Here is a 112,569-nt window from a genome sequence, read left to right on the forward strand (position 1 = left end):
CGCGAAGGCGCTCGGGCGAGGGCCGCCAGAGGCCGCCCGCCGCGCAACCGCGCCGCGCGCGACCCGAAACGCGCGCCTCCCGATGGCAAAAGCCAAACGCAATGAAGGTCATCGTCCCGTGCGAGTCTAGGGTTGGATCGACGCCGGCTTCAGGCCGGCGTCCCGCAAGATCGGGCGTTCCGGCGCTAACAGCGAGCCCCACACTGCGAAAATGAGCGCGGCGCTCCCTCCTGAGCCGACCGTAGCTCTCTCCTAGTCGCTGCCGCTGCCGGGGCCGAGTCTTGGAGGACACCATCACGCGTTTTGCCGGCGAAGCACCGTCACGAACGTCCGATGGATCAGCGCTGCGCTACCCCGCGCGTGCCGCACGCTCGACCCTTCCACCTCATCCCGCCAGCCGGCCATCCCGGCATCGCGTCCGGGACGGGGGGCGGGCGAGACAACAGGGCGGCCGAATGGTGGGCCACCATGGCTGCGACGGTGTGTCCGGCGGCGCGGCGGTGATGCAGCGCGGAATGGCACTCGGCAAAAAGAAAGCCGCCCGGCCTTGCGGCGGGCGGCGTGAGAGAGTTTCGGGAAGGATTCCGTCGCCCCTTCGCGGCGGGCAACGGAAGGTCGTAAGCGCGGCTCAGACCGCCTTTTTGAACTTGGCGGCCTCTTCCGAGCCGCCGGTGGCATTGCCCTTGGAATAGGAATGCGCCCCGGTGCCGGCGAGCGCTCCGCCCTGGACGATGAGATATTCGTCGCGGATCGCGCGGCCCTCGAAGAAGCATTCGAGGATCTCGCGGGTGCCGGCGGCGTAGCGGGCCTGGGCGGAGAGCGAGGTGCCTGAGATGTGCGGCGTCATGCCGTTCCACTTCATCGTCCGCCAGGGGTGATCGGCCGGCGCCGGCTGCGGGAACCAGACATCACCCGCGTAACCGGCGAGCTGGCCATTCTCCAGGGCGCGTGCCACCGCGTCGCGATCGCAGAGCTTGCCGCGGGCGGTATTGACGATATAGGCGCCGCGCTTGAACAGCTTCAGCGTCTCGTCATTGATCATGTGTTCGGTTTCGGGATGCAGCGGGCAGTTGAGCGTCACCACGTCGCAATGCGGGTACATCTCTTCGCGCGAGGCGTGCCAGGTGAGATTCAGCTCCTTCTCCACTGCGTCGGGCAGGCGGTGACGGTCGGTGTAGTGCAGCTTAACATCGAAAGGAGCGAGGCGGCGCAGCACGGCGAGGCCGATGCGGCCGGCGGCGACGGTACCGACGCTCATCGCTTCCAGATCGTAGGAATGGGCGACGCAGTCGGCTATGTTCCAGCCGCCCTGGCGGGCCCAGTCATGCGAGGGAAGGTAGTTTCGCACCAGGCCCAGGATCATCATCACCACATGCTCGGCGACGCTGATCGAGTTGCAATAGGTGACTTCTGCCACGGTGATGTTGCGGTCAATAGCCGACTGAAGATCGACGTGGTCCGAGCCGATACCGGCGGTCAGCGCCAGCTTGAGGTTCTTCGCCTTAGCGATGCGCTCGGGCGTGAGATAGGCCGGCCAGAAGGGCTGCGAGATAACGATGTCGGCGTCGACCAGCTCCTTCTCGAATACGGAATTGGGGCCGTCCTTGTCGGAGGTCACGACCAGCGTGTGGCCGTTGGACTCCAGATATTTGCGCAGGCCGAGCGCGCCGGACACCGAGCCGAGCAGATGGCCGGGGGTGAAGTCGACCGCCTTCGGCGTCGGCAGCGTCTGGCCACCGGGATAATGGTCGATCTTCGGCAGGTCGTCGCGGGCATAGGTCGTGGGGTAGCCGTCGATCGGGTCGTCGTAGAGCACGCAGAGAATCTTGGCCATCGGGCATTCCTCTCGTCAGGGTGAGCAGGGACGCTTCCGCCGCGCGACACGGCAGACCGCAAGCCGCCAGCCTCGCGCCGGCGTTGATTTGCTGTGGGGCCGCATTGACCCGCGAGGGGGCGGGGCGACGGGCGTCCTTCGTGCCGGTCCGGTGCGCAAGCCATGCTGTCCGCGCCGCCGACCGTCAGACAATGGGAGGCGCGGACAAAGAACTCAAATTGAAAGGGACGACCAATTGATAGATGGCGACAATGAAGTCGCGGCTATTTGAAGATATTCTCAATCGAACTTTCGCGCCCGAAGGATTGCGCCAGCTTGAGCAGCGCGCCGGCGACCGGGCTGAGCGGGTCGCGCTCGGACAGGACGAGGCCGATTGGCTGGACATGCACGGGATCGACGAGCGGCACGCCGACGAGGTCGGCGGACTCACCCAGCCCGCGAAAGCTGGCTTCCGGAACAATGCTGTTCCACGGCCCGCGCCGGACGAAGGACCACACGCCCATGAAGGAGTTGGTCTCGATCGCCGGTGTCGAAGCGATGCCGGCCTCAGCCATCACCTGGTCGATGATTCGGCGGTTCTGCATGTCCGGGGTGAGCAAGCACAGGGGCTGCGCCGCCGCCTCGGCCCAGCGCAGGCTGCGCCGACGTGCCAGCGGCTCGTCCGGGCGGGTGATGAAGACATAGTGCTCGCGGTAGAGCGGCAGGCGGCGCACCCGGTTCAGCGGCTCATTGTCGAGATAGGTGATGCCGGCGTCGAGCTCCATCTCGTCAAGGCCGCGCTGGATGGCGGCGGAGGAGAGGGTGAGCATCTGCACCTTCACCTCGGAGTGCCGGTGGCGGAACGGGGCCAGCAGGGCCGGCGCGGCCGCCGTGGCGGCGGGAATGGCGCCGATGCGCAGCGTGCCGGTGATCTGCCCTGAAGTCTCGACCTTTTCCTGCCGCAGGCTTTCATAATCGGCGGCGATCTGGCGGGCCCAGCCGAGCACCCGCTCGCCCTCCGCCGTGAAGCCGAGGAAGCGATGCCCGCGCACCACGATCGGCACGCCGAGCTCCTGTTCCAGCTTGCGGAGGCCGGCCGACAGCGTCGGCTGGGTGACGTGGCAGGCGTGCGCCGCCCGACCAAAGTGCTTCTCCCGCGCCAGCGCGACGAGATAGTGCATCTGCCGCACGAACATGGGCGTTTTCCGTGGTTGTCACAGGTTCTGCCGCGCCGTGGTGGGCGCAGGCGGCGTTATTTCCTTTCGGATACAGCAGACATATAGGCGGAAAGCCGCCGGCGGAAGGCCCTTGGTTTCTCCGCGAAAAGCCGGGCGTGCAGCAGCAGGGCGGAGTGGGCGAGCTTCTCCTGCCGGGCCTCGATCGCGGCAAGCAGCTGGGCGCGCCAGAGCGGCCCGCCATCGGCACGCATGGGGTGCGCCTCGGCCAAAGCGCGCAGCACGGAGAGGTCGTGATGCTTGCCGAGCTTGTCGCGCAGCCGCTGCAGCTGGTCCACCCACATCTGGCCGAGTGCCGGCCAGGCATGGATGACCAGCTCCATCTGGTAGCGCTGGGCGACGATTTCCTTGCGCAGCTCGTGCAGGCTTTCGTCGTCCTGCGGGTCGACCGCGCGGCCGGCGCGGCGCGCCCTAGCATAGCCGGCCGTCAGCGCGGCGGGGAGCGCCTTGTCGTCCAGCGCGGCACCCAGCCGGGGCAGAGCCTGCGCCAGCCGCGCCATCTCGGCCTCGAGCGCAGCCCGGTGCGCGCCCACGCCGGCATCGGCCGCGGGCGTCGCCGCCGGGGCGAAGGCGCGGCTGGCGGCGCGCCGCGCGGCGGCGGAAAGGTCCGCCTTGGCGACGAGATCGTCCAGCGCGTCCTCGCGGGCCGCCGTGTCGCGGGCCTGTGCCAGGTGCCGGGCGATCGCGGCGAGGGCCCGGCGCGACGCGCGGGCACGCTGGGCCACCGCGCGCTCGCGGGCCGCACCGGCCAGCCGCAGCAGCGCCCGCAGCCGCTTGAAACCCTTGCGCACGCCATGCACCGCCTTTACCGGATCGGCCAAGGCAAGCGCGGCGCGGGCCTCTTCCTGCGCCTCGTTCAGTGCGAGGGCGAGCCTCGACGGCGGTGCGGGAAGGGCGGCGGCAGGACTATCCACCGCTTCGGTGGCGATGTCAGAGAGCTTGTCCGGCATGAATTACCCTTCCGACGCAATTGGTTAGATGAGTTCTTCACTCTCGGCGCGACGATCCGATGACAAAAAGATAGCCCAGCCCCCTTTCAATTGGCCATGCGGATTGCTAGATACCCGCCGTCGGCAACGCGAACCGCGACGTGCCGGCTCTGACGCGGGGTGGAGCAGCCCGGTAGCTCGTCAGGCTCATAACCTGAAGGCCGCAGGTTCAAATCCTGCCCCCGCAACCAAACGATCGACAAAGCCCGCAACCTCGGTTGCGGGCTTTGTTGTTTTGGCGGTCTTTCTGATGGCATCCAAGGGCTTGGCGCTTGGTGCCTGCGAGGATGGTGCGCAGTTCGCCGTGCAATGCCGCGAACATCTCGCCTCGTTCATTACCGGGCGTCCGGCCGGTTCAACGCGTGGCACCGCCTCCATCCTGGTCTCAGGGCCACCACCGTTACGATTGGCAGGCCGCCGCGCGTCGCAAGGAGAGGACGCGCCGAATGTCCGGCGCATCCCGGCGCCGCGGTCAGGGCATCATGCGGACATGCTGGTCGTAGAGAATCCAGATGGTACCGGACACCATGATGAGCAGGATCAGCACGGTGAACAGGATCAGCAGCAGGTCGTCGCGGTGCGAGCGCTGAAGGTCGATGTGCAGGAAATAGCGCAGATGCACCACCGCCTGGATCAGGGCCAGCAGCCCCAGCCCGGCGAGCGCGGCGACGCCGCTGAGAAGGTCCAGCCACACCACGGCGAAGGCGCCCGTGGTCAGAGCCAGCGCCAGCACGAGGCCGATCACATAGGAGCGGCGCTCGTGTCCCTCGTCCTCACCCTCGATCACTGGCCGCTCGGCGGGAATGCGGTTGCTCATGACGCGACCCCGTAGAGGTAGACGAAGGTGAAGATGCCGATCCAGACCACGTCGAGCATGTGCCAGAACAGTGCCAGGCGCATCAGCCGCAGCTTCACCGGCGCGGTGAAGCCGAGGACGGCGATCTGGATCGACATGATCGCCATCCACACCAGGCCGGACGACACATGCAGCGCATGGGTGCCGGTCAGCAGGTAATAGGCCGATAGGAAGCCGCTTGCCTGCGGCGGCGCCGCATGCTGGGTGATCATCACGTAATAGTCGTGCAGTTCCATGGCGACGAAGGCGGCGCCGAGCACGCCGGTGAGGAGCAGCCACACCAGCACGCCGCGCCGGTCTTCGCGGTACTTCATCGCCAGAATGGCGAAGCCGAAGGCGAAGCTGGAGAGCAGCAGCAGCAGCGTCTCGACGAAGGCGGCGGTCAGGTCGAACACCTCGGCGGGCAGGGGCCCGTCGGCGATGCCCTGCACGCTCATCGCCGCATAGGTCGCGAACAGCACTGCGAACAGCACCAGATCGCTCATCAGGAAGATCCAGAAGCCGAACAGGACTTCCTCGGCCGCCTCGTGGCCTTCGGGGTCGGTGCCGGCGAGGTTCAGCCCGGGATGAAGGCGTTCGGAAAGGCTCATCGCGACACCTCCACGGCAGCGCCGGAGGCGAGGGCGCCCGCGCCGGCCTCCAGACTTTCCGGGATGGCCCGGCCCCTGTTGTCGGAGGTCATCTCCCGGTCGCGGGTCACGCCCGGCGTGGCGCGCACGGCGGCGAGGAAGGCCTCGTTCGCCGCCTTCACCGTCGCGGCGGGAACGGTCTCTTCCGTGTCCGTCTCGAAAGAGCGCACGATGACGACGACCCAGATCAGCACGAAGGAGGCGATCGCCAGCCACCAGATGTGCCAGACGAGGGCGAAGGCCCAGGCGCAGGCGAACAGGCCGATCAGCGGCGCCGTCGCCGTGTTGCGCGGCACCTCGATGTCCTCATAGGCCGCGGGCGAGCGATAGGCGGTGCCAGCCTTCTTGGCCTCGTAGAACGGGTCCTGCGAGGACACCTCGGGCAGCACGGCGAAGTTCCAGGCCGGGGGCGGCGAGGGGATCGACCATTCGAGCGCCCGCCCGTCCCAGGGATCGCCCAGCGGGGCGGCGAGCTGTGCGCGCTGGCGCACCGATACGACGATCTGCATCACCATCAGCGCGAAGCCGGCCAGGATGAGCGCGGCGCCGAGCATGGCGAGGGCGAGCCAGGGCACATAGTCGGGATTCGACCACATATAGGTCCGGCGCGTCGCGCCCATCATGCCCAGCCAGTAGAGCGGGAAAAACGCCAGCAGGAAGCCCGGCGCGAAGCACCAGAAGGAGGCGCGGCCCAGCCCTTCATGCAGCCGGAAGCCGAACACCTTCGGGAACCAGAACTGAACCGCCGCGAACATGCCGAACAGCACGCCGGGGATGATCATGTTGTGGAAATGCGCCACCAGGAACAGGGTGTTGTGGACTTGGAAGTCGACGCCGGGATTGGCCAGCAGCACGCCGGTCATGCCGCCGAGGATGAAGGTGAGCAGGAAGTTGATGTGGAACAGCATCGGCGTGGAGAAGCGGATGCGCCCGCCCACCATGGTCAGCAGCCAGTCATAGACCTTCACGCCGGTCGGCACGCCGATAATCATCGTGGCGATGCCGAAGATGGCGTTCACATTCGCGCTTTGGCCCATGGTGAAGAAGTGGTGCAGCCACACCGCGAAGGAGAGCACGGCGATGCACATGGTGGCGTAGACCAGCGAGGTGTAGCCATAGATGCGCTTGCTGGAGAAGGTGGCGACCACCTCCGACCAGACGCCGAAGGCCGGCAGGATCAGGATGTAGACTTCCGGATGGCCGAACAGCCAGAACAGGTTGGCGTAGTTCATCATGTTGCCGCCGTCGCCATTCGTGAAGAAATGGAAGCCGGCATAGCGGTCGAGGGCGAGCATGACGGTGGCGGCGGTCAGTGGCGCCATGGCGAAGATCATCAGGATCGACGTGCACAAGGTCGTCCAGGTGAACAGCGGCATGCGGAACAGCGTCATGCCGGGGCAGCGCTTCTTGTAGATCGTCACCGCGAAGTTGAGGCCCGTCAGCGTCGAGCCGATCGAGCCCAGCGACACCGCCCAGATCCAGTAGTCGACGCCCTCTCCCGGGCTGAACTCAATGCCGGTGAAGGGCGGATAGGCCGACCAGCCGCCGGTGGAGAACTGGCCCACCACCAGCGACACCATGATGAGCACGGCGCCCGCCATGGTCAGCATCAGCGAGATGGCGTTGAGCAGCGGGAAGGAGACGTCGCGGGCGCCGATCTGCAGCGGCATGACGTAGTTCATCAGCCCGGTGATGAACGGCATCGCCACGAAGAAGATCATGATCGTGCCGTGGGTGCTGAACAGCTGCCCGAAATGATCCGCCGACAGGAAGCCGGCGCCCTCCGTGGCGGCGAGCTGCTGGGCGCGCATCAGCGCCGCCTCGATCACCGCGCGGGCGAACATAACAAGCGCGATGGCGATGTACATGATGCCGACCTTCTTATGGTCGACGCTGGTCAGCCAGTCGCGCCACAGCGGCACCCACCAGCCCTTGACCGTCAGCAGGATGACGGTGGCGAGCGCGCCCAGCACGGCGATCGACCCCGCGCCCGAGGCGATGGCCTCGCTGAGCGAGGGGTTCTCGATCATCCCGGCGAAGACGAAGGAGTCCCAGGTGATCTGGCCGAATATCAGCTCCCAGTTCATTGCGCGGCCTCCGGCTTATGGTCATGGCCCTGGGCGGGCGCGGGCGAAGCGGGTATCGCCGCATGGCCGTCGTGCTGGAACATGCCGCGCGCGAAGCGCGCCATCACCTGGTTGAACAGGCCCGGGGTGAACTGGCTGTAGAGCACCGGCTCGTTCACCACGGCAGGGGGAAGCAGGTTGGTGTAGCCGGCGGCATCGAGCGCGGTTCCCCGGGCCTTCGTCGCCGCGACCCAGCCCTCGAAGGCGTCAGGGCTCATCACCCGTGTGGTGAAGGACTGGGTGGCGAAGCCGAGGCCGTTATACTGGGTGTTGCGCCCGGTGAAGTCGCCGGTCCTGTCGGCAATCAGGTTCAGCTGCGTCTGCATGCCCGCCATCGCGTAGATCTGCCCGGCGAGCTGCGGGATGATGAAGGACTGCATCACCGTGCCGCTGGTCAGTTTCAAGGTGATCGGCCGTCCCTCGGGCAAGGCGAGCAGATCCAGCGTCGCCACGCCCTGCTCGGGGTAGAGGAAGAGGAATTTCCAGTCGAGGGCCACCACCTCGACCACCAGAGGGTCAGGGCCGAGAGCGCGGTAGGGGTCGCCCTCGATCGTCTGCCGCCACAGCGCCGTGCCAAGGGCGACGACAAGCGCCACCGGGACGCCCCAGATGAGGATTTCGAGGCCCCAGTTGAACTCCCAGTCCGGCCGATAAGTGCCCTTGCCGCCGCGGCGGTAGCGCCACAGCACGATGGGCAGCACGACGAACATCGGCACGATGACGATGAGCATCAGCGCACTGATTACGCCGAAATGCGAGATCTGCGCCGAGGCGATAGGCCCGGCCGGTTCAAGGAAGCTGCCGGCGTAAGCGGTTCCCGGCAAAGCGATTCCCGAGATGGCTGCGGCGAGCAACCCGACTATTCCCCTCAGCGTCACGCTGCCCCCTTGCGACTGTTGCGCGCCATTGCGCGTGCGGCCTCTCATCCGGAGGTATCGGACAAACCCCGGCTGCAGGAAAGCACGAATGGAGACGGATATCATCGTGCCGCGCGGGAGATTGCGGAAAATTCATGGCCCGCTGACGACAGCCGCAAGGCGGCGCGCGTCACCGAGGAGCCGGGTCGCCAATGGCGAAACGCGGCGGCCGTCCGGGCGGGCGGCGGGGGAAGGATAGAGAACCCGCCTCTTCGCTTCCGGGAGGAGCCAGCGAAGAGGCGGGTGTTTCGGCCGAGGCCCGTTCAGTAGAGCGGGCTCAGCCGAAGCGAGTTCAGTTCTTGCGGATATAGAAGCCGTGCTGGCTTCCGGGCACCAGCTCCGAGGACAGGCCGAGCACGCTTTCGGCGCCCCCGAGCACGAGATAGCCGTCGCGCGCCATGACATTGGCGATGCGCCCGAGCACGTCTGTCTTCGTGGCCGCGTCGAAATAGATCAGCACGTTGCGGCAGAACACGATGTCGAACTGGCCGAGATGGCTGAAGGACTGCAGCAGGTTGAGCTTGGAGAAGCGTACCATGGAGCGGATGTCGGCGTTGATCCGCCACATCTGCTCCTCCTGGCTGAAGCACTTCAGGAGATAATGCACCGGCAGGCCCCGTTGCACCTCGAACTGGGTGTAGACGCCCTCCTTGGCCCGCTCGATCACCTCGGCGGACAGGTCGGTGGCGACGATCTCGACCCGCCGGCCGCCGAGAAGCCGCTCATTGTCACGCAGCAGCATGGCAATGGAATAGGGCTCCTGCCCGGTGGAAGCGGCCGCGCACCAGATGCGCAGCGGCTGGCCGGCCGGGCGGCGGGAGATCAGGTCCGGCAGGATCAGCGAGGTCAGCTGATCGAAGGGCCGCTTGTCGCGAAAGAACAGCGATTCGTTGGTCGTCATCGCTTCGATCACCGCCTCGGCCAGCGGAGAGGCTCCCCGCTCGCGCAGCGCGGCAACGAGCTGCGTGACGCCGGGCACCGCCGCCTTCCTCATCACGGGTTCGAGCCGAGTCTCCAGCAGGTAGCGCTTGTCGTCGGTGAGGGCGAGCCCCGACTTGTCCTTGAGAAAGCGCCGCAGGAACTCGAATTCGGAGGGGGCAATCATTCGCGGCCCCCTATCAGCATTCGGCTGACCCGCGGCCCGATCTCCCCCATGGGAAGTATGCCGGCGCAGGCGCCAATCGCCACGGTGGCGCCCGGCATCCCCCAGACGACGCTTGTTTCCTCGTCCTGGGCGATCACGCTGCCGCCGTGTTCGGCGATCTTCAGCGCCCCGCGGGCACCATCGCTGCCCATGCCGGTGAGCACCACGGCAAGGGCGGAGGCGCCGTAAATGCCCGCGACCGCCTCGAACATCGGGTCGACGGCCGGCTTGCAGAAGTTCACCGGCGGGCCGTCAAGCAGCCGGATCTTGCTGGTGCCGGCGGCGCGGACGATGTCCATGTGCAGCCCGCCGGGGGCGACATAGATCTGGCCAGGCACAAGTTCCTCGCCGTCGCGCGCCTCGGCGCAACGCCGGCCGGAGGCGCGGGCGATGTGCTCGGCGAGAATGGCGGTGAAGGTCGGCGGCATGTGCTGAACGACCAGCACGGGCACATTGCTGATGGCCGTGCCGATGTCGGTGAACAGCCGGGTCAATGCCTGCGGGCCGCCAGTGGAGCTGCCGATAGCGAGAAGGCCGGGCGGCATCATCGAATAGGCGCGCAGCTTGCCGCCGGGGCGGGGCGCGGCCGGTGTCGGCGCCGACACGGGTTGGGTCGACGGCGCTGCGCCTCCACCCGCTGCCGGCACCCCGACGGGCGGCCGGGGCAGCGTGCGACGCCGCACGCGCTGGCCAAGGCTGCGCGTCTTCGCCAGCAGGTCGGCGCGGAATTCTTCCGCCGCGACCGGGCCGCGAGCGGCATCCGGTTTCGGCAGATAATCGGCCGCCCCGAGCGTCAGCGCCCGGAGGCTGATCTCTGCACCACGGCGGGTCAGGGCCGAGGCCACCAATACCGCTGTACCGGCCTTGCGCTCAAGGATGAGCGGCAGGGCGGTGAGGCCGTCCATATCGGGCATTTCGAGGTCGAGGATGACCACGTCGGGCTGCGCGCGCTGGACGTCGTCGGCGGCGCGCCGACCGTTCGGATGGACGGCGACGACGCTGAACTCGCCGGTTTCGCCAAGCCAGTTGCTGAGGATGCCGCGCATGAACACGGAATCATCGACGATCATCACCTTGATGGGAGGGCCCGCCGACTGCGGCGTACCGCCCGAGGAGCCCGTGGGGCGTGCGAGGCTCATGTGGGCTCTTCCTCCAGCAGGCCGACCTCGACGAGCTTTTCCCGCAGGATGTCGGCGTCGAACGGCTTCATGATGTATTCGTCGGCGCCGGCCGACAGGGCACTGGCGATATGGGCGGCGTCGTTGTGCGTGCTGCAGAACACCACGCGCGGCGCGGCGCCGCCGGCTTCGCCGCGCAGCAGTTCCAGGAACTCGAAGCCCGTCACTTCAGGCATGTTCCAGTCGAGCAGGATACCGTCCGGCATGTGCTGCCGGCACCGATGAAGCGCCACGGCGCCGTTCTCGGCCTCCTCCACCCTGAAGGACCAGGTTTCCAACATGCGGCGCGCCGCCTTGCGCACAACGGTGGAGTCGTCAACGACAAGAAAGGTCTTCATCAGCTTCGTTCCCGGCTGAGTTGGTCACGCCGCGCTCCGTGCGCCACCGACGGTGGCGAGAACGCGTTCGACGTCGAGCACCACGAGAAGCTCTCCCTCCAGGCGGTGGACGCCCTCCGAGAACTGCATCCACTCTTCGTCGAGGTTCGGCGGGTTGCTGTCATAGGTGCTGGGATCGAGGAGCAGCACGTCTCCGATCCCATCGATGAGCAGGGCGAAGGCTTCGCCCGTGCGCTCGATGCCGACCGCCATGCGGGCAAGGCTGACATCAGCCAGGCCGAGCAGGCGGCGCATATCGATCATGGTAACGATCCGACCGCGCAGGTTCAGTACCCCGTCGATCTCGCGCGAGGCGAGCGGTACGGGCGTGATCTGGTCGGGGACGAAGACCTCGTTGACCGCCGAGATCGGCAATCCGAAAAGCTGTCCACCGATGCGCACGGTGACGTATTGGTGGGCGTCGCTTCGCCTCTCCACATTGACAGCGGGCGTGCTCATGCCGCCTTCTCCTTGTCCTCTTGGGCCGCAAATTCGCGCAGCGCGGCGAGAAGGCCGTTGCGGTCGAACTTGGCCACATAGTCGGTGAATCCGGCCAGATGGCCGCGTTCGATGGATTCCGGGTTGCGCCCGGCCGCGATGGCGATGATCGGCAGGTCATGCATGTGCAGTTCGCTGCGCACGCGTTCGGCGAAGCCGATGCCGTCGATGCCGCGCAGGTCGACCTCGCTGACGACCGCGTCGAAGTGCGTGTCGCCAGAGAGTTTCTCCAGCGCCTCGCTGGCGGAGTTGCAGGTGGTCACCATGTAGCCATTGCCCTTCAGCACCGGCTCGAGCATGGCGCGATGGAAGGCGTTGTCGTCCACGAGCAGCAACCGGCCGCTGCGGTCATGAGCGTGCCCGACGGGAATGTCGAAGTTGTCGCCGAAGGCACGCTGCATGAAGTACGCGACGTCGATCACCTCGGTGGCCGTGCCGTTGATGATCGCCCCGCCCATGATGTCCGCGGAGCCCGAGGACAGCTTGAGCTCGAACTCGGTCTCGACGATATCGACGATCTCGTCGACGAAGAGGCCCATGGTCCGCTCTCCTTCCGAGAAGATGAGCAGGGGCTGCTTGCCGGAGGTCTTCCGCTCCACCTCATCGTTGGCGTAGAGGATCGGGATGAGCGTGCCGCGATACTGCGCCACGCAACGGTCCGACAGGCTCTCCACTTCCCCGGCGTCGAGTTCCTCGAGACGGGTGACGAGGGCGAGCGGTACCGCCTTGATGCCCTGCGCGCCGGCCCGGCAGAGCACGAGCGACATCTTGTTGGAATCGGCCTCGGCGCCCGCGTGCGCCTCGTTCTTGCTGGTGCCCCCCGTTTTGTCGGACCGGGTGGCCGCGATCTGGGACAGGCCGTTGGGATCGATGATCATGATGACACGCCCGTCGCCGAGGATGGTGCTGCCCGACACCAGGGAGATGCCGCGCAGCACTGAGGCGAGCGGCTTCACCACGATTTCCTCGGTATGCGAGACGCTGTCGACCACGACGCCGAAGCGCTGGCTGCCGACCTGCATGACCACGATCAGCTCGCCCTCGGGCCGTTCACCCCAGTGGCAGGACAGGCCCATCACCGCGCCGAGATCGATGATCGGCAGCAACCGATCGCGCAGGCGCAGCACATGGGATTGCTTGATGAAGCTCAGCGAATGCTCGCTGTCGCTGCGCACCCGCACCAGTTCCACCACGGAGGTCTGCGGCAGGGCGAAGCGCTCGCCGGTGGTCTCGACAATCAGCGCCGGGACGATGGCGAGGGTGAGCGGAATCTTGATGGTGAAGGTCGAGCCCTCGCCACGCTTCGAGCGCACGTCGACCGTGCCGCCGATCGCCTCGATATTGCAGCGCACCACATCCATGCCGACACCACGGCCGGACACGCTCGTGACCTGCTGCGCGGTGGAGAAGCCGGCATGGAAGATGAAGCGATAGAGCTGCGCGTCGGCCATGCGCGCGGCATCGGCTTCCGAGCACAGGCCGTTTTCGATCGCCTTGGCGCGGATGCGGGCGATATCGAGCCCGCGCCCGTCATCGGAGATCTCGATGATGACATGGCCGCCTTCATGGTAGGCGGACAGGCGGATGGTGCCCTTTTCCGGCTTGCCGGCCAATCGGCGCATCCCGGGCGTCTCCAGCCCGTGGTCGGCCGAATTGCGCACCATGTGGGTGAGCGGGTCCTTGATCTGGTCGAGCAACTGGCGGTCGAGTTCGGTCTCGGCGCCGTGCTGTTCCAGCTCGATATGCTTGCCGAGCTCCTGGGCGAGATCGCGCACGATGCGGGGCAGCTTCTGCCACGCATTGCCGATCGGCTGCATGCGGGTGCGCATCACCGCTTCCTGCAGCTCGCCGGTGACGGTGGAAAGCCGCTGCAGCGGGCTCTTGTAGTCGCTGTCCTCGTTGCGGCGGCTGATCTCCATCAGCTGGTTGCGGGTCAGCACCAGTTCGGAAACCATCGTCATCAGATGCTCGAGCACCGAGACGCTGACGCGGATGGTCTGCGCCGCAGCGGCCGCTGCCGGGTCGGCCGCTGCGGCCGGGGCGTGCTCGGCCTCGGGCGCGGTGGCCACCAGCTGCGGCACGGGCGCCAGGGCAGGCGCGGGCGTCGGCGCCGACGCCTTCGGCCGGGCCTCCACCGCCGTCTCGCGGAACATGCGCTCCAGCTCGTCGAGCGGCACCTCGCCCGGCAGCAGTTCGCGCTCAAGCGAGACCACGACGGCCGGCTCGGCTTTCGCCGGCGGGGCCGGTGGCGGGGTCGGCGCAGCCGGCTCCTGGGCGGCTTCCGCTTCCAGGGCCGAGATCAGGTCTTCATCCGCGCCGGGAGGCTCCACGCCGTCGCTGCGCTCGATTTCGGCCAGGATGAGCTTGATCCGGTCGATGGTCCGCAGGATCAGATCCACCGCACCCGACTTTACCGGGCGACCGTTGCGGAACTCGTCCATCAGCGTCTCGGCGGCGTGCGCGAGGCGCGCCAGCCGGGTCAGGCCGATAAAGCCGCAGGTGCCCTTGATGGTGTGCACGAGGCGGAAAATGCTGTTGAGGATGTCCCGGTTGTTCGGGTCGGTTTCGAGCTTCAGAAGTTCGCCGTCGGCGACATCGAGGCTTTCGCCGGTTTCGGTCAGGAATTCGCGGAGCAGGTCGTCCATGACACTCACTGGATTCGGGTGATCTGGAGAGGCCGGCGCCCTGAGGCGCCGGCCAGGGCTCAAGCGGCGCGGATGCGTTCGATGAAGGTGTCGAACTGCGTACGCAACCGGGTCGCCTGCGACGACAGATCTGCGGCGGAGCGCACGATCTCGGCCGAGACCCGCCCAGTGTCGGCGGCTGCGACGCTGACCGTGGAAATGCTGGAGGAAACCTCCTGCGTGCCCTGGGCCGCCTGGTGGACGTTCTGCGCGATCTCGCCGGTCGCCGCGCCCTGCTCGTCGATGGAGGTGGCGATGGCGCTGGAGATTTCGTCGATGCGGCGAATGGTGCCAGAGATGTTTTCGATCGCCCGCACCACGTCGTTGGTGGCGCCCTGGACGGCGGCGATCTGCGAGGAAATCTCGTCGGTCGCCTTCGAAGTCTGCTCGGCGAGGGTCTTCACTTCCATCGCGACGACGGCGAAGCCACGCCCCGCATCGCCCGCCCGCGCCGCCTCGATGGTGGCGTTGAGGGCCAGCAGGTTGGTCTGCGAGGCAATGTCGGTGATGAGGTTCACCACCTGCCCGATGCGCTGGGCGCTGGTGGCGAGACCGCGCACCACATCGGCGGTGCCGGTGGCCTGTTCGGTGGCCTCGCCGGCGATCTTCGCGGCGGTGGACACCTGGTGGCCGATCTCGCGCACCGAGGCGGCGAGTTCTTCTGCGGCGGAAGCGGCGATCTGCACATTGCCGGTCGCCTGCTCGGCCGCCGCGGCGACGACGGTCGACTGGCGGCTGGTCTCATCGGCCGACGAGCTCATGCTGGAGGCCGAATGCTCCAGCTGGGTGACGGCGGCGGCAACCGAGCGGACGACGCCGGAAATCTCGCTGTCGAAGCGATCGGCGAGATCGCGCATGGCGACCCGCTTTTCAACTTCGACCCGCTCGGCATTGCTGGCCTGCTCGGCGCGCAGGCGCTCGGCGTCGCGCAGCGTGCCGAGAAGTTCGCCGGTGGAGCGCCAGAGCTCGCCGATCTCGTCATTGCCGGCGTTAGTTTCGATCTCGACGTCGAGATTGCCGTCGGCGACCGCCTTCACGGTCTCGATCACCCGGCGGATGGGGCGGCTCAGCGTCACGACGCCGATATAGAGGCCGGTGCCGATGCCGATCAGAAGGCCGATCGCGGTGGTCATGGCGATGATGATCTCGGACCAGACCTTAACCGTGTTGAACTCCTCGCGGACCGGTTCGGTCAGGCCGCGCAGCCGCTCGACATGCTCGTTGAGCGACGCCTGCAGCGCCTTGCGATTGGCGCGGTTGGCCTCGTTGTTGCCCTGCACATTGGCCGCCTGCGGGCCTTCCTGGGTGGCGAGGCGAGCTGTCTCGGTACGGAAGGTGACGAACTCGGCAACATCCTTGGCGACCGGACCGAAGCTGGAACGGACCGTCTCGTCCTGGCTCGCTTCGACGTCCTGGGCGGTTTCCTGCAGCTTATCGAGGGTGCGCTTGATGCCAGCGACGAAGGGCTTGGCGGCGTCGGTGTCCGCCGACATGTAGACGCCGCGCGCGTCCATCACCACGGCGCTGACGAGACCGTTGATGCGTTCGGCCAGGAAGGCCTGGTGGTTCAACTGGTCGAGCTGATTGGAAAGGCGGGCCTCGTAATTGAGCGTGTAGATCGAGATGCCGCCGACGAGCGCGGTCGTCAGACCGAGCGTGGCGATGATGGTGTAGATTTTGCCGGTGATCTTCATGAGGACATTTCCGGATTGAGGCTCAATGGGTTGCTTTTTCGCCTGAGGCGGCGGGTGTCTTCTTCGGCGCGGCGCCGGAACGATCGACAAGTGCGCGTATTTCGGACTTGTCGATGTAATTGATGCCGTCGACGAGTATTTCGTTGATAACCTCGCCGTTCAGCTTTTCATTTACCTTTGTCCGGATGTTGCTCAGCATTTCGGCCAGGTTGTACTTGGACAATTTACCGAATTCGACACGGCCGTCCGTGTATATTTCGTGGAACGCAGCGTTGGTGACGAAGATCTGCGGCTCTATCGGCAGCTTGCGCAGCGTTTCAGCGTCGGCGGTGAAGACCAGCTTGGCGATCACGTAGCCTCGCACCGAGCCGTCGATGATCATCGGCACGTTGATCGGTTCAAGCCGGCGGTATTCGAGCCCTGCGAGATAGGGTTGCTCGTCCTTGCCGCCGGAGGAGCCGGCCATCCAGTAGGCGCCGCCATAGCTTGCCAGCAGCGTGACCAGGCAGACCCAAAGGCCGATGAACAGCAGGCGCATCATCGCGAGGCGTGCCTCGTGACCTGCGCGAACGAGTAGGTCCCGTCCGAGTCGGCCTCGCCCATCTCGCGGCCGAGAATGGCGGCGATTTCCTGCGCGGCGGAAAGGTGGATGCTCAGCATGTCCTGATTTTCCAGGAGCTTGCCGCGCAGGCTGGCCAGCCGCGCGGGCAGCGCGCCGTCCAGCGCCTCGGGCAGGGAGCGGATGGCGCGCGTCAGTTCCAGCAGGCTGCGGCTCTTGCGCCGGTTGATCTCCTCGAAATCGAGCGGCCGGCGCTGGCTGAGCGCGGCCGTTTCTTCCTCGACAGCCTCTTCGAGCCGGTCGAGCAGGCCATGCAGCGTCACCAGGGCGGGATTGGCGCTCATGCTGCGTCCTGCCCGCTCCGTACCGAGGCAAGGTGCTGCGCAAGGCCGACGCCGCCCGATTTGGCGACCTCGTCGGCGATGCGCTCGGCGAGCATCGAGCGCCAGACCTGCCCGGCGGTGCCGGCGCCGAACAGGGTTGCGCTGGATTTGGGCAGAAGCTGCTCGACAAAGCCGCTCAGCACCATCGCCTCGAAGCGCTGATAGGGGGAGGGCGTGCCGGCCGGCTCGCGCGAGGACAGCGCGGTGGCGTTGGACAGCGTTCGCGCCGAGAACGTGCCGAGCGGGCTTCCCCCTTCGCCCAGGGCGACGGGGGCGGCGTTCTCGTCGGCGAGGGCGTCGTCGAAGCGCGGCCCTTCGACCGCTGCGCTGCCCGACGCGGCGCTGGCCGTGGCAGACGCGACCTGCCGCAGCCGCGCGGCCATGGCCTGGGCCTTCTGCGGATCGGCGGCCTTCACCACGTCGAGAAGGATGTCGGACGGAGGTTGGATGCTCATCGGCTGCACCATTTCATTTGACCGGTGCAGCCTCGCAGATCAGGCTGGCGGGAAGCTTGCGCCCCCCCGGGCGATGAACGCCTCCAGCGCTTCGTCGAGGCTGGCCCGCTCCTCGGCGGCTTGAGCGTTCTCCTTGGCCTTGCCGGTCATGCGTTCGGCCCGCTTCAGCCGCATGGCGGCTTCCAGCGCCACGGCCCGTTGCACCGCCGCCTCATGCTGCAGGCGGCCGATCTGCACATCGAGCGCGCGCAGGCGCGGCGCCGCGAGGGCGATGACGAAGGGCGCGATGGCTTCGTTGTTCAGGACCGCCATGATGTCCCGCCGCTCCCGCTCGACCTCGGCCTGCGCCCGTTCGAGCCGGGCGAGCGCGCTCTCGGCACGCTGGTGCATCTGTCCCTGCACGGCCTCGATCCGGCGTGCCTTGCGCAGAGGGGCAATCATCGCTCAGCCTTTCGCCAGCCAGGAGGTGAACGCCTCCATGAACATTCTCAGCACGTCGTCGACGGTCACATAGAGCAGCAGCAGCCCACCGGCCGTGACCATGGGCATGGCGATGAAATAGACCGGGATCTGCGGGGTGAGCTTGTTGATCAGGCCGACCGCAAGGTTCACCACCACCGAATAGACCAGGAACGGGCTCGCCAGCCGCAGGCCGAGCAGGAAGGTGTCGCTCAGCCGGTCGACGAACAGGCCGAGCGAGCCGCCCGCCGGGAAGGCGCCGGCGGGCGGCAGGCGGGAATAGGATTCGACGATCGCCCGCAGGATTTCCCAGTGCTGCTCGGTGGCGAACAGCAGCGCGGTGGCGGACAGGGTCATCAGCGTGGCGATTTCCGGCATCTGGCCGTCGTCCTCGCCCATCATGCTTGAGGGAGTGGACAGGCCAACGGCCTGCGCCGCCGCCGTCATCAGGGTCTGGAGGGCGAGGAAGAAGATGCGGGCCAGCAGGCCGATCATGCCGCCCGTCGCCAGCTCGCCGCCGATCGCCAGCAGCAGCTGGGCCTGCGACAGGCCCGCCACCGTGCGGGCGATGTCGTCGCCGAGCAACGGGGTGAGGGCGTAGGAAATGGCGAGCGCCAGGAACAGCCGGATCTTGGCCGGCAGCCGGCTGCTGGAAAAGGCCGGCATCAGCATGAAGCAGGCGCCGATGCGGCAGAAAATGAGGAAAGCCGCGACCAGCGGCGCCTCGGTGAGCGTGTTCACGCGATGGACCCGAGCGAGGCGATCTCGACCCCGCGCGCGATCTCCACATGCGAGAGCACCGGCAGGGCGGGGAACATGCGCTCGATGATCATCCGGACATAGGGGCGGGCATCGGGTGCGGTGACGAGGGCGAAGCTGCCGGCGCTGCGCATCCGCTCGCGGATAGCCGCAGAGGCCTCGGTGCCGAACTGCTCGACCAGGCGCGGGTCGATGTCGAATTCCGCCACCTCGCCCTTGGCGTCGCGCTTCAGCGCCTCATGGAAGGTGAGGTCCCACTTGCCGCCCAGGCGCAGCACCTTGAGCACGCCGCCCTCGGAAAGGTCGCCGCAGATCTGCTGCGCCATCCGCATCCGCACATGCTCCACCACCTGCTCGGAGCGCCGCGCATGCGGCACGATTTCGGCGATGGCCTCGAGGATGAGGTGCAGGTTGCGGATCGACACACGCTCGGCCAGCAGCAGCTTCAGCACCGCCTGCAGACCGGAATAGGAGATCTGCGAGGGGCACATGTCCTCGATCAGCCGCTTGTATTCGGGATCGAGCCGCTCCAGCAGCGCCCGCATGTCCTTGTAGGAAAGGAGCTGCGCCAGATTGTTCGAGACCACCTCGCTGACATGGGTGAGCATGATCGAGAGCGCGTCGATCGGGGCGAAGCCCTCGCGCTTGACCTCCGCCGCATAGGATTCGGAGACCCACAGCGCCTTCATGCCGAAGGCCGGCTCGCGGGTCTCGTCGCCGGGCACGTCCGGGCGCGGGCCTTCGCCGATCACCACCAGCGCTTCGCCGATCCGCATTTCATGCCCGGTGATGGCGGTGCCGTGCAGCTTGATCTGGTAGTTCTTGGCCGGCAGGGTAAGCCCTTCCGAGACCTTGATGTCGGGCACCACGAAGCCGTAGCGCTCGGCGAATTTGCGTCGCATCTTGCCGATGCGGTGGGCCAGCTCCGCCGGGTTGCGCAGCACGATGGTGGCGAGCTGCTTGCCGACGGCAACCTCGACCTCGGCGGTGCGCAGCGATTCCCGCACCGAATCCTTGCTCTCGGCGGCAACCTGCTGTTGCAGCTGCGCCTCGCGGCTCCGCTCCGCCTCCTGCTCGCGGGCGAGGTGCAGGGGCACCTTGTAGGCGATGAAGGCGAGGATGGCACCGAGCGCCGCGAACGGAACGAGCGGAAGGCCGGGCACCAGTGCCAGGCAGAACATCAGGGCGGCGGCGACAAAGAGCGCGCGCGGATAGGCGCCCAGCTGGCCCAGCACCGCCTTTTCGGTGGCTCCCCGCGTGCCGCCCTTGGAGACGAGGAGGCCGGCGGCCAGCGAGACGATCAGCGCCGGGATCTGCGAGACCAGCCCGTCGCCGACGGAAAGGCGGGTGAAGACGTCCGCCGCCTCGCGCAGCTCCATCTCGTGGCGGGTCACGCCGATGATGATGCCGCCGAAAATGTTCACGGCGATGATGATGAGGCTGGCCACCGCCTCGCCGCGCACGAATTTCGAGGCGCCGTCCATCGAGCCGAAGAAGGAGCTTTCCTCCTCCAGCTCGCTGCGCCGGCGCTGCGCTTCCTTGTCGTCGATAAGGCCGGCATTGAGATCGGCGTCGATCGCCATCTGCTTGCCGGGGATGGCGTCGAGGGTGAAGCGCGCGCCGACCTCGGCGATGCGGGTCGCGCCCTTGGTGATGACGAGGAAGTTGACCGTGATCAGGATGACGAAGACGACGATGCCGATGACGAAATCGCCGCTCATCACCAGCTGCGAGAAGCCGCTGATGATATGCCCGGCGGCGTGAACGCCATCGCCGCCCTCCGCCAGGATCAGGCGGGTGGTGCCGATGCCCAGCGCCAGGCGCAGCAGGGTGGCGATCAGCAGGACGGTGGGGAAGGCGCTGAATTCGAGCGGCTTCTGAATCCACAGCGATACCATCAGGATAAGCACTGACAGCGCAATGGAAAGTGCCAGCCCGAGGTCGATGAGGGGGGCGGGGATCGGGAGAAAGAGGACGGTGAGGATGGCAACGATGCCGACCGCAAAGCCGATATCGCGCCGGGAGGCGCGTGCGGCGGCAGGGGCAGCGGTCAATGCGCTCATGATGCTCTAGAATCCGGTGCCGATCCGGCCGTAGATTTCCTGGGTGAAGGCAAGAATCTGCTGGCCGATGAACGTGGCGGTCAGTGCGGTGACGACGAGCACCGCGATGATCTTGGGGATGAAGGTGAGGGTGACTTCCTGCACCTGGGTCAGCGCCTGGAACAGCGCCACCGCGATGCCGACCAGCATCGCCACCGCGACGGCCGGGCCGGAGGCGATGATGATGGTCCAGATCGCGGACTGGACGATGTCGAGGGCGTCGGCCTCGTTCATCGCTCAGGCGATCCGGATGCCGGCGCCGAGCGTGACCTCGCGGCCATCGGTGAGGGTGGCCACCGGCGCCTCGGAGGAAATGCGCACCGACGCCACCTGCCCGGTCACGCTGCCATCGGCGCTGGTGACGGTGCGCCCGACCGCGGCATCGGCGATCTGCAGCGCCGAGGAGGTGAGGAGCTGATCGAGCTTGGCATTGGCCGCCACGCTCTGCTCGACCTGCGAGAACGAGGCGAGCTGGCCCATATACTGGGCGGTGTCCATCGGCTCGGTCGGGTCCTGGTTCTTCATCTGGGCAATGAGCAGCTTGAGGAAGGCGCTGTAGTCGAGCGTACCGCCGGCCGGCTTGGCGGCAGGGGCCGACGCGGCCGAGGCGCCGCCAAGGGCATTGATGCTGGTCATGGCTTGAATTTCCCTGATGCCTTTCCCCGCACGACGGGATCCGTCGGCGGCTGGAAAGCGCGTCGAAACAACAAATGCCTCAGGCGGCCCTGGGCGCGTCGCAGCCGAGGATGGTGTCCTCGACGAGGAACAGGCGGCGCAGGGCGCGCAGCGCGTCGAAGAAGCGGCCGGTGTCGACGAGATCGCCGATCTGGTTCAGCGCGGCGACCATCGATTCATTGCGGAACGAGGTGATGAGCGCCGCCAGCTGTTCGCGGAACAGGCGCTGCGCCTGCGCCATCCGGCGCGGCTCGATCAGCATCATCTGCACGACGAAATAGAGCTGGCGCAGCGGCGTGGTGGTGTCCTCGACCTGCAGCACGTGGCTCTCCAGCAGAAACGCCACATCGTTCATCAGCTCGACCGTCACCTTGCGGTCGACGCGAATGACCGCGCCGTTGAGGAAGAGGCGTTCACCGGGCTTGAGGGAGATCTGCATCGCGCACCTCACATAAGTCCGTCTCGGATGGAACGGTTGACCTCGATGAGGCCGGCGAAGTTGGAGGAGCGCTCCTGCACGATCTGGTCCGCCTCCTTGATCACCCACAGGCCGATGGAGATCAGGTTTCCGCGCAGCGTCTCGGCCAGCTCGTTATGCGGATCGCTGAGGTCGCGGATGAGGAAACCCCAGAGCTTCTGGAGATAGAGCACGGCCTGCGCGGCTTCCGGCGAGGCCGGGCCATTGGCCTGGGCGCGCGTCAGCAGATCGATGGCGTGGTCGAGCGCCAGGCGCTCTTCGTCCCGCCCTTCGGCGCTGGAGTCGCCGAGTATCTCGGCATACGAGAAGCGATACATCTGTCGACCCTTCGTCCTAGATGTAGTCCATGATGGACAGTTTAAGTATTCGCGCGGTCAGCGAGTAGGACATCTCGATCTGGGTAGTCACGGTGTCCAGTCTCGTCTTGGCCTCGGCGGGATCAATGGCTTCAAGAACGTTCAGACGGCGATCCGTGGCGTCGATGGCGCTACGCATCAGCGTGTCGGCGGCGGCGATGCGGCTCTGGCCGGAGCCGACGCGGGTGGCGATGTCGGTGACGCCGGAAATGGCGCTTCCCATCAGCGATCGCGTCTTGTCGAGCACCGTGGCCAGAGCGTCGCCCTTCAACGGGGCGGCGCCGAGCGTCGCTATCATCGTGTATGCCATCGCGAGCTTGCGCATGGCTGGCTCGTTGGCGCTCGCCCCGACCTCGATCCGGCTGGTGGAGGAAATGGCGGCGCTGCGGTTCTCGCTGCTCGCGTCCGACCAGGTGGCGCTCCAGCCGGGTTCCTCGAAAGAGGCGGCGAAGGTGGTGTCGATGAAATCGGCCAGATCGGCGGCGGGAATCTGCGCCACGGCCGGGTCTTCCAGCGGGTTGGCCGGATCGAGCCCGAAGCGGGCGGCGAAGGCGCTGGTGATCGCCGCCTGCGGGCCTTCGTCGAAACTGGCCATCGGCTTGGCGGCGCTGTTCAACCCGCCGAAGAGGTAGCGCCGACCATCGGTCAGGTTGAGCGTGGCGGTGAGGGCGTCCAGCGCCGAGCGCCCCTGCGCCGCCAGCACCCCGGCGCCGCTATTGGCATCGGAGATGCCGACCATGGCGCTGAGGAAACGGTCGGCCTGCCCGCGAATGTCGTCGAGCCCGGTCTGGGTGCGGTCGAGCGCTGCCAGTGTGGAGGCGTTGCCGTCGATAAGGCTCTGCAGTGAGGCCTGGTCGCGCCGCAGGGTGAGGTTCTCGCCGATGCCGACGCCGAGATCGAGGCCGACATCGGCGCGCCGGCCGGTCGTCAGTTCCTGGCTGGCCTTGGCGAGCTCGGTCTGCAGCCGGGGCAGGGCGGCGCGAGGGGCATGATTGAGCGAGAGCGTGGAGATGAAGCTGGAAAACATGGCTTACCTCACGGCCTGGAAGAGCGCGTCGTAGAGGCCGTTGATCACGGCGATGAGCTTGGACGAGGCCTGGTAGCTGCGCTCCAGATCGAGCTGGCGGGCATATTCCTCGTCCATGTTGATGCCGGTCGCGTTGGAAAGCGCCTTCGAGGCATGCGAGAGCAGGGCGTATTCGCTCTCTGCCGCACCGGCCGCGACCTGGCGCTGGCCTTCCAGCCAGCCGGTGGAGGCGGCGGCGAAATCGCCGAGGGTCGAACGCGCGGGGATACCCGAGGCCGGGTCGAAGTCGCGGACATCGGCCAGGGCCGTGGCGGTCGCCTGGAGCTGGTCGCCGAAGCTCGCCTGCCCGCCGGCATTGGCGACATAGGCGGCGCCATTGATGCCGCCGTCGCGCAGCAGGCTCGGGTTGCCGCCGCGCGCGGGATCGACGGCGGCATTGACGGCGAGGCGCGCGGCCAGGCCCGTGGCCTGCGCCGGCAGCGTCGCGGTGCCGTCGGTGAACAGGCCGGGCGCATCAGGCGCGCCGCTGCCGCTCTGGTCGGATTCGGCGAAGGACTGCACCAGCCCCAGCGCCATGGAATCGAGCTGGGTCTCCAGCGTCACCGCGGTGCGGTCGCGCAGCTCGGCAAGGCCGGCGATACGGCCGGAACGCAGCGGCATGGCCGCATCCGCGCCGGTGACGCTGACGCCGTCGACCATCACCGCCTGGCCGCTCATCCCCGCCGCCAGCACCGGCGTGGTCTTGAAGGTCACGGCCCGCGGCACGGTCTCGAACAGGGTGGCGCCGCCATCGGTGTAGAGCACGAGGTCGTTATTGGCGCGCGAGACGGCGGTGACGCCCATCTCCTCGGCGATGCCGGCGAGCAGCGTGTCGCGCCGGTCCAGCGCGTCGCTGACGTCGCGCCCGGCGCCGGTGCCCTTCACCACCGCGTCGTTCTCGGCGGCGAACTGCGTGAGCAGATCGTTGACCCGAACCACCGAGCGCGCCAGGCCGGAATCCGCATCGGTGCGGACGGTGCGGACGGTGGCGGCGGCGGCATTGAGCGCGGTGGCGAGGTCCTGCGCCACGGTGACGGTGCGGGCGCCGAAGGCGGGATCGTCAGGCGCATTGGCGAATTGGGCAAGAGCATCGCCCAGCGCCCCGATGCGCGCCGCCGGCGTGCTGTCGCCAGCGGCATCGCCCATCCCGGTGCGCAGCCGGTTCAGCCCGTCGAGCACCGCCTGGCGGTCGGCGGCGTTCGAGGTCGCCCCGAGCATGCGCGTATAGAGCGCGCTGTCGCTGGCCCGCGAGACGGCGACGACATAGGCGCCGCCGGAGGCTTCCGTGGTGGTGACGGCGATCTTGCGCGAGGCGCCCGGCTGCCCCGCATTGCCGATGTTGCGCGCCGTCGTCTCGATCTGGGTCGAGGTCGCGGAGAGCGACGTGCGGGCGGTGTTGAGGGCGAGCGACAAGCTCATGAGCGCATCACCGCTTCAGGCTCATCAGCACGTCGAGCAGTTCCGAGCCGGTCTGGAACACCTTGGAATTAGCGGTGTAGTCGCGCTGGGCGCTGATCATCTCGGTGAGCTCGGACGCCATGTCGACATTCGAACGCTCGGTGGCGCCTGATACCATGGTGCCGAGCCCGCCCTCATTGGCGAAGCCGATCTGCAGGCCGCCGGATTCGCGCGTGGTCTCGAACACGTTGCCGGCCTTGGGATCGAGATTGTCCGGGCTGGTGACGAAGGCGAGCGGGATCTTGTAGAGCGCCGACTTGCGCCCGTTCAGGTCGACGGCGGAGACGACGCCGTCCTTGTCGATGGTCACGCTCGACACCGAGCTGGGGGCGTTGCCGTCCACCGTGGCGGTGAGCGGGGTGTAGCGGTCGGCCAGCTGGGTCATGCCGGCGAGATCGAGCGTCAGCGTCTGCCCGCCCGGCACATCAAGCACCATGGAGGCGGTGGAGGTGAGGTTGCCGAGCGCGTCGAAATCGAGGGTCTGGGTGGTGAGCGCGGCATTGGCATAGGGGAAGCCGCCGCCCACCGCCGCATCGGCACGGTCGAAGGCGGTCATCTCCCACGCGATCGGGCTGTCGCTGGTCTTGGTGAGGTAGATGTCGAGCGTCACCTCGCCGCCGAGATTGTCGAAGGTGACCAGCGAGGATTTCTGCGAGAAGCTGGCATCGGCGGCGTTGGTGGCCGGGGTGTTGCCGGTCACGACGGCGTCGGCGGACGGCAGGTTGGCGGCGAAGGCGCCGTCGCGGGAGGGATTGGCGGCCAGCCGCACATCGGCGATGCGCACCGGCTGCAGGCCGCCGGCACCGTTCAGCACCACATTCGGGTCGCCGCCGGTGATGTCGTAGCCCATCAGCGTGAAGCCGGCGGTGTTGACGAGGTTGCCGCTCGCGGCGTCGACGGTGAAGGAGCCGGCGCGGCTGAGATAGGAAGTGCCGTTGGGATCGGACACCAGGAAGAAGCCATTGCCCTGGATCGCCAGATCGGTCGCCGAGGTGGAATAGTTCAGCGCGCCCTGCTGGCTGATCGAATGGCGCACCGCCGTGTTCACGGCGCCGGAATTATACTCGCCCGGTCCGCTCTGCAGCAGCAGGGTGGAGAATTCGGCGGAGGCGCGCTTGTAGCCGGCGGTGCCCGAATTGGCGATGTTGTCGCCGATGGTGCTCAGCTTGTTGGACTGCGCCGCCATGCCGGACACACCCGTCCGCATCATGCCATAGAGGCTCATTTCATCACTCCTCGGTGTCGTTGTCGCACTTGACCGTGTCTGGCTTGTGCGAGACTGGCGTCAGCCGCGTCGGGCCTAGCCGCGTATGGCTAGCCGCGTATGGCTTGGGCGAGTTCGGCGAAGGGTTCGCGGCTGGGCGGGGCGTCGGCATATTGCGACAGCGCCTCATAGATGCGGGGCACCACCTTCACCGCCTGGTCGAGCTCGGGGTCGGCGCCGGGGTGGTAGCCGCCCATCAGCCGCAGATCGCGCGTGTCCTCGAAGCGGGCGATGAGGCTGCGCAGGCGGCGGATCAGGTCGCGCTCCTCCGGGCTCCAGACGAGATCGGCGAGGCGCGAGACCGAGCGCAGCACGTTGACCGCCGGAAAGCGCCCCTGGTCGCCGATCGCCCGGTCGAGCACGATATGGCCGTCCAGCGTGCCGCGCACGGCGTCGGCCACCGGGTCGTTATGGTCGTCGCCATCGACCAGCACCGAGAAGATGGCGGAGATCGCGCCGGCGCCGTCCGGCCCGGGGCCGGCGCGCTCCAGAAGGCGGGGCAGGGTGCTGAACACGCTCGGTGCATAGCCGCGCGCCACCGCCGGCTCGCCCGCCGCCAGGGCCACGTCGCGCGCGGCATGGGCATAGCGGGTGACGCTGTCGACGATGAGCAGGACCTGCTCGCCGCGATCGCGGAAATACTCCGCCACGGCGAAGCCCGCGCGCGGTGCCAGGCGCCGCATCATCGCGCTCTCGTCGCTGGTGGCCACCACCACCACCGAGCGGTGGCGATTGGGCGCCAGCGGTCCTTCGAGGAACTCGCGCACCTCGCGGCCGCGCTCGCCGACCAGGGCAATGACGATGGTATCGAAGCCCTCGCAGCGGGCCAGCATGGCGAGCAGGGTCGACTTGCCGACGCCCGAGCCGGCGAAGATGCCGATGCGCTGACCCTCGCAGAGCGGGGTGAACAGGTCGATCACCCGGACGCCGGTGCGCAAGGGCTTGTGGATGCGCGCCCGCGTCATCGCCTCCGGCGGATCGGCTTCGAGCGCGCGCGCCTCGTCGCCCAGGGTGAGCGGGCCGAGCCCGTCCAGCGGCTGGCCCAGCGCGCCGATCACCCGGCCTTTCCAGTCGGCATGCGGGCGGAAGGCGAGGGTGCGCGCCAGATGCGCCGGGGCGCCGAGGCCGATCGGCACCCGCTCGTCAAAGGGCTTCACCGTGGCGCCGCCCTCGTCGAGCCGCACCACCTCGCCGATCAGCTGGCGCCCGCCGGCCTCCACCCCGACGCAGGCGCCGAGGGTGAGGTGGGAGGACAGGCCCGCCACGCGAAAATGCGTCGGCGTCACCTCGCGCACCACGCCCGAGACGCGCACGAAGGGCAGGTCGTCGAGGCCCGACTGAACGGCGCTCTCCAGGCGCGTCAGCGCGTTCATCTCAGGACGGCCCGAGCGTGCGGATGGTTTCCGAGGTGGAATCCTCGCTCTGCTGCACCGCCTGGGCGGCCATCTCGAAGGTGCGCTGGACGGCGATGAGCCGTGTCATCTCCATGATCGGATCGACGTTGGAGCCTTCGATATAGCCCTGGCGGACGCCGAGGCTGGAGAAGTCCTGCACCGGCTCGGCGGCGCGGTCGGGGATCACCGCCGAATGGCCGTGGCGTTCCAGCTTCGCCCCCGCCGGCAGGGTGAACAGGCCGAGCGTGCCGGCCTGGTTGGCGCCCTGCGTTATTGTGCCGTCGGTGCCGATGCGGATCTCGCCGGCGGAGGGATCGAGCAGCAGCTGGGTGCCGCCGGCGTCGAGCACGGGGAGGTTATCGACGGTGAGCAGTTCGCCGGCCGGACCCAAATGCAGCCGCCCGTCGCGTGTATAGGCCCGCCCATTCGGGGTTTGCACCGCGAACCAGCTGTCGCCCTGCGGGGCCACATCAAGCGCATTGCCGGTGAAGATGGCCGGCCCGGCATTGCGCGAGGTATAGCTCTCGCCTTCGGAGACGAAGGCGACCTCCTGGTCGCCCGCGGTCGACAGCAGCCGCTCGAACTTGATTTCCTCGGCGCGATAGCCCGGCGTGTTCATGTTGGCGATGTTGTTGGCGATGGTCACCATGCGCCGTTCCGTCGCCATCTGCGCCGACAGCGAGACGTAAAGGTTCGGCATGGGTCAGCCTCCATATTTGAGGTTCAGCAGGGCCATGCCCATGCCGGAGCCGACGCCGTTATTGTTGAACAGGGCCAGCACCGGCGAGTTGAAGCCCTGATCGGCGTCCCAGCGCGCGGTAAAACGGCGGATCAGCCGGTCGAGCTTGGTGGGGTCCTGCAGATCGGCAAGGTCGAGCCGCTGGGTGACGGCGGCCGCTTGTTTCTCGATGGCGGCCGAGGCCATGGCGGTGGGAAAGCCGTAGACCGTCTTCAGCACCTTCCACAGAGCCGGGTCGGCGAGCAGCCCATAGGCGGACTTCACCTTTGGCGCCTCGCGTTCGAAATACAAAGCGAGGCGAACGCCCTCATTCTGTGCCCCGGCATCGACCTCCAGCGTCTGGCGCACATAGGCGTCGGCGACATCCTGCCGGGCCGCTGTGCGCGAGGTGGTGAGGGGGCCGTAGCTGTCGAAGTCGAATGCCTTGGCGAAGGCGACGAAGCGCTCGTCATTCAGGCGGTTGGCGAAGGATTTCGGGTCGGTGATGCCCTCGGTCAGCACCTTGCGCATATAGCCCTTGGCATAGGCCATGTCGCCGAGTCCGAAGGCGTTCATCGCATAGGTGAAGGCACGGGTGTTCTTGAGGAAATCGTCCACCGACTTGATCTTCGGGATGGTGGCGAGGAAGTGCTTGGTCTCCAGGGCCACCGAAGGCTCGGCGGCCTTGAGCGCCAGCGTGCGGGTGATGTTGCGCGTAAGCGACTTGTAGGTCGCGAAGGTCGTGTCCATGGCGATCCCTGGCTGCGGTCCTGCCCCAAGGTGGACGGGCAAGCTTGCGCCGGGCTTCCCGCGCGTACCGAGCAAGGACGTCCAGCGGCGGCCAGCCTCGCGCAATCTTCCCCGCCTAGACCGGAGCTCCACAACGGAGGAGCATCGCTTTGGGCATTCTGATCGGCATTGTCCTGGGGTTCGCCTCGATTGGGGGTGGATTCGTGGCCATGGGCGGCCATCTCGAAGTGATCTGGCAGCCTTTCGAATATGTCATCATTTTCGGGATCGCGTTTGCCACCTTCCTCATCGCCAACCCGATGTCGACCATCAAGGACACCGGCAAGGCGCTGGGGCAGGCCTTCACGGGCAAGGCACCCAAGCGCAAGGATTTCCTCGGCCTGCTGGGCCTGCTCTATGCGCTGATGCGCGAGCTGCGCACCCGCCCGCGCAACGAGGTCGAAGGTCACATCGACGACCCCGCCAATTCCGCGCTGTTCCAGCACTTCCCGAACATTCTGAAGGACAAGGAGCTGACGCAGTTCATCTGCGACTATGCCCGCCTGATCGTCATCGGCAATGCCCGCTCACACGAGATCGAGGGGCTGATGGAACAGGAAATCTCCACCATCAAGAAATACAAGACCAAGCCGGCCGGGGCACTCAGCACCGTGGCCGAGGGAATGCCCGCCATCGGCATCTGCGCGGCGGTGCTCGGCATCGTCAAGGCGATGGGCGCCATCGACCAGTCGCCGGAAATCCTCGGCCATTATATCGCCTCGGCACTGGTTGGCACCCTCATCGGCATCTACACCTCCTACGCGATCCTCGGGCCGATGGCGCACAGCATCAAGATCATGCGCGAGAAGCAGGTCCAGCCCTTCATCATCGTGAAGCAGTCGCTCATCGCCTACATGAACGGGGCGCTGCCGCAGATCGCCCTGGAACACGGGCGCAAGACCATTTCCTCCTCCGAGCGGCCGACCATCGACGAGGTCGAGGCGGAAGCGATTTCCAACGTGCCGACGCTCACGGCCGTGCCACAGGCAGCCTGATCCCATGAACATGCGCGCCGCTCCCCCAACTGGCCAGTCGACCGATATTCGCGACCTGCTGCTCGACGCCGCCGGGCTTTCGCTCGACAAGCTGCCGATGCTGCACGTCATCTTCGACCGGATGGCGACGCTGTGCGCGGAGAGCCTGCGCCAGCTGGCCTCCTCGCAGGCCTATTACTCGCTGAGCCAGGTCGAGAGCGGGCGAATCGGCGACGTGCTCGACAGCTATGAGGGCATGGCCATTGTCGGCGTGTTCCATTCCCCGGAATGGGACAGCCACGTCATCGTCGGCTTCGACCGCGACTTCGTGTTCAGCATGGTCGAGGTGTTGTTCGGTGCCGATGGCTCCGAACCGCCGGTGGATGACGAGCGCTCTTTCTCCAATATCGAGCTGCGCATCGCCATCGCGCTGTTCGAGCAGATGGCCAAGGCGCTGCAGGGCAGCTTCGCGCTGGTGAGCCAGGTCAGTTTCAAGTTCCAGCGCCAGGAAACCCGCATGGATTTCGCGGTGGTCGGGCGCCGCAACAACCTCGCCATCTGCGCCAAGTTCCTGCTGCAGGCGCTCAATCGCGGCGGCGAGATGTTCGTGCTGATTCCGCAGGGCGCGCTGACCCCGCTGCGCCAGCAGCTCGCCAGCACCACCGCCGGCGAATCCTCCCCGCGCGACCCGATCTGGACCAAGCACATTCGCGGCGAGGTGCAGCGCACCGAGGTGCGGCTGCGCGCCGTGCTGGAGGAGCGGGAGATCACGCTCGGCGAGGCCGGCATGCTGGAGGTCGGGCAGATTCTGCCGCTCCAGGCGACGCCGCGCAGCCGCGTCAAGCTGGAGAGCGTCGAGCAGCCGCTGTTCTGGTGCAGCCTGGGGCAAGCTGAAGGGTCTTATGTGCTGCGTATCGAAGAGGCGGTCGACCTCGATCAGGAGTTCATCGATGACATTCTCCCCCGCTGAGGCGGTGCTGTTCGTGGCGCTGGTGGTGACGAGCGGCTGCGTCGTTCTGATGTATCGCAAGCTCAACGAGCTCTCGACCGTCGGGCGCCACTACCGGCTGGCGCTGCATGACAGCGCCGCCGCGCTTGACCAGGCACGCGAGGCCGTCGCGCTGCTCAACAATGACAGCCGCGAGCTGATCGCCGAGCTCTGCGTCAGGATCGGCGAGGCCGAGGCGCTGGTCGCCCGCCTGGACCGCGCCCGCGCCGATGCCGCGCCCGCCACCCCCACCCACCCGACCGAGGAGCTGCACGGATGAGCCACGAAACCTTCGCCCCGGAAGCGCTGGCCCCCAGCGGCGCGGTTGAGGAAAGCTTCGGCGGGCGCGGCCTCGAATCGCTGCTGCGCGTGCCGGTGACGCTCCAGGTCGTGCTCGGCTCGGCGAACCTGCCGGTGGCCCAGCTGATGAAGCTCGGCCGCGGCGCCATCGTGCCGCTCGACCGCCGGGTCGGCGAGCCGGTCGACATCGTCGTCAATGGCCGCATCATCGCCCGCGGCGAAGTGGTGGTGGTCGACGAGGACAATTCCCGCTTCGGCGTGTCGCTGACCGAGATCGTCGGCACGTCCGGCGCCGACCTGTCGCGCTGACGCGGTTGAGGGCGCATGTCCGCCGTTACCGCCAGGGTCGCCCGCCCGCTGCAGGGTTCCGATCGCGTCGCCGCGCTGCTCATGGCCATGGGCCGGCCGGTGGCGGCGCGGCTGATGAAGCATTTCAAGCCGGATGAAATCAAGGCGATCACCCGCGCCATAGCGGAAATGCGCCCGGCCTCGACCGCGCAGGTCGAGCTCGCCATCGAGGAGTTCGCCACGCAGTTCGTGGCCGGGGCTAATATCGTCGGCTCGCCCGGCGATGTGGAGCGGCTGCTCGACGGGGTTCTGCCCCCCGAGCAGATCTCCGCGCTGATGACCGATATTCTCGGCTCGACCAATCACAGCATCTGGGACCGCATTTCCGGGGTCTCCGAGGGCACGATCGCCGCCTATGTGATCAAGGAGCATCCGCAGATCGCGGCGCTCATCCTGTCCAAGGTCAAGCCGTCCTGCGCCGCCAAGGTGCTGGGCCATCTGCCCGAGGCGATGCGCAACGCCGTGATGCGCCGCATGCTCGGCTTCAAGCCGATCGTCGACGAGACGATGCGGATCATCGAGAACACCATCCATGAGGATTTCATGGTGAACCTCGCCCGCAATGCGGGCGCCGATACCCATGCCCGCATCGCCGACATCATCAACAAGATGGAGCGCGACGACATGGAGAATGTCCTCTCCAGCCTCGCCGCCACACGGCCGAAATCGGCGGAGATCCTCAAGGGCCTGCTGTTCACCTTCGACGACATCATCTCCCTGCCGCCCCGCGCCCGCACCGCGCTGTTCGACCAGGTGCCGAACGACCGCACGGTGATGGCGCTGAAGGGCACCGATGCGTCGTTCCGCGAAATCATCCTGCAATCGCTCGGCTCACGCGTCCGGCGCATGGTCGAGCAGGAACTGATGAGCAGCGAGCCCGCCTCGCACCGCGACGTGCACGACGCCCGCCGCGCCATTACCGACATGGCGCTGGAAATGGCCGGACGCGGCGAGATCGAGCTCAATGCCGGCGGCGAGGACGAAGCCTATGTGCGCTAGTTCCGGCCAGCGTGGGGCTCGCCATGTCCGAGGATAACGACAAGGAGAGCAAAACCGAGGAAGCCAGCGAGAAGAAGATCTCCGACGCGGTCGAGAAGGGCAAGGTGCCGTTCTCGCGCGAGGCGCCGCTCTTTGCCTCCCTGCTCGGCATTCTCATCAGCCTTTCCTTCTTTGCCGGCCCGCAGGTCAAGCCGCTTACCGAGGGGCTGGCGCGGCTGATCGACGATCCCGGCGGCTTCCGCATCGCTGGCAGCGAGGATGCGCTGAACCTGTTCTGGCTGGCCTTCGGCCTCGCCGCGCGGTTCCTGCTGCCGATCGCCCTCGTTCTCGCCATGTTCGGGCTGGTCGCCTCGCTGGCGCAGAACATGCCGCGGCTGGTGGGCGAGCGCATCCGCCCGCAATGGTCGCGAGTGTCGCCGGCGGCAGGCTTTACCCGCATCTTCGGCCGGCACGGCCAGGTCGAGTTCCTGAAATCGCTGTTCAAGTTCGGCGCGGTTTCGGTGATCTGCGTCATGCTGCTGCTCTCGGCCAAGGACAGCATCATGGGCGCCATGGCGAGCGACCCGGCGCTGGTGCCTTCCATGATCCTCGGCCTCGCGGTGAAGCTGGTGTCCGCCGTCTGCGTGGCGACCATCGCGCTGGTGTGCATCGACCTCGTCTGGTCGCGCGTCAGCTGGCGCGCCGAGCTGCGGATGACCAAGCAGGAGGTGAAGGAGGAGTTCAAGCAGGCCGAAGGCGATCCGATCGTCAAAGCGCGGATGCGCTCGCTGGCCAAGGAGCGCGCCCGCCACCGGATGATGAACGCGGTGCCGCGCGCCTCGCTGGTCATCGCCAACCCGACCCACTACGCCATCGCCCTACACTATGACCGGGTGAAGGGCGGCGCGCCCTTGGTACTCGCCAAGGGCGTCGATCTAATCGCCCTGAAGATACGCTCCATCGCCGAGAGTTCCGGCGTGCCTGTCGTGGAAGACCGTGCGCTGGCGCGGGCGCTCTACGAGGCGGTGGAGGTCGACCAGTGGATTCCGGCGGAGTTCTACCGCCCGGTAGCCAAGATTCTCTTCTTCATCTATTCGCGAGGCCAGAATGCCCGGAAATGAAGGGCTTTGCAGCCTCGACATCTCCAGCCTGCCGGAACTGGCGCTGCTCACCTATGAGAAGCGGCTGGCCGAGGCGCTGCGCGGTTTCCTCACCGAGCTGTGCCTGACAAATGCCGGAGTGGTGATGGCCTATATCAGCAGCGGGCAGGACGGCAATATCGACGACCTCATCGCCTCCTCGGCCGAGCTGTTCCTCAAGCCCGGCCAGCTTTGCTATGCCCGCCAGGCGGTCATCGAGAGCGACTGGGGCGCGCCCCCGCACGTGTCGATCGCCCTGCGCTTCCGCCAGCAAGCCATGACGGCCGCCTTCCATGTGGTGTTCGACGACAGTTCGATCGGCGTGCATATCGACGCCATCGAATTCGCCAAGCCGCTGGGTTCGGAAAGTGAGAATCTGCGCCGCTTCGAGGCGGCGCTCGCCGCCGCCCGCCTCGCGGGGCACTGAACGCTCCAGCCTCGTGCAAGGTTCTGGTCCTAAGGTCCGCCCATCGGAATGCGGAGACCCCCGTGGACAAGATTTTCCTGTTCGATCTCGCCTCCCGCCATGCCGACTGGGCGTCGGTACGGCAGGCGACGATCGCCGCGAACATCGCCAATGCCAATACGCCGGCCTATCGGGCGGCGGATGTCGAACCCTTTGCCAAGGTGCTCGACAGCACGCATCTGACCCCGATGCGAACGTCCTCGGGCCATCTCGCCCTCGGTGCGTCGGAGGCGGCCAGCGCCAAGGTCAGCGATGCCGACAGCTGGGAAGTTTCCGAGTCCGGCAACACGGTGAGCCTTGACCAGCAGATGGTGAAGGCCGCCGAAACGAGCGGGGCCTTTACCTTGAACACGAGCGTCGTGCGCGCCTTTCACCGCATGGTGCTTGCCAGTGTGAGGAACGCCTGATGATCGATCAACTGAGATCAATCTCCACCATCGCCAGCTCCGGCATGCAGGCCCAGTCCACCCGCATGCGGGTGGTGTCGGAAAACATCGCCAATGCCCGCTCGACCGGCGACACCCCCGGCGCCGAGCCCTATCGGCGCAAGACCGTGCATCTGGCCGGCCCGGACGGGGTGGGGGCAGGGCCGGGCGTCACCGTCCGCGCCATCGGGCTCGACCAGAACACCCCCTTCGCGGTCGAGCACGATCCGGGCAACCCGGCGGCCGATGCCGAGGGCAACGTCATGCTGCCGAATGTGAATGTGCTGGTCGAGATGGCCGACCTGCGCGAGGCCGGCCGCTCCTATTCCGCCAATCTCCAGATGATGAAGCAGGCACGCTCGATGATCTCCATGACCATCGACCTGTTGAGGGCCGGCTGATGATGGACGCGCTCAACTCCCTCTCCGCCCTGCGCGGACCCGGCTCCACCGCCTCGACCGGCGCTTCCGCTGCCGCATCGGCGGTTCGTCCGACCGCCGGCGTCGGCTTCGCCGACATGCTGGCCGACATTTCCGGCCAGGCGGTCACGTCGTTGAAGGGGGCGGAATCCGCCTCTATCACCGGCCTGCAAGGCAAGGCCTCCGTGCAGCATGTGGTGCAGTCCATCATGGCAGCGGAGCAGACGCTGCAGACGGCGCTGGCGGTGCGCGACAAGGTCGTCGCCGCCTATCAGGAAATCTCGCGCATGGCGATCTAGAGCCTCTTCGCCGGGTCCCGGCTCGGCGAAAGGGCTCCAGCCTCTTGTTTTGACGCATTTTCTTCACGCGAACGGGTCTTCCCGCCGCTCGAAAATGCCCCAGGGAATTCGACATGAAAGCACTGGCCATCGCCGCCACCGGCATGAGCGCGCAACAGACCAATGTCGAGGTGATCGCGAACAATATCGCGAACATCAACACGACCGGCTTCAAGCGCGCCCGGGCTGAGTTCTCCGACCTGCTCTACCAGGCCGAGCGCGCCCAGGGCGTGCCCAATGTCGATGGCGGCCTGCCGATTCCCGATGGCGCGCTCGTCGGCCTCGGCGTGCGGACGGTGGGCGTGCGCAACCTGCATATGCAGGGGCCGCTCGCCCAGACCGGCAATCCGCTCGACATGGCGATCAACGGGCGCGGCTGGTTCCAGATCACCGGCCCGACCGGCGAGACGCTCTATACGCGGGCCGGCTCGTTCAGTAAGGGGCCCAATGGCGAGCTCGTCACCAATGACGGCTATGTCGTGCAGCCGGCGATCACCTTTCCCAATGACGTCACCGAGATCGTCATCAACGAGACCGGCAACGTCTACGCCAAGACGCCGGGCCAGCCTGATCCGCAGCTGCTCGGCCAACTCGGCCTCGCCAATTTCGCCAATGATGGCGGCCTGGAGCCGATCGGCAATAATCTCTATCGCGAGACCGCCGCCTCGGGCCAGCCTGTGACCGGCGTGGCGGGCGATGCCGGCTTCGGCAAGATCCACCAGGGCTATCTCGAAGGGTCCAATGTGGACCCGGTCAAGGAGATCACCGAGCTGATCTCGGCGCAGCGCGCCTATGAGATGAACTCCAAGGTGATCCAGGCGGCCGACGAGATGGCGGCGACGGTTGCCAAGGGCATCCGCTAGAAAGGACATCTTCCATGCTTCGGCTGCTGCCGGGGGCGGCTCTCGCCCTTGCCCTTTCGTGCGCGCCGCTGCTGGCGCAGGCGCCGTCCGCTGCCCGCCAGCGGCCGATCGCCGACACGGTGTCGAGCGCCGCCCCCGCGCCGGTGCCGGCGCCGGTCCCGGCCGCGCCGCCCGCGGTGGTCGCCGCGCCGGCGCAGATCAGCCTGCCGGTTGCCGCGACCAATATCGCGCCGGGGGAGACGATCACCGCCAGCATGCTGGACGAACGCGTCTTCCCGGCCGCAACGGCCAGTCAGCATCCGGTGGCGGTCAATCAGGGACAGCTCGTCGGCAAGGTGGCGCGCCGCCTGCTGGTGGCGGGCAACACCATCCCGGTCTCCGCCGTCGCCGAGGCGCAGCTCGTCACCCGCGGCGTCGCCACCGAGCTGCGCTTCGAGCACGAAGGGCTCAGCATTCGCGCGCTCGGCGTGCCGCTGGAATCGGGCGTGCTCGGCGCCCTAGTGAAGCTCAAGAACGCCGATAGCGGCAAGATCGTCGCCGGCGTGGTGCAGGCCGACGGCTCGGTCAAGGTGAGCGTGCAATGAAGGGCGGGATGGCACGGCGCGGTCTTCTCGGGCGCGGGATCGTCGGGCGTGGTTTCGGCGCCTTCGTGATGCTGCTGGCGCTGGCGCCGAGCGGCGAGGCGGCGAACCGCATCAAGGATATTTCCAGCGTGCAGGGCGTGCGCGACAACCAGCTCATCGGCTATGGCCTCGTCATCGGCCTGCAGGGCACGGGCGACACGCTGCGCAACTCGCCGTTCACCGAGCAGGCCATGCAGTCCATGCTCGACCGGCTGGGGATCAGCACGCGCGGCGTGCCGCTGCGCTCGCGCAATGTCGCGGCGGTGGCGGTCACCGCCAATCTGCCGTCCTTTGCCGGGGTCGGCGGGCGCATCGACGTCAACGTCGCTTCGATGGGCGACGCGACCTCGCTCAAGGGCGGCACGCTGCTCATCACCCCGCTCAACAGCGCCGATGGCCAGACCTACGCGGTCGCCCAGGGTCAGCTCGCCGTTACCGGCTACACCGCCGCCGGCGAGGCCGAGAGCGTGACCCAGGGCGTGCCGACCGCCGCGCGCATTCCCAATGGCGCGCTGGTGGAAAAGCCGGCGCCCGGGGAGCTGGCGGAACTGCCGCATTACGTGCTGGAACTCAGCAATCCCGATTTCGCCACCGCCGCCCGCGTGGCCGACGTGATCAATGCGCGGTTCGGCAATATCACGACCGACAATGGCAAGATCGGCGGCCCGGTGCGGCCGATCGCGATGGCGCGCGACCAGCGCTCGGTTGTGGTGCAGCGCCCCCCGCGCATCAGTGCCGCCCGCTTTCTCGCCATGGTCGGCGATCTGGCGGTGGAGACCGACGCCCCGGCCCGCGTGGTCGTCGACCAGCGCTCCGGCACGGTGGTGATCGGGCGCAACGTCAAGATTTCCACCGTCGCCGTCACCCAGGGCAACCTGACCGTGCGCGTCACCGAGACGCCGCAGGTCTCCCAGCCCGCCCCCTTCTCCTATGGCGAGACGGTGGTGGTGCCCAACACCGAGGTGCAGGTCGAGCAGGATGGCGGCTACCTCTCGGTGGTGCGCGGTCCCGATCTCGACACCCTCGTGCAAGGTCTGAACCGTATGGGAATGAGGCCCACGGACATCATCTCCGTCCTTCAGGCGATCAAGACAGCCGGTGCCCTGCAGGCCGAGCTCGTCATCCAGTAATCGGCGCTCCGCAGGCGCCACCGGCCCGGGGGATTTCCCGCATGAGCATGATACTGGTCTTCTCGCATCTGGCGGCCCTTACGGTGGGCGGCCTGCTCGGCCTGCTCTCCGCCGCTCTCTGCTTTGCCGCGCGCGACAGCGAGCCCAAGGGAGAGGACGAGGAGGACGAGGAAACCGCGCGCCAGCCACCTCCGGTCCTGCGTTCGCCGGCGCCGCGCCGCGACTGGAGCGAACGCGCGGTGAAGGCGTCGGTCATCGTGGCGCTCACCCTGGGCACCACCTTTCTCGGCGTGCTGAGCCTGCGCGCCGAGACGGCGCCGTCGGCGCCTGCCGCCGACGCGGCCGAAGCCCGCCCGGTTGCCAGGCGCCCGGCGCCCGCCGCGCCCCGTGGCGACAATGCCGACCAATATTGCCAGGGCATGATCGATGCGGTGCGGGACGCCCGTTTCGCCCGCCAGAAGGAGGCGCTTGCCGCCCTGGAGAAGGAGATCGAGGAGCGGATCGCGGCGCTGGAGGCCAAGCGCGCCGAATATGAGAAGTGGCTCACGCGGCGCGAGGATTTCCTCAACAAGGCCGATAGCGCGGTGATCGCCGTGATCTCGCAGATGCGGCCCGACGCGGCCGCCGCGCAGCTCACCATCATGAACGATGATCCCGCCGCGGCCATCCTCGCCAAGCTCAATTCCCGCGTTGCCAGCGCGATCCTCAACGAGATGGAGCCGGCCCGCGCCGCCCGGCTCACCGGCGTGATGGTGGGCATCGCCAGGCGCACGGCACCGGATGGAAAATCATCGTGACACGCACCCGCCCGACGCTCACCCGACGGCTGCCTTTGCCGCTCGCCCTGCCGCTGCTCGCGCTTGCCCTTGGCGGTTGCCAGAAGACCTATGACAGCCTGGCCTTCGGGCCGAGCCTGACGCCGGTCGGCTCGGGCATCACCCAGCGGACCGACCCGATTCCGATGGCGTTTCCGCCGCCGCCGACCCGCAGCTTCGCCTCGACCTGGGACCAGGGCACGCAGAGCCTCTACCGCAGCATCCGCGCCAGCAAGGTCGGCGACGTGGTGACGGTCACCATCGCCATGAACGACAAGGCGCAGTTCGACAACCAGACCGACCGCTCGCGCAAATCGGCGCAGCAGGCCGGACTCGATGTCGCCGTCGCCGCCGAAGGCTTCGGCTGGAGCGGCGCGGCCGGCTCGGCCACGGGCGATCTCACCATGAATTCCGACACCGCCGCCAAGGGCAAGGGCTCGATCGACCGTTCCGAGAAGCTCCAGCTCCAGGTCGCCGCCGTCGTCACCGAGGTGATGCCCAATGGCAATCTCATGATCAGCGGCTCACAGGAAATCCTCGTCAATTACGAGGTGCGCGTGCTCAACGTCGCCGGCATGGTCAACCCGCTCGATATTTCGGGCCGCAACCTGATCTCCTACGACAAGATCGCCGAGGCCCGGATTTCCTACGGTGGACGCGGCCGGCTCATGGATGTGCAGCAGCCCGCCTGGGGCCAGCGCATCTATGACGTCGTGGCTCCGTTCTGAGGCGCGCGACCATGGCCTCGAAAGAACTGCCGGCCGACAAGAGCGGCAAAAGCGACGACAAGAAGGGCGGCGGGCTGATCCTGCCGCTCGCCATCCTCACTCTGCTTGCCGCCGGCACGGGCGCCGGGCTCGGCATCCAGCTCGCCTCCAGCGTCGAGAAGGTGGTGAGCGAGAAGGCCAAGGAAAAGCCGCCCGAGCCCGATTCCCCGCCACTGCGCTATGCCAGCACCGACACGGTGATGGAGCCGCTGAAGCCGATCGTCGCCAATCTGGCCGCGCCCTCGAAGACCTTCATCCGCATCGAGGCGTCGATCATCTTCAAGAACGGGGCGCTGGCTGACCCGAAGATCGCCGCCGCGCAGATCCGCGACGACATTATGGGCTATCTGCGCACCCTGTCGCTCAGCCAGCTGGAAGGGGCGAGCGGCCTGCTGCACCTGCGCGAGGACCTGGACGAGCGGGCCCGGCTGCGCACCGAGGGCCACATCGACGAGCTCGTCATCGAGACGCTGGTGGTGCAATGAGCGCGCGCTCCCGCCTTCCCCTGGCGGCTGGCCTTGCCGCCGCCGCCTTCCTCGCCGGCGGCCTGTTCGCCGCCCCAGCCTTCGCCCAGTCGGTGCCGGCGCTGACTGATCTGCTCCAGCAGTCCGGCGGCGCGGCCGCGAGCGGGCGCATCGTGCAGATGATCGCGCTGCTGACCGTGCTGTCGGTGGCGCCGGGCCTGCTGATCACCGTCACCTGCTTCACGCGCATCGTCATCGCGCTGTCCTTCCTGCGCTCGGGTCTCGGCCTGCAATCGACGCCGGCCAATCTGGTGCTGATCTCGCTGGCGCTGTTCATGACCTTCTATGTCATGGGCCCGACCTTCGATCGGGCCTGGCAGCAGGGCATCCAGCCGCTGACCGAGAACAAGATCTCCGAGGAGGAGGCGCTGGCGCGCGTCGCCGCGCCGTTCCACGACTTCATGATGTCGCAGGTGCGCCCGAAGGACCTGCAGACCTTCGCCGACCTCGCCGCCGCCAACGGCCAGGCCCCGGCGGAGAACGAGGAGAAGGTGTCGCTGCGCATCCTCATCCCGGCCTTCATGATCTCCGAGCTGCGGCGCGGCTTCGAGATCGGCTTCCTGATCATGCTGCCCTTCCTGATCATCGACATGATCGTGGCGACGTTGGTCATGTCGATGGGCATGATGATGATGCCACCTGTTGTCATCGCCCTGCCGTTCAAGATCCTGTTCTTTATTCTGATCGACGGCTGGAATCTTCTGGTGGGCGGGCTTGTGCGCTCCTTCTACTGATAACTTTCCTTTAGCGATCATGCGGGGCGGTGCGCGCGAGCGGGCCGCCCCGCAGGCGTTTTGCCGGCTACTTGTATCAAGTCCGGCGGGTCTCGCGCCGGATGCAAGCCTCGCGCAAGCAAGCGATGCGAGGGTGTGTGCATGGCAGATTGATTGCCGGCCCCGGTCGGGCCGGCACGCGGATCGAACGCCCTAGGGCGCGATCATCAAAGGCATGATGCCGCCTCTGCCATGCCGGTGTAAGCCCGGTATGTCCCGTGAAAAAACTCACACCAACTCAAGGGACATTTCCTATGACCAGCCTGATGACCAACACGTCCTCCATGGTCGCCCTGCAGACCCTGCGGACCATTAACTCGAACCTCGACCAGACCAATAACCGCGTCTCTACCGGCCTGCGCGTCAACTCGGCGTCGGACAACGCGGCTTACTGGTCGATCGCCACGACGACCCGCTCCGACAACGGCGCGCTCGGCGCGGTGAAGGACTCGCTCGGCCTCGCGAAGTCTTCCGTCGATACCGTCAATACCGGTCTCGACACGGTTCGCAACGCGCTGCAGAAGGTCAAGGAAAAGCTGATCACGGCCGCCTCTCCGGATGCCGACCGTGCCAAGCTTCAGACCGAAATCGGCAGCCTGCTCAGCGCTCTGAAGAACAACGCCGAGAGCACGGTCATTTCCGGCAGCAACTGGCTGTCGGTGGATTCGAGCGAAGCCAACTACAATGCCACCAAGGCGGTTGTCGCCTCGTTCTCCCGCACTGGCGATTCGGTGCAGGTCGACACGATCGACATCGACACCAGCACCTTCAAGCTGCTGGACAAGAACGCCACGGTGCATACGGCCGTTGACGCGGCGGTGACCACCTCGTCGGCGACCTACGCCACCGCGAAGACCACGGCGGAAACGGCCTACACCACCGCCAGCACTGCGGCGACCACTGCCTACGACACGGCGATCGGCACTGCCGATACCACGTTCGCCGGCAGCGCCATGGATGCCGCGGCCGTTGCAGCCCGTGACGCCGCCTATGCGACGGCCACCAACACCCGCGATGCCGCCATCGCGACCGCCGATACGGCGAAGACCACCGCCCTCGACGGCGCCGTGCTGGCCCTGTCCAACTCGCTGGATGCGTCCGGTACCGACAGCCTCGGTATCCTCGACAAGTCCCGCGTCGCGGCCACTGCCAACGGCACGGCCACGGTCAGCTCCATCATGGATATCGACATCTCCGGGCTGACCTCCAGCCAGGACGACCTCGACCAGATCGCGAACTACACCTCGATCGTCGATGCCGCCCTGACCGACCTGACCGATGCGTCGACGAGCCTCGGCTCGACTGCCAGCCGCATCGAATCGCAGACCAACTTCGTCCAGGCGTTGCAGGACGCCAACAACCGCGCGATCGGCGCGCTCGTCGATGCGAACATGGAAGAGGAGTCGACCAAGCTGAAGGCGCTGCAGACCCAGCAGCAGCTCGCCGTTCAGTCGCTTGGTATCGCCAATTCCAGCTCGCAGAGCGTGCTCAGCCTGTTCCGCGGCTGATCCTACCGGGCTCGCGCCCGGTTCCGCCTACCCCGCCGCCGTATTCTACGGCGCCCTTGGCCACGCTTCTCCCCCGGAAGCGTGGCCTTCTTTTTTCCCGCGGCCGCCCGCGCAACGCTCAGGCAAGCTCGCCACCGCACTCTCCCTCCGGCGGAACGGTCCTGTCCTCTCAGGCCGACCCCGCGCGGCCCGCGCAAAGGGCATGTCGGATTCTAGGGAGCGGGATGCCAGATGTTCGCAAGCCAGCAGCTCGATATGCTTCTTGGCAATCTGCGGCAGCTCGGCGCCCGCCGCCTGGTCGCGCTGGCGATGATCGGGCTGGCGGTCCTGGCGGCCATCGGCCTCGGCGCCTTCTTCCTCAGCCGCCCGACCAGCGAAACGCTCTACGCCAATCTCAGCCGCGAGGACGTGACCCGTATTGGCGGGGCACTGAAGGATGCCGGCATTTCCTTTGACGTGAACTCCGACGGCACGGCGGTGCTGGTCGCTCCCGCCGACACCGCGCGGGCGCGCATGCAGCTGGCCGAGAAGGGCCTGCCGCAAAGTTCGAGCTCTGGCTATGAGCTGTTCAACGAGGTGAATTCGCTCGGCCTCACCTCCTTCATGCAGGAGGTGACGAAGGTGCGCGCGCTCGAAGGCGAGCTGGCCCGCACCATTCAGACCATGAAGGGGATCAAAGCGGCGCGGGTGCACATCGTGCTGCCCGACCGCAGCTCCTTCCGCAAGGACCAGCAGAGCGCCTCCGCCTCGGTGGTGATCCGTACCGAGAGTGCGGTGGATGGCTCCTCGGCCGAAGCGATCCGCCATCTCGTCGCCGCTGCCCTGCCGGGCATGAAGATCGACGCCGTTACCGTTCTGAACACCGAAGGCGCCATCCTCGCCTCCGGCGACGACCCGGCCAATGCCTCCTCCGGCAAGAAGGCGATGCTGCAGGACCAGATGAACCGGGAGACCGAGGCGAAGATCCGCCGGGCGCTGACGCCCTATCTCGGCATCGACAATTTCCAGATCAGCGTGACCTCGCGCCTCGATATCGACCGCGTCACCACCAATGAGACGACCTATGATCCCGGCTCCAAGACCGAGCGCTCGGTGCGCGTGGTCAAGGAGACCGGCACCTCGCAGAACCGCGCCAAGCAGGCCGCCGCCGGCGTGCAGCAGAACATCCCCGCCCAGGATGCCGGCGGCGATGCCGGCGTCGCCTCCAATGAGGAGAACAGCCGCCGCGAGGAACTGACCAATTTCGAGATTTCCTCGCGCAGCACCGAGACGGTGCGCGAGGGCTTCACGGTGCAGAACCTGTCGATCGCCATCCTGGTCAACCGGGCACGCCTGGCGCCGCCGGCCGATGCCGATGCCGGTGCCGATGCGGCCGTTCCGCTGGAGACGCAGATCTACGAGATCGAGCAGCTCGCCGCCGCCGCCGCCGGCTTCGACAAGGAGCGTGGCGACAAGTTGAAAGTCTCGGCGGTCGGCTTCGCCGATGGCAATGGCGAACTCGATGCCATTCCGGCGCTGCCCTGGTCGGAGGTGCTGATGCGCCAGGCCGGCACGCTGGTGAACGCCGCCACCATCCTGATCGTCGCCGTGCTGCTGATCTGGTTCGGACTGCGCCCCGCCGTCCGGGCGATCGTCGCCCGGCCCGACGACGCGGAACTGATCGAGACCAGCATGCTTTCCGGCCCCGGCGGCGCGGTGGGCGAACTGACCGGCCCCGACGGCAGCGTGATGCCGCCCGGGGTGACGGAGCCGGTCAGCCTGATCGAGGATCTCACCAGCAAGATGAACCGCTCGCCGCAGAAGCGACTGGAGCAGATCATCGACTTCGATGAGGAGCAGGCCGCCGCCATCCTGCGGCAGTGGCTGCAGCAGGAAGCGCGCATATGATGCGGGCGCTGATCAGCCATCTCCCGGACTTTTCAACCGCCGCCGCTCGCACGCCGACATGGCCCGTGCTCGGCCCGGCAGAGGCCGGCCACGCCCTGCTGGCGTCGTCGCCGCCCGGAGCCGCGACGACGGCGCGCGCGACGGTCGCGCCCCCTGTCTCCGCCGCCCCGGCTCTCGACGTCAACGCGATGCTGCTTGAGGCCGAGGAGGCCGGCCGGCTGGCCGGCGAAGCGGCGGCGCAGGCACGCTTCGACCAGCAGCGGGCCGAGGACGCGGCGCTGGCGCAGGAGCGACTGGCGCAGGCCCGCGCGGATTGGGCCGAGGCCGAGGGCGAGCCGCTGGCGCGCGCGGTCGCCGAAGGGTTCGAGCGGCTGGGCGAAGATCTCTCCGCGCGCCTCGGCCGGGTGATCGGGCCGTTTCTGTCCGCCGCCCTGCGCGAGCGCGTGCTCACCGACATGGCGTCGGCGATCACCCGCGCGCTCGCCGACGGCACGACGCCATTGCTGCGTGTCACCGGCCCCGCCGACCTCGTCGAGGGCCTGCAGGCGCGGATCGATCCGCGCACCCCGGTGTGTTTCGAGGCCGGCGCGGGCAGCGAGATCGTCGTCACCGCCGGGACGACCACCTTTGAAACACAGCTCCGCGCCTGGGCCGAGCGTCTCGACCTAGCGCGGGAGTAAGCGACGATGGCCGGACCCGAACACCAAGAAATGATCATCATCAAGCGCTACGAGGAAGATGAGCACGAGCATCATTCCAGCGCCTGGAAGGTCGCGCATGCCGACTTCATGACCGCGATGATGGCCTTCTTCCTGATCATGTGGCTGATCAACGTCACCGATAAGGACGTGCGCAAGGCGATTGCCAATTACTTCAATCCGGTCAACCTCGCCGACAGCGTGACCGAGCGCAAGGGACTGAACGACCCCGAGGATATCAAGGATGCCGGCACCTCGGCCGATGGCGACCAGATGTCCACGCTGAAGGACACGGTCGGCGAGAACACCGGCCCGGGCGAGGATGTGCAGCAGGGCCCGCGCGAGGCGGCGCTGTTCCAGGACCCCTATGCGGTGCTGGCGGAGATCATCGCCGATGCCCCGCCCGGCACGCCGACCTCGCCCGATGCGCCGCTCGGCATCAGCAGCGAGCCCGGCACCGGCAGCGGCGACGCCAATCGCGACCCGTTCGACCCGGTCTACTGGCAGATGACGTCCACCCGCAAGGCGCAGGCCACGGCCCCCGGCACTGCCGGCATCGGCGCCCCGCAGGGCAGGCGTCCCGATGCCGGCGCCGTGCGCGACACGCCGAACCCCGCCGTGGAGGACGCCACCGGCGATCCCTCCGGCGTGCCGGCGTCGGAAGCCGCCGCCCTCACCGCCGAGAGCGGCGCAGGCGCCGCTGTTCCGCCGACCCCGCCGCCGCCCCCGGGCGAGAGCTCCAGCGCGGCGGCCAAGGGGGAGGCGACGCCGCAGGCCAGCGCCGCAACGGCGACGGAACAGCTCGAACAGCAGATCAAGGCCGATCTTTCCGCCGCCATGGGAGCCGCCACCGGCCCGCAGCTCGACGTGCGCAAGACCCGGGAGGGCACGATCATCAGCCTGACCGACGACATCGACTTCTCGATGTTCCCCATCGGCTCGGCCGTGCCGGATGCGCGTATCGTCGCGGCCATGGCGCGGATCGCCCAGACGCTGAAGGACCGGCCGGGCGATGTGGTGATCCGTGGCTACACGGACGGCCGGCCGTTCCGCTCGCCGAACTATGACAATTGGCAGCTCTCCGCCGCCCGCGCCAACATCACCCACTACATGCTGGTGCGCGGCGGGCTGGAGGAGAGCCGCATCCGGCAGATCGTCGGCTTTGCCGACCGCAACCTGAAGAACCCGGTCGATCCGAACGCGGCGGAAAACCGGCGGATCGAGATCGTCCTGCAGGAGCCCGCGCAATGAAGCAGAACCTTCTCGCGGTTGCTGTCATGGGCGCGCTGCTGCTCGCCCCGCCTCCCGCCACTGCGCAGGACCCGTGGGACGATGTGCGGGCGCTCGACGCCGCCCTCGCGCCGCCGGACGCCGCCGCCCCGGCGGTCCGCATGGTGGCCCCCGCGAGCGCCGCGCCGAGGTCGGCGGCTGTGCCCAAGCCGGTGCCGCGCCCCATGCCGCGACCCGCGATTCCCGCGGCGGTTCCGGCTGTCGTTCCTGCGGCCGCTCGCGCACCGGCACCGGACGCGATGCCCGCGCCCACGCCCGTGGCGGCCCCGGCCTCGGCGCTCCCGGCCTCCGTTCCGGTCGCCGTTCCCTTGCCGCCTGCGCGGCCGGCCCTGGCGCCGGCGGCCGCACCCCTTGCCTTGGCCGCGAGCCCCAAGGTGCCGCCGCCACCGTTGGAGACGGCCGTGCCGGCCGACGAAATCGTGCCGGAGCTGGCCGATCTGCCGTGGCTGGTCGACGTTCCAGAGACCGCGCCGGTTAGCGCCCAGACCTCCGTTGCCCAGGCCTCCGTTGCGCCGACCTCCGCTGCCCAGACCTCCATTGCCCAGGCCTCCATTGCCCAGGCCTCCGTCGTCCGAACCTCCGTCGCGCAGGACACCTTCGCTCCGGAAGCCTTCGCTCCGGAGACCTTCGCTCCGAAGGCGTTCGTGCCGCAGGCCGTCGCCGCGCAGGCGCCCGGTATGCAGGCCCATGCGATACAAGCCCTCGCCTCGCAAACCGTTGCTTCGCCCCCCCTTGCCGCGCCACCCACTGCCCCGCAGGCCGTTGCCGCGGCGGCGCCCTCCGCCCCGGCCGAGCCGCCAACCGACGTGACGCCCTCGCAGCCGGTGGCCGGCGCCCTCAGCCTGCTCAGCGTGCCTGTCGTATCGATCTTCGCGCCGGCACAGGCCGCCGAAGAGGCGGCGCCGGGTGAGGCGCGCGAAGAGCCGGTGGAGCCGGCCGCCACGGACGCGCCGGCAGCGGGCGAAGCGGCACCGCAGGAGGCTTCGCAAGAGGCAGCGAAAGAGGCGCCGCAGGAAGGTCCTGTCCTGCCGCCAGCCCCGCCGCTCTATCGCGAGGTGCGCGAATTGCAGCGCCTGCAGGACAGCATGGCGGTCGGGGTGCCCGGAGCCTTGCCGGCGCAGAATGCGCTGATCGCGCATATCGATCAATTGTACCGGGCGGCCGATGCCAGCGTCTGGAACGACCCGCAGAATGCCCGCGCCCTTGTCATCTTCGCCCTCAGCGGCGGCGGACCGGGCGTGCTGCGCGCGGTGCTGGGCAAATCAGCCGTGCCCAATATTGACGAGCGGCTGCTGCGCGGCAGCCTCGCCTATCTTGAAGGCCGCGAGCCCGAGGCGCTGAAGCAGTTGGGCGAGATCGACATGCGCAGCCTGCCCGACAGCCTGGCCGGCCAGGTCGCCTTGGCGCAGGCGGCGCTCTGGGTGCGCCGGGACCCGGCCCGCGCGGCGGTGCTGCTCGGGCGGGCCCGCCTGATCGCGCCGGGCACGCTGGTGGAGGAGGCGGCGCTGCGGCGCGCGATCTTCATCGCCGCGCAGGCCGACGATCTCGGCACGTTCGAGCGGATGACCGCGACCTATCTCGCCCGCTTCCGCCACTCGGTCTATGCCGGCAATTTCCGCCAGCGCTTTGCCGCCGCGCTGACGCGGATGAGCTTCATCGACAAGCCGGACGAGTTCGACCGGATCAACGACCTGCTCGCACCGCTCGAACCGGCCGGCCGGCGCGAGGTCGCCCTCCTGGTGGCGCAGGCGGCCGTCAGCCAGGGCAAGACGACGGCGGCGGAACGGGCGGCGGAACTTGTGCTGAAGGGAGCCGTGTTCGGCAGCCTGGAAGCCGACCGGGCCATGCTTTACCGTGCCGCCGCGACAATCACCTCGCCCCAGCGTTTCGCCGAGGCGCAGACCGAGCTGGCGAGCGTCGCCAGCGAGCGGTTCGCCCCCGACGATGCCAGGCTGCTGGGCGCCGCGCAGACGGTGGCCGCGTCGATCCTGCATGCCGTCGATATCCCGCCGCCGGAGGAGGGGGGCGGGGCGACACCCGCCGCCGATCCCGCCGCCGCCGATCCCGCCGCCACCGACAGTCCGGCCGTCGCGGATACCGGCCCGCCGCCGGCGACCCTCGCCAAGGCCCAGGCCGCCCTCGCCTCGGTGGACCAGCTGCTGGGAGACGCGCCGCTATGACCTCGGTAATCTTTTCCTCCGCCCGCACCCCGGCCGGCGCGGCCGACGAGCCGTCGGGCCGGCCCGAGCGCGGCGGCAGCCAGGATGCGTTCGCCAGCCTCCTCGCCGAGATGGATGTGCGGACCGCGCCTCAGGACACGCCGCCGATGGGGCGCGCCAGCGGCGAAGGCGCTGCGGCGCTGCCGCAGGGGCTGACCGGCCGGAGGGCCCCGGCGGTCCCGATGAGCCCGATGGGACAGGCGGCGATGCCCGCCGAGACGGCGCCCTTGCCTCGCGCTCTGCCGGCCGTGGCGCCGGAAACCCCGGCCGCCGATGGGGAACTGGCCGCTCTGCTTGCCCGGCCTGTGCTCGATGACGGGGACATGGCGAGCCGCCCCCCGGCTTCCGGCACCGTGCGGCCGGCGCCGGATGGGGACGTGCCGGCCATGGCTTTGACTCGGCGGGAGGGGGCGGCGGTGCTGCCGGATGCGCGCACGCCTGCGGCCTTGCCTGCGAACGCCCGCCCGCTTGCCACGACGCCGACCTTCAACCCAGCGCCGACCTCCAACCCGGCGCCGCCGCCGTCGGCGCAGGTCGCCGCCCTTGTGTCGCCGCCGTCGGCGCAGGTCGCTACCCCCGTGTCGCTGCCGTCGGCGCAAGCCTCAACCCTTGCGCCGCCGCAGTCGGCGCCGGTCTCCACCCTTTCCCCATTGCTGGACGCGCCGGCCTCGCTCTCGCTTGCCGAGGACGAGGTGCCCCTGCGCGGTCTGGCGCCGCAACCGCACGAGACAGCATCCCCACCCGCCGCCCCGGAGGCCGAGATGGCGCTGTCCCCCACCATCTGCGTGTTGTCGGCGGCAATGATCGGTGCCCTTGGTCCTGTCGCCGCGCCGGGGCTGGAGGAGGCCACCTCTTCGCCGTCGCCTCTTCCCCTGGCGACGGCGGCGACGCGCGGCGAGACGGCACCCGAGGAGGCGCCTCTGGCGGGGGCCAAGGTGGTGTTGTGCGAAACCCATTTCGCTCCGGTGACGCCGCGCGACCTCCGGCCGAGAGCGGCCATGCTCCCGACGGAACAGCCCGCGCTGCGCGGTCCGGCGCCGGCCGCCGGCCGCGCTCCCTCGCCCAGCGACGAGGCCGCAGTCCCCGCCCCGGCAATCGCCGTCGAGGCCGACATGCCGCCGATCGCGCCGCGCCCGCCGCTGGCAGTGCCTGTCCGCCTTGGCGCGAGCGAGAAGGTTGCGGCCGTGGAGCTGCCGACACGCGAGAGCCGGGCGGAGGCCGCGCCGCCGTCCCGCCAGACGGCGGGTGCGGAGCGCATGGACGCGGTGCGGGGTGAGCGGGAGGCGCCGGCCGTCGCAACGGGCGGCACGGCACCGGCCGTCACCCTCTCGACTGTTCCGCCCCTGCCGGGCGCGGCGCCCTCGCCGGCGGCCGTGCAGCTTGGCGCCGCCATCGCCGAGGCGGTGCGTGCCGACGTGCCCGCGACCTTCCTAGCCGGGGAGACCATGCCGGCGCGTGGTCCGGTGCGGATTCTGGAGATCCAGCTCAACCCGTTGGAACTCGGCCTGGTGACAGTGCGGCTGCGCACCGGGCGCAACGGACTGGAAATTCACGTTCATGCGGCACGGGCGGAAACCGCGCGCCTGCTGGAGCAGGATCGTTCGAGCCTGCTCGCCACACTGGTCGAGGCCGATGCCGGGCCGCTCGACCTGACCATCAGCCAGACCGGAATGCCGGCCCCGCTCACCGGCGACGATGCCTTCGCGCCAACCGAGCGGGATCGCTCGGGCGGGGATGAGCCCCGCGACGGGCAACCCGGCGATTCCGACTCGCGCAGGAAGAGACAACAGAATGGACAAGCGCCATTTCGCGCTGCTGACAGCGGCGCTGCTGATTAGCACTTATAATGCTGCGGCCGCACCGCAGGGCGAGGCGCCGAAGCGGCCGGCAGGCACCACCAAGGAGGCCAAGCTCGGCGTCTGCGAGGCGGCGATGGCGCGCGCCTCAGCCAAATACGGCGTGCCGCTGGCAATTCTCTACGCGGTCGGCCTAACCGAGACCGGCGGCAACGGCACGCTGCAACCTCTGGCGATGAATGCGGCGGGCAAAAGCCTTGTCGCCGCCAGCGCGGCCGATGGCGCGCGCAAGCTCAAGGAATTCAACGCAAACGGCGTGCGGCTGGTGGATCTCGGCTGCATGCAGATCAACCATCGCTGGCACGGCGAGCAGTTTGCTTCCGTTGCCGAGATGTTCGATCCCGAGCGCAATGTCGATTACGCCGCCCGCTTCCTCGCGGAGCTGCGGCAGCGTCATGGCAACTGGACGATGGCGGCGGCCCGCTACAATGCCGGGCCGAATAATGATCCGGCACAGAAGCGCTATGTCTGCGCCGTCATTCGCAACCTGGTGCGGTCGGGCTTTGGCAGCTGGACGGCGCAGTCGCGGGCCTTTTGCGGATGATCCAGGCGCGGTCCGGGATTCTGTGCACCCCTGCCGTATCCAGGATCGGCGCCGCCGTCTCCCAGATCGGTCGTGGAGTTGAACCGGAGGGGCCTCTGGCCCTTCCGGATCGCGACGGCAGCGTGCAGATGCATCCGGCTCTCCGTTCCCGGCTGTGGCCGGGATGACGGTTTCCCACGGATTTTTTCGGGCAGGCTCTCAGCCGAACAGGGAGTCGATATCGTCCTGCGACACGACATTCTCGTCGTCGGCCAGCGCCGGCCCGTTGAGCAGCGCCTCGTCGCCGGTGCGCTCGGGGACAATGGACTCGGCGATGCGCGAGACTTCCTCCTGGCCGCCCCAGATGTTGCACATTTTCTCCACCCGCTCCTCGATGAAGATCATGAGAGCAACCACCTTGCGGATGCGCTGGCCGCTAATGTCCTGGAAATTGCAGGCCTCGAAGATCCGGGTGGCGTAGCTGTGGATCGCCTGTGCCGCCACCTTCTGGCTGCCTTCCAGCTCGGAGATCAGCGAAATCGCCGCGCCGTCGATGTTCTCGGCCATCTGCAGGATGTCCTCGGTCGCCGTCTCGGTATCGGCGACGACGGCATCGAGCTCGTCGGTCGCGCGGTTGAAGCGGGCGCCCTTGGTGCCGCCCGACTGCAGCGTCGCGAGCTCGTTCTTGGTGCTCTCGATCGCCTGGCGGATCGTTTCCACGTCCATCAGCATCGAATGCCGGGAGCATTCGGGGTCGGCTTCGGGGCAGCGGCGGTCGAAACGCGCGATGACGCCACGCAGTTCGTTCAGTTCCTCGAGCACGCGGTTGATCTGGGCCGAGACCGAGCCCTGTGCCGACATCGACGCGGCGCCCAGTCCCCCCCCAACCGTATGAGGTCCTTCATTGGCTTCAATTCGGAACGGCCGCCGCGCTGACGACATGTATATTCTCCAATGCTCGTCAATAATTTTCGATCATTGCTTATAGTTTAAACCTTTAAATCTGAGAATAACCCCGAAGTTGGGCCTGCAAGCTTCGCGCAAGCAATGCAATTCAAACATGAACCTACGAAAGGACGGCAAGCGGCTGTCCGTGGATCTTATTACCCGAAGGACGGAGCGCTTTATGGCCGTGGATTTGTCGATGCCGGTTCTTGTAGTCGACGATTACAAGACCATGGTCCGAATCATTCGCAACCTGCTGAAGCAGATCGGCTTTGAGGACGTGGACGAAGCCTCCGACGGCGTCGAGGCCCTCTCCAAGCTGAAGGAGCGGCAGTACGGGCTCGTCATCTCCGACTGGAACATGGAGCCGATGACGGGCTACGAACTGCTCAAGCAGGTGCGCGACGACAGCAATCTCAGTGCTCTGCCATTCATCATGGTCACGGCCGAGGCCAAGTCGGAAAACGTCATTGCCGCCAAGAAGGCGGGGGTGAACAACTACATCGTCAAGCCCTTCAACGCGCAGACGCTGAAGAGCAAGATCGACACTGTCTTCGAGGCCTGACCGCTCCCAACCACCTCGACATCACGCCCCCCAGGCTCTCCCGGGGGGCGTTTCATTTGTGCTGCGCGGGCGCGCGCAAAGCGCGGGTTGGGCCGATACCCTCCAGAATGGAGGGAAACATCATCCAACGCCGAAGCAACTCAGCTTGAGTGGATATAATCGTCAAAATAGTCCTTTGCCCAAGGACACACGCAGCCAGCAATAAACGTCATTGCATGACTGCAGCTCCAAGGCAGGGGAATTCAATCATGTATGTCATCGTCGATGACCGGGCGACTGTTGCGGACAGCTATGTTTCCAGCTTCTCGCGCGAAGGTTTTTCAAGTTTCGGTGTCAATGAAGACGAGTTCAAGGGCTGGATCGAAAGCGCCTCGGGCAATGATATTGCCGCCGTGGAGGGTTTTCTGCTCGGCGATTTCGAGCGCCGCCCGACCTACCCCGAGATGATCCGCTCGCACAGCAGCGCGCCGATCCTGGCGCTCAGCGACCAGAAGAGCCTGACCCAGACGTTGGAACTGTTCACCGCCGGCATTGACGACGTGGTGCGCAAGCCGGTCCATGTCCGCGAGATCGTGGCGCGCACCGATGCCATCTGGCGCCGGGTGAATTCCAATGTGACCCCCACCAGCGAAGACCGGCTCAAGGTGTTCTTCGACGGGCGCGATCCCGAGATCGACGGCGAAGCGCTGGCGCTGCCGCGCCGCGAGCGGCACATGCTGGAATATCTGGTCAAGAACTCCCGCCGGCGCGTGACGAAGGCGCAGATCTTCAACACCATCTACGGCATCTTCAATGACGATGTCGACGAGAGCGTGGTCGAAGGCCATATGAGCAAGCTGCGCAAGAAGCTGCGGCTGAAGCTCGGCTATGACGTGATCGACGCCAAGCGCTACCTCGGCTACCAGTTCGTCGGCTGACGGCGCCGGGTCGGCGGTGGCAGACTGCCGGCTCAGTCGAGCGGAAGGCCGAGGCGCTCGGCCTGGCGCTTGACGAACGTTTCCATCCGCCGGCGCCCACTCTCGGTGAGCTCGACAATGATCCGCCGGCGATCGGCTGGGTCCGGGCGGCGCTCGATGAGGCCGGCATCGCGCAGTTCGTCGATGCGCCGCAGCGCCGTCGTCGTCGGCGCGCCCGAGGCGATGCAGAGGCTGGTCACGGAGATGGGCCGGCCGGACGCTTCCGCCATCGCCAGGTCCAGCAGCATGTCCCAGGCCGGGTCCGAGAACAGATCGGACTGGAAGATGGCGTCGCGGTCGGCGCGGGCCGCCACCAGCGTCTTAAGGTAGTTCGGTCGGACGACGGGCTTCTCCGCGGCGACCAGCAGACCAGCAGCGGCGCCATTGGCGGCCTTCTGGCTGTCCTCGACCAGCGAGAAGGCGCGGCGCACCGCCTGCGCGACCTCTTCCGGCAGCAGCGGCTTCTGCAGGAAATCCACCGCATTGAGCCGCAATGCGCCCACCGCCCGGTCCAGCGAGGCATGGCCGGTGATGATGATGGTCGCGAGCGGGCGCTTGCGCCCCATCAGGGCGAGCTTCTGCAGGAGTTCGATGCCGTCGATGCGCGGCATTTGCAGGTCGGTGACGACTACCTGCAATTGCTCGTTGCGCTGCACCAGATCAATGGCCTCCACCGGGGTGTTGGCAGTCAGGCTGGGCAGGCCGAGTGAAGCAAGCCCCTCGCTCAGTTCGATCAGCACATCCGGATCGTCGTCGACGAGCAGGACACGCGGAAGCTCGAGCTCTGTTTCACCCACCATCACACCGCCACACGCCGGATCAAGGCGAAAAATACGTCACACTCGGCAACGCCTGCAATCATTCTATGATAGTGCCGCAGGGGCACCTTTGGGAAATGACAAATCCCTGCACAGGAGATGTCATTTTGGTGAGCGCGGGCTTGCGGTCGTGCCGGCTCCGCTGTCGCGGCGCTCAGTCCGCGGCTTTCGCCCGGCCGGCGAGGAAGCTGTCGATGTCGCCGAGCATGTCGCTCGGGTCGATCGGCTTCACATAGAGCAAGTCGCTGTCGTAATCCGCCGCCGCCACATTGTGCATCACATGGCCGGTGATGATGACGATCAGGATCGGACGGATCGCCTCCGGCAAGGCCCGCGCCTCTGCCACCACCTGGCGCCCGTCCACGGCGCCGATGCGCAGGTCGGTAATGAGCACCTGCGGCGCCAGCCCCTGGTGCAGGAGTCCGATGGCATCCTCGGCGGTGACGGACAGTGCGACGCGCCAGCCCAGCGAGGCGAAATACTCGCCGAGCTCGTTCGCCAGCTCCTCTTCATCGTCGCAGATGAGCATGGTTCGGGTCGCGTTCATGCTGCATCCTGCGCGGCGAGGGCGTGTGAGGTCGGCAAGTTAATGACGAAGCGCGCCCCGCCGCCACTGTTCTCCGCCACGATGGTGCCATTCATGTCGCGGATCACGCTACGGGCCAGCGACAGGCCGAGCCCGGTGCCCTTTTCGGTCGGTTTGGTGGTGGCGAAAGGCTCGAACAGGCGCTCCAGCATCTCGGGCGGCACGCCGCCGGCATTGTCCTGCACCAGGACGACCGCCCGCGCGTTCTCCAGCCGGATCGCCACCTGCACCTCGCGCTCGCCGGCGCCGCTCTGGCGGTCGCCGGCGCCGCCTTCGTGGTGGGCGGCCTCGGGCCTGTCCTCGTCCTGCGTCTCGTAGGCGTCGCGGGCATTGATCAGCAGATTGACGATCACCTGCTCGAACATGGTCTGTTCGCCAAAGACCAGCAACTCGGCCGGGGCGCTGGTCTCGATCGACAACCGGATATTGGCCGCCCGGAACTGCTCGGCGACGAAACCGGCGGCGAGTTCCACCGCGTGGCGCAGCGAGAAGGGCAGGAGCTGCTCGGTCGGCATCCGGCCATAGCGGCGGACCTGATCGGTGATGCGCTTGGCGCGGTCGACCTGGGCCGAGATGCGCTCCAGCTTGGCGGCCACCGGCTCGCCGCCGGGCAGCGGATCGAGCAGGCGGCGGGCATTGGCCACCGCCATCTTGATGACGGCGAGCGGCTGGTTGAGCTCATGGGCGATGGCGGTGGCCATTTCGCCCAGCGTCGCCAGCTTCGCGGCCTGCATCACCTGCAGCTCGGCATTGCGCACCCGCGAGGTGTCGACCAGCACAATGAGCTGCTGCTGGCGCCGTTCCCACAGCACGCTGCCCACCGAGCCGCGCAGCGAAACGATGTCGCCGGGGCTGCGTGCATAGCCCATGGTGAGGGCGCCCCATCGGCTGGTGTCAGGCTCACCGGCGGCGACGCGCACCGCGTTGACGAAGCGCGGCCAGGCCGGATCGTCGAGCGAGGGCGATACAAGGTCGGCGGCGCTGGGGTTGAAGAAGCTCACATGGTCGGTGTCGGGGTCGATTACCACGACACAGGCCGGCACCGCCTGGATCACGGCGCGCAGATTCTCCTCCACCGCCGCCAAGGTCGCCTGCGCCTCGACAATCTCGCCCATGCGGATGCGATCGCGGCGCGACTGGAGGATGAGCACGGCGGCAAGGCAGGCCCCGCTGATGAACAACAGCAGTAGCGGCGTGGCGCCGGGCCGTTGCGCCAGGGCGCGCTCGCGCCGGAATATCTCCTGATTATAGGCGACGGATTCCATCAGGATCGTCTGGAGGGCCTCGCCGAGCGGTTCCAGTTCGGTGCTCAGCTCTCGCAACTGCGCGGCGGTGTCACCGTCTTCAGGGTCGAGCCTTGCGACATCGTCGATGATCTGGTCCAGCCGCGCCTCGAAAATCTGCGTGGGCCCGCGGGTGTCGACCACGTCGCTGAGCACCCGCCCCTCGTCGGAATCATAAAGAAGCGGCAGGCGCGAGCGCAGAATTTCGAGGCGAAGCATCAGCTTGTCGATGCCCAGCGCGCTCGGGACGATGGCGAGCTTGGCGAATTCGGCCTGCGCCCTCACGAATTCCAGCTGTGCCTGATAGGCAACCCACCCCGAGGAGCGGATGGTCGCGGTGAGAAAGGCCTGCTGGCGTGTCTGCGAGACATAGACCAGCGCGGTTGCGAGGAAGAGCGCAACGGATGCGACGACAAGGCCGAGCTTGAGCAGGCCGAGCGACCGCTTATTGCGCGATGAAATCAATGGACTTCACCTGCCAGACCATGCGCGACTGGTAATATTGCTGCCGGAGCGCTGGGTCGGAATCGATGGGGTACATCACCCAGAACGGTCCCTTGTCGCGCACCCGCATGGTCGCGCCGTCGAACCGGGTGGTGAGGATCGCGCCATGGTCCTTCCAGTCCTCGGCCGGAATGGGGGCGACATAGTCGTTAAGCGCCACCACCTTGGCTTCGCGCACCGGCCGGCCGCCAAGGGCGGCCAGCACACCGAGCGAGGGGCCGGTGAAGGTGTTCGCGCCCTTGGTCCACGGGGTCCCGGTCTCGATCCGGGTCTGGGGCAGGTTGTCGAGTTCGGCAAGGGTCAGGGTCTTCTGGGCGATGACCTTCCCATCCTCGCCGAGCCAGCGCAGGGCCAGATCATGCGCTTGCGCCATATTCGGTGCCGCACAGGCCATCAACGTCAGCACGAGCGCATAGATCAGCCTGATCGACATCGTTCGCTCCCTAAATGGCACGCGCGCCTTGCTCGCCCCCGAGCGCCGGCAAGATCGCACGCGCCCCTCCGCGAGGCCTGCCGAATTGCTGCCATTTCGGCAGCGACGGGGCGGAGATCGATCCATTTTGGATCAGATCGCGCTGGCGGGGGGCACGGTAGGCCTTGGAGCGGCTCGCTGAGGCAAGCTGCTGCAAGGATTTATCGTCCGATCCGGCAGCAAAGGGCGACGTTTGACCTAGAGTAGCACGCCCGATTGCATCCAAAATGCCGGAAGACTAGGAAAGAGGGGACTGCAAGAGTGTCGAGGTGCCGCGTGCCCGCCCGCAAGACACTGGCCCGCGACAAGGCGGGAGCGACGTGCCCTTTTTCGATGCGGCGGCCATGACCCCAGAATCTTCCACGCAGACGGCGCCGGTGACGCCTTTTCCCGATGAACGTGACCTGCCAGCAAAAGCCCCGGAAGGTGCGGCGCTCTGGCAAGGCGCCTCCCGCCGCGTGCTGCTGTGCCTGTTGCTGTTGCTGGCGCTGCTGGTGCCGGCCTCGGTGGCGTTCATCACCATCCAGCTGCATGAGCAGCATGAGGACGACGTCGCCGTCGCCGCCTCGCGCAAGCTGGCGCTGGCGCTGACCTCGCATCTGGAGCGCACGGTCGAGTCGATCGAGTCCTTCCTCGACGGGTTTTCGACCTTGCCCGACGACCCCTCGCCGGAGGAGATCTACACCCGCCTGCTCACCGCCCGTCTGCCCGCCTCGGTGATCCAGGTCACCTTCGTCGACCCCAGCGGCGCCGTGGTGGCGAGCAACCTGCTGCCCCCCGGCAATGGGATCAATCTCGCCGATCGCGAGCACATCCGGGTGCATATGAATGATGACCCGACCGACCGTGAGATCTTCATCAGCAAACCGGTCAAGGGGCGAATCAGCGGCACCTGGTCGATCCAGTTCACCCGCGCGCTACGCGCGCCGGATGGCAAACTGCGCGGCATCATCGCCGCGTCCTACCAGATTTCCGACTTTATCGAATTCTATGAGAAGCTGCTGCCGGAGGGCCAGGGACTGATCGCCCTGGTCGGCTTCGACGGGGTGGTGCGGGCCAGCGTTCCGGCCGCCAGTCAGCTGGATGGGATGGACGCGGCCGCGATTCTCCCGGGCCTCGAGACACTTGGCAGCCATGCCAACGGGCCCTATGTCGGCGTCGCCTGGGACGATGTGCGCCGGATCGGCTATTCCGTGCATTCCGACCGCTACCCCTTCCTGGTGGTGGTGGCGGCCGATCGCGGCGCCATCCTGGCCGAATCGCACGATTTCCATGTGGCGATCTGGGGGATCGCCGGCGGGCTCGGCCTTACCCTGGCGGCACTGGCGCTGTTCGGCCTGCGCCATTCGCGACTGGAGCGCGCCTATCGCGAGCGGGAGCTGAAGGCACACGCTCAAGAACGCGAGGCGCAGGTACTGCAGGCGATCAGCCGCGTGCCGGGCATCCATGTGCTGCATGTCGAGAACGGCCGGGCCGTCCGCATCGGCGACGCGACGGACGATATCCTGCCCCGGCTGATCGCCGCGCGTGTGGAAACGCCCGAATTCCTCGCCCAGGTCGCGCAAGGAAATGCCCCCTCTGTGGCGATCGAACATTTTTCCGGCGATGGCGAGGCGTTCGAGGTGGAGCTGGTGCTGACCCGGTTGCGCCCGACGACGGAAGACGGTTTCGGTCCGGCGGACTCCGCGCCGCCCGCCACCGTGGTCTTCGCGCTTGATGAGACCGCCAAGCGCATGGAGGAGAACAAGCTCTACCAGATGTCCAAGATGGCGGCGCTGGGCGAACTCGTGACCGGCCTCGCCCATGAGATCAACCAGCCGCTGGGCGTCATCCGGCTGGCGGCGAGCAACGCGATGACCGGCCTGCGCAAGGGGCTGCCGGGCGAGCATACCAGCGAGAAGCTCGAACGCATCATCCGCCAGGTCGAGCGGATGAAGTCGATCATCGACCACATGCGGATCTTCGGGCGAAAGGACGCGCTCACCATCGACCCCTCCTCGGCGGAGACGGCGGTGGAGGGGACGCTCCAGGTTCTCGGCACGGAAATCCGGCTCGACGGGATCGAGCTGTCCTTCGCCGGCAGCGCCGGCAGCGCCGGCGGCGCGCGGGTGCCGTGCCGGCAGGAACAGCTGGAGCAGGTGCTGATCAACCTTGTGCTAAACGCGCGCGATGCCATCCGGGCCCGTCGCCAGGACGAGCCGGACTTTGCCGGCCGCATCGCCATTGCCATCGAGTGCTGCGAGATGGACGCCCAGTCCTGGGTTCTCGTCACGGTGCGCGACAATGGCGGGGGCATCCCCGCGGCGGCGATCGGCAAGATTTTCCAGCCCTTCTTCACCACCAAGCCGCCCGGGCAGGGGACCGGCCTCGGCCTGTCGGTCAGCTTCGGCATCATCCGGGAATATGGCGGCACGCTCACCGTTGCCAATGTCGAGGACGGCGCGGTGTTCACCATTGCCATGCCCCAGGTTGAAACGGAGGCGGGGGAGGAAGCGGCACGTGCCGCCGTCGCGTCGCCCATCAAGCGAAGCGAGCCTGAGACAAGCTCCGGTAGTTAGCCAGAGGGCAGCCGTCCCGATCGTCCTGGACCGGCCAACTGTTCCGACCGGAGATCGGCATGAGCTCAGCTTCCCTTTATTCCTTCAAGCGCCGCTCCCCGGCGCGCGGCTTCGATGCCGCCCTGCTGGACGACCTGCCCGCCGCCGTGCTGATGTGCGACCCGCAGACGGGGCACATCGATTACGCCAATGCGCGCTCGAGGGCCGTTTTCGAGACCATCCGTCATGCGCTGCCGGGCGCGCCGGAGCAACTCGTCGGCGCCTCGCTGGCCCTGTTCAATCTCGATCTCGGCTTGAAAGGCGAGCGCCTCGCCCGCCACGATCTGATGCCGTTCCATGCTGACGTGACCCTTGGCGGCGAGACCCTGCGCTTTGCCATCGCGCCGATCCGCAACGCCCGCGGCGACTATGTCCATGCGCAGGCGGTTTGGAGCGTCGAGACGGCCGCGCTCGCCGCCGAGGCAAAGGTCCGCCGCCTGATGCAGATGGTCGACCAGATGCCGATCAATGTGATGACCTGCTCGCTCGACGGTTTCATCGTCGACTATGCCAACCGCACCAGCCTCGACACGCTGGCGCGCATCGAACAGCATCTGCCGATCAAGGCCTCCGAGCTGGTGGGCTCGTCGATCGACGTCTTCCACAAGAAGCCGGAGATGCAGCGGCACATGCTCGCCGACGCCTCGCGTCTGCCGCACACGGCCCGCATCCAGGTCGGTCCGGAAACCCTTAATCTCAGTGTCTCGGCGTTGATGACCCCCGATGGGCGCTATGATGGCCCGATGCTGACCTGGGCGCTCATCACCGACCGGGTGAGGGTTGCCTCCAGCGTCACCACGGTCATCAACGAGATGAACGAGACCTCCACGGCGATGGAGGAGGCCAGCTCCGAGCTCGATAGTCTGTCTCGCCAGAGCGAGGAGATGACGGCGTCGGTCGCGGCGGCGGCGGTCGAGATGTCGATGTCGTTCGGCGATGTCAGCAAGCAGATCCACAACGCCACCAACATGACCGCGCAGGCGGCCGAGCGCGCCACTTCGGCCGATGGGCTGGTCAGCGGGCTGGTGGAGAGCATCGAGCGCATCGGCAACATTTCGGCGATGATCCAGGGCATCGCCTCGCAGACCAACCTCCTCGCCCTCAACGCCGCCATCGAGGCGGCCCGCGTCGGCGATGCCGGCAGGGGCTTTGCCGTCGTCGCCTCCGAGGTGAAGGAACTGGCGCTGCAGACCGCCAACGCCACCAAGGAGATCAGCACCCAGGTCGATGCGGTGCAGCGGGCCAGCAGCGATGCGGCGCGGGCGGTGAACGAGATCACCCACAGCGTCGGCACCCTGCGCGACGTGTTCACGACCCTCTCCGCTGCCGTCGAGGAGCAGAGCGTCACCAACGGCTCGGTGACGCAGAGCATCGATGGCGTCTCGCGCATCTCCGTCCAGATCCGGGGCACGGCGGGCCAGATCGAACAGGTTTCCGACGCCGTTTCCGCGCTTGGCGGCCGGCTGCGGGAAGAAGTGAAGGTGCTGACCGCCTGATTGTTGTGCGGGCCGGGCACCCGCGACCCTTTTCTCCCTGAACTCCCCGCAAGGGCCGGCTCGCGCCGGCCCTTTTTTCGTCGCGGCTTCGATATGCGGCGGCGCTCTCCGTCGGCCCTCATGCGCGATGGCTTGCTTACGCCAACCAACCGGCCGGGCGCGGCCCGGAACTTTTCGTTCCGCGCGCGCGTTCTGCGAGCGGCCCTTGACGCGGCCCCTTCACGCGAGAACATTGATGTCCGAGAGTTTTTGGGACGCCTGTTTTGACCGCCCCTTGCCGACGCGCGAGGGGCGCAATCTGCGCACGTTGCGCGATGCCTATGAGTTCATCCGGGAACGCTGCGCCTATCCCGGCCATCCACTTGCGGCCGCCACGCTTGGCGCGTTGCGCCTTGCGGCGCAGAGCGGCGGCTCTCCCGACGCGAAACGCGCGCAGGAGCGCGCCGCCCGCCTGATGCGGATCAATCGCTGGGGTAGAAACTGACGCCGCCCCCGTCGATGTGCCGGCCCATTGCGGCGCAGGCCGTTCTTCCCTTGCCTTTCTCACTCCAGACGGTGACCCCATCATGCGCAAGATACTGCCCGGCTCCGCTTTTCCGCTCGGAGTGACGGTCGACGGGAGAGGGACGAATTTTGCGCTGTTCTCCGACAATGCGGTCGGGGTCACGCTGTGCCTGTTCGACCGTTACGGCCAGACCGAGCTGGAGCGGATCGACCTGCATGAATGCACCAACGGCGTCTGGCATTGCTATCTCCCCGGCGTCGGGCGCGGCCAGGTCTATGGCTGGCGCGTGCACGGGCCGTGGGCGCCGGAGGCGGGCCACCGCTTCAACCCGAACAAGCTGCTGCTCGACCCCTATGCCCGCATGCTGGTGGGCGACATCAAGTGGGACGATGCCCTGTACGGCTACACGATCGGCGCTGGCGACGATGCCGACCTGATCATGGATGAGCGCGACAGCGCCGCCTTCATGCCGAAGGCCCGCGTTGTCGCCGGCACGCCGATGGCCGCGACCCAGCACCCGCGCATCTCCTGGGCCAAGACGGTGATCTATGAAGGCCATGTGCGTGGGCTGACCATGCGCCACCCGCTGGTGCCCGAATCCATCCGCGGCACCTTCACCGCGCTCGGCCAGCCGGAATTCATCGATTATATCTCGAAGCTCGGCGTCACCGCGCTGGAACTGCTCCCCGTCCATGCCTTCACCCAGGACCGGCATCTGCTCGACCGGGGCCTCGCCAATTACTGGGGCTACAACACGCTGAACTTCTTCGCGCCGGAGCCGCGCTATCTCGGCGAAGACGGGCTCGACGCCATTGGCGAGGCGGTGGACCGGCTGCACCAGGCCGGCATCGAGATCATCCTTGACGTGGTCTACAACCACACCTGCGAGGGCAACCATCTCGGCCCCACTCTGTCCTTCAAGGGCATCGACAACGCCTCCTACTACCGGCTGCTGCCCGGCAATGGCCGCTATTATGACGACCTCACCGGCTGCGGGAACTCGGTCAACACCGACCATCCCCGCGTGCTGCAGATGGTGATGGATTCCTTGCGCATGTGGGCGTCGGTCTACGGCATTGACGGGTTCCGCTTCGACCTCGCCACCACGCTCGGCCGCCGGCCGGAAGGCTTCGATTCCGGCCACGCCTTCTTCAACGCCATTCTCCAGGACCCCACCCTTGGCGGCCTCAAGCTGATCGCCGAGCCGTGGGATGTCGGCCCCGGCGGCTACCAGCTCGGCGCCTTCCCGCCCGGCTTCTCGGAATGGAACGGCGATTACCGCGACAAGGTGCGCGAGTTCTGGTGCGGCTCGGAAGGGCTGCTGCCGAGCTTCGCCACCCGCTTCGCCGCCTCGCAGGACATCTTCTCGGAAGGCCGCCGCCGGCCGTGGTCGAGCCTCAACTTCATCACCGCCCATGACGGTTTCACCCTGCACGACCTCGTCACCTATAATGACAAGCACAATGAGGCCAATGGCGAGGACAGCCGCGACGGCCATGACGACAACAAGAGCTGGAACTGCGGCGTCGAGGGCGAGACCGACGATCCCGCGATCAACGCGCTGCGTCGCCGGCAGAAGCGCAACCTGATCGCGACGCTGTTCCTCAGCCAGGGCGTGCCGATGCTGCTCGCCGGCGACGAGCGTTCCAACTCGCAGGGCGGCAACAACAACGCCTATTGCCAGGACAACGAGATCGGCTGGGTCGACTGGTCGGATGACGACCCGGAACTGCCTGACTTCGTCGCCCGCCTCGCCGAGATCCGCAAGACCCATTCCTGTCTCTCGCGCCCGGAATTCCTCACCGGCTCGCGCAACGCGATGGGCCAGCCCGACGTCGCCTGGTTCAACAATGGCGGCACCCGCATGAGCGAGGAGAACTGGTCCGACCCGCACTCCAAATGCCTCACCCTGCGCCTCGCCCCGGTGCTGCCGGAGGAGCCCTCGCTGGTGATCATGCTCAACGCCTCGCATGTCGACGTCGATTTCGTCGCGCCGCCGGTTCAGTCCGGGCGCTGGCAGGCGATCCTGGCCACCGGCGACGATCTCGAAGGCTCCAGCCTTGAGGGCGGCGAGACCTTCGGCGTGCCGGGCCGCACACTCATTGTCTGGGAATGGCGCGCATGAACAGCACCCGCTTCGGTCCGATTGTCGAGGGCACGGCCACCCGCTTCCGCCTCTACGCACCGGATGCGGGCCATGTGAGTGTGGAGATCGACGGCGCCGCGCCCGTGGCGATGGAAAAGGGCGCCGATGGCTTCTTCACAGCCGGCGTGGACGGGCTCGCGGCCGGCACCCGCTATCGCTTCCGCATCGGCGAGGGGGAGGGGGCGGTCGCCGTCCCCGATCCGGCCTCGCGCGGCCAGGCGGAGGACGCCGATGGCTGGAGCCTCACACCGGCGCCGGTTGCGACGGCGGTGGGCGGGGTGTCGCGGCCCTGGCATGAGGCTGTCATCGCCGAGGTGCATGTCGGCACGGCCACGCCGGAAGGCACGTTTCGGGCGCTGATCGAGCGGCTCGACCATTACCGCGACGCTGGCTTCACCGTGATCGAGCTGATGCCGGTCGCCGATTTTCCCGGCCGCCGCAACTGGGGCTATGACGGTGTGCTGCTCTACGCCCCCGACACCGCCTATGGCACGCCCGACGATCTGCGGGCGCTGATCGACGCCGCCCATGAGCGCGGGCTCGGCGTGATGCTGGATGTCGTCTACAACCATTTCGGTCCGAGCGGGAACTACCTGCCGCTCTACGCTAAATCCTTCTTCCGCGAGGATATCCACACCCCCTGGGGGCCGGCGATCGATCTCGAGAACGAGACCGTGCGGGCCTTCTTCACCGAAAACGCGGCCTATTGGCTCGCCGAATTCGGTTTTGACGGGCTGCGCTTCGACGCGGTGCACGCGCTGGCCACCGCCGGCGCCGAGACCTTCCTGCGCGAGATCGCGAGCGCCTGCCGCGCCGTGCGGCCGGACGCCTGGCTCGTGCTGGAAAACCACGACAACATCGCCGGCTGGATGACCCGCGACGACGATCTGTTCACCGCGCAGTGGAACGATGACTGGCACCACGCCTTTCACGTGCTCGGCAGCGGCGAGCGCACCGGCTATTACGCCCCCTATGGCAAGGACGTGGTGGCGGCCGCCGGCCGGGCGCTGAGCGAGGGCTTCGTGTTCCAGGGCGAGCCCTATCCCGATGACGGCGGCCACCCGCGTGGCACCGCCAGCACGGGCCTCGCGCCCGACGCCTTTGTCAGTTTTGTGCAGAATCACGACCATATCGGCAACCGCCCGCTGGGCGATCGGCTAGCGGCCAGCCTTGCGCCGGAGCGGCTGGCCTTCCTGCGCTTCGTGCTGATGCTCTCGCCGGCGATTCCGCTGCTGTTCCAGGGCGAGGAAGCGCTGCTGCCCACGCCCTTCCCGTTCTTCTGCGACTTCGAGGGCGAACTGGCAGAGGCGGTGCGCAAGGGTCGCCGCAGCGAATTCGCCGACTTCTTCGATGCCCATGGCGAGAGCTTCCCCGATCCGCTGAGCGAGGCGACCTTCTTTTCCGCCAAGCTGAAGGCCGAGGACATGCGCACCCCGCAGGCGCGGGCGGAACTCGATGCCTTCCACCGGCTGGCCGAGCAGCGCCGCCGGCTGGTCTGGCCGCTCACCGCCAGCCCCTATCGCGGCAGTGATTTGGTGCGGACCGGGGAGGCGCTGCGCGTCGCATGGCACTATGGCGCCGGCACGCTGGTCATGGTGCTGAATGGCGGCAAGGAGCGCGTGCGGATCGACCCGCAGACCAGCCTTCCCGGCATGCCGGCCGGCGCCAGCATTGGCGGCGTGATCCATGAGGCGGAAGGGCAGCTGACGCTCGACCCCTTCGCCGCCGCCCTCTGGAGCCTTGCCGCCGCATGAACCCCGCCCTCCGCGCAACCTATCGCTTCCAGTTCCATCGCGGCTTCACCTTTGCCGATGCGCAGGCGCAGGTGCCCTATCTCGCTGATCTGGGCGTCAGCCATCTCTATGCCTCGCCGATCACCATGGCGGTGCCGGGCTCCACTCATGGCTATGACGTCGCCGACCCGACCCGGATCAACCCGGAACTGGGTGGGGAGGAGGGCTTTGTCCGCCTTGCCGATGCGCTGGCGGCGCGGGGCATGGGCGTGGTGCTCGACATCGTGCCCAACCACATGGCGGCCTCCAGCCACAACCCGTTCTGGCTCGACATGATGGAAGCGGGCCCGGGCTCGGCCGCCGCCCGTGTGTTCGATGTGAAATGGGAAAGCGGCCGGCTGCTGCTGCCGGTGCTGGGCGATCCGCTCAAGGCGACGCTGGAGGCCGGGGCGCTGTCGCTGCGCGCCGATTACGGTCTCGGACGGATCAACGTCGCCTATGCCGACCATGTGTTCCCAGTGCGGGCGGAAACGGTGGCGGGGCTGCTGCGCGCGGCCGGCCTTGCCGCCGCCGCCGACTGTTTTGCCGTGGTGGAAGGCGGATCGGACGACACCGGAAGAGGCGCGGCCCGCGCCGTTCTCACCGGCCTCGACGCTGCCGGGCGGCGGGCGCTGGAGGCGGTGTTGGCGCAGGCCGATCTCGCCGCCGTGCTGGAGGCGCAGCATTGGCGTCTCGCCTGGTGGCGTACCGCCGCGCATGATCTCAATTACCGCCGCTTCTTCAACATCACCGATCTCGCCGGCGTCCGGGTCGAGGACCCCGAGGTGTTCGACCTCGTCCACCGCCTGCCGCTGGACCTGATCCGGCGCGGGATGGTGCACGGGCTGCGGATCGACCACATCGACGGGCTGGTCGACCCCGCCGGTTATTGCGAGCGGCTGCGGGCCATGGTGGGTCCCGATGTGCCGCTGCTGGTGGAGAAGATCCTTGAGCCGGGCGAGGTGCTGCGTCCCTGGCCGATAGAAGGCACCACCGGCTATGAACGGCTGAACGACATCAACGCGCTGTTCGTCGATCCGGAGGGCTATGGCGCCTTTGAGGCGGCGCTGCGGGCGCGTCACCTTCTCGTCGGCGCGCTGCCCGAGCGCCTCGCGGGCGCCAAGCGGCAGGTGCTGGAGGCGAGCCTCAAGGCGGAAGTGGACGTGCTGGCGATGCTGGCGCGCGATGGGCTCGACGCCGCGATGATCGCGGGTGACCTCACCGACGCGGCGATTCGCGATGGCGTGGTGGCGCTGCTCGCCCATTGCCCGGTCTATCGCTCCTATGCGACCCCCAAAGGCCATGCGCCCGAGGATGTCGCGATCTGGCAGGAAATCCGCGCCCGCATCGACGCCACCGAGAACCCGCTCACCGCCGCGGCGGCCGCGTTGCTGCTCGATCGGCTGGAGCACCCCGAGCGGCCGAGCGATCATGAGTTTCGCTCGCGCTTCCAGCAGCTCAGCGGACCGGCCATTGCCAAGGGCTTCGAGGATACCGAGCTTTACCGCTTCCCGGTGCTGCTCTGCGCCAATGAGGTCGGCGGCAGCCTCGACCACCCCGCCCGCAGTGCGCAGGAGATGCACGCGATTTGTGAGGCGCGCGCGCGAGCGGGCGCGGTCGATCTCATCCCGCTGGCGACGCACGACACCAAGCGCGGCCCCGGACCCCGCGCGCGCCTCGCTGCATTGAGCGGCCAACCCGAGGCGTGGCTAGCGTTCTGCGAGGCGGCGGAGGCGCTCATTTCGCCGCTGCGGCGCGAGGAGGCGGGCATCGCACTGCCCGACGCGCTCGACACCCACATGATCCTCCAGACGCTGGTGTCCGCCTGGCCGATCACGGCGGAGCGGATGGAGACCTATCTCACCAAGGCGCTGCGCGAGGCCAAGCGCCACAGCAATTGGGAAACGCCCAATGAGCCCTATGAAGAGGCGAGCCTCGGCTTTGCCCGGGCGCTGGTCGAGGCGCCGGAGGCGACGGAATTCCGTGCCCGGCTCGCGGCGTTCGTCACCGCGCTGGCCCCCGCCGGGCGTCTCGTTGGGCTCGGCCAGCTCATTCTCCAGCACACGCTGCCGGGCACGCCTGACATCTATCAGGGCACCGAATTCCGCGATTTCTCGCTGGTCGACCCCGATAATCGCCGCCCGGTGGACTGGGGGGCACGGGCGCAGGCGCTGGCGGGGCGTGCGGCCACTCTCGACCCCGACGATGCCGCCACTTTCCAGCTGACGCGGGACTTGCTGGCGCTGCGCGCGCGCAACCCGGCGCTGATGCGCGGCGATTATCGCCCGCTTGATATCGCGTCCTCGGCCGCACCCTCGCCCTGGGGCTGGTTCGGCTTCGAGCGCCGGCACGGGGCCCATGCCGTGCGGGTGGTGCTGCCGACCCGCATCCCGGCGGCGGGCGCGCCGCTGGATGACCTGATCGAATGGCTTGGCGAGTGGCTCGGCGACGGCTGGCGGCCGGTGGAGGGCCATGTCTTCAGCGCCGACGCACCATTCCTGCTAGCGGAAAGCGGGCCGAAGGGCTGAACGTCAGCCCGCCGGCCGCCGCAGGAACGCGAACACGCCGATCACGCTGCGCAGCGCGATCCAGCCGATGATGGCATTGCCGGCGATGAACAGCGCCAGCGCCATCTGCGTCACCGGCTCGCCCGCGCCCTGTTCCGTGAGCTTCAGCGCCGCAAGCGGCAGGGTGGCGACGCCGAACGTGTAGCCCCAGGCGCCGGGGCCGAAGGGCTGCTGGCGCAGCCATGGCACAAGTCGGGCCATCACCAGCGCGAGAAAGCAGCCATAGCCGAACAGAGCGAGGGCGACCTTGTCGGCTGGCCCCGGCGTCAGTGTGAGATAGGCGACGCAGGCCACCGCCGGCGGCGCCAGCTCCATGCCGAGGCTGGAGCGCTGCGCGGCCGGCAGCGTGTGCTGGAACAGGCGGGTGATGAACACCGATTCCATCGACAGCCACGACATCACCCCCATGCCGAAGAACATCCAGCCGAGCGCCGTCTGGCCGAAGGTGGCGCAGGCGATGGCGCCGACCAGCCCACCGCCGACGGTGGGGAGATAGAGGATCGGCGTCACCTCCTGCGGGACGCGCCCGCCCTGCCAGAGGCCGCCGACGCTCCAGGCGGCATAGAGCGCCACACCCGCCGTCCCCGCGATGAACAGGCTCCAGCCAAGCAGCGGCACATGCGGGCCGATGGCGATGGCGGCGATCAGGGTCGAGACCGGCGCCAGCGCGGCGATGAGGCCTTGCGCGGGATGGTTCAGCTCCGCGCGTGCCGCGCCGGGATGGAGCAGCCATTTCAGGGCGTAGAGAACGCTCCACAGCAGCCAGAGCCCGAAGGCAAGGACCGCCAGGGCCTCGCCGATCAGCATGGGCGCGCCCCACAGTCGCGTCGCCATGCGCCAGCCATTGGCGAGGCCGCCAATGCCGAGCACACTGCCGAAGAACATCGGGCGCATATGAAGGAGAAAGGACGTCACGAGGGGCACCTGTCGCTTGAGCGGCGAGCTTTACCCCATCGCGGTGGCGGAATGCACCTTCCGCCCGCCTATTGGAACTTCGCCCGCAGCCGGTCGGTCAGGAATTCCATCGCCAGCACGATGATGAAGATGGCGAGGATGATCGCCGAGGCGTTGCGGTATTGGAACAGGTCGAACGCCACTTTCAGCTCCTGCCCGATGCCGCCGGCGCCGACGAGGCCGAGCACCACCGAGGCCCGCACCGCCTTTTCCAGCGCGAAGAGCGAGGAGTTGATCAGCGTCGGCATCACGTCCGGCAGGATCGCCCCGCACAGCACGGTGACGCGATTGGCGCCGATGGCGTGCAGCGCCTCCTGCGGCTTCTTGTCGGCCTCCTCCATCGCCTCGGCGAAGAAGCGGCCGCAAAAGCCGATCGTGTCGACGACGATCGTCATCGTGCCGGCCACCGCGCCGAGGCCGAGCGTCGAGACGAACAGCAGCGCCCAGACGAGGTCCGGCACGGTGCGGAACAGCGAGATCAGCGCGCGCGGAAAATGCCGGAAGGCGCCAAGCGGCGAGATGCCCCGCGCCGCCAGCCAGCCCATCGGCAGGCTGATAACGACACCGAACACCGTGCCGACCAGCGCGATCTGCAGCGTCTCCAGGATGCGCCAGCCCATGCGCTGGAGAAAGCCGGGGTCGGTGTTGGGTGGCAGCATCCGCCCCACCAGCTCGGCCATGCGCGGCAGGCCGTTGGCGAGCTTTTCCGGCGAGGGCGCGACCTGCCCCATCGAGACGAGGAACAACGCCCCGACCACCACCAGAACGGTGAAGGACAGCGGCGAGATCGAGGGGAGGCGCGAGGGGGGAAGCGCGCGGGGCAGGGTGGGCGAGGTGGTGCTAGCCATGGAACACGCCATCCATATCGCGCAGGGAGACCCGCGTAGTGGGCCGGTCGAAATGCACCTTGCCGTCCTTCAGGGCGACGATGCGGTCGGAATAGTCGAGCGCGTGCTGCATGTCGTGGGTGGTGTAGACGAGGGTGATCCCGTGATCGCGCGCCAGCTCGGAGAAGATCCGCATGATGTCGCGCCCGACCGCCGGGTCGAGGCTGGCCGCCGGTTCGTCGGCGATCAGCAGCCGCGGGCGGCGGATCAGCGCGCGGGCGATGGCGACGCGCTGGGCCTGCCCGCCGGAGAGCTGGTCGGCGCGGGCGCTTGCCTTGTCGGCAAGGCGCACCTCGGCCAGCACCGCCATCGCCTCCTCGCGCCATTCCTGCCGGGCGAGGGCGTGGTGCCAGGCGCGCCAGCTGCCGGGCAGGCCGAGCTTGCCCTGGATGACATTGGTGAGCACCGATTGCCGCCCGACCAGGCCGTGGTTCTGGAACACGAAGCCGATCTGCCGGCGCAGCCGGGTCAGCTGGGCGGCGTTGGGCGCGGCCAGAAAACGCTCGCCCAGCGTGGTGATCTCGCCGTGGGTCGAGGGCAGCAGGCCGATCAGGCATTTGAGCAGGGTCGACTTGCCGGCGCCGTTGGAGCCGATCAGCGCCACGCGCTGGTCGGCGCGGATGTCGAGATCGACCCCGGCGAACACGGCCTGCCCGTTGGGATAGGTCTTGGCGAGGCCGCGCGCGCCGATGATCTGCGGGGCGAGGACCGGCGCCGGCGGCTTCACCAGCGGGCCGATCGGCGGGTTGCCGGTGTTAGCCGGGCGCAGACCGGCGAGGGGCGGCACGGGAACGTGCTCGGTCGGAACGCGCTCCATGGCGGCCTCCATCACGAACGAAAAGAAGCGCCGGACGGGAGCAAGGCCCGTCCGGCGCTGGGGTGAGGGGGTCAGTTGATGAAGGAACCGAAATTCTCGATACCGATGGTGCGGTACATCGAGCGGACATAGTCGTAATCGCTGTCCTTCACGTCGGTAATGAAGATGCCACCCTTGAACTTCTGGTTGTCATCGCCCTGCAGCACCGCGCCCATCAGCTCGTTGCCATGCTTGAGGAAGGCCTCGCGCACCTTCACGAACACCTCCTCGGGAATGTCCTTGCGGGCGACGAGGATGTCGTTGGGCAGGTCGCGGCCACGGGCGACGACGGCGAAGGCGGCGTTGGGGAACGCCTTGCGGATCGAGTTGAGGTGGCCGTAGTTCAGGCCGATGGCGGCGATGTCGCCACGGATCAGCGCTTCCGCAGCGACGTTGCGGGAGATGATGACGCCCTCATAATCCTTGCCGTACATGATGCCGAAATCGGCCAGCACCTGCGCCGGGCCGAGATGCTGCGAGGTCGAGCCGACCGAGCCGAAGGACACCTTCTTGCCCTTGAGGTCGTCGATGCTGCGAATCGGGCCGTTCGCCAGCACGGCGATCTGCGCGAAATAGTCCGGGCGCTGCCAGGCGACGACGATGCGCGGGTCGCTGAGCTGCTTCATGACCACATATTCGGCCGGGCCGGTGAGCACCAGCTCGACATGGCCGGAATTCATCGCCTCGACGGCGGCGGTGCGCGAGCTGACCGGGATCAGCTCGATGTCGAGCCCGGTGAGCTTCGACAGCTCCTTCTGGAAGCCGCCGAACTCCTGCTGCAGCGCCTCCAGGCCTTCAATGTCGGTGACGGCGAAACGAACGGGTTCGGCCGTCGCCGCGAAGGCCGTCGCCAGGGTGATGGCGAGGGCGGAAACAAGCTTGCGAAACATTTTGTGCCCCTTGCTGTATAGACAGGAACTGTGGACTACGGTTATCTGTATAGACAGCGTATGACGCGTCCATGACAGTGGCGTAAGGGTGCCGAGGCGGATGATGAGTGTGCGGATCGAGAATGGGCTGTCGCTCCAGGGCGGCCAGTGGAGCGAGCGCCCGGTGGTGGTGAGCGGTGGGCGAATCGGGGAGGAGGCGGTGAGCGCCTCTCCGGAGCGAGCCATCGACGCGCGCGGCCTGCTGGTGCTGCCGGGCATCGTCGACATCCACGGCGACGCCTTCGAGCGCCACATCATGCCGCGCCCGGGCGTGCGCTTCGACATGACGCTCGCCTTGCGCGACACCGACCGCCAGCTGGTGGCGAACGGCATCACCACCGCCTTTCACGGCGTCACCATTTCCTGGGAGCCGGGCCTGCGCTCGGTGGATGCCGCGCGCGCCTTCGTCGCCACGCTGCTCGCGTTGCGCGAGGGGCTGGCCTGCGACACCCGGCTGCATCTGCGCTGGGAGACCTTCGCGCTGGAGGCGCTGGAGGAAGTGCGGGAATGGCTGGAACTCACGCCCTCGCCGATCCTCGCCTTCAACGACCACACATCAGGCTCGGTGCTCAAGGGCACCATCGCCCGCAAGATCGGCCAGATGGCGGAGCGCTCCGGCATCAGCCGCGAGGACTATATGGCGCTGCTCGACCGTGTGTGGGCCTCGCGCGAGGCGGTGCCCGCCGCGATCGAGAGCCTGGCGGCGAGCGCGCGCGCAAACGGCAATGTGCTGCTCGCCCATGACGAGGATTCGCCGGCCGAGCGCGCCCGCTTCCGTGCGCTGGGCGCGGTGGCGTCGGAATTCCCGATGAACCAGGAGACGGCCCAGGCCGCCCGCGATGCCGGCGAGGACGTGATCCTCGGCGCGCCGAACGTGGTGCGTGGCGGCAGCCATAATGGCGCGCTGAGCGCGACAGAAGCCATTGCCGCCGGCCGCTGCACGGTGCTGACCAGCGATTACCACTACCCCTCGCCGCTCTATGCCGCCTTCACCCTGGCGGCGGGCGACCGGGAGGCGCTGGCGCGGCACTGGCCGCTCGTCTCGGCCAATCCCGCCCGCGTCGCCGGCTTGAGCGATCGCGGCAGCCTGGAGGCGGGACGACGGGCCGATCTCCTGCTCGTGGACGCCTCCGACATGGCGCATCCGGAAGTGGTGGCGACGCTGGTGGCGGGACGAATCGTCTATGCTCGCCGGGCTCTGGAGCGTCGGCCGTCCGCGGGCCTGGCGCAGGCAGCGGAGTGAGGGCGTGAACAGGAGCGTGAAGACGCAGCCCGGTTCGGCGAACGGCATCTCGGGTTTCGACGGGCTGGTGTTCCGCCCGCGCCGCGACACGCCGATCTGGCAGCAGATCTACGACTATATCCTCTCGCTGATCGACAGCGGCTGGCTCACGCCGGGCGGCCAGCTGCCGGGCGAGGTGCATCTGGCGGAGAAGCTGGGCGTCACCCGCATCACCCTGCGCCGGGCACTGCAGCAGCTTCAGCAAGAAGGGCACCTCACCTCGCGCAAGGGGGTGGGGGTGTTCGTGCGCAGCCTCCCCTCGGCGCTGGTGGTGCGCGACGGCAGCCGCTTTGCCGAGAGCCTGCGCGCCGACGGCAAGGCCGTCACCACGACGACCACCGTGCTGGAAGAGGAGTTCGCGGACGCCGCCGCCGCCGAACAGCTGCACTTGGCGGTGGGCGCGCCGGTGGTGCGCCTGCGCCGCGTGCGCTCTGCCGATGGCCAGCCGATCTATATCAGCACCAAGGTGTTCCCCGCCGCGCTGCTGCCCGACTTCACCACCGTCTATTCCCGGCGCCAGTCGGTGACGGATGTGTTCATCGCCCATGGCATTCAGAAGTACCGCCGCGCCGAGACCCGCATCAGCGGTGGCTTCGCCACGCCTGACGAGGCGAGCCTGCTGGCGCTGACACCGGGAACGCCGGTGTTCCGCACCAGCTCGATCAACACCGACGCCAGCGGTAACCGGATCGAATGGGCGCGCGGTTGCTGGCTGCTGACCTCGGTCGATTTCGTGTTCTGAACCGGAGCGCCGCCGCGTTCAGTTCCGCCAGCCCCGGCTCTTCTCGACCGCCTCGGCGAAGCGGGCGCGCTCCTGCGGGCTCACCGAGCCATCGGGTGTGAAGCGGCGGGCATCGCCTCGGGCTGCGCCAACATCTATCCCGCAAAGAGCGGCGAGACCGAGCGCCGTCATCTCGTGCAGGTCCGGCACCTTCACCACGCGCCCGCTCGCGGCGGCGAGAAAGCTGGCGAAGGAGCGGCTCTGCGACAGGCCGCCATCAATGGAGATTTCGGTGATCGGCGCGCCGCCTTCCGCCGCCGCGTCGATCAGCCCGACGGTGAGCAGGGCGATGCCTTCCAGCACGGCGCGCACCATGTCGCGCCGGCCGGTTGCCGCGTCCATGCCGATGAACAGCGGAGCCGCCTTGCGGTCCCAATAGGGCGCGGCAAGGCCTGACAGCGCCGGCACGAAGACGAGGCCGCGGCTGGAGGCGGAAGGGCCGGTGAAACCGTCGAGCTCGTGCGTCTGGCTGAACAGGCCGAGCCGGCGCAGCCATTCCAGCGCCGACCCGGCATCGTAGACGCCGCCCTCGACCGCGAAGATTGCCGGCTCGCCCTTGCGCTGCCAGGCAATGGTGGGCAGCAGGCCGGTGGCCTGCGGGCGCTGCGTGCCTGACACTGCGAGGAGGAAGGCGCCGGTGCCGAAGGTGATCTTGGCTTCGCCCGGCGCCCGGCAGCCATGGCCATAGAGCGCCGCCTGCTGGTCGACGATGGAGGCGGTGACCGGCACGCCGTCAATCATCCCGAAGCCGCCATCGGCGGGCAGGATGCAGGGCAGGAAGGCGCGCGGCACGCCGTGCATCGCGCAGAGTTCCTCGCTCCAGCGCCCGGTGGCGAGGTCGACAAGGCCGGTGCGCGAGGCCGTGGCGAGGTCGGTGGCGAAGGTGCCGGTGAGCTGGTCGAGGAAATAGGCATCGGTGGTGCCAAGCCGCAGCCGCCCGTTGGCCCGCGCCGTGGCGACGGCGGGGATGTTCTCGATGAGCCAGGCCAGCTTCGAGGCGGAGAAATAGGGATCGAGCGGCAGGCCGCAGATCGCCCGCGAGCGGGCGGCATCTTCCTCCGGCCGGGCGGCGAGGGCCTGCGAGGTGCGGGAGTCCTGCCAGACGATGATGGGGGAGAGCGCCTCGCCGCTCACCGCGTCCCAGGCAAGGCAGCTTTCCCCCTGATTGGCGAGGGCGATGGCATCGACCGGCCCGGCAGCCGCCAGCACGGCGCGGATGTTGCTCAGCAGCTCGCGCGGGTCGTGCTCCACCCAGCCCGGCGCGGGATGGTGCTGTTCATGGGTGAGGCTGGCCGCAAGCCAGGCCGTGCCGTCCGCCTCGACGACGAGGCAGCGGGTCGACGTCGTGCCTTGGTCGATAGCGGCGACACGCACTAGGTCCTCTCCTCGAAACCGATATGCACGCGGCCCGCCGTCTGGGCGGCAGGCGGAATAGGTAAGACAACGCGACGTTCCGGTCGCCATGTCTTCTCTTGCGCCCACATTTCGCGGCCGTCCAGCGCCAGCGAAAGCCGCCCGCGCGCCTGTCGCGCGAAGCGCAGCTGGAAGTCCGGGAATGCGGGTTTGGCAGGGCCGCCGCGCCGGATCAGGCCCGGCACGACGAGCTTCACGGGCGGGTCGAAGGTGACGGGGAGGAGTGCCCCCGGCTCGCATCCGTCCGCCAGATCCTGCGCCATGGCGCGGCCGACCGCGCGGCCCTCGCGGAAGGACCAGCCGGCGGTCTCGACCGCGCGCAGGAGATTGCCGGCGGCGAAGAGGTGCGGGTCGGCGGTGCGGCCATACGGGTCGATCGCCGGGCCCGAACTGCCGGGATCGACGCCGATCGCCGACTGAAGCAGCAACGCCGCTTCCGGGGTGAAGCGGCCGGTGAACAACACCCCGTCGCAGGCGTGCTTCTGGAGCGTGCCATCGCGCAGGCGCAGCGTGACGTCCTCGACCCGGCTCGCGCCGTGAATGTCGACGAGTTCCGCCCCGCAATGGAATGGGATGCCCATCGCGCGTGGAAACCACGCCAGCGGCGCCGGCGCGAGCGGGTGCGGGCCGGGCTCGATCATCGCGACGGGGCGGGCGCCATGGGTGAGGCAGGTGAGCACGGCCGACAGGCTCACCAGCTCCGAGCCGACGAGCAGCGGCCGCCGGAACGGCATCAGGCCGTGAAAGGCGACATAGGCCTGCAGTGATCCTGTCGTCACCACCCCGATCGGCCGGTCGCCGGAAACCAGCCGGGCGGCGCGGGGCGTCTCGCGCGCGCCGGTGGCGATCAGCAGCCGCCGGGCCTGGAGCGTCCCGACGCCGCGGGGCGTCGCCAGATCGACCCGCCCCCCGGCCTCGATCCGGACCACGGAATGGCCGGTGCGCACCTCCACCCCGGCGCGGGCGGCTTCCGCCTCCAACCGCTTTCCATAGGCGGCGCCAAAATAGACCCGGTGAAAATCGCGCATGCCGAAGGGGGAATGGCTGCAATGGCGCGTGGCGCCGCCCAGCTGCGCCTCACGCTCCAGCAGCACGACACGGGCGACGCCGTGCCGGCGCAGCTCCACCGCCGCCGCGACCCCGGCCGGCCCGCCGCCGATGACGATGACATCCGCGTCGCTCATGAGGGTTCGTCCCCGATCGCCAGCGGCTCGCGGAGCTTGCCCCGGGTCATCTCGGCCAGCCGCGCATTGCAGTAGAAGCCCTGGCAGCGGCCCATGCCGGCGCGGGTGCGCCGGCGCAGCCCGCCGAAATCGCCGGGTGGCACCGGGCTTATGAGCGCCGCCTCGATCTCGCGCCGCGTTGCCATTTCGCAATGGCAGACGATCTCGCCATGGTCCGGCTGCTGCCAGTCGCGCGGGCGGGTCTCGGTGAGGTTGGGCAGGCGCACCGCCGGCGCAGCAACCGGGGAGAGCGACAGGCCGAAGCCCTCGATGAGCTTCAGCGCGTGCTGCGCCAACCCGAGCGCGGCGCTGAGCCCGGTGGAGCGGATGCCGCCCAGCGTCACCGCCCGCTGCTCCGGCCGGCAGAAGATGCGGTAGGCCTTCGTCTCGCTCGCCGGCCGCAGCCCGGCATAGACCGCCGTCACCGGCATGCCGGCCAGCGCCGGCACGATCTGCGCCCCGCGCGCCAGCAGGCTCTCCAGCGCCTCGGTCTCCACGGTGGCCCGCACGCGGTCGGCCTGTTCCTCGGCGGTGGGGCCGATCAGCACATTGCCGAAGGCGGTGGGGCAGACGACGACGCCCTTGGTGATCTCGGTCGGCACCGGCAGCACGATGCGCGGCACATGGGCGTAGGCCGCCTTATCAAGCACCACGAACTGGCCCTTGCGCGGGCGGATTTCGAATTCCGGGGTGAAGCCGAGGCGCCCATCGACAATGTCGCCATAGAGCCCGGCCGTATTGACCACGGCGCCGGCCGTCACCGTGCCGGCGGTGGTCGCAAGGCGCCAGTCGCCGTCAAAACGCCCCTCGATCAGCTCGGCATTGCGCAGGAAACGTGCCCCCAGCGCTACCCCTTGCGTGAGATAGGCCAGCGGCGCGGTCCAGGGGTCGATAATGTGCTCGTCCGCCACCTCGATCGCCGCCACCAGCCGCTCGGAGAGGCCGGGCATGGTGGCGCGGGCGGCGGCGCCAGACAGCAGCGCCAGGTTGGAGACGCCATTTTCGCGCCCCTGGGTGGCGATGGCTTCGAGCTTCTCCGCCTCATGGTCGTTCCAGGCGCAGACCAGCGCCCCGGTCTTCACCAGGTCGAGGCCGAGGCTGGGACGCAGCGAGAGATATTCCTCCCGCCCGGCCTTGATCAGCTCAAGCTCCAGGCTACCCGGGGGGGCGTCGAAGCCGGTGTGGAGGATGGCGCTGTTGGCCTTGGAGGCGCCCGAGAGGATGTCGCTGCCCTTCTCGATCAGCACCACTTTGGCACCGGCGAGGGCAAGCCTGCGCACCACCGCGCAGCCGACCACGCCGGCGCCGATGACGGCGATGTCGAAACGCCCGTTGTCGAAGCTCTCGTCACGGGCGGTCGGTTCGGGGCGCATGGCGCTCCTTTGCATGTCGGCACGTTCCTGTCGGCACGGCGCGGCCGGCTCGTCCGGGCGCGCGGTCCCCGCCACCCTTGGGCGGCGGGGATGTCTGCGGGGGCTCAGCGATAGGGGTAGCCGGCCTTCTGCATGGTCTCGTCATACTTCTTGAAGGCGGCGACCACCTTGCCGGCCCGCGGGCTGGAGGAGGCGACCTCATCCCAGAAGCCCTTGGAATCGTTGACAACCTGCGCCCAGTCTGCCGGCGGCAGCGAGGTCAGTTCCATCTTGTTGCCCTCGACGCGCAGCTTGGCCTCGCCGCCCCAGTACCAAACATCGCGGTAGTAGTGGGACTGGTCGATGCTCATCAGGAACAGCTCCTTCAGATGCGCCGGCACCTTCTCCCAGCTCGGGGTGTTGGCGAAGTAGCTGCCGAACCAGGCGCCAGTGACCGAGTTGGTCAGCGCGTAGTTGCACACATCGGCCCAGCCCACTTCATAGGCCTCGGTGAAGCCGCACCAGGCGACGCCGTCGAGCTCGCCGGTCTGCAGAGCCACTTCGACGTTGTCCCACGGGATCGTCACCGGCACGAGGCCGTACTTCGACAGGAACTTGCCCGCGGTGGGCACGCCGAAGACGCGCAGGCCCGCCATGTCAGCGAGGCTCTTGATCGGCTTGTCGACGGTGAAGATGTGCAGCGGATCCCAGGCGCCGGTGGACAGCCAGGTGACGTTGGGCACCTCGGCATAGGCCTCGGCCCAGATTTCCTTCAGTCCGTAATAGCGGAACAGCGCCGGCACATCGAGGCTGTAGCGGGTGGCGAAGGGGAAGTAGCCGCCGAACACCGCGATATCGACCGGCGAGGCCATGGTGGCCTCGTCCGACTGCACCGCGTCGAGCGTGCCGGTCTGCAGGGCGCGGAACAGGTCCGAGGTCGGGACCAACTGGTCGGCGTAATAGAGCTCGATCTCCATCGCGCCATTGGCGGCGGCGTTGAAGGCGTCGATCTGCGGCTTGATGACATGGGCGCCGAGCGGGGCGCCGGAATAGGTCTGCAGCCGCCACTTGATGGTGCCGGCCTGGGCGATGACGGCGGGGGCCGCCAGCGTCGTGGTCGCCAGCGCGGCGCCGGTGCCGAGCGCCGCCTTGCCGAGGAAGCTACGGCGGGTGGCGAGGATGGCATCGGCGGCGGGGTCGATCTTCTTGGGTGTGGGCTTCTTGGTCTCGTCGGTCATCGGTTGCTCCTCTGTTGTTCTGGAAGGGTCCGTCGGCTGTTGCGATCAGCCTTTGACGTTCATGTGTTCGGGCAGCCAGAGCGCGATCTGCGGGAAGACCATCAGCATGATGATGGTGAACAGCATGATCGCGGCGAACGGCCAGATCGACTTGTAGATGTCGACCAGGGTGATCTCCTTCGGCGCCAGCGAGCGCATCAGGAACAGATTGTAGCCGAAGGGCGGGGTGATATAGGCGATCTGGCAGGTAATCGTATACAGAATGCCGTACCAGATCAGCTGGTTGTCGAAGCCGAGATCGAGCGCCTTGACCAGCGGGATGTAGAGCGGTGCGACGATGACCAGCATCGCCGTGTCGTCGAGGAACATGCCCATCACCAGGAAGCTCAGCTGCATCATGATGATGATGGTCCAGGGATTGAGGTCCCATTTCTGGACGAACAGGAACTCAACCGCCTTCACCGCGCCGAGCCCGTCGAACACCGTGCCGAAGGCGAGGGCGGCGAGGATGAGCCACATGAACATGCAGGAGACATTCAGTGTCTTCAGCGCGGTGTCGCGCAGCACCGGCCAGTTCAGCCGGCGCTTGGCGAGGGCCGCCAGCGTCGCCGTGGTGGCGCCCACCGCCGAGCTCTCGACCAGGCTGGTGACGCCGAAGACGAACAGCCCGGTCATGAAGAAGAAGATGGCGAAGGGAATAATGCCCGCGCGCGCCAGCGCCAGCTTCTCACGAAGCGGCATGTTCAGCTCTTCGTCCGTCAGCTCGGGCGCCAGCTTCGGGTTCAGCTTCACTCTGATATAGATGTAGAGGATGAACAGCGCCGCCATCAGCAGGCCGGGGCCGACGCCGGCGAACCACAGCTTGGAGACCGGCTGGCGGGCGATCATGCCGTAGAGCACCAGCACCACCGAGGGCGGGATGAGGATGCCGAGCGAGGAACCGCCCTGGATGACGCCGGAGATCAGCACCTTGTCATAGCCGCGGCGGATCATTTCCGGCAGGGCGATGGTGGCGCCGATCGCCATGCCGGCAACGGAGAGCCCGTTCATCGCCGAGATGATGACCATCAGGAAGATGGTGCCGATGGCGAGGCCGCCGGTGAAGCGGCCGAACCAGACATGCAGCGCCCGGTACAGATCCTCCGCGATCCCAGATTCCGCCAGGACGTAGCCCATGTAGATGAACATGGGCAGGGTCAGCATCGCGTACCAGTTGAACAGCTTGAACACCTGGTTGAACGGCAGGTCCATCGCGCCCGGGCCATAGAGCAGCAGCGCGGCCGCGGAGGCGACGAAGCCGATGCCGGCGAAGACCAGCTGGCCGCTGATCAGCGCCAGCACCATCGACGCGAACATCAGCAGCGCGATCATCTCATAGGTCATCAGAGCTTCTCCCCACGCAGGGTGGCGACATGCTTGAAGACCAGCGCAAAGGCCTGCAGCAGCATCAGCACGAGGCAGACCGTGAGCAGCGCCTTGATCGGAATCACCGAGGGGTTCCAGATCGAGAAGCGCTTCTCATTGGTGGCGATGGCGTATTGCAGGCTGGAGATCGAGCCGATGAGCAGCACGCCGATATAGAAGATCAGGCACCACACGGTGGCGAGGTCCATCGCGGCCTTGCCGCGCACGGACAGCGTCGCGTACCAGAGGTCCATGCGGACATGCTCGTTGTTCTTCAGCGTGAACGGGCCGCCCATGAAGTAATAGGCGACGAGCATGAACTGGGTGAGCTCCACCGCCCAGTGCACCGGCATCTTGATCAGGTTGCGGGTCACGGCATCGAACAGCAAAACGCCGCCCATCGCGAAGATGAGGGAGGCGGCGAGATAGCCGACATAGTCCGACAGGCGGTCAGTAAACCGCACATAGGCGCTGATGAACCGCCACGCGCCGGCGCTCTGCTTCATACCTTCCACATTCACGCTGTCGCTCCATTTCTGCCGGGTTCCAGCCCGCGCCGTCGGCGCCGCGGCTCTTGCGAGCCGAAGCGCCGGTAGCGGCACGATCGGCCCGCGCCAGGACGTACGCAGACCGTGGCCGGCGGCGCCTGGAAAGCGAGCCACCGGATGGCCGAGAACCGGACATGTCCATTCCCCTCGCGGGTCGCCTTGCACTAATGTTGTGCTTGCTTGATTTTTCCGCGACTGCAAACACTGTACCGGATCGGGATACGAAGGGAAGACCGAAAATTGACTAATTTGACCATTCGGTCTTCGACTCAGCGCGCGTATCCGCTTCTATGGTCGCTATCGGACGATATTGTTGCCCGTTCGGTCATACTCTGTAAAGATGCCCTCTTGCATGCCGGACAATTCGGGCAGGGCTGGCCATGTTGACCGTCTCCTCTCCGCTGGCATAACCGATATCAGGCGCCCTATGTCCCATCGGGCACGGGGGCTGGAGCGATGCGAGGCGGCCACACAGCTGCGGCATCGTAGGGAGACAGGCTTGGCACTTTCCTCGCGCCATGAGGACATCATCGCCCTGCTCGCCGCTTCCGGCGAGCAGACGGTCGAGGACCTCGCCGATCGGCTCGGCGTGTCGCGCGAGACGGTGCGCCGCGATCTCGCCCGGCTGGAGGCCAATGGCCATCTGCGCCGCTATCACGGTGGCGCCCGCGCGCTCGCCAACGGCCTAGAACCGGAGACCGAATGGCCCTTCGCCCAGCGCATGGCGCAGAATGCCGCCGGCAAGAAGCGCATTGCGCGTGCGGCGCGGGATCTGTTCGCGGCTGACGATTCGCTGTTCATCGACACCGGCAGCACCACCATCGCCTTTGCCGAGGCGCTGGCGGCGCGGCCCTCGCTGATGGCCATCACTAATTCGCCGCGCATCGCCGCGACGCTGGCCGCCAATCACAGCCACAAGGTGTTCCTTCTCGGCGGCGCCTATGGCGCCGATGCCGGGGAAAGCCTCGGCCCGCTGGCGCTGGAGCAGATCGGCAAGTTCCGCGCCCGCCACGCCGTTCTCACCATCGGCGCCATCGACACCCATGCGGTTATGGATTTCGACCTGCAGGAGGCGGAAGTCGCCAAGGCGATGATCGAGCGCGCCGACCGCGTCACCGTGCTGGCCGATCACAGCAAGTTCGAGCGCGGCGCGGTGTTCGAGCTCGCCCCGCTGGCGCGCATCCACCGGCTGGTCACGGACCTGCCGCCCTCCGAGGCGATGGTCCGGGCGCTGGCCGAAGCCGGGGTCGAGCTGATCGTCGCCGACCGCGACTGAGCCCGCCCGCCGGCGAAAGCGCCCCGGCTTGCGCGGGGTCAATGCGCGCGCCTTCTGATGAGAATGTTCTGGACGCCTGCCGTGCTGCGCCGCACCATCCGTGCCGGGCGGCCGAAGGACGGGTGTGGACATGATCGACGACGCCATCGCCTATGCCACCGATGCCGCCCAGCGCGGCACGCTGTTCCTCGACGCCCTGCGCCGGCGCGGCCTGCAATATGAAGCGCATCTGGCCGAGCCGCTGCCCACCGTGCTCGACTATGAGGCGGAGCTGATCGTCGATGGGCGCGACCTGCCTCGGGCAGTGAACTATTTCCTTCTGCGCATCGTGCCGCCCGAGGGAATGGTGATCGACCCGATGAAGCGGCCCTTCGTGGTGGTCGATCCCCGCGCGGGGCACGGGCCGGGCATTGGCGGCTTCAAGGCCGACAGTGAGATCGGCGTGGCGCTCGCCGCCGGGCACGCCTGCTATTTCATTGGCTTCCTTCCCGCGCCGATGCCGGGCCAGACCATCGAGGACGTCGCCCGCGCCGAGGCGGTGTTTCTTGAGACGGTGATCGCCCGCCACGCGCAGGCGGAGGGCAAGCCCTGCGTCATCGGCAATTGCCAGGCCGGCTGGGCGGTGATGATGCTGGCGGCGGTGCGGCCGGAACTGTTCGGGCCGATCATCATCGCCGGCGCGCCGCTGTCCTACTGGGCAGGGGTAAAGGGGCGCAACCCGATGCGTTATTCCGGCGGCCTGCTGGGCGGCAGCTGGCTCACCGCGCTCACCAGCGACCTCGGTGCCGGCGTGTTCGATGGCGCCTGGCTGGTGCAGAACTTCGAGAACCAGAACCCCGCCAACACGCTGTGGAGCAAGCAATACAACCTCTACTCCAAGATCGACACCGAGCTGGAGCGCTATCTCGGCTTCGAGAAATGGTGGGGCGGCCATGTGCTGCTGAATGGCGAGGAAATCCAGTTCATCGTCGACCAGCTGTTCATCGGTAATCATCTCGCCTGCGGCGATATCCGCACCAGCGACGGCACGGCGATCGACCTGCGTAACATCCGCTCGCCCATCGTGGTGTTCTGCTCGCAGGGCGACAACATCACCCCGCCGCAGCAGGCGCTGGACTGGATTCTCGACCTCTATGACAGCGTCGACGAGATCCGCTCCTATGGCCAGACCATCATCTACACGGTGCACGACACGATCGGCCATCTCGGCATCTTCGTCTCCGCGGGCGTGGCGCGGAAGGAGCATGACGAGTTCGCCTCCAACATCGATTTCATCGACGTGCTGCCGCCCGGCCTCTATGAGGCGATCTTCGAGCCCAAGCGCCCCGACACCGCGAGCGCCGACCTCGTGCACGGGCAATGGGTGATGCGCTGCGAGGCGCGTGACCTCGACGACATCCGCGCGCTCGGCGGCAATGACGCCGCCGACGAGCGCCAGTTCGCCACGGCGGCGCGGGTGTCGGAGATCAATCTGGCGCTTTATCAGGCGCTGGCGCAGCCCTTTGTGCGCGCGATGGTCAATCCGGCGATGGCGGAGGCGGCGCGCCGGCTGCATCCGCTGCGGCTCGGCTATGAGATGTTCGGCGCCGGCAATCCCTTCCTCGGCTGGCTCGACGGCGCGGCGGAGAAGGTGCGCGACGCGCGCCGGCCGGTGGCGCCTGACAACCCTTTCCTCAAGGCGCAGGAGCAGGCCTCGCGCCAGATCGTCGAGGGGCTGGAGGCCTGGCGCAAGGCGGTGGAACACCAGAGCGAGCTGGCATTCCGCGCCATCTACGGCGCACCGCTGCTGCAGGCGGCGGTGGGCATCGAGCCGGACAGCCGGCAAGGACCGCGCCGCGCCGCCAAGAGCGCGCTGCATCGGGAGCTGATCGCGCGGCGCATCGGCGAACTGCGCGCGGCGATCGGCCAGGGCGGGCTGATCGAAGCGATGGCACGGGCGCTGATCTATGTCGGCCTCGCCCGCGGCCACGCCGATGAGCGCGGCTTCTCCACCATCCGTCAGCTGCGCCGGCAGCATCCACGGGCGCGCCAGCTGACGCTGGAGGATTTCAAGCAGCTGGTGCGCGAGCAGTATTTCATGCTGCTGATCGACCGCGAGGCGGCGCTGGCGGCCCTTCCCGGCCTGCTGCCGCAGGAGGCGGGCGAGCGGGCGCAGGCGTTCGAGCTGCTGTGCCGGGTGCTCACGGCAACCGGGCCGCTCACCGGCGTAGCGGCGCAGAAGCTGGAGGAGGTGCGTGCCCTGTTCGACCTTGAGCCCTCAACCCCGCCGCCTCCGGCAACGGAGGCGCCGAAGCGGGCGCCTGCCGCGCGCCTGCCGGCGGCCCGGCGCGCGCCGAAGAGCACGGGCTGAGACGGGGAGGGGAGCGCCATGGTCATTCCGGCCGCAGGGCTGAGGCTGTTCGAGGGCAAGAGGGGACTGGTGGTCGGCATCGCCAATGACCAGTCGATCGCCTGGGGCTGCGCGCGCGCCTTCCGTGCCTTCGGGGCCGAGGTCGCCGTCACCTATCTCAACGACAAGGCGCGGCCTTATGTCGAGCCGCTCGCGCGCGAGCTGGAGGCGCCAATCTTCCTGCCGCTCGACACCACCGTGCCGGGGCAGATGGAAGCGGTGTTCGCCGCCATCACCGAGCAATGGGGCGAACTCGACTTCCTCGTACACTCCATCGCCTTCGCCCCGCGCGACACGCTGGCCGGCCGCGTCACCGACGCGCCGCTGGACGGTTTCCTGAAGACGATGGAGGTGTCCTGCTGGTCGTTCATCCGCATGGGGCATCTGGCCGAGCCGCTGATGCGGAAGGGCGGCGCGCTGTTCACCATGACCTATTACGGCGCCGAGAAGGTGATCGAGAACTACAACATCATGGGCGTCGCCAAGGCGGCGCTGGAGAGCGCGGTGCGCTACATGGCGGCGGAGCTGGGACCGAAGGGCATCCGCGTCCACGCCATCTCGCCCGGCCCGCTGGCCACCCGCGCCGCCTCCGGCATCCCGGAATTCGACGCGCTGCTCGACAAGGCCCGGCGCAAGGCACCGGCGCGCGAACTGGTGACGATCGACGATGTCGGCATCGCCACCGCCTTCCTCGCCCATGAATCCGCCCGGCTGATGACCGGGCAGGTGCTCTATATCGACGGCGGCTACAACATCATCGACTGACGGCGCGGCCCGAACCCCGCGCCGGCCGTCAATGCCCGCCGAACACCAGCGTCTGCACCGGCAGGATCAGCGCCTGGATGCGCAGCAGCAGGGCGTGGACCAGCGCCACCGTGTCGACGACGTGGAGATAGAGCCCGCGCAGCACGCCGACCTCGCCCGAGGCGATCAGGTCGTGATTATTGGAATAGGCGTTGGCGGCGCAGGTGGAACCGGGCGGAATGCCATCGAGCCCGCCCTCATAGAGCGGTTCGAGAAACACGGTGATGGTGCCCGGCGCGCCGACCTGCTGCGCGTCGACCAGCTGGTCGGTGGTGCGCAGCTGGCCGGCGGCGATGACATCCTGCACGCTGGTGACCACCATCGGGATGATGGTGAGCGGCTTGGACAGGCAGGTCGCCTCGGCGATCATACCGGGCTTCATTACCTGCGCCTCGATCTGGCCGAAGCCGGCGACCAGCCGCTCACGGCCGGCATCGTCCGGGATGAGCACCCCGGCCGGGCGCATCAGCGGGTTGACGAGGTCGCCGACCCGCAGCGCAAACTGCTCCACCCGACCCGAGACGCCGGCGCGGATAACGGTCTTGGCCAGTTCCACCTCAGCCTGGGCGAGGGCCGCCTCGGCGCTGGCCTTCTGTGCCGGCAGCAGCGTTTCCAGCCGGATCAGAGCGCCCTCCTTGGCCGCCACCGCCGCCGCGACAGCCCCCTCGCGGCCGTCGACCACCACCTGAAGCCGTTCGAGCTCGCGGCGCGAGACGACATCGGCATTGCGGGTGTTCAGCTGGGTTTTGGTGTCGAGTTCGTCGCGCGCCTGCTGCACCGCCTTCTCCGCCTGGGTGATCTGGCCCTGCGCGGCGGCGACATCAGTGGCGGCAACGGTTATCGCCGCGTCGGTCTCAGCGATGCGCCGGCGCGCGGTCTCGGCCGCCGCCTTCTGCGCCGCGTCGTCGAGCCGGAAGATCGGCTGGCCCTTCTCGATCCGGTCGCTGAGTCCGACATAGATCTCCGCCACCCGGCCGTTCGTTTCCGGCACGATCGGCACGGTGCGGAAATAGGCGGTGACGTTGGTGGCGGAGGGGTGGTTGTAGAAGATGATGGTGATGAGCGTCACCGTCAGCATCAGGCAGGCGGTGATGCCCCAGCGCAGCTCGAACCACACCGAGAACAAGGTGATCTCGCGGCCGATACGCTTGCCCTGGCCATAGCGGCGGTAGAGATAGTCCGGCAGGACGGTGAGCATCGAGCAGAGGAGCAGCTCAAGCATGGGGGCCGGCTCCGGTCGCGTCGCCATGGGCGGACGGCGTGTCCGCCCTTTCCTCCCGGGGCTCCGGCGGCGGCAGCCCGGCCACAACCTCGGCGGCGCGGGCGATGCGGTTGAGCGGGGTGCCGAAATCCGGCAGATCAACGAAGGCGAGCAGCAGCGCGATCACCCAGAGTGCATGGTTGTGGGTGAAAAGCGCCAGCAGGCAGAGCACCGCCACGATCTCGAATTGCAGCTTTTGGCCGCGATGGGCCATGCGCTCGGGGAGCGAATGCACGTGCAGGAAGGCCACGCCCGCCAGCAGCACGGAGCCGACCAGCGTGATGGTGGCGATCACCATCAGAATATCAGTGCTGCCCGGCGCGGTGATGAAAAAGGGCAGGTGCTCGGCGGCGGCACCATGGGGCAGGGACGTCATGCCATTCTCCAGGGCACGGCGCGCGGAGGGAAAGTCGCGCTTACGGTTCAGCCGGCTGAATGCACCAGCCTGCTAAGCCGTATGAACTTACTACTTTCCCCAGGTCAGGAACATCCCCACATCGCCCGGCATGCCGTTGGGCCACTCCACGATCATGGCAGACAGCCCGTAGCCGGCGGGGCGCAGATGGTCGCGCCAGAGTTCATAGGCCTGACGCGGGCGCCCGGTGAGCGAGTCCGGCCAGTTGGCGTCGGCATTATTGACCGCGCGGCCGTGGTCGCTGCACAGCGTGTTGGGGAAGCGCATCACCATGATCTCGTTCTCGCCGCGTTCGGCGGCGGCGCGCAGCTTGATCAGTAGCGTCTCGGTGATCTCGTGCAGCTTGGCCGGGGTGAGGTCGATCGGCTGGGAGAGCGTCTTGGCGAGCTCCTCCTTGGCGTGGCGGGCGCGGTCCATCGCCTCCACCGCCTCGTTCATCTTCGCCAACGCGACTTTGTCCATATAGCCGCGCAGATCCGCGGCGGACATGAAGCTCTCGTCGCCGAGGAGCTGGTGTGGCCCGCCGGCCGGGCTGGTGGTGTCGCTCATCGTTTCGCTCCTGAGTCTTTGCCGCCGGTGGCGGGTGGGTGATGTTCAGAAGATCGCCGGGACGTGGTGGCGCACATCCTCTGGTTCCACATAATCCTTCGGCTTCTGCCGCTTCGGCAGCTTGACCTTCGCGCGCGCGGGCGCCTCATAGGGCACCTTCGACAGAAGGTGGCTGATGACGTTCAGCCGCGCCCGTTTCTTGTCGTTGGAATCGACGACATACCAGGGCGCCCAGGCGCTGTCGGACGCGGCGAACATGGCGTCGCGGGCGCGCGAATAATCATACCAGCGGCTGTAGGATTTGAGGTCCATCGGCGAGAGTTTCCAGATCTTGCGCGGGTCATGGATGCGCTGCTCGATCCGCCTTGTCTGTTCCTCCGGGCTCACCTCCAGCCAGTATTTGAGCAGGATCACGCCGGAGTCGATGATCACACGCTCGACGGCGGAGATGGTGTCGAGAAACTTCTCCGCCTGCGCCTCGGTGCAGAAGCCCATCACCCGCTCGACCCCGGCGCGGTTGTACCAGGAGCGGTCGAAGATGACGATCTCGCCCGCCGCCGGCAGATGCGGCAGGTAGCGCTGGGCGTACATCTGCGATTTCTCCCGTTCACTGGGGGCGGGGAGGGCGACGACGCGGAAGACGCGCGGGCTGACGCGCTCGGTGATGGCCTTGATGACGCCGCCCTTGCCGGCGCCGTCGCGCCCTTCGAACAGCACGCAAATTTTGGCGCCGGTCGCCTTCGCCCATTCCTGCAGGGCGACCAGCTCGCCGTGCAGGCGCTTGAGTTCCTTGTCATAGATCTTGCGGGAGAGGGATTCCGACGTGTCGAGGGTCGCCTTTTTCATCGGTCCTGCCCTTTCAGCACATATGCGCCAGCAGCCGGCCCTGAAGGGTGCGTGGCCGTACGAGCATACCTTAGCCGCCGCTCAGGGGGGCGGCTTTGATTTTAGGCAAGCGCGAGGGGGCGGAAGAGGTGCCGGTCAGCCGCCGGAGGCCGCGGGCTCCAGCGGGGTGATCTGCAGCGACTGGAACTGGATTTCGCCGGAGGCGAACTGTTCCGAGGTGGAGCGCGAATCGTGGATCAGCCGCAGGCGCTGGGAGTCGCAGCGGCTATTATTGGGAATGGTGATGTCGAAGGAGAAGGGGCGCCAGCTGCGCGGGGCGCCGAGCAACTGGCTCGACTGTCCGGCCGGCGGTCCGCCGCCGGCGCAGAGCACCTGCCAGACCATGCCGCGCTTGGACGACATCAGCCCCTTCTGCTCACCGGAGAAGCGGTAGCTGCCGGGCCGCAGGAAGGTGATCTGCTCCAGGGAGCCGAGCCTCACCCGGCCGACGCCGAAGCGGATGCGCAGCACCCGGCCCGCGTCATCGCCGCTGGCGCGCTGGAAATCGATGAAAGCGTTCACCGAGCGCGGCAGGCTCCAGTTGAAGGGCAGGCTGCTGGGGTCCTGGGCGAAATCGAGATTGTTGACCGGCCGGACCTTCAGCACCTCGTCCTCCGGCAGCATCTGCAGCCAGATATTGTAGGCGCCGCCCGCCCGCTTCTCGGCGGCGATGCGCGCCCGCAGGAGCGGAACCAGCTCAGCCTCGCTCGGCGGGCTGCCGGCGTCCTTGAGAGCCTGGAACAGGGCGAGCGGCGCGTCCGAGGCCGCGAGCTTGCTGCCCATGCTCCGCAGGAAAAGCCCGCGCCAGCTGGGGTTTTCGATGAGCGCCGTCACCAGCGCCGCCCGTCCTTCGGGCGTGAGCGACAGCGAGCTGAGATAGCTGAGCGTGTATTCGTCCAGTGCCGGGCGGGTGCGCAGCAGCACGTCGGCCAACCGCACCACCCCGGCATAGTCGCGCCGCTCATAGTCCTGGTGCATCAGCCAGAAGGCGGCCACGGTCTCCCGGCGCGAGCGCGCCACCGCCTCCGTCATCGCCTGGCGGGCGGCGGCCAGGTCGTCCGAGGTGTCACCTTTCAGCCGCCACGCCGTGGCGTCCAGTGGCGCGCGGGCGCGAATGCGCGCGGCGAGATCGCTGAGGGCGGCACGCAGCGCCGGCAGATCTTCCGGCGCGGGCGGCGGCACGGAATCGGCGGCCTCGGGTGCGTCCGGCTCGGTGGCTTCGGGCGTCGTGAGGGAGGCGGCATGCTCCCGCTCCTGCCGCGCGAGGGCGTCGGCATCGTTGGCGGGCGCGGGAGGCGCGGGAGGCGCGGCGGCCTCGTCCCCGCCTGCGCCGCCGTCGCCGCTCGCGGCTGTCTCGGCCGGCGCGGCGGCGGCTGTTGCGGCGGCAGCGGAGGCCGCTTCCTCCGCCCGCGCCACAGCCTCTTCTTCTTTCTGCGCCATGGCGGCGGTGAGCCGGGCCCGCTCCTCCTGCGCCAGCGCCAGCAGGGCGCGGGGATGGTCGGGATGCAGCGCCAGTGCCAGCGAGGGATGGCGCTCGGCGAGCGCCATGGGCAGCGAGGTGGTCGCGATCAGGGCGAGGAGAACCAGCACGCCGGCCCCGATTCCGGCGCAGCGCCAGGGATGAACGGCGACGGCGAGGCGCAGCGTGCGCAGCCAGACCCGTCGCGGTCGCGGCGCGCGCGCAGACCGGCGTCGCCGGGGCGACGGCGGGCGGGATCCCTCGCTCATCGCGGCCTCCAGAGGAAGCCCCACAGGCGCACCCAGAAGGAGGCGCCTTCGATCCGGTTCACGCTGAGCGGCAGGGGGTGCCGCCGGGCCGCGCCGTTCGTGCCGCCGGGACGGCGGATCTTCGCGGCCCCGCCCGAGGCCGTGGCATGGCCGGCCGATGCCGGCCGGGAGGATCCGCCCATGGCCGTGCCGGCTTTTGCTGCGCCGGCTTTTCCTGTGCTGGCTTTGCCGGAGACGCCCTTGCCGGCGCCGTTACGGGTGCCGCCGCGCGAGTCAGCCGACACCCGCGCCTCGCGGCGTCCCGAGCCCGGGGCCGGGCGGGACGGCCCGGCTGGCGGATGGCGCAGGTCATAGGCGCTGCGACGCTCCCCGGTTTTCAGGTCCTCCCAGGCGCGGGAGATACGCGCGGTGAACACTTCGCGGTCCAGCGGGCCGCTGCGCAGCGACTGCAGGTCGGGATGCAGCCAGCGCATGAGCAACGCCATGTTGTGGCGCAGTTCCTCATGCGTCGCGTTGCGGCCTGCGCCCAGGACGCGATAGCTGTCGGCGTCGTGGAAGAGCAGAGCCTGCTCGATGAAGAAGCCGGCCGCCTGCTGCAGCGGACCGCGCCCGATGCCGCTGCGCCGCTCGGCGGCGGCCAGCGCCTCCTCGTCGCCGACGGCGACCGCCAGCACCCGGTCCATGCCGGGCGGCAGCGAGAGGTTAGGCATGCTACGCGCCGACACGGGGTCTTTGAACAGGGCGAGCGCGGCGTCCAGCGCGTCGGGCTCCGGCATGGTCACGCCGCTTCGGAGTGGTCGGTCTTGGTGTCACGGCGGCCGAATTTCGGCAGCAGGGCCTTCACCCCGCTGAGGCCGCCACTGAGGCCGCCGCCGCTCCCGCTGGTGCTGCCGGTATCGGTGCCCTGGCCATATTCATAGCCATAGCCATAGCCGTACCCATAGCCGTAGCCGTAATGGGCGCTGCGGGTGTCGAACTTTGTGAGCACCACACCGATGGTGACGGCGCGGGCGATCTGCAGCCGGCGCAGCGCGTTGCGCGCAATGGCGCGGCGTCCGTCGCCCGAGCCGGTGACGAAGATGGTGGCCTGGGCGGCGGCGCCGAGCAGCTGGGCATCGGCGATGCTAAGCATGGGCGGGCTGTCGAAGATGAGGAGATCATAGATCTCCAGCCCGACCGAGATCAGCGAGAAAACATGGGTGCCGCCCAGGATCTCGGCCGCGTTGGGGGGTAGCGGGCCGGAGGCGAGGAAGTCGAGCGTGGCGAGGTCGGTCGCCTGCACCACATCGTGCAGCGTCGACATGCCGGTGAGGCAATTGGAAAGGCCGACCGCGTTGTCATAACCGAGCTTGGAGTGCACCGAGGGGCGGCGTAGATCGGCGTCGATCAGCAGCACGCGCTTGCCGGTGATGGCGTAATGGCGGGCCAGGGCGATGGCGGTGCTGGACTTGCCTTCCGAGGCGCCGGCGCTGGTGACGACCAGCGTGCGCGGCAGTCCGGTCTCGGTCGAGAACTGCAACGAGGTGGCAAGCGATCGGTAGGCTTCGGCCACTGGCGATCGTGGATCGCTGAGCTCAGCGACGATGCCCTTGGGGAATTCCGCCCGGGGCACGATGCCCAGAATGGGCAGTCCCGTCGCCTTTTCGGCATCCTCGGGGGTACGGATCCGGTCGTCGAGCAGCTCGATCAGGCTTGCCGCGCCGAAGCCGCACACCAGGCCGAGCATCAGCCCGCCGGCGAGAAGCAGCATGGTCCGCGGGTGCGAAGGCCCGCGCGGGGGAAGCGCCCGGTCGACGATGAATACATTGTTGGTGCCGACGCCGCTGGCGACATCGACCTCCTTGAAGCGCTGCAGCAGGTCATTATAGAGGTTGCGATTGGAGTCGACCTCGCGCTGCAATATGCCGTACTGGATGCTCTTCTTCTGGAGGGCCAGTACCTCGCCGCGCAGTTCCTCGATCCGCTGGCGCATCTGCGCTTCCTGGTTCGCCGAGGATTCAAAGGCGGCCCGCAGCGAGTTGCGGATGGTGGTGACCTCGGTCGCGAGCTGGCGGTCGATCTCGGCGATCTTGTTGGCGATCTCGACCATGGCGGGATAGCCGGGCTTGAAGGTCTCAAGCCCCTCCTCATAGTCGCGCCGTAGTTGGTTGCGCTGGGTGCGCAGGCCGTCAATGACGTTGTTGGTCAGCAGCTGCGGCAGGTTGATCGCGCTGGAGGCCTCCACCTGCCGCCAGCTTTCCTCGTCGCGGATGCGGGTCGAAATAAGCTGGCCGAGCGCGGTGTTGGCGGCGGCGAGATTGCTCTCGGCGATCGAGACCTTGTCGTTGGTCTGGACCATGTTCTCGCGTTCGGCGAAGGCGAGCATCGCCCTTTCGGACTCTTCCAGCCGCAGCTTCAGCTGCTTGATCTGGTCCTCAAGGAACACCTTGGCGTAGGAGCTGGCCTCGAAGCGCTTGTCGAGATTCGAGGCAATATAGGCGTCAGCATAGGCGTTGGCGATCGAGGCCGCGCGGGCGGGCGAGGTGTCGGTGTAGCTGATGTCGACGAGGCGCGAGGCCGCGACGGGGCGGATATTGACGTCGCCCTTTACCCGATTGACGCTGACGCGGTGATTGCGTTCCTGTGCCTCTGCAGGATCGACTTCCTCCTTGGGGCCCGAGAACAGCCCGAAGAGGCTGCCGATCAGCCCTGGCGAGGTCGTGGTGAATTCGGGGCTCTGATCGAGCGCCAGCGCCGCCACCACCCGCTCGGACATGGCGCGGCTCTTCAGCAGCTCGTACTGCGTCTTCTGGAACTCGGCGCCGCCGCGCTCGGCCGGCGCGAGAACGCCGCCATCGACGACCTTGCTGGCCTCGTTGTCGATCTGGATGCGGACATTGGCGGTGTAGAGCGGCGTCGCAAGAAAGCTGTAGACGAGAGCGAGGACGACGAAGGCGCCGGCGGTGCTGAGGATCAGTATCCGCCACTTGAGGGCGATGCCGATCACATAGTGCAGCGCAGCGGCGAGTTCGGACTCGTGATGCGTGTCGGGCGCGGCATAGGCGGCGGCACCGTAGCCATAGCCGTAGCTGTCACGCCCGACCGGAAGGTTCCGACCCTCCTGCACAACCGGGAGGTTGCGTTCGCTCCCGCCTGGCCGTCCGCTGTCCGCCCCCTCGCCCATCATCCGTTTCTGCTTCCTTTATGGCGCATGCCACTGCTCGCTCTGGTTGGGCTACAACAGCATGAAGGAGTTGAACAGCGGCACCGTCTGCAAAATGTACTTCATGCCGACCTTCAGGTCGGAAGTGGGTACCGTCACGATGTCGCCGGCCACAAGATCCGGGTCGCTGGCCTTTTGCGAGCGCAGATCGGCGACGCTGAACTTGGCCACGGCCGTCTTGCCCTCGACGCGGCGGAACACCAGGATCGTGCCGTCCGCCACTTCCTGCATGCCGCCCGCCATCGCCACCGACTGCAGCAGCGTCATGGGCCCCTGCATCGGGAACACGCCCGGCTTGTTGACCGCGCCGTCCACTGTGATGCGATGGCTGTTATATTCCTTCACGAGAACCGTCACCTGCGGGTTACGCAGATAATTACCGCCTAGCTTGGTGGCGAGGTCCTTTTCGATCTCGCTGACCGTGCGCCCCGAGGCTTTAACCTCTCCGACCAGCGGAAAGGTGAAATTGCCACTCTCGGACACCTGCACGACCTTGGTCAGGTCCTCGACCTTGAACACGGTGACGTCGAGGACGTCGAGCGGGCCCACGCGGTACCCTTCCGAGCCCGGCGTGCTTACGGCGGTTGCGGCGGAAACGGCGGCCACCTCGCTGGCCGGGATCGGCTCGGACACGGTGCTGACCGGGATCTGAGAGCCTCCTGCGGCTGCCCGCGCACCGATGGTGCCTCCGCTGGACGAGGAGGTCGGGTCTGAGCGCGTGGCGGAGGCGCGCGCTGCGGACGGCGCGGTGGCGCCGGCGCTGGCAAAGCTGGCGGTGGAGGCCGAGGGCGGGACGGCCGCCTCGGCGCTCGGCGAGGGGCTATCGCCCGAAGAGGCGACGCAGCCGGCCAAGAAAATCGCCAGCCCCGCCGCTATCGCTGCGGTGCGCGCGGACATTCCCGCGGTCTTCCGGCCCCACCTCATCAAACTTCACCACCGTTATAGGCGCGGATTCCGCCGGCGCCCTATTCAAAACAATATCCCTCGGACGGCCCACCGTCATCTGCGCCGCTTCCGCCGTCCCCACCAGTCGCTCGGCCGCGAGACGACCCTCCGCAAGGTCCGGAGGGCGCTTGACTGTATCATGGGCGTCGCTGGCAAGGATATGCACCCTTCCTTCGCCGATCATCCGCTCTGCCCAGTATTTCGGACGACGACCAAAGCGGCCGCTCAGAGAGCCGGATGTAATCTGCATCCAGACACCGCGCGCCGCCATGCGCTCGATCAATTCGTACTTCTCTTCCACCCATTTGAGCCGCTCGGGGTGTGTCAGTATCGGCACATAATTTGCCAAAAGAATGGTAAAGACCAACTCATCAAGTCGGGCGGGCGCGACGTTGTGTGGCGGCTCCACCAGCACATAGCGCGTATCACCCAGCGTCAGCAGGCGCCCCCGGTGCAGTTCGCCGACAAAGTCGGGAACGACGTGATTGTCGGCGCCGGGAATGAGGATGAGCGGGATCCCCGCCTCATCCAGAGCCTTCTGGAGGGCGTCGACCGCCCGGCGGATCGCAGCGCCCTCATTGTGGTAGACGCCGGGCAGGATGTGGGGTGTGCAGGCAACGATCTCGACACCCTGAGCAACATGCATCCGGGCCATTTCCAAGGCGACGGAAAGGTCGGCAGCGCCGTCATCGATGCCAGGCAGAATATGGTTATGCAGGTCAATCATCGGCCGGACTTGAACCGCAGGCTGGTGACATCGTCCCGGCGGGCGCCGATTTTCCCGGTTGAGCCGGTCTTTGCCGAGCCAAGCGCATGTCGTCCATGGCGGTGCTTATAAGGTTCGACTGCATATCCTGCAACGGCTGACAGCATTTAATCATCATGGTAACTGTATGCCATCAAGAATAGGTCCCGGCCTCTCCCCGCGTGAGGGGGGCATTAACCACGATGTCAGGAAGAACGAGAGTAAACGGATCGGTATTGTTGCATTCCGGTCACGAGAGGCGGGATAAGAGTGATCGGCCAAACGGGATTGGGATATGTCTCTTTGATTTCCGAACGTGAAGCTAGTAACATTCTGTAAGGCTCACGCGCCAGTGGCGTGCTAGGGTGATTGAGGGGCGAAATGAAGCGTTCAGTGGCGTATGCGGTCGTCGTCGGGTTTTCCTTTCTGGGTATGGCCGGGTCGGCAATGGCTGATGCTTGCCAGGCGACAGGAACGCTGACGGAAGCGGTCGGTACGGTTCTGGTCGATAGTGGCCAGGGCTTTGCCAATGCCGGTGTCGGCACCTCGCTCAAGGGCGGCGACAAGGTTTCGGTGCAGGGCGCCGGCAGCGCTGTGGTCGATTTCGGCAGCTCTCGCACCGTTATGGTTCCCGGCTCCACCACCACGACACTGCAGGTTCCGGGCTGCGGTCTGGCCGTGGATAGTTCCACCGGGCTGGTCGTTGGTGCGGTCGCCGTTGGTGGCGGCGTCGCGGCGGCCATCGCGCTCTCCGACAATGGAAGCGGCAATGGGTTCATTTTCCCGGTTAGTCCCTGACAGGGGCGTTTGGCCCTGTTTTTGAAGCCACATGGTGATTGGGGGCCGGCGTATATCGCGTCGGTCCTTTTGCTGTTCGCCAATGTCGTGCTCGGCGGGGCGACCCGCACCGGCTTTCTCGCCGATGTGCTGCTGCAGTTGTTCTCCCTGCCTTTTCTCGCCCTGGCGGCGTGGCTCTGGCTTGACCGCCTGACGGCGCGGGCACGCCCGGCACAGCTGGGCTTTGGGCTGGCCTGCGGCGTCGGCCTGTCGGTGGTCGGTCTTCTCATTGCTCTCGCCCAGTTCATCCCCCTGTTCGGCGCCCCCGGCTGGGAAGGTATTTCGGCCCGGATCGTGGCGGCGGGCGGGGCCGGGCTGGAAGGTGCGTGGACCGGAAGTTCCTCTGTCGACCCCGCGGCCAGCCTTGCCGCGCTGCCGGCCGTCCTCCCCCCGCTCGCGCTTTTCCTGCTGGTGGCGCTGCTGGACGAGGACCAGCGCGTGCGCTTTTCCGGCTGGGCGTTCGGCTTCGGCATGATGGCGCTCGGGCTCGGCATCGCGCAGGTGATGCAGGGGCCGGCCAGCCCGCTGCGCTTTTTCGAGATCAGCAACCGCAGCGAATCGGTCGGCTTCTTCGCCAACCGCAATCATTTCGCCGCCCAGCTCTACGTCACCTTCCTGCTCGGCGTGGCGTGGTTCGCGGCGCGGGGCGAGCGCGTGCTCTCGCACCGCACGCCCACCACCCAGCGGGCGATCTGGGTCGCCCTGGCGTTCTCGATGGCGCTGCTGCTGCTGGCGGGCATCGCGCTCGCCCGTTCGCGCGCGGGCATATTGCTGCTGCTGGTGGCGGTGGCGGGGGTGGTGGCGATGGCGCCGGCCCTGCTCGCGCTGCTGAGCGGGCGTGAGGCCCGCCCGCGCTGGGTGCGGGGCCTCGTCATCCTCATCGCGGCGGGCCTTGTCCTGCTGGTCGGGCAGCTCGGCGCCGAGCGCTTCCTGACCCGTTTCGACGCCGGCCTCGTCGACCAGCTGCGCACGACCCTCAATGAGAAGACGCTGCAGGCTGCGACCGAGGCGCTGCCCTTCGGGACCGGGCTCGGCACCTTCACCGCCGTCTTCCCCGTCTATGAGGACACCACGCTCGCGCCGCAATATATCAACCGCGCCCATGATGACTGGCTGGAGTTCTTCCTGGAGACGGGCCTGCCGGGCGCGCTGCTGGTGGCGATCTTTCTGGTCTGGTTCGTGGAACGGGTCTGGCGCCTCTGGTTCTCCGCCGTGCCGCCGGGTGAGGCGCGCCTGCGCCTGCTACAGCAATGCGCCTCGCTGGCCATTCTGCTGCTGATGTTGCATTCCGTTGTGGACTACCCGCTGCGCACGGCAACCATGCTCGCCTATTTCGCCGCCTGCTGCGCCCTGATGACGCCGCGGTCGGTCACTGGGCGAGCGGAGGTGGCCGAGGAGCGGGCGCCGCCATCCGCGCGCGCCGGGGGCCGTCCGCCGGCACCTCGCCAGGCGCCGCGGGGCAGCTCGCGCGTGCGGGCGCCGGAAGGGGGAGTGCGGTGGTCATGAAACGCGGCTTCGACATTCTGGTCGCCGGAACGCTGCTCGTCATCCTGCTTCCGGTGTTTCTCGTCCTGGTACTGATCGTGCGCGCCCGGCTGGGCTCGCCCGTCCTGTTCCGCCAGCAACGGCCCGGACTGCATGGCAGGCCGTTCGAGATCATCAAATTTCGCACCATGACGGACGCGCGCGACAGCGAGGGACGGTTGCTGCCCGATGGCGAGCGCCTAACCCGTTTCGGCCGTTTCCTGCGCTCCTCGAGCCTTGATGAACTTCCCGAGCTCTGGAACGTCCTCAAGGGCGAGATGAGTCTCGTCGGGCCCCGGCCGTTGCTGATGGAATATCTGCCGCTCTACTCGCCCCAACAGGCCCGCCGCCATGAGGTGCGCCCGGGTATCACCGGCTGGGCGCAGGTGAACGGGCGTAATGCGATTTCGTGGGACGAGAAATTCCAGATGGATGTCTGGTATGTCGACAACCGCAGCGTGGCGCTCGACATCCGCGTCCTGGCGCTTACGGTTCTAAAGGTTTTCAAGCGCGAGGGTATAAGCGCCGTGGGCGAGGCGACAATGCCACGGTTTGACGGCATCGGAGGGCAACGTTGATGACGCTATTTGCCGTTTACGGGGCAAGCGGCTTTGGCCGTGAGGTTATGCCCTTGCTTCGGGCCCACGTTCCCGCTGGTGCCGAGGCGGTGTTTATCGACGACAATGTCGACGTCGATCGCGTGAACGGCCACCGGGTCATGAACTGGGAGGCATTCGCGGCCGCTCCGGCGTCCGAGAAAAAAGTCACGATCGCCATTGCCAATTCGCAGGTGCGTGAGGCCATCGTTGAAAAATGCTTGGCTTCTGGTGTCGGTTTCATTGACGTGAAAGCTGACAACGTGCGCATTCTTGATGCTGTGACCTTGGGCGAAGGCCATATTCTATGTGGGTTTGTCACGTTAACGTCGAACGTGAACATCGGCACCAACTTTCACGCGAATATCTATTCCTATGTTGCGCATGATTGCGTCGTGGGTGACTTCGTGACGCTTGCGCCTTGCGTTCAGTGTAACGGAAATGTGGTGATCGAGGACCATGCCTATATCGGCACGGGGGCTGTTATCCGGCAGGGAAGTCCGGGTGCGCCGATCGTCATTGGCAGGGGGGCCGTCGTCGGCATGGGAGCCGTTGTGACGAAGAGCGTGCCGCCCGGGGTGACGGTTGTCGGAAATCCAGCGCGCCCGCTCGTTAAGTCCTGATCATGCTTGGTGGTCCCTTCTCTCCCTGGCCGAGTGTCACCTCTGAAGAGATGGAGGCCGTCCAGCGCGTCCTTGCCTCCAACAGGGTCAACTACTGGACCGGCGAGGAGGGGCGGCTGTTCGAGCGTGAATTCGCCGCCTGGGTCGGCACGCGGCATGCCATTGCCCTCGCCAATGGCACGGTGGCGCTGGATCTCGCCCTGCACGGCCTTGGCATCGGGCCGGGCGACGAGGTCGTCGTCACTCCCCGCACCTTCATGGCCTCGGTGTCCTGCGTGGTGAATGCGGGGGCGACGCCGGTCTTCGCCGATGTTGACCGCGCGAGCGGCAACCTGACCGCCGATAGCATCGCCTCCGTCCTCACCCCTCGCACCCGCGCCGTGGTGCTGGTCCATCTGGCGGGATGGCCCTGCGACATGGACCCGATTATGGAACTGGCGGCGCGCCATGGCTTCAAGGTGATTGAGGACTGCGCGCAGGCCCATGGCGCCCGTTATCGCGGTCGCAGCGTCGGCTCGATCGGCCATGTCGGTGCCTGGTCCTTCTGCCAGGACAAGATCATGACCACTGGCGGCGAAGGGGGCATGGTCACCACCGACGACGCCGATCTCTGGGCCCGCATGTGGGCCTACAAGGACCACGGCAAAAGCTGGGACGCGGTGTATAACCGCCAGCACCCGCCGGGCTTCCGCTGGCTGCACGAGAGCTTTGGCACCAATTGGCGCATGCTCGAAATGCAGGCCGCGATCGGGCGGGTGCAACTGGGGCATGTCGACGACTGGGTGGCCACGCGACGCGCCAATGCCAACAGGATACTGGACGCGCTCGTGCCTTTCGCTGGACGAGGTCTATGCCTGCCGTCCCCCCTCGCGGCGGATGATATTCACGCGCAGTACAAACTTTACGTTTATGTGCAAGAAAGTGAATTGGGTGAGGATTGGTCGCGCGATCGAATCGTCGCAGAGATAACGGCCTTGGGAGTGCCTTGTTACCAGGGAAGCTGTTCTGAGGTTTATCTGGAACGTGCGTTTGAGGGAACGGGCTGGAGGCCTCCTGTGAGGCTTCCCGTGGCGCGGGAGCTGGGCGAAACGAGCATCATGTTTCTCGTCCATCCCACACTCACCGAAGACGAAGTAACCCGCACCGGGGTCGTGGCCGCTCAGGTGATGGAGCGGGCATTCGTGCGGCCATGAGGGCAATCACCGATAGCGGGATTCGTGACCAAGCCGATGAGGGGCGGGACCGCAGGGCGGTGACGACATGACAGGACGCTTTCTCAACTATCTTATCGGACTCAGCCGTTCCCAGAAAAGGGCCGTGCTGATGCTGGTCGATGCGGCGCTGCTGGCGACCAGCTTCGGGCTCGCCATGGCGCTGCGTCTCGACGGGTTTTCCCCGGCCCTGACGCCGTCCAGTTGGCTCGCCTTCGCGCTAGTCCTGCCCTGCACCTTACTTTTGTTTCGCATGATGGGGCTCTACCGGGCCGTGGTGCGGCATGTCGCCGGACGCACAGTGCAGGTGCTTGCCTTCGGCATTGCTGTCTCGGCGCTGCTATTGCTGCTAGCGGCGAAGAGCTTCGGGCTGTTTCTGCCGCGTTCGGTGCCAGCGATCTATTGGCTGCTGGCGATGGGACTCTTGGGCGGGGCGCGCTTCGGGTTGCGCGCGCTGTATCGCCAGCGCCTGGCGCGGCTCAAGGCGCGGGTGATCATTTTCGGCGCCGGCAGCGCCGGACGCCAGCTTTTCGCCACGCTGGAACATGGCGGTGACTACGCTCCCGTCGCCTTCGTCGACGACGCGACGGAGCTGCAGGGCCGCGACATTGGCGGGCTGCGCGTCCACTCGCCAGCGCGCCTGCCGAGCCTGGTCGCCGAGCACGGCGTCGAATGCGTGCTGCTGGCGATTCCCAGCGCCACGCGCCGCCAGCGGCGCAACATATTGGAGCGGTTGGAGCCGCTGGGCCTGCGCGTCCAGACCGTTCCCGGGCTTTCCGACATCGTCTCGGGGCGGGCGGAGCTCAGTGAAATCCGCGAGGTCGCGATCGAGGACCTGCTCGGCCGCGACCTGGTGCCGCCACAGCAGGAACTGCTCGACGCCAATATCCGCGGCAAGGTGGTCATGGTCACCGGGGCGGGCGGCTCCATCGGCAGCGAGCTCTGCCGGCAGATCCTGCGCCAGCAGCCGGCAAGCCTCGTTCTCCTCGACCTGTCGGAATTCGGTCTTTACACCATTGACGAGGAACTACGCGGCGTCGCCGAAGTCGAGGGGCTGGGGGCGACGATCGTGCCGCTGCTCGGCTCCATACTCGATCGCGCGCGCGTCGAGTGCGCGCTGCGCCGCTTCGGTGTCGATACGATTTTTCACGCAGCCGCCTACAAGCATGTGCCACTGGTCGAGCGCAACGCCGTGGAGGGGGTGCGCAACAATGTGTTCGGCACCCTCACTCTTGCGGAAGCGGCACGCACCTGCGGGGTCCGCGCCTTCGTGCTGGTCTCGACCGACAAGGCGGTGCGCCCCACCAATATCATGGGCGCCTCGAAGCGCATCGCCGAACTCGTCTGCCAGGCTCTGAGCGGTATGCCGGGGGACACCGTCTTCTCCATCGTCCGCTTCGGCAATGTCGTCGGCTCCTCCGGCTCGGTCATCCCGCTTTTCCGCAGGCAGATCGAGGCCAATGGCCCGGTGACGGTTACTCATCCCGACATCACCCGCTATTTCATGGCGATCCCCGAGGCGGCCCAACTGGTGATCCAGGCCGGGGCGATGAGCCAGGGCGGCGACGTGTTCATCCTCGACATGGGCGAGCCGGTGCGGATCGTCGATCTCGCCATGCGCATGGTGCGCCTCAGCGGCCTCAACCCTGTTGTCGCCCAGGAGGGGCGCGGCCCCGCCGTCCGGGCCACGGGTGACATCGAGATCCGGTTCACCGAACTGAGGCCGGGCGAGAAGCTGTTTGAGGAACTGCTGGTCGGCGACGGTGCGAGGCCGACCGCGCATCCGCGTATCATGACCGCCACTGAGGCATCGATGGACTGGCCGGCGCTCGACACGCTGCTGCGCCGGCTCGCGGCTGCCTGCGACGCCCATGATCTGCCGGCCATCCGGGCCCTTCTGCAGGAGGCGCCGACCGGCTACGAGCCGGCCGAGGCCGTCGGCGATCTCCGCTGGCTGGCGATGCAGTCCCCCCGCCCATGCGTGGGCCGGCGGGAGTGACCGGCGCCGCCTGAGGCGGTGTGTGCCTCAGGCCGTGCGCAGCCAAGGCAGTGCTTCGTCCCACGTTACAAGCGGCAGGCGGGTGTAATTCTCGCAGAAATAGGGAAACTGAGGCCCATTCAAGGGGCCGCTGAGGTCGGCCAACTCGGTGCCGGGCGTGATGACACGGATAACACCGACGCCATGATCGATTTTCACGATCTTGAAGTCGACGCCCTCGGTCTTGAGCAGTTCAAACGCCACCTTCCAGCCCTGCCCCACCCAGTCGCGACCCGTCCTGATAAACGGCTCGTGCTGCTCCATCACCTCGCCGGGCAACATGTCGTGCATGGCGATCCAACCGCCCGGATTGATCGCCTTCAGTGAATTGGCGACATCGCGGTGGACCTGTTCATAGGTATGCAGACCATCGATAAAGATGAGGTCGAATTTCTGGGTATTGCTGGCAAAGAACTCATCGGAAGTAGCACGGACCGTTCCACCTTGGACAGGGTCGACGCCGACCTTTACCGGCAGCGGGAGTGAGTCAAAAAGCGCGTTCTTGAAGCATCCAATCTCCAGATAGGCCGATTCCGGATGACGAGCCGCAAGCGTCGTGAGCAGGGCGATACGGTTGTAATGGGTAGCCTTCCAGTTCCAGTCGAACTTTTGATCCTGACCTAAGCGCGAATATTCACGCTCAACCCGGTGGTACCAGGCCTGCTGGCGCTCGTTGTGAATGAGGGCATTTGCAAAACGCCCGGCACGGGCAAACACACTCGTACTCTTGCGGTCAATCATGCCAGTCATCCGTCCTGTTTCAAAGGGAGCTCAGCCGGCCGGCCCAGCAAGCTTCGTTTACAATCGTGGGCAGCACTACCGGTCCACCGATAATCGGAATGACAAAGGCAGGCAAGGAAGGTCGCGCAGCGGTGCGCGGCTTTGCGGGACAAAGGCGCTCGGCATGGGCGATTGCCTCACGGCACACGCCGTGCCAGAAGGACCCCGTGAAAGGCGCTGGAAAACAGCGCTCGCGGGACGATTCCAGGCGGTGATGTCATCGCAGTTGCGCGCTCTGTCGGGAGAACGGGACCAACGAGCGCCGTCGTGCCAGCACGACGGCAACGCCGATGTTGGAGGAGACCTTTCCGGTGATGAAGAAGCGGTGATTCAGGCGTGAAACGATCAACACCCGACAACACGCTGTTTCGAGCGGGGCGCCTGCTTTTCAGCGAATTGAGTCCGGCACGACGCCGGTCGACCGTGCCGCTGTTGGGTCTGATGCTGGTCGGTGCCTTTGCGGAATTGTTCAATCTCGGCGCGGTCGTCGTTTTCCTCTCGATCATCGCGGAGCCTGAATCGATCGGGCGGTTTCCGCTTCTGACGCGGCTGTTCTCGTTGCTGGGCGCCGACACGCCGAGGAGCTGGATGTATGTGGCGACGGGCCTTTTCTCGCTCTGCGTTCTCTTCGCGGCCTTGATCCGGCTGGCGCTTCTGAAGAAGACGATGAACTTCGTTTTCGGCGTCGCCTATGAATTGGGTTCGCGGCTGTTCTTCCAGACGCTGCATCAGGATTACATCTATCACACACGCCAGAACTCAAGCGAGGTGCTGGGCGCGGTGAACAAGGCTCATCAGGTCACGGGTGAGATCCTGCTGCCGCTCATGCAGGCGGGGGTGGCGGTGGTGCTCGCCCTGTTCATCGTCGGTGGATTGGTGTGGATCGATCCGGTGGTCGCCCTCGCGTCGGGGGTGGCGCTGACGAGCATCTATCTTGGCACCTCGATAATCAGCCGCGCGCAGCTGCATCGCAACAGCCTGCTAGCCGCCCGCGCGCAGGGAGTGCGGGTCAAGGTCATGCAGGAGGGGCTCGGCGGCATTCGCGACATTCTCCTCGACCGCTCGCAATCGGTGTTCACTGAGGCTTATGACCGGGCGGAAGCGGATATTCGCGATACCCGCGCGTCGACGGCGCTCGCGGCGACAGCTCCGCGCTATGTCATCGAGGGGCTGGGGGTCGTCGTGGTCGCCGTTGTGGCCTGTGTCGCCTCGCTCGGCGCGGGCGGGCTGACGCAGGTTCTGCCAACTCTTGGCGCGCTGGCACTTGGCGCGCAGCGGCTGCTTCCCTTGCTGCAGCAGATCTATGCGGGCTGGGCTACCACGACCGGCAACCGGCAGGCGCTGTTCGACCTCGCCGAATTGCTACGGCGACGCGTGCCGCCGCCGCCGGGGGACGTGACCGTCGACTTTCGCAGCGACCTCACCATCGACAGCATCGGCTATTGTTACATCGAGGGCGGGCGCTCGGCGCTGGTCGATGTGAGCCTGCGCATTCCGCGGGGCGCGCGCGTCGGCATCGTGGGCAAGACCGGCAGCGGCAAGTCGACGCTGATGGACATCATCATCGGCCTGCTGGAGCCGACCGTGGGCGAGATCCGCGTCGACGGCGTGGCCCTGACCGCCGCCAACTGCCATGCCTGGCAGCGCCACATCGCCCACGTTCCGCAGTCGATCTTTCTTTCCGATGCCAGCATCGCCGAGAATATCGCCTTCGGGCTGCGGCCCGCCGACATCGATTTCGAGCGCGTTCGCCGGGCCGCCGAGCAGGCGGAACTGGTCGAGGTGATCGAGGGGCTGCCCGACGGCTATGACACCCGGGTGGGCGAGCGTGGCATCCAGCTTTCCGGCGGCCAGCGCCAGCGCATCGGCATTGCCCGCGCGCTCTACAAGCAGGCCTCGGTGCTGGTGCTGGACGAAGCGACCAGCGCGCTCGATAATGACACCGAAGCGGCGGTGATGCGGGCCATTGAACGGCTCGACCGGGAACTCACTATCCTCATCATCGCGCACCGCCTCTCGACGCTCGAAGGCTGCGACATGGTCGTGAGGCTGGAAGGCGGCCATGCCCTCGTGCAGGAGAAGGTGGCGCCATGAGCGGGCGGCCTGGGGGCCAGGAGAAGGAGCATACCGAGCAAGCTCCCGGCGGTGACGAGGCGGGTGATACCGTCCGGCGTCCGCCAATCTTGTTGCTGACCCCGGTGGATCTCGACACAAACGGCATCGGGGCTCTCTTTCTCAGGGAACTGTTGAGTTCGTCGCCACTCGACATTGTGGTTCAGCGCGAGCCCCAATATCTGATGGAGAATGGTGTGATGGGCGGGCGCTTCGGCAGCCTTGCCCGTGCTACGTCCAACCGCGTTCCTTTCTTTCATGCATTGCGGTTGCGCTTGTTCGGCATTTTTTCGCTGGATCGGCGTGTGGCGGCTGTGTCGGCGGCGGCGGACGCCTTGGGCGCCAAGACAATCTGGATTACCGCCTCAAGCCCGGAAGTCATCCTGGTCGCCGAACGTCTCGCGGCCATGGGGCGAGATCTTCGGGTCATGGTGTGGGATGATCCTTCCTATTCCGCGTATAATCTCGGACTTGACCCGTCATTCCAGCACGAACTGATGGAACGTTTCGGTGTTTTGCTTAAGAAGGCGCGGCGGATTTCCGTCATCGGTCGAAATATGCAGGAAATGTACGCAGCGAAATATGGCGTATGCTCGAATATTATTCGGCATGGGATAGATATAAAGAACATTTACTCCAGGAAAAGTTCTGTAAATAAAAATGAAATAAATATAGTATTTGCTGGATCTCTTTATTCAAAGATGGAGTGGAATTGTTTCATTTCCGCTCTTGAGTCGGTTGGATTCAAGTTAGATAATATAAAGATCAAAGTTAGCTTTATAGGTGATTTTCCCGTTACGGGCGCTCGGCGGTCGACTGGGGTTAATTTTCTCGGCCGGAAATCGTTTCAAGAGGCAATGAGCATACTGTCCGAAATGGATATCGGGTATCTGCCCTATTGGTTCGATTCGAGTCATGAAACGGTGGCAAGGACATCGTTTCCAAGCAAGTTGTCGGCCTATGCGATAGCCGGATTGGCCGTCTTTCATCATGCTCCGGCCTATACGGAAGTTACGACATTGATGCAGAGGTTGCCGTTTGGGGTGGCGTGCCCATCCCTAGAAGGGAGTGATATCATTGATTGCGTTAGAGAATTGATAGATATGCTGTTCACCGACAAGTGCATTCAGGCGCGACAAGATTTACTTGATAAAGAGATCGATAAAGATGTGATGAACTACAGATTTTCTTTTTTTCTATCCTGAAAGACAAAGTATTTTTGCGAAAAATTTATATTTTTGATTTGATTTCAAGGGGATGGGTGTTTTTCCCGAGAGCATTCTCGGTGGCGCCTGGCGTCGATTCAAAATCATGGTCAGGATTTCTGGCCCTTTGACAGGGCGTATAAAAGTGCGGGAAGAGTGGAGGACGCGCGCAACATGAAAATCGCCATGGTCGCTATTCATGACGCCAACATGTATCCCGGATTCCATGATCTAGCATTGAGGCTCCACGCTTCTGGTCCAGAAGTTTTCTATATATCAAGATCCGAAATTGAGAGTAAGTATCGCTCCTCTCTGGGCCTTAATGTTAGAAATTTCAATTTGCCTATTGGAATTGGTCGCCGTATTCCTTGGTTTAGATCGGGAAATGATAAGATCGTTTCCATATTGAAGAACATAAACCCAGATTTTATAATAGCTGAGCATGAGTTCATTGTTCCGAGTTTGTTATATAAATTGATCAATAGAAATGTGCGTATTGCTAGCTATTTCTTTGATCATGACCGTCATAGACGGTACATGAAATTAGTAAAATTCGTGAGTGGCTATATCGATGTGCAGCTTGAGTGCTGCGACGTACTCTGTCGTTTCCGCCGGGAGGACTGGCCAAAGATGACGGCGAAGCCGTTTATTTTGAGGCATGCGCCACCCCTCCGTGAGGGCGCCAGTTTCCTGCCACACCAAGGTCCGGCCCGGGTTGTATTCACGAGCTCCAAATATGTTCTGGGATTGAACCGCGAGCGGCTGTCGCGTTTTCTCGGGCGACTGTGTTCGCACGGTATCTCGGTCGACTGGTACTTTCCCCATCAGGATGAGAACCGCGCCATTGCTCGGGCGCTGCTGTCGCATCCCCTTTACACGGTACGTGAACGGGTCGAGAAGGCGCAACTGCTCGACACGCTGAGTGGTTACGATGTCGGTCTGCATTGGGCGCCGATGGCGGAGCAGGACTACGACTACAATTACTTCCAATCGACCGCGTCCAACAAGATCGGCGAATATGTTGCGGCCGGGCTGGCGGTTGCCTATGCCGGAAATCCCGGCCTTGCGTTTCTGCCGCGGGAAATTTCGCTGGTCTTCGACCCGACCAACCCCGAGGCCGGTGCCGACCAGCTGGTGGCGGCGCTGTCGGATCGCGCCACGCTCGATCGGATGCGGGCGGCCTCGCTTCGCTATCATCAGGAGGAACTGAACATCGATGCGCAGGCGGCGCCCTTCCTGCGCTATGTCCGCGACGAGCTGATGCCACGATACGCCTGACACGCATGGCGTCGAGAAAGTATGTTATGAACGGGAGCTATCGGGCGACCGTTTTGCGGCCAGCGTGGGGGCTTCGTCACGCTTCGGCGGGGGTGCGATGATCGGCGGGAGCGTGAAGGCGTGAATTCAGGTCTGACGCAGTATCGCATGGCGGCATCGCCGGGAGCGCAGCGGGCAAAGCCTAAGGTTGACTACATCTACCTCGCGGTTCTGCTGATGTCGTTCCCGGGCTATCCCCTAGTGGCGGCGTTCTCCACCATCACGGGCCTTCCCAATACGCCGCTCTCCATAGCGTTGCGGGGGCTTAATTTCGGTCTGGCACTGGTGCTGATCCTGGCGGGGATCGCGAGCCGGCGTGAACGTTCGTCCGGCCTGCTGCTCGTCGCTCTGGGTGTCTTCTGGCTCGCCTACACCGCCCGTCTTTACTTCGATACCCTTTACGATCCGGCCTTTCTCGGCAATGCGATATCCTATTACTGGGTGTGGGCGATCGGCGGCAGCCTGGTTCCCATGCTCGGCCTGGCGATGAAGACGAGCCGTCCCGAGCAGGCGGACGATTACTTCCGCTGGCTGTATCTGGCGACCTTCGCGGCCTGCTTCCTGTCCATGTTCCTCGCCACGGGCACTGTCGGTACCGAACCGGGGATGGAATATGAATCCGGTCGCATGCGGCTTGAGGCGCTGAACCCTATCGCCCTCGGCCATCTCGGGGCCATGCTGGTGGAACTCTCGGCCTGGGCCCTGCTGTTTCATCGCCCGTGGTCGCGCGGCTCGCGCCGGCTGCTCCTGTTGGCGGGGCTCGCTATCGGCTGTTATGTGCTCTTGGCGGCAAATTCGCGCGGCCCTGTACTCGCCGTCCTGGCGTGTTTTCTGTTCTTGCTGTGCTTTGTGAGCTTCCGCTACAAATTCGCGGTAATGGCGTTTCTTGTCGTTGGGGCGCTGGCGATCGTGCCACTTTCGCTCTACCTCCAAGAAACCCAGAACATCAACGCCTTCTCGCGCCTGTTCGGCCAATCGCTGGAGCAGCATGCCCAACAATCGTCGCGGGTCGATCTGTTCGGGAGCGCGTTCGAGGTTTTCCTGACCAACCCGTGGCTCGGCGGCGCGCTGGAAGACCCTTCGACGCGCAGCTACCCACATAACGTCATCGTCGAAGCGTATATGGCGCTTGGCCTGTTCTTCGGCTCGCTGTTCGTTATCGTGCTCATTGCGTTGTGCTATCGCACGGCTGTCCTGTTCCGGCGGTTCCCTCAGTATGGATGGCCGAGCCTGCTGTTCATCCAGTATCTGGTCGGTGCGCAGTTTTCGGGATCGCTCTACGGCTCCACCTTTATGTGGTGTGCGATCGGTTTGATCCTCTCGTTTGGGACGTCCAGCGCGGCTTTAGTGGGGGAAGCGGCACGGGCAAGGTCGGTCTACCCGCCTCGATTAGGTCGCCCGACATGGTAGAGAAATGGCCCTTATTTAATGCCGGGCGCAATGCGGGGCTGACTTCATCCTCGCGCAGGAGAATACGTTGTCTATGAGCGCCTCGCGTGTGGTGATCTTTCAGCCGACGCTGCCAAATTATCGGATCGACCTGTTCGAGCGGCTGGCCAGAAGTCTCGAATGTCCGGTGGAAGTGCTGCACTCGCCCGGTCAATTGGGCGTTCTGACGAAGGACGATACCAGCTATCCCTGGGCGCGTCGTCTGCCGGCCATGCGGACCCTGCTGCCGGGTCTGGACTGGCAGCCGGGCGTGCTGACGACGCGCGTCGGCAAAGGGGATCTCGTCGTCCTGTCCGGTGCCCCGCGCAATCTGTCCAACATGCTGATGCTGGTCTGGGCGCGCTTGCGCGGAGCGCGGACCGTGTGGTGGGGGCAGTATTGGAGCAGCACCAGCCGCACCCATCGCTTCCTGCTCCGCCTGCTTCTGATGAAGCTCAGCCATGCCGTCCTGTTCTATACCGACGAAGAGGTCGATGCGTATCGCAAGGGCCTGGGGCGCGACGACCGGCGTCCGGTTGACGCGCTGAACAACGGCATCAATGTCACGCCGATCCTCGCCTTGCGGGCGCCTTACGTGCCGGGGCAGCGCGCCCGCTCCCTGCTCTTTATCGGCCGGCTCACCGCCAAGGCCGAACTTGGCACCCTGCTCGACGCGCTCGCCCGACCCGAACTGGCCGATGTCCGGCTGGAGATCGTCGGCGACGGCGAGGAGAGGAAGGCACTGGAAGAAAAGGCCCGCCGGCTGCGGCTCGATGACCGGATCCTGTGGCATGGCGGCATGACCGATGAGGGCGAGATCGCCGCCATCGCCAACCGCTGCCGCCTGTTCGTCTATCCCGGCGGGGTCGGCCTCAGCCTCCTTCACGCCATGGCCTATGGGCTGCCCGTGGTGGTTCATGGCGAGCGCTGGCAGCACATGCCGGAGATCGCGGCGTTCCTGAGTGCCCGTTGCGGCCTGTCCTTCGAGCGTGACAATCCGGTCGCGCTGGCGAGCGTGATCGCGGAGGCACTTGCCGTGACCGAGGTGGACGCCAGCTGGTCGCTGGCCGCCGTGCGCGTGGCCGAGCAGGAATTCAACACGGAGGAGATGGCGCGGCGCTTCTGCCGGCTGCTGGGGCGGGTCGACGCGCGCGAGACGGTGCATGCCGCACGTTCCTGAGCCGCAGAGTTTCTCCTCAAACTCTGGCACGGCCTCGCGCCGTCCGGTCATCCTCGCCACCATCGGGAACTATCTTCCAGGTTTTCGCGCCGGCGGCCCCATTCGCAGCCTCGCTCACCTGGTCGATCATTTGTCGGACGAGTTCGACTTCCGCATCCTGTCCACCGACCGCGATCTCGGCGATGCCTGCGCCTATCCCGGGGTGGAGCCCGACTGCTGGGTGTCGGTGGGCCCGGCGCTCGTGCGCTATATTTCCCCGGCCCACCAGGGGCCGGGGGCGATCACCCGCCTCATTGCGCAGACGCCGCACGACGTGCTGTACCTCAACAGCTTCTTCTCCCCACGCTTCAGCATCGTGCCGCTGCTGGCGCGCCGTTTCGGGCGGATTCCGCGCCGGCCGACCGTACTGGCGCCGCGCGGCGAGTTCTCCGCCGGCGCGCTGGCGCTGAAGGCGTTCAAGAAGCGCGGCTATCTCGCCGCCGGCAGGGCGGCCGGCCTGTTCCGCGACCTGTGCTGGCAGGCTTCTTCGGATTTCGAGGCGCGCGACATCGCCGCCGTCATCGGGCCGCAGGCCGAGGTGAGGGTGGCCTGCGACCTGCCGGTGGAGCGCGTTGAGCCGCCACCTCCTCACCTCGCGCGCCGGCCCGGCGCCCCGCTGCGCATCGTGTTCCTCAGCCGCATCTCGCCGAAGAAGAACCTGGATTACGCGCTCAGGGTTCTCGCGCAGGTGCGGGCGCCGGCGCGGTTCACCATTTGCGGCCCCGACGAGGATGTCAACCACGCCCGGCTCTGCCGGACGCTGGCAAAGGATCTTGGCCCCCACATAGAGATCGACTGGATCGGTCCGCTGCCGCCGGAACGCATCGCCGAGACCTTTGCCGCTCATGATCTGTTCTTCTTTCCAACCCGTGGTGAGAATTACGGCCATGTCATCGCCGAATCCCTGGCCGCGGGAACGCCGGTGCTGATCGCCGACACCACGCCCTGGCGGGGACTGGCGGCGGCGGGCGTCGGCGACGATCTGCCGCTCCGTGATCCCGCCGCCTTCGCCGCCCGCATCGAGGCGATGGCGGCCGAGCCGGCCGAGGCGGCGCTTGCCCGCCGCGCGCGGGCGGCGGCGTTTGTCCGGCAGGGGCCGCGCCAGCAGGCCGACATTCTCGCCAACAGAAAGCTGTTCCGCGCCGCGCTCGTGGGCAGGCAAACGGGTGGCATCTCTCGGGTTGGTGAAGTAGACAGGGCGTGACGAGAGGCAGGGGCATGCAGCACGAGCGCGTTTTGATCACCGGGGGCACCGGCTCCTTCGGGCGGACCATGCTGCAGGACCTGCTGCGCCGCGGCTGCCCGGAAGTCCGTGTGTTCAGCCGCGACGAGGAAAAGCAGGACATGCTGCGCGGCACGCTGCGTAGCGGCAATGTCCGCTTCTATATCGGCGATGTGCGCGACCGCGACAGTGTCGATCGTGCGATGGCCGGCGCCACCCGCGTCTTCCATGCGGCGGCGCTGAAGCAGGTGCCCTCCTGCGAGTTCTTTCCGCTGGAAGCGGTCCGCACCAACATTCTCGGCTCGGAGAATGTGGTGCGTTCGGCGGTGGCGGCGGGCGTGCGTTCGGTGGTCTGCCTGTCCACCGACAAGGCGGTGTTCCCGGTCAACGCCATGGGTATCTCCAAGGCGATGATGGAGAAGCTGGCGCAGGCCACCGCCCGCTCGATCGGCGCCGAGGCCGCCACGACGATTTCGCTCGTGCGCTATGGCAATGTGATGTGCTCGCGCGGCTCGGTCATTCCGCTGTTCATCCGCCAGATCAAGGCGGGGCTGCCCATCACCGTGACCGAGCCGAGCATGACGCGCTTCCTGATGCCGCTGCGCGACTCGGTGGCACTGGTCCACCATGCCTTCGAGCATGCCCGCCAGGGCGACCTGTTCGTGCGCAAGGCGCCGGCCTCCACCATTGCCGACCTTATCACGGCGCTGAAGGAACTGTTCGACCGCCCCGACCACCCGGTCGAGGTCATTGGCTGGCGCCATGGCGAGAAGCTGTTCGAGACGCTGGTCAGCGCCCAGGAACTCACCAAGAGCGAGGATATGGGCGACTATTTCCGTGTCAGCATGGACGGGCGCGATCTCAACTATCGCCACTATTTCGTCGAAGGCGACACCGACACCGTCGACCAGCACGATTACCATTCGCACAATACCGAGCGGCTGGATGTGGCGGGGGTGAAGACGCTGCTGCTGTCGCTGCCGGAAGTCGTCGCGGAGATCGAGGGCTGGGCGGCGTGAGCTGCGGGCAAGGCGCGGGAATGAGGGCTGCATGAAGGTTCTTGTTGTTGGTGCGAGCGGCATGCTCGGCAACGCTATGGCGCGCGTTCTGCCGGCTGAGGGCCTTGACGTGTATGGCGTCGCCCGTCGCCCGTTTTCAGCGGAGAGCTTCCCGTGTCTGGCCCCCGAGCGCTACCTGCGGATCGGGGATGTTCACGATCTCGATGCGCTGCGCGCGATTCTGGCTCAGGTTGCGCCGGATGCGGTCATCAATG

105 protein-coding genes and 1 tRNA gene (1 of these 106 only partly in view) are annotated in these 112,569 nt (G+C 67.0%); 52 read left to right on the plus strand and 54 right to left on the minus strand.

Annotation, left to right across the window (positions count from 1 at the left end; translation table 11 throughout):
• Positions 1-628: 628 nt before the first annotated feature.
• The 3 genes from BLO63_RS18170 to BLO63_RS18180 form a co-directional block, all read right to left on the minus strand.
• Positions 629-1,834, minus strand: a complete 1,206-nt coding sequence (locus BLO63_RS18170; protein ID WP_091443603.1) for an NAD-dependent formate dehydrogenase — start codon at positions 1,832-1,834, stop codon at positions 629-631.
• Positions 1,835-2,097: 263 nt separating this feature from the next.
• The gene (locus BLO63_RS18175; RefSeq protein WP_091443605.1) at positions 2,098-3,009 is read right to left on the minus strand and encodes a LysR family transcriptional regulator; all 912 of its coding nucleotides are present in this window, start codon (positions 3,007-3,009) and stop codon (positions 2,098-2,100) included.
• Between the two features lie 56 nt (positions 3,010-3,065).
• Positions 3,066-3,998, minus strand: a complete 933-nt coding sequence (locus tag BLO63_RS18180; protein WP_091443609.1) for a CHAD domain-containing protein — start codon at positions 3,996-3,998, stop codon at positions 3,066-3,068.
• Between the two features lie 153 nt (positions 3,999-4,151).
• Between BLO63_RS18180 and BLO63_RS18185 the strand changes: the two genes are divergently transcribed.
• Positions 4,152-4,228 (plus strand) — tRNA-Met (locus BLO63_RS18185).
• 281 nt (positions 4,229-4,509) lie between these two features.
• On the opposite strand, the gene cyoD is transcribed toward BLO63_RS18185, so the two are convergent.
• From cyoD to BLO63_RS18315, 26 genes are all read right to left on the minus strand, one after another.
• Complete coding sequence (gene cyoD, locus BLO63_RS18190) at positions 4,510-4,854, minus strand: cytochrome o ubiquinol oxidase subunit IV (protein WP_091443612.1); 345 nt, start codon at positions 4,852-4,854, stop codon at positions 4,510-4,512.
• Positions 4,851-5,483: a cytochrome c oxidase subunit 3 gene (locus BLO63_RS18195; RefSeq protein WP_091443613.1), complete on the minus strand. Its 633-nt coding sequence runs from the start codon at positions 5,481-5,483 to the stop codon at positions 4,851-4,853. The genes cyoD and BLO63_RS18195 overlap by 4 nt, the downstream gene beginning before the upstream one ends.
• Positions 5,480-7,609 (minus strand): cbb3-type cytochrome c oxidase subunit I, encoded by a 2,130-nt coding sequence (locus BLO63_RS18200; RefSeq protein ID WP_091443615.1) that lies wholly within the window; start codon positions 7,607-7,609, stop codon positions 5,480-5,482. Before BLO63_RS18200 ends, BLO63_RS18195 begins: the two co-directional genes overlap by 4 nt.
• Positions 7,606-8,472: a ubiquinol oxidase subunit II gene (locus tag BLO63_RS18205; RefSeq protein WP_244517956.1), complete on the minus strand. Its 867-nt coding sequence runs from the start codon at positions 8,470-8,472 to the stop codon at positions 7,606-7,608. The genes BLO63_RS18200 and BLO63_RS18205 overlap by 4 nt, the downstream gene beginning before the upstream one ends.
• Positions 8,473-8,857: 385 nt before the next feature.
• Positions 8,858-9,670, minus strand: a complete 813-nt coding sequence (locus BLO63_RS18210; RefSeq protein ID WP_091443618.1) for a CheR family methyltransferase — start codon at positions 9,668-9,670, stop codon at positions 8,858-8,860.
• The gene (locus BLO63_RS18215) at positions 9,667-10,848 is read right to left on the minus strand and encodes a protein-glutamate methylesterase/protein-glutamine glutaminase (protein WP_091443621.1); all 1,182 of its coding nucleotides are present in this window, start codon (positions 10,846-10,848) and stop codon (positions 9,667-9,669) included. The genes BLO63_RS18210 and BLO63_RS18215 overlap by 4 nt, the downstream gene beginning before the upstream one ends.
• Positions 10,845-11,225, minus strand: a complete 381-nt coding sequence (locus BLO63_RS18220) for a response regulator (protein WP_091443622.1) — start codon at positions 11,223-11,225, stop codon at positions 10,845-10,847. The genes BLO63_RS18215 and BLO63_RS18220 overlap by 4 nt, the downstream gene beginning before the upstream one ends.
• A 24-nt stretch (positions 11,226-11,249) precedes the next feature.
• A complete protein-coding gene (locus BLO63_RS18225) occupies positions 11,250-11,723 on the minus strand; it encodes a chemotaxis protein CheW (protein ID WP_091443624.1) in 474 nt (157 codons plus the stop codon).
• The gene (locus BLO63_RS18230) at positions 11,720-14,407 is read right to left on the minus strand and encodes a hybrid sensor histidine kinase/response regulator (RefSeq protein ID WP_091443625.1); all 2,688 of its coding nucleotides are present in this window, start codon (positions 14,405-14,407) and stop codon (positions 11,720-11,722) included. Before BLO63_RS18230 ends, BLO63_RS18225 begins: the two co-directional genes overlap by 4 nt.
• A gap of 59 nt (positions 14,408-14,466) precedes the next feature.
• Positions 14,467-16,140, minus strand: coding sequence for a methyl-accepting chemotaxis protein (locus BLO63_RS18235; RefSeq protein ID WP_091443628.1), 1,674 nt, complete (start codon positions 16,138-16,140; stop codon positions 14,467-14,469).
• Between the two features lie 22 nt (positions 16,141-16,162).
• Positions 16,163-16,681: a hypothetical protein gene (locus tag BLO63_RS18240; protein ID WP_091443630.1), complete on the minus strand. Its 519-nt coding sequence runs from the start codon at positions 16,679-16,681 to the stop codon at positions 16,163-16,165.
• Complete coding sequence (locus tag BLO63_RS18245) at positions 16,678-17,043, minus strand: hypothetical protein (protein ID WP_091443632.1); 366 nt, start codon at positions 17,041-17,043, stop codon at positions 16,678-16,680. Before BLO63_RS18245 ends, BLO63_RS18240 begins: the two co-directional genes overlap by 4 nt.
• The gene (locus BLO63_RS18250; RefSeq protein ID WP_091443634.1) at positions 17,040-17,537 is read right to left on the minus strand and encodes a rod-binding protein; all 498 of its coding nucleotides are present in this window, start codon (positions 17,535-17,537) and stop codon (positions 17,040-17,042) included. Before BLO63_RS18250 ends, BLO63_RS18245 begins: the two co-directional genes overlap by 4 nt.
• 39 nt (positions 17,538-17,576) lie before the next feature.
• A complete protein-coding gene (locus BLO63_RS18255) occupies positions 17,577-17,978 on the minus strand; it encodes a hypothetical protein (RefSeq protein ID WP_091443636.1) in 402 nt (133 codons plus the stop codon).
• Positions 17,979-17,981: 3 nt separating this feature from the next.
• Positions 17,982-18,737 (minus strand): flagellar biosynthetic protein FliR, encoded by a 756-nt coding sequence (fliR, locus tag BLO63_RS18260; RefSeq protein WP_091443638.1) that lies wholly within the window; start codon positions 18,735-18,737, stop codon positions 17,982-17,984.
• Entirely contained in the window at positions 18,734-20,818 is a 2,085-nt protein-coding gene (flhA, locus tag BLO63_RS18265) for a flagellar biosynthesis protein FlhA (RefSeq protein ID WP_091443640.1), read from the minus strand. The genes fliR and flhA overlap by 4 nt, the downstream gene beginning before the upstream one ends.
• 6 nt (positions 20,819-20,824) lie before the next feature.
• The gene (gene fliQ / locus BLO63_RS18270) at positions 20,825-21,091 is read right to left on the minus strand and encodes a flagellar biosynthesis protein FliQ (protein WP_091443643.1); all 267 of its coding nucleotides are present in this window, start codon (positions 21,089-21,091) and stop codon (positions 20,825-20,827) included.
• Positions 21,092-21,094: 3 nt separating this feature from the next.
• Entirely contained in the window at positions 21,095-21,493 is a 399-nt protein-coding gene (flgD, locus tag BLO63_RS18275) for a flagellar hook assembly protein FlgD (protein ID WP_091443645.1), read from the minus strand.
• A 79-nt stretch (positions 21,494-21,572) separates the two neighbouring features.
• A complete protein-coding gene (flbT, locus tag BLO63_RS18280; protein ID WP_091443647.1) occupies positions 21,573-21,971 on the minus strand; it encodes a flagellar biosynthesis repressor FlbT in 399 nt (132 codons plus the stop codon).
• Positions 21,972-21,979: 8 nt separating this feature from the next.
• The gene (gene flaF / locus BLO63_RS18285) at positions 21,980-22,327 is read right to left on the minus strand and encodes a flagellar biosynthesis regulator FlaF (RefSeq protein ID WP_018387928.1); all 348 of its coding nucleotides are present in this window, start codon (positions 22,325-22,327) and stop codon (positions 21,980-21,982) included.
• Between the two features lie 16 nt (positions 22,328-22,343).
• Positions 22,344-23,393, minus strand: coding sequence for a flagellar hook-associated family protein (locus tag BLO63_RS18290; RefSeq protein WP_091443649.1), 1,050 nt, complete (start codon positions 23,391-23,393; stop codon positions 22,344-22,346).
• A gap of 3 nt (positions 23,394-23,396) precedes the next feature.
• Positions 23,397-24,851, minus strand: coding sequence for a flagellar hook-associated protein FlgK (flgK, locus tag BLO63_RS18295; RefSeq protein WP_091443651.1), 1,455 nt, complete (start codon positions 24,849-24,851; stop codon positions 23,397-23,399).
• 7 nt (positions 24,852-24,858) lie between these two features.
• Complete coding sequence (locus tag BLO63_RS18300; RefSeq protein ID WP_091443653.1) at positions 24,859-26,115, minus strand: flagellar hook protein FlgE; 1,257 nt, start codon at positions 26,113-26,115, stop codon at positions 24,859-24,861.
• A gap of 89 nt (positions 26,116-26,204) precedes the next feature.
• Positions 26,205-27,527 carry a flagellar protein export ATPase FliI gene (fliI, locus tag BLO63_RS18305; RefSeq protein WP_091443654.1) on the minus strand — a complete coding sequence of 441 codons (1,323 nt, stop codon included), beginning with the start codon at positions 27,525-27,527 and terminating at the stop codon, positions 26,205-26,207.
• A gap of 1 nt (position 27,528) precedes the next feature.
• Complete coding sequence (flgF, locus tag BLO63_RS18310; RefSeq protein ID WP_091443656.1) at positions 27,529-28,248, minus strand: flagellar basal-body rod protein FlgF; 720 nt, start codon at positions 28,246-28,248, stop codon at positions 27,529-27,531.
• A gap of 3 nt (positions 28,249-28,251) precedes the next feature.
• Positions 28,252-29,016 carry a DUF1217 domain-containing protein gene (locus BLO63_RS18315; RefSeq protein ID WP_091443658.1) on the minus strand — a complete coding sequence of 255 codons (765 nt, stop codon included), beginning with the start codon at positions 29,014-29,016 and terminating at the stop codon, positions 28,252-28,254.
• Positions 29,017-29,165: 149 nt separating this feature from the next.
• On the opposite strand from BLO63_RS18315, the gene motA reads away from it, so the two are divergent.
• The 24 genes from motA to BLO63_RS18440 all read left to right on the plus strand — a co-directional run bounded on the left by motA (position 29,166) and on the right by BLO63_RS18440 (position 50,927).
• Entirely contained in the window at positions 29,166-30,050 is an 885-nt protein-coding gene (gene motA / locus BLO63_RS18320) for a flagellar motor stator protein MotA (protein ID WP_091443660.1), read from the plus strand.
• 4 nt (positions 30,051-30,054) lie between these two features.
• On the plus strand, positions 30,055-30,999 hold the full coding sequence (locus tag BLO63_RS18325; RefSeq protein WP_091443661.1) for a flagellar motor switch protein FliM: 945 nt from the start codon (positions 30,055-30,057) through the stop codon (positions 30,997-30,999).
• On the plus strand, positions 30,980-31,297 hold the full coding sequence (locus tag BLO63_RS18330) for a hypothetical protein (RefSeq protein WP_091443663.1): 318 nt from the start codon (positions 30,980-30,982) through the stop codon (positions 31,295-31,297). The genes BLO63_RS18325 and BLO63_RS18330 overlap by 20 nt, the downstream gene beginning before the upstream one ends.
• Positions 31,294-31,626, plus strand: a complete 333-nt coding sequence (fliN, locus tag BLO63_RS18335; RefSeq protein WP_018387918.1) for a flagellar motor switch protein FliN — start codon at positions 31,294-31,296, stop codon at positions 31,624-31,626. Before BLO63_RS18330 ends, fliN begins: the two co-directional genes overlap by 4 nt.
• Positions 31,627-31,641: 15 nt before the next feature.
• On the plus strand, positions 31,642-32,664 hold the full coding sequence (locus BLO63_RS18340; RefSeq protein WP_091443665.1) for a flagellar motor switch protein FliG: 1,023 nt from the start codon (positions 31,642-31,644) through the stop codon (positions 32,662-32,664).
• Positions 32,665-32,687: 23 nt separating this feature from the next.
• Positions 32,688-33,764, plus strand: a complete 1,077-nt coding sequence (locus BLO63_RS18345; RefSeq protein ID WP_162841839.1) for an EscU/YscU/HrcU family type III secretion system export apparatus switch protein — start codon at positions 32,688-32,690, stop codon at positions 33,762-33,764.
• Positions 33,751-34,209, plus strand: coding sequence for a hypothetical protein (locus tag BLO63_RS18350; RefSeq protein ID WP_091443668.1), 459 nt, complete (start codon positions 33,751-33,753; stop codon positions 34,207-34,209). Before BLO63_RS18345 ends, BLO63_RS18350 begins: the two co-directional genes overlap by 14 nt.
• A gap of 62 nt (positions 34,210-34,271) precedes the next feature.
• Positions 34,272-34,655, plus strand: coding sequence for a flagellar basal body rod protein FlgB (flgB, locus tag BLO63_RS18355; RefSeq protein WP_091443669.1), 384 nt, complete (start codon positions 34,272-34,274; stop codon positions 34,653-34,655).
• Entirely contained in the window at positions 34,655-35,074 is a 420-nt protein-coding gene (gene flgC / locus BLO63_RS18360) for a flagellar basal body rod protein FlgC (RefSeq protein ID WP_091443670.1), read from the plus strand. The genes flgB and flgC overlap by 1 nt, the downstream gene beginning before the upstream one ends.
• Entirely contained in the window at positions 35,074-35,391 is a 318-nt protein-coding gene (gene fliE / locus BLO63_RS18365) for a flagellar hook-basal body complex protein FliE (protein ID WP_091443672.1), read from the plus strand. Before flgC ends, fliE begins: the two co-directional genes overlap by 1 nt.
• Before the next feature lie 113 nt (positions 35,392-35,504).
• Positions 35,505-36,293, plus strand: coding sequence for a flagellar basal-body rod protein FlgG (flgG, locus tag BLO63_RS18370; protein ID WP_091443673.1), 789 nt, complete (start codon positions 35,505-35,507; stop codon positions 36,291-36,293).
• A 14-nt stretch (positions 36,294-36,307) separates the two neighbouring features.
• Positions 36,308-36,877 carry a flagellar basal body P-ring formation chaperone FlgA gene (gene flgA, locus BLO63_RS18375; protein WP_091443676.1) on the plus strand — a complete coding sequence of 190 codons (570 nt, stop codon included), beginning with the start codon at positions 36,308-36,310 and terminating at the stop codon, positions 36,875-36,877.
• A gap of 8 nt (positions 36,878-36,885) precedes the next feature.
• Positions 36,886-38,046: a flagellar basal body P-ring protein FlgI gene (gene flgI / locus BLO63_RS18380; protein ID WP_091443678.1), complete on the plus strand. Its 1,161-nt coding sequence runs from the start codon at positions 36,886-36,888 to the stop codon at positions 38,044-38,046.
• Positions 38,047-38,087: 41 nt separating this feature from the next.
• Positions 38,088-38,843 carry a MotE family protein gene (locus BLO63_RS18385; RefSeq protein ID WP_091443680.1) on the plus strand — a complete coding sequence of 252 codons (756 nt, stop codon included), beginning with the start codon at positions 38,088-38,090 and terminating at the stop codon, positions 38,841-38,843.
• A complete protein-coding gene (gene flgH / locus BLO63_RS18390) occupies positions 38,840-39,589 on the plus strand; it encodes a flagellar basal body L-ring protein FlgH (RefSeq protein WP_244517958.1) in 750 nt (249 codons plus the stop codon). Before BLO63_RS18385 ends, flgH begins: the two co-directional genes overlap by 4 nt.
• An 11-nt stretch (positions 39,590-39,600) precedes the next feature.
• The gene (locus BLO63_RS18395) at positions 39,601-40,113 is read left to right on the plus strand and encodes a flagellar basal body-associated FliL family protein (protein WP_091443682.1); all 513 of its coding nucleotides are present in this window, start codon (positions 39,601-39,603) and stop codon (positions 40,111-40,113) included.
• Positions 40,110-40,886, plus strand: a complete 777-nt coding sequence (gene fliP / locus BLO63_RS18400) for a flagellar type III secretion system pore protein FliP (RefSeq protein ID WP_091443684.1) — start codon at positions 40,110-40,112, stop codon at positions 40,884-40,886. The genes BLO63_RS18395 and fliP overlap by 4 nt, the downstream gene beginning before the upstream one ends.
• Positions 40,887-41,179: 293 nt before the next feature.
• Positions 41,180-42,433, plus strand: a complete 1,254-nt coding sequence (locus BLO63_RS21460; RefSeq protein WP_091443686.1) for a flagellin N-terminal helical domain-containing protein — start codon at positions 41,180-41,182, stop codon at positions 42,431-42,433.
• A gap of 231 nt (positions 42,434-42,664) precedes the next feature.
• Positions 42,665-44,320: a flagellar basal-body MS-ring/collar protein FliF gene (gene fliF, locus BLO63_RS18410; protein WP_091443688.1), complete on the plus strand. Its 1,656-nt coding sequence runs from the start codon at positions 42,665-42,667 to the stop codon at positions 44,318-44,320.
• A complete protein-coding gene (locus BLO63_RS18415) occupies positions 44,317-45,000 on the plus strand; it encodes a hypothetical protein (protein ID WP_244517959.1) in 684 nt (227 codons plus the stop codon). Before fliF ends, BLO63_RS18415 begins: the two co-directional genes overlap by 4 nt.
• 6 nt (positions 45,001-45,006) lie before the next feature.
• Entirely contained in the window at positions 45,007-46,269 is a 1,263-nt protein-coding gene (locus BLO63_RS18420) for a MotB family protein (protein WP_091443690.1), read from the plus strand.
• Complete coding sequence (locus tag BLO63_RS18425; RefSeq protein ID WP_244517961.1) at positions 46,266-48,488, plus strand: hypothetical protein; 2,223 nt, start codon at positions 46,266-46,268, stop codon at positions 48,486-48,488. The genes BLO63_RS18420 and BLO63_RS18425 overlap by 4 nt, the downstream gene beginning before the upstream one ends.
• The gene (fliK, locus tag BLO63_RS20995) at positions 48,485-50,365 is read left to right on the plus strand and encodes a flagellar hook-length control protein FliK (protein WP_143007083.1); all 1,881 of its coding nucleotides are present in this window, start codon (positions 48,485-48,487) and stop codon (positions 50,363-50,365) included. Before BLO63_RS18425 ends, fliK begins: the two co-directional genes overlap by 4 nt.
• Positions 50,319-50,927: a lytic transglycosylase domain-containing protein gene (locus tag BLO63_RS18440; protein WP_091443699.1), complete on the plus strand. Its 609-nt coding sequence runs from the start codon at positions 50,319-50,321 to the stop codon at positions 50,925-50,927. Before fliK ends, BLO63_RS18440 begins: the two co-directional genes overlap by 47 nt.
• A gap of 198 nt (positions 50,928-51,125) precedes the next feature.
• Here BLO63_RS18440 and BLO63_RS18445 read toward each other — a convergent pair whose 3' ends face one another.
• Positions 51,126-51,767 carry a protein phosphatase CheZ gene (locus BLO63_RS18445; RefSeq protein ID WP_091443702.1) on the minus strand — a complete coding sequence of 214 codons (642 nt, stop codon included), beginning with the start codon at positions 51,765-51,767 and terminating at the stop codon, positions 51,126-51,128.
• A gap of 265 nt (positions 51,768-52,032) precedes the next feature.
• Between BLO63_RS18445 and BLO63_RS18450 the strand changes: the two genes are divergently transcribed.
• Together BLO63_RS18450 and BLO63_RS18455 are read left to right on the plus strand one after the other, a co-directional pair.
• Positions 52,033-52,416, plus strand: a complete 384-nt coding sequence (locus tag BLO63_RS18450) for a response regulator (protein WP_091443704.1) — start codon at positions 52,033-52,035, stop codon at positions 52,414-52,416.
• A 248-nt stretch (positions 52,417-52,664) separates the two neighbouring features.
• Positions 52,665-53,333: a response regulator transcription factor gene (locus BLO63_RS18455; protein ID WP_091443707.1), complete on the plus strand. Its 669-nt coding sequence runs from the start codon at positions 52,665-52,667 to the stop codon at positions 53,331-53,333.
• A gap of 32 nt (positions 53,334-53,365) precedes the next feature.
• Here BLO63_RS18455 and BLO63_RS18460 read toward each other — a convergent pair whose 3' ends face one another.
• From BLO63_RS18460 to BLO63_RS18475, 4 genes are all read right to left on the minus strand, one after another.
• On the minus strand, positions 53,366-54,172 hold the full coding sequence (locus tag BLO63_RS18460; RefSeq protein WP_091443710.1) for a response regulator: 807 nt from the start codon (positions 54,170-54,172) through the stop codon (positions 53,366-53,368).
• A 172-nt stretch (positions 54,173-54,344) separates the two neighbouring features.
• Positions 54,345-54,737, minus strand: a complete 393-nt coding sequence (locus tag BLO63_RS18465; protein ID WP_162841840.1) for a response regulator — start codon at positions 54,735-54,737, stop codon at positions 54,345-54,347.
• A complete protein-coding gene (locus BLO63_RS18470) occupies positions 54,734-56,524 on the minus strand; it encodes a sensor histidine kinase (RefSeq protein ID WP_091443713.1) in 1,791 nt (596 codons plus the stop codon). Before BLO63_RS18470 ends, BLO63_RS18465 begins: the two co-directional genes overlap by 4 nt.
• Positions 56,505-56,996, minus strand: coding sequence for a putative pterin-binding protein (locus tag BLO63_RS18475; RefSeq protein WP_091443716.1), 492 nt, complete (start codon positions 56,994-56,996; stop codon positions 56,505-56,507). The genes BLO63_RS18470 and BLO63_RS18475 overlap by 20 nt, the downstream gene beginning before the upstream one ends.
• A gap of 383 nt (positions 56,997-57,379) precedes the next feature.
• Between BLO63_RS18475 and BLO63_RS18480 the strand changes: the two genes are divergently transcribed.
• The 6 genes from BLO63_RS18480 to treY all read left to right on the plus strand — a co-directional run bounded on the left by BLO63_RS18480 (position 57,380) and on the right by treY (position 68,079).
• Positions 57,380-59,593, plus strand: coding sequence for an ATP-binding protein (locus BLO63_RS18480; protein ID WP_091443952.1), 2,214 nt, complete (start codon positions 57,380-57,382; stop codon positions 59,591-59,593).
• Between the two features lie 59 nt (positions 59,594-59,652).
• The gene (locus BLO63_RS18485) at positions 59,653-61,128 is read left to right on the plus strand and encodes a methyl-accepting chemotaxis protein (RefSeq protein ID WP_091443717.1); all 1,476 of its coding nucleotides are present in this window, start codon (positions 59,653-59,655) and stop codon (positions 61,126-61,128) included.
• A 235-nt stretch (positions 61,129-61,363) separates the two neighbouring features.
• Positions 61,364-61,612: a hypothetical protein gene (locus BLO63_RS18490; protein ID WP_091443720.1), complete on the plus strand. Its 249-nt coding sequence runs from the start codon at positions 61,364-61,366 to the stop codon at positions 61,610-61,612.
• A gap of 82 nt (positions 61,613-61,694) precedes the next feature.
• A complete protein-coding gene (gene glgX / locus BLO63_RS18495) occupies positions 61,695-63,758 on the plus strand; it encodes a glycogen debranching protein GlgX (RefSeq protein ID WP_091443723.1) in 2,064 nt (687 codons plus the stop codon).
• On the plus strand, positions 63,755-65,533 hold the full coding sequence (gene treZ / locus BLO63_RS18500) for a malto-oligosyltrehalose trehalohydrolase (protein ID WP_091443725.1): 1,779 nt from the start codon (positions 63,755-63,757) through the stop codon (positions 65,531-65,533). The genes glgX and treZ overlap by 4 nt, the downstream gene beginning before the upstream one ends.
• A complete protein-coding gene (gene treY / locus BLO63_RS18505) occupies positions 65,530-68,079 on the plus strand; it encodes a malto-oligosyltrehalose synthase (protein ID WP_091443728.1) in 2,550 nt (849 codons plus the stop codon). The genes treZ and treY overlap by 4 nt, the downstream gene beginning before the upstream one ends.
• A gap of 3 nt (positions 68,080-68,082) precedes the next feature.
• Here treY and BLO63_RS18510 read toward each other — a convergent pair whose 3' ends face one another.
• The 4 genes from BLO63_RS18510 to BLO63_RS18525 form a co-directional block, all read right to left on the minus strand.
• Positions 68,083-69,033, minus strand: a complete 951-nt coding sequence (locus BLO63_RS18510; RefSeq protein WP_244517963.1) for an SLAC1 family transporter — start codon at positions 69,031-69,033, stop codon at positions 68,083-68,085.
• Positions 69,034-69,101: 68 nt separating this feature from the next.
• Positions 69,102-69,920, minus strand: a complete 819-nt coding sequence (gene phnE / locus BLO63_RS18515) for a phosphonate ABC transporter, permease protein PhnE (RefSeq protein WP_091443735.1) — start codon at positions 69,918-69,920, stop codon at positions 69,102-69,104.
• Positions 69,913-70,776, minus strand: coding sequence for a phosphonate ABC transporter ATP-binding protein (locus BLO63_RS18520; protein ID WP_091443738.1), 864 nt, complete (start codon positions 70,774-70,776; stop codon positions 69,913-69,915). Before BLO63_RS18520 ends, phnE begins: the two co-directional genes overlap by 8 nt.
• A 71-nt stretch (positions 70,777-70,847) precedes the next feature.
• Entirely contained in the window at positions 70,848-71,705 is an 858-nt protein-coding gene (locus BLO63_RS18525; protein ID WP_091443740.1) for a PhnD/SsuA/transferrin family substrate-binding protein, read from the minus strand.
• 103 nt (positions 71,706-71,808) lie between these two features.
• Between BLO63_RS18525 and BLO63_RS18530 the strand changes: the two genes are divergently transcribed.
• Together BLO63_RS18530 and phnF are read left to right on the plus strand one after the other, a co-directional pair.
• Positions 71,809-72,987, plus strand: a complete 1,179-nt coding sequence (locus tag BLO63_RS18530; protein ID WP_244517964.1) for an alpha-D-ribose 1-methylphosphonate 5-triphosphate diphosphatase — start codon at positions 71,809-71,811, stop codon at positions 72,985-72,987.
• A 4-nt stretch (positions 72,988-72,991) separates the two neighbouring features.
• The gene (phnF, locus tag BLO63_RS18535) at positions 72,992-73,768 is read left to right on the plus strand and encodes a phosphonate metabolism transcriptional regulator PhnF (protein ID WP_244517966.1); all 777 of its coding nucleotides are present in this window, start codon (positions 72,992-72,994) and stop codon (positions 73,766-73,768) included.
• A gap of 18 nt (positions 73,769-73,786) precedes the next feature.
• Here the strand turns inward: phnF and BLO63_RS18540 are convergent, their stop codons facing one another.
• The 6 genes from BLO63_RS18540 to BLO63_RS18565 all read right to left on the minus strand — a co-directional run bounded on the left by BLO63_RS18540 (position 73,787) and on the right by BLO63_RS18565 (position 80,958).
• Positions 73,787-75,181: an FGGY family carbohydrate kinase gene (locus BLO63_RS18540; RefSeq protein WP_091443747.1), complete on the minus strand. Its 1,395-nt coding sequence runs from the start codon at positions 75,179-75,181 to the stop codon at positions 73,787-73,789.
• A complete protein-coding gene (locus tag BLO63_RS18545; protein WP_091443750.1) occupies positions 75,181-76,404 on the minus strand; it encodes an NAD(P)/FAD-dependent oxidoreductase in 1,224 nt (407 codons plus the stop codon). The genes BLO63_RS18540 and BLO63_RS18545 overlap by 1 nt, the downstream gene beginning before the upstream one ends.
• A complete protein-coding gene (locus BLO63_RS18550) occupies positions 76,401-77,816 on the minus strand; it encodes an NAD(P)/FAD-dependent oxidoreductase (protein ID WP_091443752.1) in 1,416 nt (471 codons plus the stop codon). Before BLO63_RS18550 ends, BLO63_RS18545 begins: the two co-directional genes overlap by 4 nt.
• 104 nt (positions 77,817-77,920) lie before the next feature.
• Positions 77,921-79,033 (minus strand): type 2 periplasmic-binding domain-containing protein, encoded by a 1,113-nt coding sequence (locus tag BLO63_RS18555; RefSeq protein WP_091443753.1) that lies wholly within the window; start codon positions 79,031-79,033, stop codon positions 77,921-77,923.
• Between the two features lie 45 nt (positions 79,034-79,078).
• The gene (locus tag BLO63_RS18560; protein WP_091443755.1) at positions 79,079-80,416 is read right to left on the minus strand and encodes a TRAP transporter large permease; all 1,338 of its coding nucleotides are present in this window, start codon (positions 80,414-80,416) and stop codon (positions 79,079-79,081) included.
• Positions 80,416-80,958 carry a TRAP transporter small permease subunit gene (locus tag BLO63_RS18565; RefSeq protein ID WP_091443758.1) on the minus strand — a complete coding sequence of 181 codons (543 nt, stop codon included), beginning with the start codon at positions 80,956-80,958 and terminating at the stop codon, positions 80,416-80,418. Before BLO63_RS18565 ends, BLO63_RS18560 begins: the two co-directional genes overlap by 1 nt.
• 526 nt (positions 80,959-81,484) lie before the next feature.
• On the opposite strand from BLO63_RS18565, the gene BLO63_RS18570 reads away from it, so the two are divergent.
• The 3 genes from BLO63_RS18570 to fabI all read left to right on the plus strand — a co-directional run bounded on the left by BLO63_RS18570 (position 81,485) and on the right by fabI (position 85,415).
• Entirely contained in the window at positions 81,485-82,261 is a 777-nt protein-coding gene (locus tag BLO63_RS18570; RefSeq protein WP_091443760.1) for a DeoR/GlpR family DNA-binding transcription regulator, read from the plus strand.
• 130 nt (positions 82,262-82,391) lie between these two features.
• A complete protein-coding gene (locus BLO63_RS18575; RefSeq protein WP_091443762.1) occupies positions 82,392-84,611 on the plus strand; it encodes a DUF3141 domain-containing protein in 2,220 nt (739 codons plus the stop codon).
• 18 nt (positions 84,612-84,629) lie between these two features.
• On the plus strand, positions 84,630-85,415 hold the full coding sequence (fabI, locus tag BLO63_RS18580) for an enoyl-ACP reductase FabI (RefSeq protein ID WP_091443764.1): 786 nt from the start codon (positions 84,630-84,632) through the stop codon (positions 85,413-85,415).
• A gap of 28 nt (positions 85,416-85,443) precedes the next feature.
• Here fabI and BLO63_RS18585 read toward each other — a convergent pair whose 3' ends face one another.
• From BLO63_RS18585 to BLO63_RS18625, 9 genes are all read right to left on the minus strand, one after another.
• Complete coding sequence (locus BLO63_RS18585; RefSeq protein WP_091443955.1) at positions 85,444-86,676, minus strand: HlyD family secretion protein; 1,233 nt, start codon at positions 86,674-86,676, stop codon at positions 85,444-85,446.
• Positions 86,669-87,091 carry a hypothetical protein gene (locus BLO63_RS18590; RefSeq protein ID WP_091443766.1) on the minus strand — a complete coding sequence of 141 codons (423 nt, stop codon included), beginning with the start codon at positions 87,089-87,091 and terminating at the stop codon, positions 86,669-86,671. The genes BLO63_RS18585 and BLO63_RS18590 overlap by 8 nt, the downstream gene beginning before the upstream one ends.
• A 90-nt stretch (positions 87,092-87,181) precedes the next feature.
• A complete protein-coding gene (locus BLO63_RS18595) occupies positions 87,182-87,679 on the minus strand; it encodes a hypothetical protein (RefSeq protein ID WP_091443768.1) in 498 nt (165 codons plus the stop codon).
• A 45-nt stretch (positions 87,680-87,724) separates the two neighbouring features.
• The gene (ppk2, locus tag BLO63_RS18600; RefSeq protein WP_091443771.1) at positions 87,725-88,525 is read right to left on the minus strand and encodes a polyphosphate kinase 2; all 801 of its coding nucleotides are present in this window, start codon (positions 88,523-88,525) and stop codon (positions 87,725-87,727) included.
• Between the two features lie 135 nt (positions 88,526-88,660).
• On the minus strand, positions 88,661-90,154 hold the full coding sequence (locus BLO63_RS18605) for a hypothetical protein (RefSeq protein WP_091443774.1): 1,494 nt from the start codon (positions 90,152-90,154) through the stop codon (positions 88,661-88,663).
• Positions 90,155-90,288: 134 nt separating this feature from the next.
• Positions 90,289-91,068: a J domain-containing protein gene (locus tag BLO63_RS18610; protein ID WP_091443777.1), complete on the minus strand. Its 780-nt coding sequence runs from the start codon at positions 91,066-91,068 to the stop codon at positions 90,289-90,291.
• A 2-nt stretch (positions 91,069-91,070) separates the two neighbouring features.
• On the minus strand, positions 91,071-93,458 hold the full coding sequence (locus tag BLO63_RS18615) for a GumC family protein (protein ID WP_091443780.1): 2,388 nt from the start codon (positions 93,456-93,458) through the stop codon (positions 91,071-91,073).
• 48 nt (positions 93,459-93,506) lie between these two features.
• A complete protein-coding gene (locus BLO63_RS18620; RefSeq protein ID WP_091443783.1) occupies positions 93,507-94,391 on the minus strand; it encodes a polysaccharide biosynthesis/export family protein in 885 nt (294 codons plus the stop codon).
• Positions 94,315-95,166, minus strand: a complete 852-nt coding sequence (locus tag BLO63_RS18625) for a tyrosine-protein phosphatase (RefSeq protein ID WP_091443786.1) — start codon at positions 95,164-95,166, stop codon at positions 94,315-94,317. Before BLO63_RS18625 ends, BLO63_RS18620 begins: the two co-directional genes overlap by 77 nt.
• A gap of 399 nt (positions 95,167-95,565) precedes the next feature.
• Here BLO63_RS18625 and BLO63_RS18630 point away from each other — a divergent pair, with 399 nt between their 5' ends.
• The 6 genes from BLO63_RS18630 to BLO63_RS18655 all read left to right on the plus strand — a co-directional run bounded on the left by BLO63_RS18630 (position 95,566) and on the right by BLO63_RS18655 (position 101,974).
• Positions 95,566-95,982: a hypothetical protein gene (locus BLO63_RS18630; RefSeq protein ID WP_091443789.1), complete on the plus strand. Its 417-nt coding sequence runs from the start codon at positions 95,566-95,568 to the stop codon at positions 95,980-95,982.
• A 69-nt stretch (positions 95,983-96,051) separates the two neighbouring features.
• Positions 96,052-97,527, plus strand: coding sequence for an O-antigen ligase family protein (locus BLO63_RS18635; RefSeq protein ID WP_244517968.1), 1,476 nt, complete (start codon positions 96,052-96,054; stop codon positions 97,525-97,527).
• Positions 97,524-98,123: a sugar transferase gene (locus BLO63_RS18640; protein WP_091443795.1), complete on the plus strand. Its 600-nt coding sequence runs from the start codon at positions 97,524-97,526 to the stop codon at positions 98,121-98,123. Before BLO63_RS18635 ends, BLO63_RS18640 begins: the two co-directional genes overlap by 4 nt.
• Positions 98,123-98,764 carry an acetyltransferase gene (locus BLO63_RS18645; protein ID WP_205409364.1) on the plus strand — a complete coding sequence of 214 codons (642 nt, stop codon included), beginning with the start codon at positions 98,123-98,125 and terminating at the stop codon, positions 98,762-98,764. Before BLO63_RS18640 ends, BLO63_RS18645 begins: the two co-directional genes overlap by 1 nt.
• 2 nt (positions 98,765-98,766) lie before the next feature.
• Positions 98,767-99,957 (plus strand): DegT/DnrJ/EryC1/StrS family aminotransferase, encoded by a 1,191-nt coding sequence (locus tag BLO63_RS18650; protein WP_280138071.1) that lies wholly within the window; start codon positions 98,767-98,769, stop codon positions 99,955-99,957.
• 67 nt (positions 99,958-100,024) lie between these two features.
• Positions 100,025-101,974, plus strand: coding sequence for a polysaccharide biosynthesis protein (locus tag BLO63_RS18655; RefSeq protein WP_091443804.1), 1,950 nt, complete (start codon positions 100,025-100,027; stop codon positions 101,972-101,974).
• A 27-nt stretch (positions 101,975-102,001) separates the two neighbouring features.
• Here the strand turns inward: BLO63_RS18655 and BLO63_RS18660 are convergent, their stop codons facing one another.
• Positions 102,002-102,754 (minus strand): class I SAM-dependent methyltransferase, encoded by a 753-nt coding sequence (locus BLO63_RS18660; RefSeq protein ID WP_091443958.1) that lies wholly within the window; start codon positions 102,752-102,754, stop codon positions 102,002-102,004.
• A 462-nt stretch (positions 102,755-103,216) separates the two neighbouring features.
• On the opposite strand from BLO63_RS18660, the gene BLO63_RS18665 reads away from it, so the two are divergent.
• The 8 genes from BLO63_RS18665 to BLO63_RS18700 all read left to right on the plus strand — a co-directional run.
• A complete protein-coding gene (locus BLO63_RS18665; protein WP_244517969.1) occupies positions 103,217-104,887 on the plus strand; it encodes an ABC transporter ATP-binding protein in 1,671 nt (556 codons plus the stop codon).
• Positions 104,884-106,110: a glycosyltransferase family protein gene (locus BLO63_RS18670; RefSeq protein WP_091443808.1), complete on the plus strand. Its 1,227-nt coding sequence runs from the start codon at positions 104,884-104,886 to the stop codon at positions 106,108-106,110. The genes BLO63_RS18665 and BLO63_RS18670 overlap by 4 nt, the downstream gene beginning before the upstream one ends.
• Before the next feature lie 174 nt (positions 106,111-106,284).
• Positions 106,285-107,388, plus strand: a complete 1,104-nt coding sequence (locus BLO63_RS21000; RefSeq protein ID WP_143007084.1) for a glycosyltransferase — start codon at positions 106,285-106,287, stop codon at positions 107,386-107,388.
• Positions 107,389-107,508: 120 nt separating this feature from the next.
• A complete protein-coding gene (locus BLO63_RS18680) occupies positions 107,509-108,837 on the plus strand; it encodes an O-antigen ligase family protein (protein ID WP_143007085.1) in 1,329 nt (442 codons plus the stop codon).
• A 73-nt stretch (positions 108,838-108,910) separates the two neighbouring features.
• A complete protein-coding gene (locus BLO63_RS18685; RefSeq protein WP_091443815.1) occupies positions 108,911-110,035 on the plus strand; it encodes a glycosyltransferase family 4 protein in 1,125 nt (374 codons plus the stop codon).
• The gene (locus BLO63_RS18690) at positions 110,019-111,278 is read left to right on the plus strand and encodes a glycosyltransferase (RefSeq protein WP_244517971.1); all 1,260 of its coding nucleotides are present in this window, start codon (positions 110,019-110,021) and stop codon (positions 111,276-111,278) included. Before BLO63_RS18685 ends, BLO63_RS18690 begins: the two co-directional genes overlap by 17 nt.
• Positions 111,279-111,292: 14 nt before the next feature.
• Complete coding sequence (locus BLO63_RS18695; RefSeq protein ID WP_091443817.1) at positions 111,293-112,315, plus strand: polysaccharide biosynthesis protein; 1,023 nt, start codon at positions 111,293-111,295, stop codon at positions 112,313-112,315.
• Positions 112,316-112,346: 31 nt separating this feature from the next.
• Positions 112,347-112,569, plus strand: the beginning of a protein-coding gene (locus tag BLO63_RS18700) for a dTDP-4-dehydrorhamnose reductase family protein (RefSeq protein ID WP_091443819.1). 638 nt of this gene lie beyond the right edge of the window; 223 of the gene's 861 nt are visible here — the first part of the coding sequence; the start codon lies at positions 112,347-112,349; the stop codon falls past the right edge of the window.

It is taken from the genome of Ancylobacter rudongensis (assembly GCF_900100155.1).
GTDB classification, from domain to species: Bacteria; Pseudomonadota; Alphaproteobacteria; order Rhizobiales; family Xanthobacteraceae; genus Ancylobacter; species Ancylobacter rudongensis.

Excerpts from the sequence above, each read along its gene's own strand:
- BLO63_RS18170 (WP_091443603.1), bottom strand. The coding sequence starts at position 1,834 with ATGGCCAAGATTCTCTGCGTGCTCTACGACGACCCGATCGACGGCTAC.
- BLO63_RS18175 (WP_091443605.1), bottom strand. The coding sequence starts at position 3,009 with ATGTTCGTGCGGCAGATGCACTATCTCGTCGCGCTGGCGCGGGAGAAG.
- BLO63_RS18180 (WP_091443609.1), bottom strand. The coding sequence starts at position 3,998 with ATGCCGGACAAGCTCTCTGACATCGCCACCGAAGCGGTGGATAGTCCT.
- cyoD (WP_091443612.1), bottom strand. The coding sequence starts at position 4,854 with ATGAGCAACCGCATTCCCGCCGAGCGGCCAGTGATCGAGGGTGAGGAC.
- BLO63_RS18195 (WP_091443613.1), bottom strand. The coding sequence starts at position 5,483 with ATGAGCCTTTCCGAACGCCTTCATCCCGGGCTGAACCTCGCCGGCACC.
- BLO63_RS18200 (WP_091443615.1), bottom strand. The coding sequence starts at position 7,609 with ATGAACTGGGAGCTGATATTCGGCCAGATCACCTGGGACTCCTTCGTC.
- BLO63_RS18210 (WP_091443618.1), bottom strand. The coding sequence starts at position 9,670 with ATGATTGCCCCCTCCGAATTCGAGTTCCTGCGGCGCTTTCTCAAGGAC.
- BLO63_RS18215 (WP_091443621.1), bottom strand. The coding sequence starts at position 10,848 with ATGAGCCTCGCACGCCCCACGGGCTCCTCGGGCGGTACGCCGCAGTCG.
- BLO63_RS18220 (WP_091443622.1), bottom strand. The coding sequence starts at position 11,225 with ATGAAGACCTTTCTTGTCGTTGACGACTCCACCGTTGTGCGCAAGGCG.
- BLO63_RS18225 (WP_091443624.1), bottom strand. The coding sequence starts at position 11,723 with ATGAGCACGCCCGCTGTCAATGTGGAGAGGCGAAGCGACGCCCACCAA.
- BLO63_RS18230 (WP_091443625.1), bottom strand. The coding sequence starts at position 14,407 with ATGGACGACCTGCTCCGCGAATTCCTGACCGAAACCGGCGAAAGCCTC.
- BLO63_RS18235 (WP_091443628.1), bottom strand. The coding sequence starts at position 16,140 with ATGAAGATCACCGGCAAAATCTACACCATCATCGCCACGCTCGGTCTG.
- BLO63_RS18240 (WP_091443630.1), bottom strand. The coding sequence starts at position 16,681 with ATGATGCGCCTGCTGTTCATCGGCCTTTGGGTCTGCCTGGTCACGCTG.
- BLO63_RS18245 (WP_091443632.1), bottom strand. The coding sequence starts at position 17,043 with ATGAGCGCCAATCCCGCCCTGGTGACGCTGCATGGCCTGCTCGACCGG.
- BLO63_RS18250 (WP_091443634.1), bottom strand. The coding sequence starts at position 17,537 with ATGAGCATCCAACCTCCGTCCGACATCCTTCTCGACGTGGTGAAGGCC.
- BLO63_RS18255 (WP_091443636.1), bottom strand. The coding sequence starts at position 17,978 with ATGATTGCCCCTCTGCGCAAGGCACGCCGGATCGAGGCCGTGCAGGGA.
- flhA (WP_091443640.1), bottom strand. The coding sequence starts at position 20,818 with ATGAGCGCATTGACCGCTGCCCCTGCCGCCGCACGCGCCTCCCGGCGC.
- fliQ (WP_091443643.1), bottom strand. The coding sequence starts at position 21,091 with ATGAACGAGGCCGACGCCCTCGACATCGTCCAGTCCGCGATCTGGACC.
- flgD (WP_091443645.1), bottom strand. The coding sequence starts at position 21,493 with ATGACCAGCATCAATGCCCTTGGCGGCGCCTCGGCCGCGTCGGCCCCT.
- flbT (WP_091443647.1), bottom strand. The coding sequence starts at position 21,971 with ATGCAGATCTCCCTCAAGCCCGGTGAACGCCTCTTCCTCAACGGCGCG.
- flaF (WP_018387928.1), bottom strand. The coding sequence starts at position 22,327 with ATGTATCGCTTCTCGTATGCCGAGATACTCGGCGACTCCAGCGCCGAA.
- BLO63_RS18290 (WP_091443649.1), bottom strand. The coding sequence starts at position 23,393 with ATGTTTTCCAGCTTCATCTCCACGCTCTCGCTCAATCATGCCCCTCGC.
- flgK (WP_091443651.1), bottom strand. The coding sequence starts at position 24,851 with ATGAGCTTGTCGCTCGCCCTCAACACCGCCCGCACGTCGCTCTCCGCG.
- BLO63_RS18300 (WP_091443653.1), bottom strand. The coding sequence starts at position 26,115 with ATGAGCCTCTATGGCATGATGCGGACGGGTGTGTCCGGCATGGCGGCG.
- fliI (WP_091443654.1), bottom strand. The coding sequence starts at position 27,527 with ATGAACGCGCTGACGCGCCTGGAGAGCGCCGTTCAGTCGGGCCTCGAC.
- flgF (WP_091443656.1), bottom strand. The coding sequence starts at position 28,248 with ATGCCGAACCTTTACGTCTCGCTGTCGGCGCAGATGGCGACGGAACGG.
- BLO63_RS18315 (WP_091443658.1), bottom strand. The coding sequence starts at position 29,016 with ATGGACACGACCTTCGCGACCTACAAGTCGCTTACGCGCAACATCACC.
- BLO63_RS18325 (WP_091443661.1), top strand. The coding sequence starts at position 30,055 with ATGAACATGCGCGCCGCTCCCCCAACTGGCCAGTCGACCGATATTCGC.
- BLO63_RS18330 (WP_091443663.1), top strand. The coding sequence starts at position 30,980 with ATGACATTCTCCCCCGCTGAGGCGGTGCTGTTCGTGGCGCTGGTGGTG.
- fliN (WP_018387918.1), top strand. The coding sequence starts at position 31,294 with ATGAGCCACGAAACCTTCGCCCCGGAAGCGCTGGCCCCCAGCGGCGCG.
- BLO63_RS18340 (WP_091443665.1), top strand. The coding sequence starts at position 31,642 with ATGTCCGCCGTTACCGCCAGGGTCGCCCGCCCGCTGCAGGGTTCCGAT.
- BLO63_RS18345 (WP_162841839.1), top strand. The coding sequence starts at position 32,688 with ATGTCCGAGGATAACGACAAGGAGAGCAAAACCGAGGAAGCCAGCGAG.
- BLO63_RS18350 (WP_091443668.1), top strand. The coding sequence starts at position 33,751 with ATGCCCGGAAATGAAGGGCTTTGCAGCCTCGACATCTCCAGCCTGCCG.
- flgC (WP_091443670.1), top strand. The coding sequence starts at position 34,655 with ATGATCGATCAACTGAGATCAATCTCCACCATCGCCAGCTCCGGCATG.
- fliE (WP_091443672.1), top strand. The coding sequence starts at position 35,074 with ATGATGGACGCGCTCAACTCCCTCTCCGCCCTGCGCGGACCCGGCTCC.
- flgG (WP_091443673.1), top strand. The coding sequence starts at position 35,505 with ATGAAAGCACTGGCCATCGCCGCCACCGGCATGAGCGCGCAACAGACC.
- flgA (WP_091443676.1), top strand. The coding sequence starts at position 36,308 with ATGCTTCGGCTGCTGCCGGGGGCGGCTCTCGCCCTTGCCCTTTCGTGC.
- flgI (WP_091443678.1), top strand. The coding sequence starts at position 36,886 with ATGGCACGGCGCGGTCTTCTCGGGCGCGGGATCGTCGGGCGTGGTTTC.
- BLO63_RS18385 (WP_091443680.1), top strand. The coding sequence starts at position 38,088 with ATGAGCATGATACTGGTCTTCTCGCATCTGGCGGCCCTTACGGTGGGC.
- BLO63_RS18395 (WP_091443682.1), top strand. The coding sequence starts at position 39,601 with ATGGCCTCGAAAGAACTGCCGGCCGACAAGAGCGGCAAAAGCGACGAC.
- fliP (WP_091443684.1), top strand. The coding sequence starts at position 40,110 with ATGAGCGCGCGCTCCCGCCTTCCCCTGGCGGCTGGCCTTGCCGCCGCC.
- BLO63_RS21460 (WP_091443686.1), top strand. The coding sequence starts at position 41,180 with ATGACCAGCCTGATGACCAACACGTCCTCCATGGTCGCCCTGCAGACC.
- fliF (WP_091443688.1), top strand. The coding sequence starts at position 42,665 with ATGTTCGCAAGCCAGCAGCTCGATATGCTTCTTGGCAATCTGCGGCAG.
- BLO63_RS18415 (WP_244517959.1), top strand. The coding sequence starts at position 44,317 with ATGATGCGGGCGCTGATCAGCCATCTCCCGGACTTTTCAACCGCCGCC.
- BLO63_RS18420 (WP_091443690.1), top strand. The coding sequence starts at position 45,007 with ATGGCCGGACCCGAACACCAAGAAATGATCATCATCAAGCGCTACGAG.
- BLO63_RS18425 (WP_244517961.1), top strand. The coding sequence starts at position 46,266 with ATGAAGCAGAACCTTCTCGCGGTTGCTGTCATGGGCGCGCTGCTGCTC.
- fliK (WP_143007083.1), top strand. The coding sequence starts at position 48,485 with ATGACCTCGGTAATCTTTTCCTCCGCCCGCACCCCGGCCGGCGCGGCC.
- BLO63_RS18440 (WP_091443699.1), top strand. The coding sequence starts at position 50,319 with ATGGACAAGCGCCATTTCGCGCTGCTGACAGCGGCGCTGCTGATTAGC.
- BLO63_RS18445 (WP_091443702.1), bottom strand. The coding sequence starts at position 51,767 with ATGTCGGCACAGGGCTCGGTCTCGGCCCAGATCAACCGCGTGCTCGAG.
- BLO63_RS18450 (WP_091443704.1), top strand. The coding sequence starts at position 52,033 with ATGGCCGTGGATTTGTCGATGCCGGTTCTTGTAGTCGACGATTACAAG.
- BLO63_RS18455 (WP_091443707.1), top strand. The coding sequence starts at position 52,665 with ATGTATGTCATCGTCGATGACCGGGCGACTGTTGCGGACAGCTATGTT.
- BLO63_RS18460 (WP_091443710.1), bottom strand. The coding sequence starts at position 54,172 with ATGGTGGGTGAAACAGAGCTCGAGCTTCCGCGTGTCCTGCTCGTCGAC.
- BLO63_RS18465 (WP_162841840.1), bottom strand. The coding sequence starts at position 54,737 with ATGAACGCGACCCGAACCATGCTCATCTGCGACGATGAAGAGGAGCTG.
- BLO63_RS18475 (WP_091443716.1), bottom strand. The coding sequence starts at position 56,996 with ATGTCGATCAGGCTGATCTATGCGCTCGTGCTGACGTTGATGGCCTGT.
- BLO63_RS18480 (WP_091443952.1), top strand. The coding sequence starts at position 57,380 with ATGACCCCAGAATCTTCCACGCAGACGGCGCCGGTGACGCCTTTTCCC.
- BLO63_RS18485 (WP_091443717.1), top strand. The coding sequence starts at position 59,653 with ATGAGCTCAGCTTCCCTTTATTCCTTCAAGCGCCGCTCCCCGGCGCGC.
- BLO63_RS18490 (WP_091443720.1), top strand. The coding sequence starts at position 61,364 with ATGTCCGAGAGTTTTTGGGACGCCTGTTTTGACCGCCCCTTGCCGACG.
- glgX (WP_091443723.1), top strand. The coding sequence starts at position 61,695 with ATGCGCAAGATACTGCCCGGCTCCGCTTTTCCGCTCGGAGTGACGGTC.
- treZ (WP_091443725.1), top strand. The coding sequence starts at position 63,755 with ATGAACAGCACCCGCTTCGGTCCGATTGTCGAGGGCACGGCCACCCGC.
- treY (WP_091443728.1), top strand. The coding sequence starts at position 65,530 with ATGAACCCCGCCCTCCGCGCAACCTATCGCTTCCAGTTCCATCGCGGC.
- phnE (WP_091443735.1), bottom strand. The coding sequence starts at position 69,920 with ATGGCTAGCACCACCTCGCCCACCCTGCCCCGCGCGCTTCCCCCCTCG.
- BLO63_RS18520 (WP_091443738.1), bottom strand. The coding sequence starts at position 70,776 with ATGGAGCGCGTTCCGACCGAGCACGTTCCCGTGCCGCCCCTCGCCGGT.
- BLO63_RS18525 (WP_091443740.1), bottom strand. The coding sequence starts at position 71,705 with ATGTTTCGCAAGCTTGTTTCCGCCCTCGCCATCACCCTGGCGACGGCC.
- BLO63_RS18530 (WP_244517964.1), top strand. The coding sequence starts at position 71,809 with ATGAGTGTGCGGATCGAGAATGGGCTGTCGCTCCAGGGCGGCCAGTGG.
- BLO63_RS18545 (WP_091443750.1), bottom strand. The coding sequence starts at position 76,404 with ATGAGCGACGCGGATGTCATCGTCATCGGCGGCGGGCCGGCCGGGGTC.
- BLO63_RS18550 (WP_091443752.1), bottom strand. The coding sequence starts at position 77,816 with ATGCGCCCCGAACCGACCGCCCGTGACGAGAGCTTCGACAACGGGCGT.
- BLO63_RS18555 (WP_091443753.1), bottom strand. The coding sequence starts at position 79,033 with ATGACCGACGAGACCAAGAAGCCCACACCCAAGAAGATCGACCCCGCC.
- BLO63_RS18560 (WP_091443755.1), bottom strand. The coding sequence starts at position 80,416 with ATGACCTATGAGATGATCGCGCTGCTGATGTTCGCGTCGATGGTGCTG.
- BLO63_RS18575 (WP_091443762.1), top strand. The coding sequence starts at position 82,392 with ATGATCGACGACGCCATCGCCTATGCCACCGATGCCGCCCAGCGCGGC.
- fabI (WP_091443764.1), top strand. The coding sequence starts at position 84,630 with ATGGTCATTCCGGCCGCAGGGCTGAGGCTGTTCGAGGGCAAGAGGGGA.
- BLO63_RS18585 (WP_091443955.1), bottom strand. The coding sequence starts at position 86,676 with ATGCTTGAGCTGCTCCTCTGCTCGATGCTCACCGTCCTGCCGGACTAT.
- BLO63_RS18590 (WP_091443766.1), bottom strand. The coding sequence starts at position 87,091 with ATGACGTCCCTGCCCCATGGTGCCGCCGCCGAGCACCTGCCCTTTTTC.
- BLO63_RS18595 (WP_091443768.1), bottom strand. The coding sequence starts at position 87,679 with ATGAGCGACACCACCAGCCCGGCCGGCGGGCCACACCAGCTCCTCGGC.
- ppk2 (WP_091443771.1), bottom strand. The coding sequence starts at position 88,525 with ATGAAAAAGGCGACCCTCGACACGTCGGAATCCCTCTCCCGCAAGATC.
- BLO63_RS18610 (WP_091443777.1), bottom strand. The coding sequence starts at position 91,068 with ATGCCGGAGCCCGACGCGCTGGACGCCGCGCTCGCCCTGTTCAAAGAC.
- BLO63_RS18615 (WP_091443780.1), bottom strand. The coding sequence starts at position 93,458 with ATGATGGGCGAGGGGGCGGACAGCGGACGGCCAGGCGGGAGCGAACGC.
- BLO63_RS18620 (WP_091443783.1), bottom strand. The coding sequence starts at position 94,391 with ATGTCCGCGCGCACCGCAGCGATAGCGGCGGGGCTGGCGATTTTCTTG.
- BLO63_RS18625 (WP_091443786.1), bottom strand. The coding sequence starts at position 95,166 with ATGATTGACCTGCATAACCATATTCTGCCTGGCATCGATGACGGCGCT.
- BLO63_RS18630 (WP_091443789.1), top strand. The coding sequence starts at position 95,566 with ATGAAGCGTTCAGTGGCGTATGCGGTCGTCGTCGGGTTTTCCTTTCTG.
- BLO63_RS18640 (WP_091443795.1), top strand. The coding sequence starts at position 97,524 with ATGAAACGCGGCTTCGACATTCTGGTCGCCGGAACGCTGCTCGTCATC.
- BLO63_RS18645 (WP_205409364.1), top strand. The coding sequence starts at position 98,123 with ATGACGCTATTTGCCGTTTACGGGGCAAGCGGCTTTGGCCGTGAGGTT.
- BLO63_RS18650 (WP_280138071.1), top strand. The coding sequence starts at position 98,767 with ATGCTTGGTGGTCCCTTCTCTCCCTGGCCGAGTGTCACCTCTGAAGAG.
- BLO63_RS18655 (WP_091443804.1), top strand. The coding sequence starts at position 100,025 with ATGACAGGACGCTTTCTCAACTATCTTATCGGACTCAGCCGTTCCCAG.
- BLO63_RS18660 (WP_091443958.1), bottom strand. The coding sequence starts at position 102,754 with ATGATTGACCGCAAGAGTACGAGTGTGTTTGCCCGTGCCGGGCGTTTT.
- BLO63_RS18670 (WP_091443808.1), top strand. The coding sequence starts at position 104,884 with ATGAGCGGGCGGCCTGGGGGCCAGGAGAAGGAGCATACCGAGCAAGCT.
- BLO63_RS21000 (WP_143007084.1), top strand. The coding sequence starts at position 106,285 with ATGAAAATCGCCATGGTCGCTATTCATGACGCCAACATGTATCCCGGA.
- BLO63_RS18685 (WP_091443815.1), top strand. The coding sequence starts at position 108,911 with ATGAGCGCCTCGCGTGTGGTGATCTTTCAGCCGACGCTGCCAAATTAT.
- BLO63_RS18690 (WP_244517971.1), top strand. The coding sequence starts at position 110,019 with ATGCCGCACGTTCCTGAGCCGCAGAGTTTCTCCTCAAACTCTGGCACG.
- BLO63_RS18695 (WP_091443817.1), top strand. The coding sequence starts at position 111,293 with ATGCAGCACGAGCGCGTTTTGATCACCGGGGGCACCGGCTCCTTCGGG.